General features: G+C 38.4%; 89 protein-coding genes and 8 pseudogenes. 20 read left to right on the top strand and 77 right to left on the bottom strand.

The genetic code is table 11. The features are described from left to right. The 7 genes from HMPREF2574_RS09235 to ftsW all read right to left on the bottom strand — a co-directional run. Positions 1–1,782: GBS Bsp-like repeat-containing protein (locus tag HMPREF2574_RS09235; RefSeq protein WP_180363994.1), on the bottom strand; the 1,782-nt coding region annotated here is incomplete at its 3' end. A gap of 65 nt (positions 1,783–1,847) precedes the next feature. Next, positions 1,848–2,606 (bottom strand): triose-phosphate isomerase, encoded by a 759-nt coding sequence (gene tpiA / locus HMPREF2574_RS09230; RefSeq protein WP_003023935.1) that lies wholly within the window; start codon positions 2,604–2,606, stop codon positions 1,848–1,850. Positions 2,607–2,762: 156 nt separating this feature from the next. Further along, complete coding sequence (gene tuf / locus HMPREF2574_RS09225) at positions 2,763–3,959, bottom strand: elongation factor Tu (protein WP_003023932.1); 1,197 nt, start codon at positions 3,957–3,959, stop codon at positions 2,763–2,765. A gap of 123 nt (positions 3,960–4,082) precedes the next feature. Next, positions 4,083–5,147, bottom strand: coding sequence for an anti sigma factor C-terminal domain-containing protein (locus HMPREF2574_RS09220; RefSeq protein ID WP_070812497.1), 1,065 nt, complete (start codon positions 5,145–5,147; stop codon positions 4,083–4,085). Continuing rightward, complete coding sequence (locus HMPREF2574_RS09215) at positions 5,134–5,604, bottom strand: RNA polymerase sigma factor (RefSeq protein WP_024053049.1); 471 nt, start codon at positions 5,602–5,604, stop codon at positions 5,134–5,136. Before HMPREF2574_RS09215 ends, HMPREF2574_RS09220 begins: the two co-directional genes overlap by 14 nt. Before the next feature lie 125 nt (positions 5,605–5,729). Next, entirely contained in the window at positions 5,730–8,429 is a 2,700-nt protein-coding gene (ppc, locus tag HMPREF2574_RS09210) for a phosphoenolpyruvate carboxylase (protein ID WP_070812496.1), read from the bottom strand. A 38-nt stretch (positions 8,430–8,467) separates the two neighbouring features. Then, on the bottom strand, positions 8,468–9,700 hold the full coding sequence (gene ftsW / locus HMPREF2574_RS09205; RefSeq protein ID WP_070584255.1) for a cell division peptidoglycan polymerase FtsW: 1,233 nt from the start codon (positions 9,698–9,700) through the stop codon (positions 8,468–8,470). A gap of 281 nt (positions 9,701–9,981) precedes the next feature. Between ftsW and HMPREF2574_RS09200 the strand changes: the two genes are divergently transcribed. From HMPREF2574_RS09200 to lysS, 5 genes are all read left to right on the top strand, one after another. Further along, the gene (locus HMPREF2574_RS09200) at positions 9,982–10,818 is read left to right on the top strand and encodes a glycoside hydrolase family 25 protein (RefSeq protein ID WP_024053046.1); all 837 of its coding nucleotides are present in this window, start codon (positions 9,982–9,984) and stop codon (positions 10,816–10,818) included. 126 nt (positions 10,819–10,944) lie between these two features. Further along, entirely contained in the window at positions 10,945–11,787 is an 843-nt protein-coding gene (locus HMPREF2574_RS09195) for a DUF368 domain-containing protein (RefSeq protein ID WP_070812495.1), read from the top strand. After that, on the top strand, positions 11,787–12,269 hold the full coding sequence (locus HMPREF2574_RS09190) for an aminoacyl-tRNA deacylase (protein WP_070584259.1): 483 nt from the start codon (positions 11,787–11,789) through the stop codon (positions 12,267–12,269). Before HMPREF2574_RS09195 ends, HMPREF2574_RS09190 begins: the two co-directional genes overlap by 1 nt. Before the next feature lie 12 nt (positions 12,270–12,281). Beyond that, positions 12,282–12,923 carry a histidine phosphatase family protein gene (locus HMPREF2574_RS09185; RefSeq protein WP_024053043.1) on the top strand — a complete coding sequence of 214 codons (642 nt, stop codon included), beginning with the start codon at positions 12,282–12,284 and terminating at the stop codon, positions 12,921–12,923. An 82-nt stretch (positions 12,924–13,005) separates the two neighbouring features. Continuing rightward, on the top strand, positions 13,006–14,493 hold the full coding sequence (lysS, locus tag HMPREF2574_RS09180) for a lysine--tRNA ligase (protein WP_024053042.1): 1,488 nt from the start codon (positions 13,006–13,008) through the stop codon (positions 14,491–14,493). A gap of 123 nt (positions 14,494–14,616) precedes the next feature. On the opposite strand, the pseudogene HMPREF2574_RS11150 reads toward lysS, so the two are convergent. The 5 genes and pseudogenes from HMPREF2574_RS11150 to HMPREF2574_RS09160 form a co-directional block, all read right to left on the bottom strand. Beyond that, positions 14,617–14,756 (bottom strand): annotated as a pseudogene (locus HMPREF2574_RS11150) (competence protein TfoX); the annotation flags it as partial. A 116-nt stretch (positions 14,757–14,872) separates the two neighbouring features. Next, positions 14,873–15,415 (bottom strand): DUF6036 family nucleotidyltransferase, encoded by a 543-nt coding sequence (locus HMPREF2574_RS09175; protein ID WP_024053041.1) that lies wholly within the window; start codon positions 15,413–15,415, stop codon positions 14,873–14,875. After that, a complete protein-coding gene (locus HMPREF2574_RS09170) occupies positions 15,408–15,695 on the bottom strand; it encodes a hypothetical protein (RefSeq protein WP_024053040.1) in 288 nt (95 codons plus the stop codon). Before HMPREF2574_RS09170 ends, HMPREF2574_RS09175 begins: the two co-directional genes overlap by 8 nt. 2 nt (positions 15,696–15,697) lie before the next feature. Then, positions 15,698–16,153, bottom strand: a complete 456-nt coding sequence (locus HMPREF2574_RS09165; RefSeq protein ID WP_024053039.1) for a hypothetical protein — start codon at positions 16,151–16,153, stop codon at positions 15,698–15,700. Further along, entirely contained in the window at positions 16,143–17,060 is a 918-nt protein-coding gene (locus HMPREF2574_RS09160; protein ID WP_024053038.1) for an IS1595 family transposase, read from the bottom strand. The genes HMPREF2574_RS09165 and HMPREF2574_RS09160 overlap by 11 nt, the downstream gene beginning before the upstream one ends. A 291-nt stretch (positions 17,061–17,351) precedes the next feature. On the opposite strand from HMPREF2574_RS09160, the gene HMPREF2574_RS09155 reads away from it, so the two are divergent. Continuing rightward, positions 17,352–18,368 (top strand): adenine-specific methyltransferase EcoRI family protein, encoded by a 1,017-nt coding sequence (locus HMPREF2574_RS09155; RefSeq protein ID WP_024053037.1) that lies wholly within the window; start codon positions 17,352–17,354, stop codon positions 18,366–18,368. A 16-nt stretch (positions 18,369–18,384) separates the two neighbouring features. Continuing rightward, a complete protein-coding gene (locus HMPREF2574_RS09150) occupies positions 18,385–19,623 on the top strand; it encodes a GmrSD restriction endonuclease domain-containing protein (RefSeq protein WP_024053036.1) in 1,239 nt (412 codons plus the stop codon). Positions 19,624–19,725: 102 nt separating this feature from the next. Here HMPREF2574_RS09150 and HMPREF2574_RS09145 read toward each other — a convergent pair whose 3' ends face one another. The 8 genes from HMPREF2574_RS09145 to HMPREF2574_RS09110 form a co-directional block, all read right to left on the bottom strand. Further along, positions 19,726–20,814 (bottom strand): glycerol dehydrogenase, encoded by a 1,089-nt coding sequence (locus tag HMPREF2574_RS09145; RefSeq protein WP_024053035.1) that lies wholly within the window; start codon positions 20,812–20,814, stop codon positions 19,726–19,728. Between the two features lie 30 nt (positions 20,815–20,844). Beyond that, a complete protein-coding gene (locus tag HMPREF2574_RS09140) occupies positions 20,845–21,513 on the bottom strand; it encodes a fructose-6-phosphate aldolase (protein WP_024053034.1) in 669 nt (222 codons plus the stop codon). 14 nt (positions 21,514–21,527) lie between these two features. Then, positions 21,528–23,969, bottom strand: coding sequence for a glycyl radical protein (locus HMPREF2574_RS09135; protein WP_024053033.1), 2,442 nt, complete (start codon positions 23,967–23,969; stop codon positions 21,528–21,530). Between the two features lie 167 nt (positions 23,970–24,136). Further along, positions 24,137–25,438 (bottom strand): PTS sugar transporter subunit IIC, encoded by a 1,302-nt coding sequence (locus HMPREF2574_RS09130; RefSeq protein WP_024053032.1) that lies wholly within the window; start codon positions 25,436–25,438, stop codon positions 24,137–24,139. Between the two features lie 2 nt (positions 25,439–25,440). Continuing rightward, positions 25,441–25,761 carry a PTS sugar transporter subunit IIB gene (locus tag HMPREF2574_RS09125; protein ID WP_003023895.1) on the bottom strand — a complete coding sequence of 107 codons (321 nt, stop codon included), beginning with the start codon at positions 25,759–25,761 and terminating at the stop codon, positions 25,441–25,443. Positions 25,762–25,781: 20 nt separating this feature from the next. Further along, positions 25,782–26,105 (bottom strand): PTS lactose/cellobiose transporter subunit IIA, encoded by a 324-nt coding sequence (locus HMPREF2574_RS09120; protein WP_003023891.1) that lies wholly within the window; start codon positions 26,103–26,105, stop codon positions 25,782–25,784. Positions 26,106–26,354: 249 nt separating this feature from the next. After that, the gene (locus HMPREF2574_RS09115; protein WP_070812494.1) at positions 26,355–27,317 is read right to left on the bottom strand and encodes a sugar-binding transcriptional regulator; all 963 of its coding nucleotides are present in this window, start codon (positions 27,315–27,317) and stop codon (positions 26,355–26,357) included. Positions 27,318–27,335: 18 nt separating this feature from the next. Further along, positions 27,336–28,079, bottom strand: coding sequence for a DeoR/GlpR family DNA-binding transcription regulator (locus tag HMPREF2574_RS09110; protein WP_003028982.1), 744 nt, complete (start codon positions 28,077–28,079; stop codon positions 27,336–27,338). Between the two features lie 132 nt (positions 28,080–28,211). Between HMPREF2574_RS09110 and HMPREF2574_RS09105 the strand changes: the two genes are divergently transcribed. After that, entirely contained in the window at positions 28,212–28,988 is a 777-nt protein-coding gene (locus HMPREF2574_RS09105) for a glycyl-radical enzyme activating protein (RefSeq protein ID WP_003023885.1), read from the top strand. A 32-nt stretch (positions 28,989–29,020) separates the two neighbouring features. Here the strand turns inward: HMPREF2574_RS09105 and HMPREF2574_RS09100 are convergent, their stop codons facing one another. The 4 genes from HMPREF2574_RS09100 to HMPREF2574_RS09085 all read right to left on the bottom strand — a co-directional run bounded on the left by HMPREF2574_RS09100 (position 29,021) and on the right by HMPREF2574_RS09085 (position 34,544). Further along, positions 29,021–29,470 carry an Rrf2 family transcriptional regulator gene (locus HMPREF2574_RS09100; RefSeq protein WP_024053028.1) on the bottom strand — a complete coding sequence of 150 codons (450 nt, stop codon included), beginning with the start codon at positions 29,468–29,470 and terminating at the stop codon, positions 29,021–29,023. A 65-nt stretch (positions 29,471–29,535) separates the two neighbouring features. Beyond that, positions 29,536–30,372 (bottom strand): metallophosphoesterase family protein, encoded by an 837-nt coding sequence (locus tag HMPREF2574_RS09095; RefSeq protein ID WP_070812493.1) that lies wholly within the window; start codon positions 30,370–30,372, stop codon positions 29,536–29,538. 90 nt (positions 30,373–30,462) lie between these two features. Further along, positions 30,463–33,828 carry an ABC transporter permease gene (locus HMPREF2574_RS09090; protein WP_070812492.1) on the bottom strand — a complete coding sequence of 1,122 codons (3,366 nt, stop codon included), beginning with the start codon at positions 33,826–33,828 and terminating at the stop codon, positions 30,463–30,465. Between the two features lie 14 nt (positions 33,829–33,842). Then, a complete protein-coding gene (locus tag HMPREF2574_RS09085) occupies positions 33,843–34,544 on the bottom strand; it encodes an ABC transporter ATP-binding protein (protein WP_042754190.1) in 702 nt (233 codons plus the stop codon). A 137-nt stretch (positions 34,545–34,681) separates the two neighbouring features. Between HMPREF2574_RS09085 and HMPREF2574_RS09080 the strand changes: the two are divergent. Then, positions 34,682–35,222: pseudogene (locus HMPREF2574_RS09080) on the top strand (TetR/AcrR family transcriptional regulator). A 193-nt stretch (positions 35,223–35,415) separates the two neighbouring features. On the opposite strand, the gene thrS reads toward HMPREF2574_RS09080, so the two are convergent. The 4 genes and pseudogenes from thrS to HMPREF2574_RS09060 form a co-directional block, all read right to left on the bottom strand. Next, a complete protein-coding gene (gene thrS, locus HMPREF2574_RS09075; RefSeq protein WP_070812491.1) occupies positions 35,416–37,368 on the bottom strand; it encodes a threonine--tRNA ligase in 1,953 nt (650 codons plus the stop codon). Next, positions 37,364–38,005 (bottom strand): annotated as a pseudogene (locus tag HMPREF2574_RS09070) (AAA family ATPase); the annotation flags it as partial. The pseudogene HMPREF2574_RS09070 and the gene thrS, both read right to left, overlap by 5 nt. Before the next feature lie 433 nt (positions 38,006–38,438). After that, positions 38,439–39,824, bottom strand: a complete 1,386-nt coding sequence (gene sufB / locus HMPREF2574_RS09065) for a Fe-S cluster assembly protein SufB (protein ID WP_070584269.1) — start codon at positions 39,822–39,824, stop codon at positions 38,439–38,441. A 133-nt stretch (positions 39,825–39,957) separates the two neighbouring features. Beyond that, a complete protein-coding gene (locus HMPREF2574_RS09060; RefSeq protein ID WP_003030007.1) occupies positions 39,958–40,401 on the bottom strand; it encodes a flavodoxin in 444 nt (147 codons plus the stop codon). A 152-nt stretch (positions 40,402–40,553) separates the two neighbouring features. Between HMPREF2574_RS09060 and HMPREF2574_RS09055 the strand changes: the two genes are divergently transcribed. Next, the gene (locus HMPREF2574_RS09055; RefSeq protein ID WP_024053018.1) at positions 40,554–41,492 is read left to right on the top strand and encodes a DHH family phosphoesterase; all 939 of its coding nucleotides are present in this window, start codon (positions 40,554–40,556) and stop codon (positions 41,490–41,492) included. A 103-nt stretch (positions 41,493–41,595) separates the two neighbouring features. After that, the gene (locus HMPREF2574_RS09050) at positions 41,596–41,841 is read left to right on the top strand and encodes a type B 50S ribosomal protein L31 (protein WP_003023866.1); all 246 of its coding nucleotides are present in this window, start codon (positions 41,596–41,598) and stop codon (positions 41,839–41,841) included. A 129-nt stretch (positions 41,842–41,970) separates the two neighbouring features. On the opposite strand, the gene HMPREF2574_RS09045 is transcribed toward HMPREF2574_RS09050, so the two are convergent. The 14 genes and pseudogenes from HMPREF2574_RS09045 to HMPREF2574_RS08985 form a co-directional block, all read right to left on the bottom strand. Further along, the gene (locus HMPREF2574_RS09045; RefSeq protein WP_024053016.1) at positions 41,971–42,261 is read right to left on the bottom strand and encodes an AraC family ligand binding domain-containing protein; all 291 of its coding nucleotides are present in this window, start codon (positions 42,259–42,261) and stop codon (positions 41,971–41,973) included. A gap of 25 nt (positions 42,262–42,286) precedes the next feature. Further along, positions 42,287–42,985: an LD-carboxypeptidase LdcB/DacB gene (ldcB, locus tag HMPREF2574_RS09040; RefSeq protein ID WP_070812490.1), complete on the bottom strand. Its 699-nt coding sequence runs from the start codon at positions 42,983–42,985 to the stop codon at positions 42,287–42,289. A gap of 141 nt (positions 42,986–43,126) precedes the next feature. Further along, positions 43,127–44,057 (bottom strand): annotated as a pseudogene (locus tag HMPREF2574_RS09035) (alcohol dehydrogenase catalytic domain-containing protein). An 11-nt stretch (positions 44,058–44,068) separates the two neighbouring features. Continuing rightward, positions 44,069–44,788, bottom strand: coding sequence for an ATP-binding cassette domain-containing protein (locus tag HMPREF2574_RS09030; protein WP_070812489.1), 720 nt, complete (start codon positions 44,786–44,788; stop codon positions 44,069–44,071). Continuing rightward, positions 44,785–46,317: pseudogene (locus HMPREF2574_RS09025) on the bottom strand (glycine betaine ABC transporter substrate-binding protein). The gene HMPREF2574_RS09030 and the pseudogene HMPREF2574_RS09025 overlap by 4 nt, the downstream one beginning before the upstream one ends. Continuing rightward, positions 46,314–46,766 carry a MarR family transcriptional regulator gene (locus HMPREF2574_RS09020; RefSeq protein ID WP_006268509.1) on the bottom strand — a complete coding sequence of 151 codons (453 nt, stop codon included), beginning with the start codon at positions 46,764–46,766 and terminating at the stop codon, positions 46,314–46,316. Before HMPREF2574_RS09020 ends, HMPREF2574_RS09025 begins: the two are co-directional and overlap by 4 nt. Before the next feature lie 101 nt (positions 46,767–46,867). After that, positions 46,868–47,452 carry a uracil-DNA glycosylase family protein gene (locus tag HMPREF2574_RS09015; protein ID WP_070812488.1) on the bottom strand — a complete coding sequence of 195 codons (585 nt, stop codon included), beginning with the start codon at positions 47,450–47,452 and terminating at the stop codon, positions 46,868–46,870. A 9-nt stretch (positions 47,453–47,461) separates the two neighbouring features. Next, positions 47,462–47,644, bottom strand: a complete 183-nt coding sequence (locus tag HMPREF2574_RS10980; protein WP_224783938.1) for a hypothetical protein — start codon at positions 47,642–47,644, stop codon at positions 47,462–47,464. Between the two features lie 3 nt (positions 47,645–47,647). After that, positions 47,648–48,349 (bottom strand): NAD(P)H-binding protein, encoded by a 702-nt coding sequence (locus HMPREF2574_RS09010; protein ID WP_257374306.1) that lies wholly within the window; start codon positions 48,347–48,349, stop codon positions 47,648–47,650. A gap of 25 nt (positions 48,350–48,374) precedes the next feature. Further along, the gene (pepV, locus tag HMPREF2574_RS09005; RefSeq protein WP_070812501.1) at positions 48,375–49,775 is read right to left on the bottom strand and encodes a dipeptidase PepV; all 1,401 of its coding nucleotides are present in this window, start codon (positions 49,773–49,775) and stop codon (positions 48,375–48,377) included. 19 nt (positions 49,776–49,794) lie between these two features. Beyond that, the gene (locus HMPREF2574_RS09000; protein ID WP_070812487.1) at positions 49,795–50,400 is read right to left on the bottom strand and encodes a nitroreductase family protein; all 606 of its coding nucleotides are present in this window, start codon (positions 50,398–50,400) and stop codon (positions 49,795–49,797) included. Positions 50,401–50,522: 122 nt separating this feature from the next. Further along, positions 50,523–52,313 (bottom strand): excinuclease ABC subunit UvrC, encoded by a 1,791-nt coding sequence (gene uvrC / locus HMPREF2574_RS08995; RefSeq protein ID WP_070812486.1) that lies wholly within the window; start codon positions 52,311–52,313, stop codon positions 50,523–50,525. 150 nt (positions 52,314–52,463) lie between these two features. Further along, the gene (ptsP, locus tag HMPREF2574_RS08990; RefSeq protein ID WP_070812485.1) at positions 52,464–54,197 is read right to left on the bottom strand and encodes a phosphoenolpyruvate--protein phosphotransferase; all 1,734 of its coding nucleotides are present in this window, start codon (positions 54,195–54,197) and stop codon (positions 52,464–52,466) included. A gap of 1 nt (position 54,198) precedes the next feature. Then, positions 54,199–54,462 carry a phosphocarrier protein HPr gene (locus HMPREF2574_RS08985; protein ID WP_003023815.1) on the bottom strand — a complete coding sequence of 88 codons (264 nt, stop codon included), beginning with the start codon at positions 54,460–54,462 and terminating at the stop codon, positions 54,199–54,201. 397 nt (positions 54,463–54,859) lie between these two features. Between HMPREF2574_RS08985 and nrdH the strand changes: the two genes are divergently transcribed. The 3 genes from nrdH (at position 54,860) to nrdF (ending at position 58,444) form a co-directional block, all read left to right on the top strand. Next, positions 54,860–55,078 carry a glutaredoxin-like protein NrdH gene (gene nrdH / locus HMPREF2574_RS08980; protein WP_003023812.1) on the top strand — a complete coding sequence of 73 codons (219 nt, stop codon included), beginning with the start codon at positions 54,860–54,862 and terminating at the stop codon, positions 55,076–55,078. A gap of 94 nt (positions 55,079–55,172) precedes the next feature. Beyond that, complete coding sequence (gene nrdE / locus HMPREF2574_RS08975) at positions 55,173–57,332, top strand: class 1b ribonucleoside-diphosphate reductase subunit alpha (RefSeq protein WP_070812484.1); 2,160 nt, start codon at positions 55,173–55,175, stop codon at positions 57,330–57,332. A 152-nt stretch (positions 57,333–57,484) separates the two neighbouring features. After that, positions 57,485–58,444 (top strand): class 1b ribonucleoside-diphosphate reductase subunit beta, encoded by a 960-nt coding sequence (gene nrdF, locus HMPREF2574_RS08970; protein WP_070812483.1) that lies wholly within the window; start codon positions 57,485–57,487, stop codon positions 58,442–58,444. A 126-nt stretch (positions 58,445–58,570) separates the two neighbouring features. On the opposite strand, the gene HMPREF2574_RS08965 is transcribed toward nrdF, so the two are convergent. From HMPREF2574_RS08965 to HMPREF2574_RS08930, 7 genes are all read right to left on the bottom strand, one after another. After that, entirely contained in the window at positions 58,571–59,272 is a 702-nt protein-coding gene (locus HMPREF2574_RS08965; RefSeq protein WP_070812482.1) for a CPBP family intramembrane glutamic endopeptidase, read from the bottom strand. 303 nt (positions 59,273–59,575) lie between these two features. Beyond that, positions 59,576–59,836 carry a DUF3169 family protein gene (locus HMPREF2574_RS10975; protein WP_042754189.1) on the bottom strand — a complete coding sequence of 87 codons (261 nt, stop codon included), beginning with the start codon at positions 59,834–59,836 and terminating at the stop codon, positions 59,576–59,578. Positions 59,837–59,931: 95 nt separating this feature from the next. Beyond that, positions 59,932–60,132, bottom strand: coding sequence for a hypothetical protein (locus tag HMPREF2574_RS10970; protein WP_224783988.1), 201 nt, complete (start codon positions 60,130–60,132; stop codon positions 59,932–59,934). A gap of 87 nt (positions 60,133–60,219) precedes the next feature. After that, entirely contained in the window at positions 60,220–60,495 is a 276-nt protein-coding gene (locus HMPREF2574_RS08945; protein WP_024053000.1) for a helix-turn-helix transcriptional regulator, read from the bottom strand. A 193-nt stretch (positions 60,496–60,688) separates the two neighbouring features. Then, positions 60,689–62,782 carry a C69 family dipeptidase gene (locus tag HMPREF2574_RS08940; RefSeq protein WP_070241829.1) on the bottom strand — a complete coding sequence of 698 codons (2,094 nt, stop codon included), beginning with the start codon at positions 62,780–62,782 and terminating at the stop codon, positions 60,689–60,691. Positions 62,783–62,974: 192 nt separating this feature from the next. After that, complete coding sequence (locus HMPREF2574_RS08935) at positions 62,975–63,616, bottom strand: DJ-1/PfpI family protein (RefSeq protein WP_070812481.1); 642 nt, start codon at positions 63,614–63,616, stop codon at positions 62,975–62,977. Positions 63,617–63,662: 46 nt separating this feature from the next. Beyond that, positions 63,663–64,403, bottom strand: coding sequence for a lysophospholipid acyltransferase family protein (locus HMPREF2574_RS08930; protein WP_024052997.1), 741 nt, complete (start codon positions 64,401–64,403; stop codon positions 63,663–63,665). A gap of 119 nt (positions 64,404–64,522) precedes the next feature. Between HMPREF2574_RS08930 and HMPREF2574_RS08925 the strand changes: the two genes are divergently transcribed. The 3 genes from HMPREF2574_RS08925 to HMPREF2574_RS08915 all read left to right on the top strand — a co-directional run bounded on the left by HMPREF2574_RS08925 (position 64,523) and on the right by HMPREF2574_RS08915 (position 67,967). Further along, entirely contained in the window at positions 64,523–66,877 is a 2,355-nt protein-coding gene (locus HMPREF2574_RS08925) for a cation-translocating P-type ATPase (protein WP_070812480.1), read from the top strand. 96 nt (positions 66,878–66,973) lie between these two features. After that, entirely contained in the window at positions 66,974–67,720 is a 747-nt protein-coding gene (locus HMPREF2574_RS08920) for a tRNA1(Val) (adenine(37)-N6)-methyltransferase (RefSeq protein ID WP_070812479.1), read from the top strand. Continuing rightward, positions 67,710–67,967 carry a GIY-YIG nuclease family protein gene (locus HMPREF2574_RS08915; protein ID WP_070812478.1) on the top strand — a complete coding sequence of 86 codons (258 nt, stop codon included), beginning with the start codon at positions 67,710–67,712 and terminating at the stop codon, positions 67,965–67,967. The genes HMPREF2574_RS08920 and HMPREF2574_RS08915 overlap by 11 nt, the downstream gene beginning before the upstream one ends. Before the next feature lie 34 nt (positions 67,968–68,001). On the opposite strand, the gene HMPREF2574_RS08910 is transcribed toward HMPREF2574_RS08915, so the two are convergent. The 8 genes and pseudogenes from HMPREF2574_RS08910 to HMPREF2574_RS08880 form a co-directional block, all read right to left on the bottom strand. Beyond that, entirely contained in the window at positions 68,002–70,230 is a 2,229-nt protein-coding gene (locus tag HMPREF2574_RS08910; RefSeq protein WP_070812477.1) for a glycosyl hydrolase 53 family protein, read from the bottom strand. A gap of 112 nt (positions 70,231–70,342) precedes the next feature. Beyond that, positions 70,343–70,648, bottom strand: a pseudogene (locus HMPREF2574_RS11145) (lactose/cellobiose PTS transporter subunit IIB); the annotation flags it as partial. A gap of 44 nt (positions 70,649–70,692) precedes the next feature. Further along, positions 70,693–71,521 (bottom strand): annotated as a pseudogene (locus HMPREF2574_RS08905) (PTS transporter subunit EIIC); the annotation flags it as partial. After that, positions 71,425–71,922, bottom strand: coding sequence for an isoprenylcysteine carboxylmethyltransferase family protein (locus tag HMPREF2574_RS08900; protein WP_070812476.1), 498 nt, complete (start codon positions 71,920–71,922; stop codon positions 71,425–71,427). The gene HMPREF2574_RS08900 and the pseudogene HMPREF2574_RS08905, both read right to left, overlap by 97 nt. A gap of 98 nt (positions 71,923–72,020) precedes the next feature. Then, the gene (locus HMPREF2574_RS08895; protein WP_070584294.1) at positions 72,021–72,953 is read right to left on the bottom strand and encodes a 1-phosphofructokinase family hexose kinase; all 933 of its coding nucleotides are present in this window, start codon (positions 72,951–72,953) and stop codon (positions 72,021–72,023) included. A gap of 79 nt (positions 72,954–73,032) precedes the next feature. Next, entirely contained in the window at positions 73,033–74,508 is a 1,476-nt protein-coding gene (locus HMPREF2574_RS08890; protein WP_070241841.1) for a PTS galactitol transporter subunit IIC, read from the bottom strand. A 130-nt stretch (positions 74,509–74,638) separates the two neighbouring features. Next, positions 74,639–74,944 carry a PTS sugar transporter subunit IIB gene (locus HMPREF2574_RS08885; protein WP_003023769.1) on the bottom strand — a complete coding sequence of 102 codons (306 nt, stop codon included), beginning with the start codon at positions 74,942–74,944 and terminating at the stop codon, positions 74,639–74,641. 23 nt (positions 74,945–74,967) lie between these two features. Next, on the bottom strand, positions 74,968–75,447 hold the full coding sequence (locus HMPREF2574_RS08880) for a PTS sugar transporter subunit IIA (protein WP_003023767.1): 480 nt from the start codon (positions 75,445–75,447) through the stop codon (positions 74,968–74,970). A 164-nt stretch (positions 75,448–75,611) separates the two neighbouring features. Here HMPREF2574_RS08880 and lacA point away from each other — a divergent pair, with 164 nt between their 5' ends. Both lacA and lacB read left to right on the top strand, forming a co-directional pair. After that, complete coding sequence (lacA, locus tag HMPREF2574_RS08875) at positions 75,612–76,043, top strand: galactose-6-phosphate isomerase subunit LacA (protein ID WP_021001918.1); 432 nt, start codon at positions 75,612–75,614, stop codon at positions 76,041–76,043. Positions 76,044–76,061: 18 nt separating this feature from the next. Beyond that, positions 76,062–76,580: a galactose-6-phosphate isomerase subunit LacB gene (lacB, locus tag HMPREF2574_RS08870; RefSeq protein ID WP_024052811.1), complete on the top strand. Its 519-nt coding sequence runs from the start codon at positions 76,062–76,064 to the stop codon at positions 76,578–76,580. 135 nt (positions 76,581–76,715) lie between these two features. Here lacB and HMPREF2574_RS08865 read toward each other — a convergent pair whose 3' ends face one another. Then, positions 76,716–77,462 (bottom strand): DeoR/GlpR family DNA-binding transcription regulator, encoded by a 747-nt coding sequence (locus HMPREF2574_RS08865; RefSeq protein WP_024052812.1) that lies wholly within the window; start codon positions 77,460–77,462, stop codon positions 76,716–76,718. 171 nt (positions 77,463–77,633) lie between these two features. Between HMPREF2574_RS08865 and lacD the strand changes: the two genes are divergently transcribed. After that, a complete protein-coding gene (lacD, locus tag HMPREF2574_RS08860; protein ID WP_024052813.1) occupies positions 77,634–78,584 on the top strand; it encodes a tagatose-bisphosphate aldolase in 951 nt (316 codons plus the stop codon). A gap of 64 nt (positions 78,585–78,648) precedes the next feature. On the opposite strand, the gene HMPREF2574_RS08855 is transcribed toward lacD, so the two are convergent. The 19 genes and pseudogenes from HMPREF2574_RS08855 to HMPREF2574_RS10610 all read right to left on the bottom strand — a co-directional run. Continuing rightward, positions 78,649–80,205 (bottom strand): degradosome RNA helicase CshA, encoded by a 1,557-nt coding sequence (locus tag HMPREF2574_RS08855; protein ID WP_070812500.1) that lies wholly within the window; start codon positions 80,203–80,205, stop codon positions 78,649–78,651. Positions 80,206–80,512: 307 nt separating this feature from the next. Further along, positions 80,513–81,421 carry a magnesium transporter CorA family protein gene (locus HMPREF2574_RS08850; RefSeq protein WP_070812475.1) on the bottom strand — a complete coding sequence of 303 codons (909 nt, stop codon included), beginning with the start codon at positions 81,419–81,421 and terminating at the stop codon, positions 80,513–80,515. 647 nt (positions 81,422–82,068) lie between these two features. Then, positions 82,069–83,613: a peptide chain release factor 3 gene (locus HMPREF2574_RS08845; protein ID WP_024052816.1), complete on the bottom strand. Its 1,545-nt coding sequence runs from the start codon at positions 83,611–83,613 to the stop codon at positions 82,069–82,071. Positions 83,614–83,802: 189 nt separating this feature from the next. Further along, the gene (locus HMPREF2574_RS08840; RefSeq protein WP_024052817.1) at positions 83,803–84,123 is read right to left on the bottom strand and encodes a hypothetical protein; all 321 of its coding nucleotides are present in this window, start codon (positions 84,121–84,123) and stop codon (positions 83,803–83,805) included. Between the two features lie 11 nt (positions 84,124–84,134). Beyond that, positions 84,135–84,542 carry a helix-turn-helix transcriptional regulator gene (locus HMPREF2574_RS08835; protein ID WP_024052818.1) on the bottom strand — a complete coding sequence of 136 codons (408 nt, stop codon included), beginning with the start codon at positions 84,540–84,542 and terminating at the stop codon, positions 84,135–84,137. A gap of 133 nt (positions 84,543–84,675) precedes the next feature. Then, positions 84,676–85,359, bottom strand: a complete 684-nt coding sequence (locus HMPREF2574_RS08830) for a YwaF family protein (RefSeq protein ID WP_070812474.1) — start codon at positions 85,357–85,359, stop codon at positions 84,676–84,678. A 3-nt stretch (positions 85,360–85,362) separates the two neighbouring features. Continuing rightward, positions 85,363–86,061, bottom strand: coding sequence for a YwaF family protein (locus tag HMPREF2574_RS08825; protein WP_024052820.1), 699 nt, complete (start codon positions 86,059–86,061; stop codon positions 85,363–85,365). Positions 86,062–86,064: 3 nt separating this feature from the next. After that, on the bottom strand, positions 86,065–86,616 hold the full coding sequence (locus tag HMPREF2574_RS08820) for a DUF1697 domain-containing protein (RefSeq protein WP_070812473.1): 552 nt from the start codon (positions 86,614–86,616) through the stop codon (positions 86,065–86,067). Further along, a complete protein-coding gene (gene murF / locus HMPREF2574_RS08815; RefSeq protein WP_070812472.1) occupies positions 86,606–87,976 on the bottom strand; it encodes a UDP-N-acetylmuramoyl-tripeptide--D-alanyl-D-alanine ligase in 1,371 nt (456 codons plus the stop codon). Before murF ends, HMPREF2574_RS08820 begins: the two co-directional genes overlap by 11 nt. A 131-nt stretch (positions 87,977–88,107) precedes the next feature. After that, entirely contained in the window at positions 88,108–89,154 is a 1,047-nt protein-coding gene (locus HMPREF2574_RS08810) for a D-alanine--D-alanine ligase (RefSeq protein ID WP_024052823.1), read from the bottom strand. 132 nt (positions 89,155–89,286) lie between these two features. Further along, complete coding sequence (recR, locus tag HMPREF2574_RS08805; RefSeq protein ID WP_003023742.1) at positions 89,287–89,883, bottom strand: recombination mediator RecR; 597 nt, start codon at positions 89,881–89,883, stop codon at positions 89,287–89,289. 10 nt (positions 89,884–89,893) lie between these two features. Then, a complete protein-coding gene (pbp2b, locus tag HMPREF2574_RS08800) occupies positions 89,894–91,954 on the bottom strand; it encodes a penicillin-binding protein PBP2B (RefSeq protein ID WP_180363996.1) in 2,061 nt (686 codons plus the stop codon). A gap of 156 nt (positions 91,955–92,110) precedes the next feature. Then, entirely contained in the window at positions 92,111–92,803 is a 693-nt protein-coding gene (locus HMPREF2574_RS08795) for a phosphoglycerate mutase (protein ID WP_003023729.1), read from the bottom strand. A gap of 141 nt (positions 92,804–92,944) precedes the next feature. Next, on the bottom strand, positions 92,945–93,406 hold the full coding sequence (gene perR, locus HMPREF2574_RS08790; protein ID WP_070811386.1) for a peroxide-responsive transcriptional repressor PerR: 462 nt from the start codon (positions 93,404–93,406) through the stop codon (positions 92,945–92,947). A gap of 462 nt (positions 93,407–93,868) precedes the next feature. Next, the gene (locus tag HMPREF2574_RS08785; protein WP_070812470.1) at positions 93,869–95,173 is read right to left on the bottom strand and encodes a LysM peptidoglycan-binding domain-containing protein; all 1,305 of its coding nucleotides are present in this window, start codon (positions 95,171–95,173) and stop codon (positions 93,869–93,871) included. Continuing rightward, positions 95,151–95,435 (bottom strand): hypothetical protein, encoded by a 285-nt coding sequence (locus HMPREF2574_RS08780; RefSeq protein WP_024052754.1) that lies wholly within the window; start codon positions 95,433–95,435, stop codon positions 95,151–95,153. The genes HMPREF2574_RS08785 and HMPREF2574_RS08780 overlap by 23 nt, the downstream gene beginning before the upstream one ends. 1 nt (position 95,436) lies before the next feature. Then, a complete protein-coding gene (locus tag HMPREF2574_RS08775; protein ID WP_070812469.1) occupies positions 95,437–95,667 on the bottom strand; it encodes a hypothetical protein in 231 nt (76 codons plus the stop codon). 3 nt (positions 95,668–95,670) lie between these two features. Then, positions 95,671–95,994 (bottom strand): hypothetical protein, encoded by a 324-nt coding sequence (locus HMPREF2574_RS08770; RefSeq protein ID WP_070812468.1) that lies wholly within the window; start codon positions 95,992–95,994, stop codon positions 95,671–95,673. A 19-nt stretch (positions 95,995–96,013) separates the two neighbouring features. Next, a pseudogene (locus HMPREF2574_RS10610) lies at positions 96,014–98,565 on the bottom strand (hypothetical protein); the annotation flags it as partial.

Raw genomic sequence — 98,565 nt, 5'->3', positions numbered from 1 at the left:
GGTCGGTAATTTCACTTCACGAACACCATCTGGACTGGAAACGCCTGAGACAATCACATCAAAAGTTCCTGCGTCAGGATTGTTATTCGCGATAGTCAAAGTACCTTTAGGATGCGCAATCGAAACTGTTGTCGTTGTCCCTGTTACTCCTACCAACTGATTATTTTCTTGGATATAATATACATGAATATTATACTCTCCAGTTGATTTTTTATGATCAGTCGCTTTAACTGTTACTTTGTAAGTTCCATTGGCTTGTTTCTTAGCAGTATACCAGATAATATCATCTTGACCACCGATGCTGGACCAAGTTGGAACTTTCACTTCACGAACGCCATAAGGACTAGAAACATTGGAAATAAGGACATCAAAAGTTCCTGTATCAGGATTATTATTAGCAATAGTCACTTTTCCTTGAGGTCGTCCAAATGAAAGCTCGGTAGTTGTTCCACCTACGCCAACCAATTTCCCATTATTTTGAATATAATAAAGGTGAATGTGATAAAGTCCTGTAGAAAATTTGTGATCTACTGCTCTTACTGTTACTTTATAGGTTCCATCAGCCTGTTTAGCAGCTGTATACCAAATAATGTCATCTTGACCATTGACATTAGACCAGGTCGGTACTTTCACTTCACGAACGCCATAAGGAGCAGAAACGTCCGACACAATCACATCAAAGGTTCCTGTGTTAGGATTCTTGTTTTGAACTGTGATTTTTCCTTTTATTGGCTGATTTGCAGCACGATTGCTTGGAGTTGCCTTATTCGTAAAACGTCCAGTATAATCCACACTTTGGTCAAAAACATGACGGCCAAGTAGTAGTTCAGCTTGCGAAGTAAACTGCCAAGCACCTGCTTCACTATTATATTTCAGTGTTTTCGCATCATCTGCACTTAATTTTGAAGTTGGATATTGCGCTACCCAGAAATTCTCCAAGCCAAATTGCTCTGTTTGGATTGGTCCTTTCGTTCTGAGATTATTTCGATCAAGCCAACTTGCACTTGTATAGTACATCAAATTTGAAAAGCCCATACGCCGCATTTCATCTGCCCAAGCTTGAGTAGTTGCATTGATATTCGGACGCATATCAGAATCTTCAATATCATTTACCATAACAGTTGAGGAAGGAAGGTTCAATCGCCTTGCTTCCTCTGCAAAATAGCGCGCTTCTGCTCTTGCTTCTGCTTCATTAGTATAATGAGAAAAAGCATAAGCCGACACTTGCATACCTGCCGCTTGTGCATTCTGTGTTTGAGAAACCGCATAAGGATTTTTATAACTCGTTCCTTCTGTTAATTTGACAACAACCCCATTTACCCCTTTTTCAGCTAAATGTTGATAATCCTCTTTGCTGATATGCCCATTATGACTGCTGACATCTACAAAAGTTGATTTTTTTACTTGCGCATCAGGATTACTTCTGGCTGTTTCTTGATTATTCTGCGCAGCAAAAAAAGTTGACTTGTTGTCTTTTTTAGTCTCAGTTGTAGTTGTCGAATTTTCTTTTACAACTGATTGTTCTTCTGAAACTTTAGCCTCAGTTGAAGCAGTAGTTGCTTCGTTTTTAGATGAAGAAGATGAAGTTGTTTGATTTATTGGAGCAGTTTGAGTTACTTCTTTTGTTTGGAGTTCAGCTGTAGAATGAGTTTCTTGTTTATTGAGTTCTACTGTCGGCTGTGGCGTAGAAGTTTTTACAGGTTCATCAGCAAAAATTTGCTGTGAACTAGCTGCAATTAAAATAGCTGTGCTTGCTAAATAAAATAAACTTTTCTTTTTCATTTTATTTCTCCATTTTAAAATAAGCCTACCATAAAATATGGCAAGCTAACTATTTCTTTTAAGAATTATTTTACAAAGTCCAACAATGCAAGGAAACTTTCTGCTTCAAGTGATGCTCCACCAACAAGGGCACCGTCAACATCTGGACATGCCATGTATTCCGCAACATTGTTAGGTTTTACTGAACCGCCGTATTGTACACGTACTTTGTCAGCCACTTCTTGACCAAAGTCAGCTGCTACAACATCACGAACTGCTTTACACATTTTTTGAGCATCGTCTTGAGTAGCCGATTTACCAGTACCGATAGCCCAGATTGGTTCGTAAGCAATGACAAGAGAAGACACTTGTTCTGCTGTCAATCCTTTAAGGGCTGCAGATACTTGAGCACCTACAAATTCCACTGCTTTACCAGCTTCGTAAGTTTCAAGAGATTCACCACAGCAGATGATTGGAAGAAGACCGTTGCGGAAGATAGCATGAGCTTTCTTGTTGATATCTTCGTCTGTTTCATGGAAATAGTCACGACGTTCTGAGTGACCAATTACAACATAATCAAGACCCATTTCAGAAAGAACTTTGGGACTATTTTCACCAGTAAATGCACCAGCGTCTTCAAAATAAGTATTTTGTGCAGCAACTTTAAGATTTGAACCTTTTGCTGCAGCAAGAACTGTCGTCAAATCAAGCGCAGGAGCTGCGATACCTGCTTCAACAAGATCAGATGAAGGAAGTTTACTTGCAACTGCTTCTACAAAAGCTTTAGCTTCTTCTGGATTTTTGTTCATTTTCCAGTTACCAGCAATAAATGGTTTACGTGACATTTCACATACCTCTTCTTTTTTTATTTACATCTATTATTTTACCATAATTTAATAGAGAAATAAAGACTGAGTCGAATGAAATCATAAAAAAGAAAGCCCCGCAACAGCGGAGCTCATTTGTCTGACTTTAATTGTTCATCTGGGAACTTAATTGAATTAAGCTTCGATTTCTGTAACCATACCTGAACCTACAGTACGTCCACCTTCACGGATAGAGAATGTAGTTCCTTGTTCTACGGCAATTGGGTGGATCAATTCAACGTCGATTGTTACGTTATCACCAGGCATTACCATTTCAGTACCTGCAGGAAGTTCGATTGAACCTGTAACGTCTGTAGTACGGAAGTAGAATTGAGGACGGTAGTTGTTGAAGAATGGAGTATGACGTCCACCTTCTTCTTTAGTAAGGATGTAAACTTCACCTTTGAATTTAGTGTGTGGATGAATTGAACCTGGTTTAGCAAGAACTTGTCCACGTTCGATTTCGTCACGTTGGATACCACGAAGAAGAACCCCTACGTTATCTCCAGCAAGACCTTCGTCCAATTGTTTACGGAACATTTCAACACCAGTAACAACTGCTTTTTGGATTTCGTCACGGATACCAACGATTTCAACTTCGTCGTTGACTTTAACAGTACCACGGTCGATACGTCCTGAAGCAACAGTACCACGTCCAGTAATTGAGAATACATCTTCAACTGGAAGAAGCAATGGTTTGTCAGTATCACGTTCTGGTTCTGGAATGTATTCATCAACAGTATCCATCAATTCCATGATGATGTCTTCATATTTTTCATCACCTTCAAGAGCTTTAAGAGCTGAACCTTGGATAACTGGGATTTCATCACCTGGGAAATCGTATTCTGAAAGAAGGTCACGGATTTCCATTTCAACCAATTCAAGTAATTCTTCATCGTCAACCAAGTCAACTTTGTTCATGAAGACGATAAGGTATTTAACACCTACTTGGCGTGAAAGAAGGATGTGTTCACGAGTTTGAGGCATTGGTCCATCAGTTGAAGCTACTACAAGAATAGCTCCATCCATTTGAGCAGCACCAGTAATCATGTTTTTAACGTAGTCCGCGTGTCCTGGAGCATCAATGTGAGCATAGTGACGTTTAGCAGTTTCATACTCAACGTGTGCAGTGTTGATAGTGATTCCGCGTTCGCGTTCTTCTGGAGCAGCATCAATAGATGAATAATCTTTTGGTTGGTTAACTGAACTTGGAAGACGACGTGCAAGTACAGTCGTGATAGCTGCAGTTAGGGTAGTTTTACCATGGTCAACGTGTCCGATTGTACCGATGTTAACGTGTGGTTTACTACGATCGTATTTTTCTTTTGCCATTTGAGTAAAAGCCTCCAATAAAATATATTTTATAGATAGACAGTAGGCAATACAGTCTAACTTTCCTTACTATTTTATCAAATTTTCTTCAAATTGCAAGCATTTTACGCCTTTTTTATCAATTTATTCTTTGTCCAACTTGTAGTATGGTTGATTTGGTATAGAAGCTCCAATGCTTGATGCATAAATCCACTCCTTACCTTCCAACTGTGCAAAATTTTCAGTTTTTCCTGTTAGGATAACGCCTGAGAATTCTAATTTTTCTAGGTCTTCTTTCTTAGACAAGTCTAGCTTACCAAATTTTTTCAAGTAGGTTTTAATGTCATCTGACGGAGTTACATTATTGTAGCTACTTTTTCCAAATCCACTTTTAATATATTTCTTCAGATTATCCAAGAATCCATCTACATCTTTCATTTGGGCAAGTCTGTTACTCAGTCTCTCTCCTTCTTTGAGGTTTTTAATAGCTTCTTCTGCTTCCTTTTTGTGAACATATTCTTTTTGCGTTAGATAATCTGGACTCGTACCATATAGATTGCTTGGTTGCCACCAGCTTGGATCGCTTGTTGAATTTGTACCAATCCAATACCAATTGGGCTTGAGGTTCTTAGGTATCATTGCTCGAATTTCTTTTAAACTATATGGTTTATCAAAGGTCAGAGCCACTTCTACTAATTGATTTTGCATATCTTTTACGTAAGGAAGCTCTTTAGTTGGTTCATGGACAGATTCTCCTTTCTCCTCTTTCACATTTTTATTGTAGAATTGTGGCACTTTTTGGTTACTTTCTATTTGAATAGTTGCCCCAGATTCTGTATATCTGCCAGAATTTGCATGAAAAAGAGTTCCTCGATTGATATTAAAAATTCCAAAATCTGTCTTGTATTCACCATAGTCTAGCGGAATCCCATAAATATCTTTAGCTTGTCTACCTTTAATACCACCGTGAAACATATCTCCACCATTAGCAGACCAGGTATACGTTTCAATATTAGGAAAGGCGACGCTTTCAACTAGCTGTACCTCATTGACCACCTTCCAAGCTTGGTCGCTGATGAGTTTTCCTGTAATCATACGAGCAGCAATATATATTCCAAAAAATACTACCACTACTGTTGTTGACCAGAGGATAATCCGCTTGGTATTTCGCTTTTTGTTTTTCTTTGCAACGATTTCAAATGTTTCCATGATGATATCCTTTCTTTTCCAAAATCTGTCGAAGTTTCTTTCGACTGCGCATGAGCTGAACTTTGACTTTGCTCTTAGAATAATGGAGTACTTCTGCTATTTCGCCTATTGAGAATCCTTGAAAATAATAAAGATCCAACATGATTTTATCCTGTGTGGGCAACTTTTCTACTTCCTCCATGAGAAAGTCATAATCTGTTTCTTCAACAATCAATTGATTTTCCTTTGTAAAAAAATCTCGTCGCAGGATTTCCATATAATGCTTATCACGCCGGTATTTGTCAATATAGCGGCGAATAGACACACTATACATCCAAGCTCGCATTTTTTGAGCAGGGATGACAAAATCAGACTCTAGCATTTTGATAAAAACATCCTGAACAACATCTTCTGCTTGCTCTTTTGGAACGCCTGAGCCTTGCAGATAATAGACGATTTCTTTTGCAAAGGTAATCAAGACTTTTTCATAATCATCTAGTTTGATATCCTCATCCCCCTTCCTTCACTAGTATAACGAATTGGAAGCGTTTTGGGTTACAAAGATATAAAAAAATCGGAAATAATCCGATTTTTTATTCTTCATCAGCCTGAGTTTCTCAGTCCTGTCGCAATTCCATTGATTGTGACGTGAATCAACCTTTCTTCGTCAGGAGATAACTCCCCACGGCGTTGGCGTTTGATGAGTTCCAGCTGAATATAATTCAAGATATTAAAATAACGCATGCGGTAGTCTAAACTGTCTCGCAAGTAGGGATTTTCCTCTAACAGGTCATCATAATCTTCAATAGCAAGAATAACATTCTTGGTTAATTGCCACTCATCCAAAATTGTATAATAAATTTCTTGTACTTCTTTATCTTCACACAATTGAGCATATTCAAAGGCGATATTCATATTCGACTTTGATAACACCATGTCTACATTGGACAAAAGCGATTGGAAGAAAGGCCAATTTTTATACATCTTTCTCAAGAAAGCTAGATTTTCTTCTGGATTTTCATCAATAAATTCTTTAAAGCTGGATCCAACACCATACCAACCAGGGAACATCACCCGACTTTGCGACCATGAAAAGACCCACGGAATGGCACGCAAGCCACCGATTTCGGTAATTGTTTTACGCGCAGCCGGTCGCGAACCAATATTAAAGCTGGAAATAGCTTTGATTGGGCTTGATTCAAAGAAATAATCATAAAAATGCTCATTGCCAAAAACCAAATCACGATAAATTTGATAGCTTCGTTCTACTACCTGATCCATAATATGCTCATAGCGGTTAGATGTGCTAGTATCGCTCTTTTTCTTGGTAATCATACGGTTAATCGTTGCCGACACCAACATTTCTAAATTGTAGTACGCAGCGTCTTTATTTCCGTATTTATTGCCAATAACTTCTCCTTGCTCTGTCAGGCGAATTCGGTCATTGATACTGCGGAGAGGCTGAGAGGTAATGGCTTCATAAGTAGGTCCGCCACCACGACCAACCGTTCCACCACGACCGTGGAAAAAGGTGATTTTTATACCAAATTCATCTCCAATAGCTGTCAGTTGCTGTTGCGCTTTATAGAGAGTCCAGCAGGATGATAAGTAACCACCGTCTTTATTGCTGTCTGAATAGCCCAGCATGATTTCTTGATAGTTGTTATTAGAGGCAATCCATTTCTGAGCGATTGGAAGAGATAAGTATTTCTTCATCGTGTCATAGGAATTATCCAAGTCTTCAATGGTTTCAAAGAGCGGCACAATCTGTACACGCGCAAATTCTTTGTCAATGAGACCAACTTCCTTGTGCATAACAGCCAACTCTAAAAGGTCAGACACGCTCGTAGCATGAGAAATAATGGTTTGCTTAATAACCGCATCTCCTAGCTTGTCTTTCAACTCACGCGCCGTTTGAAAAATCTCTAATTCTTTTTGCAAAAGGGCAGATTTTTTAGCATGTGTAGCAGAAAGAATCCGCGGATCATAGAGAAGTTCATTTAGCAGAACGTGACATTTTTCGTCTTCAGAAAGCTCGCTATAATGCTCCACAATTCCTGCGCTCGCTAATAACTCCGCAACGCAGACTTCATGAACACTAGAATCTTGACGCATATCAATGGAAGCAAGGTAAAAACCGAATACTTCTACTGCTTGAAGCAACTCAGTAAACTCACCAGAAATCATTGCTTCGCCTTTATTTTCAAGAAGAGACTGCTTGATAGCTAGTAAATCATGTTTAAATTCTTCAATTTTGTGGTAATGTGGCTCGGCTTTTATCTGATCAATAAAGTAAGTCTTTGTATTTTTTAGTTTTGTTTGAATATAGTAGAAGGCTCGACGATACAATTCTTTTTCGCGGTAAATAGAATTATCTTCTGACAGATAAGCCATTTCCTGCACCGCTTCACTTACTTTTACGATACCTGTTGACAAAGAAAATTCACGGTACAAATTAGCAACTTTCGTATCGTAATAGTTCATAATCACTTCACATTGTGTCAAAGCGGATTTTTTCAATGTGTCAGCTGTAACATAAGGATTTCCATCTCGGTCACCACCAATCCACATTCCCATCGTAATAGGGGTAGAATTTTTCAGGTCAATCCCGTGCTGTTTGGCTAAGCGCTTGTATTCTTCTGTTAAATTAGTCACCGCCTGCAAAAAAGAGCTATTGTAGTATTCCATCACATTGGTGATTTCATTGGTCACTTTTAATTTCTTCTCACGAATCATATCTGTCCGCATGATAATTTCGATATATCGACGAAGATTATTGTGCCATTTTTGCTCATTGAGCAAGCCCATTCGCACATCGCGGTATTTACGCAACAAGACATGAATATGATTGGTCAAATCCAACATAGTCGTTCGTTGCACTTGAGTTGGGTGAGCTGTTAAAACAGGAACCACATTCAAATGCTCCAAAATTTCAGCAGCGTTTTCCTTTTCAGAAACCAAATCAATCGTTGTGGATAATTTCCCAAGATAATCTTGCCCCACATTATTTTGATAGTTAATCTCAAAAGCCAAATCCACATCTTCTGAAATATTGATTAAAAGAGGCAGAATTGAAAAATAACGAGAAATATAGGACATTTCCTTGTTCGATAGACTTTGAACAATCTCATTTAACCCTTCATAATTTCCAGCTGCTGCTAATTCTTTTAAAGCAATGATTTTTTCAAAGGTTTCAGGACTCAGCATATTTTTTGTAACTTCTTCTAATAAGTCCGTCAGAATCGTAACTTCTTCTTTGATAACTTCTTTATTGTTGTAATTTTCTAATTTTTGAAGTGACATAATCTACACCTTTCAATAAGCTTTTGCTCAATCTAACGTTAGCGAATAATTCTTAAACCGTGATTGGTTTCTTCGATTTCTCTATACAAACTTTCTCGTTTTTCATTGGCATCAATGTTTAAAACAAAAGCAATCGCTACGGATAATACTAACAAACTATTTCCACCTTGTGACAAGAATGGGAAGGTGACACCCGTCGAAGGAATCAAACCGGAAATTCCTCCAATATTGACAAACGTTTGTGTCAGTAACATTCCACCAACACCAAGAGCCATCATAGAATTAAATGGATCTTTCGCTCGAATTCCCACAAGGATAATCCGCAAAATAAGGAAAAACAAGAGGGCTAAAATCAAGCTGGCACCGATAAATCCAAATTCTTCAATAACAATGGAAAAGACAAAGTCTGTCTGTGCTTCTGGTAAATAACCACGTTTTTCGATAGAATTTCCTAATCCTAAGCCAAACCAACCGCCATTGCTCATGGCATAATAGGAATTAGCTAGCTGGTGACCTGCGCCTGATAAATCTTTAAAAGGATTAAAAAAGGCACTAAATCGTTTTGCTACATAGCCAAACACAGGAACCTTAGCAACTTTTTCCACACCAATCAACCAGATGCCTGCTAAAACCGCTGTGGAAAGAGTGACAAATATCCCAAGAAGAGTTGAAAACCAGCGATAACCGATCCCACTAACCGTTACCATGATTAAGGTCGTCAGCAAAAGAATGGTCGCATTCCCCAAGTCAGGCAGCGCTGCTACGATTCCAATTAACACAACGACTAGGATTCGCCAGTCGTTCAGTGCGCGTGGAATCAGTTGATTTCGTGTTAAAGCCTGATAGTCATACGTTGCGATTTCATCTTGCTGATGAGAAAACCGCTGTGCTAAAAACCAAATCAGAATAATTTTTAAATACTCAGCCGGCTGGAGACTAATCGGACCAAATCGTAACCAACCATGTGCACCATTGATTCGGGCACCAAGGAAGCGAGATAAAATTAAAAGCAAGATTTCCACAAAAATAACAATGACAATCAGTCGATTGTCTTTTAAGAAATCTAACTTTATTTTGTAAATTAAAGCAATGGCAAGTAAGCTGATTACCCAGAAAATTCCTTGATTTAAAACAGATCTGAGCGAATTTGCTCCTACCTGTACTAAAGTGGCACTTGACGTTGAATAAACAACTATCAATCCCAAAATAGATAAAACCAAATAAGGAATCAAAATGGAATAATTAAGCAGGTGGCGTTTATCAATTTTCATAGTTCACCTAATATTATTAAATTTTCACCGAACATTATACCACTTTTCAGGGTAAAAAAAAAGTATTTGACGAACGGTATTTTTTAAATCCTTGCAGTATCTAGACTAAACTTTAACTAAAAAAAAGAACAATAAGCTGAGTCCATGAATAGGATTTATAAGCATTCTTCACCATTATGTCCAATAAACCGCTTTCTTTAATATTTCAATTTGATGACAAATACTTATTTTCTACTAGTTTATTTTGCTTTTTATCTGACTTTACGTTAAAATGAAATTATATGAGAAAGAGGATTAAACCGCTTGTTGTCTTTGTTTTCTTTGTTAGCTTCATTGTGATTATTTTAGGAGCGAAGCATTATTCAGAAAACAAGGAAACTAAACAGCAAAAGGACGCTATTACACAAACATCAGCTACTTCTCAGTCAACTGATACTTCAGATTCCGATGAAGCAGACAAAGCCTATAAACCAATCATTGACTTGTCCGGCTGGCAATTGCCAAGTGATATTAACTATGACGTACTAGCAAAAAATGTTTCTGGCGCCATTATACGCGTGCATAGCGGAGCACAAGCAAAAAAAGAAAATGCAGCTACACACTTAAACGGAATTGATAAATCCTATCAACGCCACATAGAAGAATTTCAAAAACGAAATATTCCTGTCGCTGTCTATGCTTATGTGGCTGGTAGCAACAAGAAAGAAATGCAAAAAGCTGCCGAAAGTTTTTATAAAGCTGCTTCAAAATACAAACCGACCTACTACTGGCTAGATGTTGAAGAAAAAACTATGGAGAACATGAATGCTGGTGTTGAAGCTTTTCGCGCTAAGTTATCATCATTGGGTGCTAAGAACATCGGGATTTATGTCGGAACCTATTTCCTTGAAGAACACAGTATCTCAACTAAGAAATTCACAGCTATTTGGATTCCAACTTACGGCTATAATGACGGTTATTACAACACTGCCCCTAAGACAGACTTAAAATACGATTTACATCAATACACATCACAAGGCTCAATTGGTGGTTTTGCACATGATGTCGATCTTAATCAGCTATCTCCTTTAAAAAATCAGACAAAAACATTTAAAAAATTATTTGGTAATGGAAAATAATAACTCTGTAATAGTTTGAATCGAAAACTTTGCAGAGTTTTTCTTTTCTTCTCGTCTAGTTATCACTACTTTCTTGTTTCTAAATATGTTATAATGACTAACAAAGAAAAGTTTAGGGAGTAATGAATGATTTCTTGGTTAATCAGAATTTTTAAGGGAATTGTCATCGCGCTAGGATTTATTCTCCCTGGGGTATCTGGTGGAGTTTTAGCCACTATTTTGGGGATTTACGAGCGGATGATTTATTTTTTAGCGCATATAAAAGAGAATTTTCGTGAAAATGTACTTTATTTTTTACCTGTTGGTATTGGAATGGTTTTAGGGATTGCACTATTTTCCCTGCCAGTTGAATATCTCTTAGATCATTATAAAATCATTGTTTTATGGGGATTTGCAGGAGCGATTATCGGTACGATTCCAAGCTTGCTAAAGGAATCTACCAGAGAATCTGATCGCGACCGAACTGATGTTATTTGGTTCGTAGCCACTTTTTTCATCTCTGGGATTTGCCTTTATTTCCTCAATAGTTTAGTCGGAACGTTACCTGCAAATTTCTTGACTTTTATTTTAGCTGGTTCCCTTATCACACTGGGAATTCTCGTTCCAGGTTTAAGTCCTTCAAATTTGCTCTTGATTTTGGGACTGTATTCCCCGATGCTAATCGGTTTTAAATCTTTAGATATTTTGGGAACCTTTTTACCAATCGGAATTGGCGGTCTCCTCGCACTTGTGATTTTTTCAAAATCCATGAATTATGCTTTGGAAAATTATCATTCTCAAGTGTACCATTTTATCATTGGGATTGTCTTATCTAGTACTGTTCTCATCTTGGTACCAAACCCTGGGAATAGCGAAAGTATTCATTATGCTAATACTTCTATCATCACCTTCGTTACTGCTGCGTTCTTCTTTGGATTAGGAACTTGGCTGGGCGCTTGGATGAGCCAATTGGAGGAAAAGTATAAATAATGGCTAAAAAAACAAAAATTAAGAAAACTCTTGTAGAACAAATTTTGACAAAAGCAAAAATTCCTCACAAAGGGCTCCAAATCAATGCTTTAGAAGGACAATTGCCTGAAGGAATAGAGCGCTCACAGATTTACAAAACATTGGCTCTAACAGGCGATAAAACAGGGACAATTATTGGGATTTTGCCCATAACAGAACATCTAGCTGAAAAAAAGCTGGCCAAAATATCTGGTAACAAAAAAGTAAGCATGATTTCGCAAAAAGATTTAGACAAGACAACTGGCTACATTCACGGAGCAAATAATCCTGTCGGCATTCGTCAAAAACACCACTTTCCTATTTACATTGACAATTCGGCTTTAACAGACGAAACTATTATCGTATCGGCTGGAGAATTAGGACACAGTATTGAAATTAACGCAGAGGATTTAGCTCATTTTGTCGAGGCGACCTTTGCAGATTTAAAAGAGGATTCAAAATAGAAAGGAAACTGTATGAAACTCTACTTCATTCGACACGGAAAAACTCAATGGAATTTAGAAGGACGCTTTCAAGGAGCCAATGGTGATTCACCGCTGCTTGAGACTTCTATTGAAGAATTGCACTTGCTTGGAAAACACATGGCTCACATTAAATTTGACAAGATTTTTTCAAGTGATTTACCACGCGCAATGGCAACTGCACAGATTATCAATAGTGAAAATCATTTTTCACAAGTCGTTGAGCCACATGCCGAGCTACGTGAATGGCAACTAGGATCCCTAGAAGGACAAAAAGTTTCTACGATTACGGCTATCTATCCTCACCAAATGGAAGCTTTCCGTCACAATCTAGCGAAATTTAACAACTCTATTTTTGGTGCAGAATCAGTCTACAATACTACACGACGTACAATAGACTTCATTAAATCACAAAAAGGGCAATCTTATAAAAATCTTCTTTTTGTTGGTCATGGAGCGAATTTAACTGCTTCTTTACGTTTATTACTAGGTTATGACTTTGCTCAACTTCGCCAGCAGGGTGGTCTTACAAATGGAAGTGTCACCATTCTTGAAACGCAAGATTTTGAGCATTTTACACTTCTTGATTGGAACAATGTTGATCACTTAAAAACAATTGAAACCGTGAGCGTATAAAATCACGGTTTTTCTTTATTTATAGATGAATTTCTGCCTTATTTATGATAGAATGAGGAAGGTAAACTTTAGGAGGAAGAATATGACTACTGAACATATTGAAGAATTAAATGACCAGCAGCTGATTCGTCGTGAAAAAATGGCTGCTTTAGCAGAACAAGGCATTGACCCATTTGGTAAACGTTTTGAACGTACTGCAGATTCTGCCCAATTAAAAGAAAAATATAGTGATAAAACAAAAGAAGAGCTACATGAATTAGCGGAAACTGCTACCATTGCGGGACGACTTATGACCAAGCGCGGGAAAGGCAAAGTCGGTTTTGCTCATATCCAAGACCGTGAAGGTCAAATTCAAATCTATGTTAGAAAAGATACTGTTGGTGAAGAAAATTATCAAATTTTTAAAAAAGCGGATATTGGCGACTTCCTTGGTATCGAAGGTGAGATCATGCGCACAGATATGGGAGAACTTTCGATTAAAGCAACTCACATTACACATCTCTCTAAAGCACTTCGTCCATTGCCTGAAAAATTCCATGGACTAACAGATGTTGAAACGATTTATCGTAAACGTTATTTGGATTTGATTTCCAATCGGGAAAGCTTTGAACGCTTCGTAACTCGCAGTCGTATCGTTTCAGAAATTCGCCGTTATCTTGATAACCAAGGCTTCCTTGAAGTTGAAACACCCGTTTTACATAATGAAGCTGGTGGTGCTGCTGCTCGTCCATTTATTACTCATCACAATGCACAAAATATTGATATGGTACTTCGTATCGCAACTGAATTGCACTTAAAACGTCTGATTGTTGGTGGTATGGAACGTGTTTATGAAATGGGACGCATTTTCCGTAACGAAGGAATGGATGCCACTCACAATCCTGAATTCACTACGATTGAAGCTTATCAAGCTTATGCAGACTTTGGAGATATCATGGACTTGACAGAAGGAATTATCCAAAGTGCAGCGAAAGCTGTCACAGATGCTGAAAGTGTCCCTTATCAAGGTACTGAAATCTTTATCGGTCGCAAATTTGCACGTAAACACATGCTAGAAGCCATTAAAGAACAAACTGGCATTGATTTCTGGAAAGATATGACTCTCGAAGAAGCGACTGCACTGGCTAAAGAACATCATGTAACGGTTGAAAAACACTTTACGGTTGGTCATATTATCAATGCTTTCTTTGAAGACTTTGTTGAAGATACCTTAATTCAGCCTACATTTATCTATGGTCATCCAGTAGAAGTGTCTCCGCTAGCTAAGAAAAATGCAGATGACCCACGCTTTACAGACCGCTTTGAGCTCTTTATCGTTGGACGCGAATTTGCCAACGCCTTTACAGAGTTGAACGACCCAATTGACCAATTATCGCGTTTTGAAGCGCAAGCCAAAGCTAAGGAACTCGGAGATGACGAAGCAACTGGCATTGACTACGATTACGTAGAAGCTCTTGAATACGGCATGCCGCCAACTGGAGGCCTCGGAATTGGAATTGACCGCTTAATTATGCTGTTGACAGATGTCACTTCTATTCGTGACGTATTGCTTTTCCCAACGATGAAGTAAACAATTTCTTATCAAATGAATACTGAGATAACAAAAATGACCTTGTCCCTCGTTCAAGAGGGACAAGGTCATTTTTTAACTCTATCATAATTGAATTTTTTCGTTCAAAATTCTACTATAATCAAGAATTATTTCTTTTGCTCCATCATACGGCAAGTCATACACTACATTTGGCATATCTGCACGGGTTTAACAAGTAATCTACCATCATGTATTCCGCCAATAATTTTTCCATTATAATAGATAATAAATTCTCCCATCATAGCTCTATAACTAATATTATTTAAGGGAACTATATACCAGTTTACACTAGACACAATATATAGTACTTACGAGAATATCAAAAAAGGCGACTTCCAAGCGGAAATCGTCTTTTAGTTTATCTCAATCCATCTGGATGTTCGGTCATGTATTCTGCTAACCATTCCATACCATAGGCTATCTCAAATACTTCCAATATCAATGAAAGGTCTGGTTGAAAACCATATTCTTTGAGCTTGTTGGTAACATCTTTTATGGAACGGATTTTGATTAACTTAATAATATCTCCTGCATCTTGTCTATCCCTATCTCGTCCGCTTTCTAGCTTCATACCAAGAATGTAGGATAATGGTGGTACAAAAACAGTCAAATTTGAATAGCTAAATGCCTTCTCACAGATTGACCGCGGTGGTACTCTATTCATATTAGCAACGTTATTATTCAACCATAATTCTTCAGGTTCGTTCACACCAAAATCATCGCCAACTTTCTCAATAATGCTTCTGATTTTAGCATCTTCTTGATAAAAAGCATCAACATCTTTTGTTCCTCGAAGGTTGTAGTATTCGAGGACAAAGCCACCAACACAGATAATCTCGAGGCTGATATTTTCCTTAGCTAATTCTGTATTGAAAGCTTCAAATAAAACTTTCTTATCCATAGTTACCCTCTCTAAAGAGTTTCAAAATATCTTTTGGCTTACTTTTACGGTTCGCCTGCAAAACGTGTTCTCTTGTGTGTGTACCTTCTGTTAAAGCATCTTGAAGGGTTATTTTTTGGAAAGGTGTTAAGGTAGGATTTTTCAACAATTGCTCTACATCATCAGTAGTTAGTTTAGTCTCCTCATCTTTAATGACCTTATAAAGATAGCGAAACCACAAATCACCGTTACTTCCAGCATGTTCACTAGCTCTCACCATGTAATCGTACCATGTTGTCATTATTATTCCCCCTCATCTTTTCTAAGGTTATAGTGCATCGCTATCCAAAGTTTTTTGTCAAAATCCGATAACTCTTTTTTCTTCTGATAAATGCAATCGTTCAAATCAGGAAATTTGAGACTGTATTTTTTCTCAAAAAAGTTCTGAAACTCCTCTTTACTTTCTGCAATATCAACCAAAGCTTCTAACTCTGCCATTTGTTTGGCAATAGCCTTTCTGTCAATTTTCTTTTGACTATCTCCAAGTACATCATAAACACAACGTTTTGTCAGTTGAGTATAAAAAGAGCGATGTTTAGTAACAAAATCAAAGGAATAGGTCTTATCCCAGAGTTTGGTGTATTTATTGTAAAAACCATCTGAAAGACTGACCTGATAACCAATCAGCTTACTATCAACTCTACGAGCGATAGACCTTTCCAATTCAAAATGTAGGTCATGTAATGTATTAGTAGCCATAAATCAGCTCCCTGTATTTAGTTCGGACACAGGCATTTGAAATCAGGAGATTAAAACGCTCACTATCCGAATAGTTACGAGTATTATAACGAAAAACAAATTCATCTACATAGTCTTGAAGATATTTCTTAGACCACGAATGGTAAATTCCTAATACTCCACGTTTCAATCCAGCCCAAAAGCCTTCAATCGTGTTGGTATAAACATCACCTTGCACATACTCACTAATTCCATGATTAACAAAGTCATGATTATACATCTTAGCCACTTTATTATAACCCAGCCATTCATCTGTGTAAAGTCGAGCTGTTTCCTTTACATATTTGACAATCTGTTCAGTCAATGTTTTCGTCTTTGTATCTGGTACATGATGAGCATTAACTTTACCTTGACGTTGTACCATGCCTACTACAGCAGATTTGTCTTTCAATGAACGCCCTTGAGCATTTTTGACTTTTTTGGAGTTATGACGATTCTTATTTTTACCACCTATGTAGGTTTCATCAACTTCCACAACATCATCAAGACTATTGTTGTTTTCAGAACTAAAACACTTACGGATACGTTGCAGCATGAACCAAGCTGTTTTTTGCGTAACACCAATATCTTTTGATAATTGCACAGATGAGATTCCTTTTTTGTGAGAAGTCACAAGCCAAATTGCCATAAACCATTTACGAAGTTCAATTTTAGTATTGTCAAAAAGAGTACCAGTCTTGACATTGAAGTATTTTCCAGTATTTTTGCAACGGTATTTGTTACCTTTGCATTTGTAGACCTTTGAGGTAGCATCAAAAGGGCTGATAATCATATCGCCCCAAATCATATTTTCTAAATGGTCAATACATGACTGTTCGTCTGGAAAAGCAGATTGTAAATCAAATAATGACTTAAACTCAAACTTCATAACTGGTACTCCTTACTTCTTGATTATATTATATCGAAAACAAGAATGATTGTCAATAAAAATGTAAACTTCTACTATGCAAAAAAAGCCAAAATTTTGATATAATAGAAGTATCAAAAATAAAGGAAATTAAGTATTATGAACGCAATCACAGCTCACAGCTCACAGCTCACAGCTCACAGCTCACGCTGATTATGTAATCGGACGTGTTTTTTGTAAAGCTCTAAAACAGGCTTTTTCACATTTTTGTGAAGAAGCCTTTTATACTCCCTACGAAAGTGGGGTGGCATAATGGCTGGCTCACTACACAAGGCTAAAAAAGTAAAAAATGATGAGTTTTATACTCGCTATAAAGATATTGCTGAGGAAATGGGGCATTATAGGGAACATTTTAGAGATAAAGTTATCTACTGTAATTGTGATGACCCAACACAATCAAATTTTTGGCGTTATTTTCATAACAATTTTGCTAGTCTGGGTCTTAAAAAACTGATAGCAACACATTTTCAAAAGGATAGCGAACCGTCGTATGCTCTGATTTATGAAGGTGGCGATGATTTCAATATGGAAACTGGAAATATTGAAACTATTTATGGAGATGATGAGTATACCGCTGGAGATTTTCGAAGCGAGGACAGTATAAACTATTTGAAAGAAGCGGACATTGTTATTACTAACCCTCCGTTTAGTTTGTTTAAGGAGTATATTAGCCAACTAATCAACAACAATAAATCATTTATTGTTGTTGGAAATAAGAATGCGGTAACTTACAAAGAAGTATTCCCTTTAATCAAGAATAATCAAATTTGGATTGGTGCTAGAAGTATGAATTCAGACTTTTGGCTTTATGTTCCAGATGATGCAAATTATGAGAAATTAGACGAAGATGGCAGAAGAGTCAAGCATATTATGGCTTGTTGGTACACTAACTTAGATTTACAAAAGCGTCATGATGGCTTGTGGCATATTGGAGATAAGTTCGACCAAACAAAAGCTCATAAATATTATAAAGGATTTGAAGAGAAATACCCAAAATATGATAATTATAATGGAATAAATATAGATAACGTAAAAGATATACCAATTGATTATGAAGGAATGATGGGCGTTCCTATTACTTTCATTGATAAGTTCAATCCAAGAGAATTTGAAATATTAGGTTGTTCATATTCATACGGAGATCCTGGTGAACCATACCATAAACAAGGAGAGAGTTTCAATGTTAGTTTCAATGACAAAAATGTTTATAAACGTATCTTTATAAGAAACTTAAATCCTATCAGTCGTGCGGAAGACAGAGGTTATTAACAAAGGAGATGATATAATGAAAGTAACTAGATTAAGAGATTTACTAAATAAACCATTTACTATTCGAGATTTAGCTAGTGGTTATACAAATAATGATGATGGCGCAACAACAGATGCTGTAAAAGGATATAATGGCAACTTAAATATCCGTCCATCTTATCAAAGAAATAGCGTATATAACGAAGATAAGAGACAAGCTGTAATCCAAACCGTTTTAGACGAGTGTCCTTTAGGTATCATGTACTGGGTCGACTTGGGAAATGGGCAATATGAAGTTCTTGATGGTCAACAGCGTATTTTAGCTATTTGTAACTATGTTATGGGAAATTATTCTGTAAAATCAAACAAATTTCCGTCTAGTGCTCCACAACAAGATTTCCCAAATCTTCAAATGAACCTAACTGACTTAGCAGTTCAAATTCTTGATTATGAATTAGATATATATGTTTGTGAAGGAACAGCATCTGAAAAAATGAAATGGTTTCACGTTATAAATACAGCAGGAGAACCATTAAATGAACAAGAGCTAAGAAATTCCGCTTACACTGGCACTTGGCTTTCTAACGCCAAACAAAGATTTTCAACAAAAAGTGGACGTGGCGTTGTACTTGCTGACGAAAATCCGAATAACGATAAAGCAGAACCACTATTAAATGGTAATTGGAATAGACAAGAGTATCTACAAACTGCTATTAAATGGGCTTCACAAAATGATAATGACGATAGTACAAATACAATCGAAGATTATATGTTGAAGCATCAAGGAGATGCAGATGCTTCTGAATTATGGCAAAATTTTTCTGCCATAATTGAATGGGTTCGTGGAAAGTTTATAAGCTATCAAAACAGTTTGAAAGGGATGGATTGGGGAACAATCTACAAAGAATATCAATTAGGACAGTTAGACAACAATATCATTAAAAATAGTGCTTCTGTCATTAACGAAAAAATTGCAGAGTTGGTAAATGATGATGAAGTCACAACTAAAATGAAAGGGATTTATCAGTACATCATTTACGGAGATTCCAAATATCTCCAACTTAGAGCTTTTGATGATAAAACCATCAAGCAAAAATATGAAGAACAGAGCCATCACTGCGTTTATTGTGTGGATGAAGGAAACAACAGGGAGTATGCTCTTAAAGAGCTAGCAGGCGACCATATTACACCGTGGTCTTTAGGTGGAAAAACTGTCCCTGAAAATTGCCAACTATTATGTAAAAAGCACAACTCTTCAAAAGGGAACAACTATTAAAATTGAAAAGGCGACTTCCAAAACGGAAATCGACTTTTTTGATATTCTCATAAATACAATATGTTGTTAGTGGTGTAAACTGGTATATAGTTCCCTTTATTTTTATAAGGAGTTTACATAACGATCAACTGCCAAAATGGCAGTAGCAACATCTGAAGCAGAGATTTTAAAAGGCATTTGATGAATGGTTTCACCTTCAATAGTAGCTTGCTTACCAACCTTGAGCAAATCATCATAGCTGGCATTTTCTAAATGCATTTCTGCCAAGGTCGTAGGCATACCAATTTTCTGATAGAAACGAATATATTTTTCCAACTCCTCTTTTGGACGTTTTTCAAGAAAGAGCTGTGTTAGCGTTCCATAAGCTACTTTTTCTCCATGAGTCAGATGATGAATATCACCAGTCAGAGCTGTAAACCCATTGTGAATGGCATGAGCAGCAGCCAATCCACCACTTTCAAAACCAACACCGCTGAGAAGCGTATTAGCCTCAATGATATGCTCAAGAGCTGGTGTTACCACCTGCGCCTCACAAGCAGCCAGTGCTTGTAAACCATCTGCAAAAAGAGTTTCTTCACATTTTTGAGCAATAGCTGCGCCTGCTAAAGTCTGTCTTTGTCCCAGCATGGTCTCTCCATTTGCCTGCATAACCGCATGCGCTTCAACCCAAGTCGCTAAACCATCTGCAATTCCAGAAGCTAACAAGCGCTTTGGAGCTTGAGCAATGACCTTTGAATCTACTAGAACAAGATCTGGGTTCTTGGTGTAAAAAATATATTTTTCAAATGCTCCTTCCTCGGTATAAATTACTGAAAGAGCTGATGTTGGTGCATCTGTCGAAGCAATAGTCGGTGCAATCACGACAGGACTTCCCAATAAATCTGCAATTGCCTTAGCACTGTCAATTGTTTTTCCACCACCAAGACCAATCACTAGATCTGCTCCATCTTTTTCAGCTAAAGCAGCTACCCGATTGATTTCATTATCCGAAGCTTCACCATTAAAACTGACATGCAATACATGAAGTCCATAGCGAGTAAGATAGGATTGGAACTTCTTTCCTACAATTTGATAAACAGTGTTGTCACAAAGCAAAACTGGATGGTTTCCTAAGTTCAAAATCTGTTTTGCATTTTCAAATAAGGCATCTTCACCTTGAATATAGCGAGAAGGGCTTGCAAAAGTTCTCATAAAATACCTCTTCCTACGCAAAAATGGAGATTAGATGTACTTTTGACCATGAATGAATGACCAATCTGCTGCAAAATCATCTACTGCCTTTGAAATAGACGGCATAGCAAAAGCTGCTTCAAAGACATCCGCACCTGCTGTAATAGCATGGGCACCATCAGCAAAAGCCTTGTTGACTTGTCCTACATTTTTAAAGGAAGCTGCTAAAATTTTGCTAGATGAACCTTCTTTCGCAATCGCATCTGCCAATTGGCCAATAACTACATCTGAATCAATGTTCAAATTTTCCATACGGTTATAATAAGGAGCTAAATAATCTGCGCCTGCTTGAATGGCTAACAAACCTTGGAAAATGGTATAAATAGCAGTTGCCGTAATCTTGTAACCTTCTGCTTTTAAAACTTTTATAGCGGCTAACCCTTCAGGGGTTACAGGTACTTTGACAAACACATTTCCACTACAATGCTTGCGAATTTCAGCGGCATCTTTTAAAATTCCCTGATAATCTTTGGCAACAACCTGAATATGAATGGAAGGAGCTTCCCCAATAATTTCTCTAACTTCTTGGATGCGTTTAAAGAAATCAATCTCCCCCTCTTTTTTAGCGATGGTCGGGTTAGAAGTCACTCCTGCCAAGGGGAGAACTTGCGACCATTTTTTTATTTCTTCTACATTTAATGTATCAAGCATGAATTCCATAAACTGGACCTCTTTTATAATGTGTGTTCTGTACGTCCGATAATATCATCTTGTGTTGCTTTGGAGAGTACATTGAAGAATGCCGAATATCCTGCAACACGCACAATCAAATCACGGTGTTTTTCAGGATGTTTTTGCGCATCAATCAAGGTTTCTCTAGAAACAACATTGTATTGAATATGATAACCGTGCAAACGGTTAAAGAACGTACGAAGTAAAGCAATCAATTTAATTTTATCTTCTTCCTTAGACAAGGTCTGAGGATTCACTTTTTGATTGAGCAGAACCCCCCCAACGATTTCATCTGTCGGCAATTTAGAAACAGATTTCAATACAGAAGTCGGACCATTCTTGTCCATATTGTGAGATGGAGAACAGCCTTCAGCGAGCGGTGTTCCTGCATTGCGGCCATCTGGTGTCGCCAAAGTACCGCGACCTTGACCAACATTGGCTGAAATAGAAGATGTTCCTGAATAGCGGATACCGCCAATTGGACCGCGTCCATAACGGGTATTTGGATATTTAGCAATTTCATCCACATAAATATCATAAGCATCAGTCACCAGCTTATCAGCGTAATCATCATCATTACCATATTTCGGTGCATCAGAAATCAACATCTCTTGAATCTCCTTGCCACGCTCACCTGCATAGTCCGTTTCAAGCGCATGCCAGAGTTCAGCTGGAGTCAGTTTTCCTTCTTCAAAGACTAGCTTCTTGATTGCTGCTAGTGAGTCTGATAGATTGGCAATACCGACTTGGAGACCAGAAATATAGTCATAGACAGCTCCGCCTTCTTTCAAATGCTTTCCACGACCGATACAATCGTCTGTCAAAGCTGAGCAGAGAATATCTGGTACTTCTCTTTCTAGAGAAAGGTCAATCGCGTTTTCCACGATGACACTCATACGAGTCAAGTGACGCAAAGTCTTGTCCCAAGCCGTTTGCAGCTCAGCAAAGCTCTTCATGTCTTTAAAATGACCGAAGCTTGGTGCAAAACGCTTGCCAGATGCGGGATCAATTCCATCGTTCATAGTGATGAGAAGCACCTTAGGGAAGTTCATATAGCTCATTCCCGTACAACGGTAGCCCCATTTACCTGGCACAGCTGTCTCCACACAGCCGATAGCACTGTAGTCGTATGCATCTTCTTCCAAAACGCCTTTGGCAATAAAGGACGGAATAATAATCTCGTCATTATTGAAAGCAGGCATTCCAAAACCTAGTTTCATAACTTCTATGCATTCGTTCATAAAACGAGCATCTAGACCAGCATGGTAGCGAACTGTTAAGTTCGGCTGTGGCAAATGCGTCTGTGCAACAGATCTCAAAACCAGATATGAAAGGGGATTTACAGCATCTTTCTTATCACGTGTTTGTCCACCAATTGTCACATTTTGATACAAAGGACTACCAGCAGATGAGAAAGTATGAGCCTGACTGCGTACTTTATTGATCGTAATCGTCTTAATCCAAAGATTGGTTAAGCGTTCGACAATGCTTTCTTCCGTCTCGCGACCAGCTTCCAAGTCCGACTTAACATAAGGATACATGTATTGGTCAAAGCGCCCATAAGAGAGGGAGTGACCATTAGACTCAATCTGTAAAATACACTGGATAAACCAGACAGACTGAATAGCTTCAGCAAACGTTTCCGCTGGTTCGTAAGGCACTTTGGAGCAAATTCGAACAATTTCCAATAATTCCTGACGGCGCTCTGGGCTTGCAGACTCTGCCATATCTTGAGCTAATTTGACAAAACGATTCGCATAAGCTTTCACAGCATCCACTACAATGAAAATTGAATCATAGAAATGATATTTATCAATACTAGCCGGATCTGTTAAATCCAAGGCCTCCTTAGCTGCCCGAGCTTTTTCCTCAAAACCTTTCAAACCATATTGAAGCAATTTTTGATAGTTGGCTGCCAAGTGAGCATCACCAGAGTTCATCTTTCCTTCCATGCCAAAGAAGCCAGTTTCCATATAAACCTGAACTTCTTCTGGAAGTAAAGCCCCAGCTCTAGCACGGAGGTTATTGTTTTCCCAGAAGGGAGCGATGTTCCGGATTTGTTCTTTGGTTTCCTCTGTAATATAGAAAACATCACCGTCGCGCTTTTCAAAAAGATCTAATTCATTGAGTACAAATTCTAAAGTATACTCTGGGAAAATAGGTGCATCTTTATTAGATGAAGCCTGATTTCCAACAATCATGGTCTCATCTTCAATATAAAGCGTCATATTTTCCAAAATTTCCTTAAGCATATAAGCACGCTTCAGAACATTTGGCTTTTCTTTATGCTCTTGATAAGCTCTTGTTGCAAGAACAGCACGTTCAGCATCAATATAAGGTTTCTTGTCCAGCACATCTTCCCGATACTTGTTCATTCGGTCCGTTAAACTACCAAAATAATTCGTTTGTATCGTCGTTTTTTCTATTTCTTTTACATTAGCCATCACAGCACAACCTTTCTTATGAAATTATTTTTATTTCTTTCGTAACTATTGTAGCATGCAAGATACAAAAATTCAATTATTTATAATCAAGTATCAAATTAAAGATTTTTTGCACATTTGTGCTCAATCAACATTAAAATAATTTCTTTACAGTGATACAATGTAGTTTATCCTTCCGCTTTCAGTTCATTACTGTAAGCAAGATTGTCTTGGAATTTAAAGAATGGGAAATAGATGAGAGTGGACATAGCTAAAATGACAACTTGGATGAGAGCACCCTGCCATCCTGCCACTAAGAAACCAGAAATAATAGCTGGTGTACTCCATGGCAAGGTCACCCCTGAAAATGGCTGCATAAAGCCAATTGCTATAGAACCATAAACAATTACAGCCGCTAAAACAGGTACAAGAATAAAAGGCAAGAACATGACGGGATTCATAACAATTGGAAACCCAAACACAACTGGTTCATTGACATTAAAGATTGCTGGAAAAGCAGCAACCTTTCCTAGTGCTTTGTATTGTTTAGACTTAGCTGCAAAGAGCATGGCTACCACCAAACCAAAAGTAATACCAGAACCAGACAAAATAAGGAAACTATCCAAGAATTGCTGAGTGACAATGTGAGCACCTTTTCCAACAGATAACTTTCCAGCAGCAAGCAAGGTTTTATTAGCATCCAGATTTGAAAGTAAGAGAGCGGTCACTACACCATTGACAACAGATTGTCCGTGTACACCAAACCACCATAGGAAAGAGATGAAAAAGGCAATACCGATTGCACCGTAAAGGGAACCAGTCAATCCTTGCAGCGGTACTTGAAGCACACCGTAAATCATTTCGATAAAAGTACCACCCTTTGTCAGCATTTTAGCAAGAATATAGACTACCATGGAAAGGAAGAATATCACAAAAGCTGGAATCATAGCCTCAAATTGCTTGGCAATCGCTTGAGGAACTTGCTCTGGCATCTTAATAACAATATGTTTTTGAATAAACATGGTATAGATACTACCGACAACCAAACCAATAATAATGGCTCCAATAATCCCCTGACCGCCAAACCAAATCTTGGCAATCGCGTCTGTAATTTCTTCACCTTTTTCTGGAATATAAGAAGATTTTAAAAGAATGAAGAAAGAAGACACAGATAACACACCTGCCGGCAGAGGCTCTACACCACTATTTTTAGCATAAGAATATCCTATAGAAAAACAGGAAATCAAACCCATAATCGCAAAAGTTCCTGAGTAAACCTGCATAAACGGCTCGGTCCAATTTTTTCCAAAAATGCCTGCAATCGCCTGATTGAGGCCTTCAAACGGTAACTGTCCTACAATCAGAAAGATACTTCCAACAACTGTCAAGGGCAGAATTGCCAACATACCATCCTTTAAGGCAATAATACCGCGCATATTGACAAATTTCATAATCGGCGCAATAATTTTTTGAGTATCTATTTTAGCCATAACTAAGCTCCTTGTTTTTGTTCCAAAAGCCCCAAAGCGAGATTCAATACTTTTTTACCATCTAGCATGCCATAGTCCGCCATTGGAATGACCGCAATTGGAATATGGTTCTCTTCGCAAATGGCAGCTGACTTATCCAAAGTATAAGCTACTTGTGGTCCTAACAAAGCAACATCCAAGTTTGGTGCATAATCTGCTAACTTGGCCTGAGAATAAGCATCAATCTCAACCTCTAAACCAGCTTCTTTCGCAGCTATTTTCATATTATTGACCAACATTCCTGTTGAAAAACCTGCTGCACAAAACAACCCAATTTTAATCATATCTTCATCCTCCTGATGATTTATTTTTTCACTTGTAATTCTTTTCTCAAGTCAATGATTTCCTTGATAAGATTAATTTCTGTAATACTGGTCATCAAATGATCCTGAGAGTGGACAAACAAAGCTGTAATTTCTGTCTTTGTTCCCCCCGCTTCCTGTGCCAAAAACTCCGTTTGAAGATTATGAGCTTCTAATAATGCCTGATCTGCCAATTCTAGATACTCATTACACTTTTCAAACTCACCATTTTTTGCTAATGACAAAGCTTGGTAAATATGCTGTTTGGCATCTCCAGCATGCAAGATTAACCCCATAATGATTTGATCAGCTACAATCACTTCCATATTTAACGTTACTCCTATTTTTATTTACAAAATATATCTTTCTTTTATTTGAAAGCGTTTTATTTTTGTTTGTAACTCAAATTTATCATCTTTCTCTTATTCCGTCAATATATTACTGAACAAATTCTCTTTTTTTATATTTATCGCACATTTGTGCTTATAGAGTAAAATAAAAAGGGTCAGAATCATTATTCTTGACCTTTTGAAAATGAAATAATGAGAAAAAGGAGAATTGTTATAAACTACTAATTAATTAACTGCACTATTATCCAATTCCAACACTTTTAAAATAGTTGCTTCATCTGTAACTAAATGGTTGACATACCCAGCACGTAAAACCGCCAAAATAGCGGCAGCTTTTTGACGACCATAGGCGAAAGCCAGACTGTAAGGAACTGTTTTTAAATAATCTAAAGAAATAGCAACTGTTCGATTTTGCAACTGTTCATCAACCAACTCACCATTTTCATCAAAAAAGCGGCAACAAATTTCTCCGACAGCTCCTTCATTTTCCACTGTACGAAAATCTTCAGCCGTCAGCATATCCAACCACTGCCGATTCTTTTCATCCACTTGTCCGCCAATACCAACAACAACCACATCTAGTTCTTGCCAACTTCTTTTTAAGTCATCAAAATATTTAGAAGATAAAATTCCTTTTGCTAAGATCTCGTCTTCCTGTATAATCGTCGCATTCATAAAGCGACAATCCCCATGGTATTTATTAGCCATACTGTAAATGAGGGTATTAACATGATAACGAGCATGAATATGGCTAGGTCCGCCAGCCAATGGAAAAAAATGCACATTATTCAAGTGCCGACTGCCCGAGTGTTCTACCAAGAGACTAAGACTCTTTCCCCATGAAAATCCAACTTTAGCATTGTCATCAATCATCCCCCGAAGCATTCCTGCCGCTGATTGAGCTAACCGCTGCTCCAAATCAGAAGGTGAATCATCCACTTGATTTGCTACGATTTCAAGTCCTTTTAACCCATACTTCTCTTTCACTACATTTTCTAAATGAAACAAACGCGCATCAAAGGCTTCAATCTCGATTTTGACAATACCTTCCTTTTTAGCTTCAGCCAGCATACGACTCACAGTTGTCCGATAAATCCCTGTCTCTGCTGCAATTTCTGCCTGACTTTTCTCCTCTATATAATAAAGATAAGCAATCTTAGCTAATAGCCTTTTTCTTTCACTTTTCATCTTATCTCCCTCTACTTATCAGACTAGAGTCAATTTGATATTGGCTGCTTTTAGGCGTTGAACCGCTGCTGTCGGAATAGCTTGATCGGTTACCACCTGCGAAACCTGTTTCAAACCAAAACGCTTGACAGTCCCTCTTTTATCAAATTTACTCGAATCTGTTAACACAATCATTTTATCAGATGCTTCCGACATATATTGCACCACTTCGCTACGCATTAAATCTTTACCTGTAAAACCAAGCTCTTCATCATAGCCATCAGTCCCTACAAAAGCATGTTCTACATGGAAAAATTGAATCATTTCCTTAAGTAAAGGACCGACCGTAACTTGCGAATCGTTCTGAAATTCACCGCCTAGCAAGATAATCTTGCAAGAATCTACTTTTCTCACATAGTCTGCGATAAAATAAGAATTTGTAATAATTTTCACGTTCTTCTTAGTACGACAGATTTCTTCAGCTAACAGAGCACAAGTTGAACCAGATTCAATGATAATCGTTTCATTGTCTGCAACAATTTTTGCCGCTTCTTGTGCTATCTTTCGCTTGGTATCATAATGAAAAGAAAGCCGGACATTCAAGTCATCACCACTATTTAAGACCGCATAACCGTGCTCCCGATGAAGCAAGCCTTTCATTTCCAGCTTATCCAAATCTTTCCGAATCGTTACTTTAGAGACTTTTAATTTATCAGATAAAGTATTAACATCAATTTTTTCAAACTCCGAAACGAGCTTAACGATTTCATCTAAACGTTCCATTTTATTCACCTCATTCTTTATTTTAACAGAATTTAAGGAATAAATAAAACAAAAAACAGTTTCATTCGTAATTGTTTTTCTTTCGTTTGTTTGATATAATAAAAGAAAATAAGCAAGAAAAGAGTGTACATCATGAGTGCAGAAAAAGGAATCATCTTTAATATTCAACATTTTAGTATTCACGACGGACCAGGAATTCGGACAACTGTTTTTCTAAAAGGCTGTCCTTTACGCTGTCCTTGGTGTGCCAATCCAGAATCTCAGAAATTTAAACCTGAGCCCATGTTAGACGCTTCTAGCAAAAAGACTATCACCATGGGAGAGGAAAAAAGCGTTGAAGAGATTATCAAAGAAGTTCTCAAAGATAGAGAATTTTATGAAGAATCAGGTGGGGGCCTGACCTTGTCTGGTGGAGAAATCTTTGCTCAGTTTGAATTTGCCAAAGCAATCCTTAAAGCTGCCAAAGAAAAAGGTATCCATACAGCAATTGAAACGACAGCCTTTGTAGATCATAACAAATTCGTTGATTTGCTCCAGTATGTAGATTTTATCTATACTGACTTAAAGCATTATAACACCATCAATCACCGCAAAGTCACAGGGGTCAAAAATGAACTAATTATCAAAAATATTCATTATGCTTTTTCGCAACAAAAAACCATTGTCCTGCGTATTCCTGTTATCCCTAGCTTTAATGACTCTCTAGAAGATGCCGAACAATTTGCTATTTTATTTAAAAAATTATCTATTGATCAAGTACAACTCTTACCTTTTCATCAATTCGGTGAAAATAAATATAAATTACTAAAACGTTCTTATGAAATGGAAAATGTGCAAGCTCTACATCCGGAAGACCTCTATGATTATCAGCAAGTTTTTCTTGATTATGAAATCAACTGTTATTTTTAGCTCCTCTTTTTCTCCAAAAAACAATCCATTTCTCACGAAATGGATTGTTTTTTTATCTCTTCTTGGGCAGATGCAACGACATCTGCCAGACTGGTCTTGCTCAGTTCTTCTTCCATTGCTGCTTGAATTTCTGCTAATTTGTCATCTAAAACTAAGTGAATATTTCTGCCAATGGGACAAGATGGATTGGGATGCTCATGAAAGCTAAAGAGTTGCCCAGATTTGCCCAGACTTTCTACTGCTTGATAGACATCCAAGAGGGTAATGTCTTTTAAATCTTTTCTGATGACAGCCCCGCCCGTTCCACGCGCAACAGAAATCAAATCTGCACTTTTCAACTGTAATAATGTCTTGCGAATAATGACAGGATTTACTCCAACGCTGTCAGCTAGAAAATCGCTAGTCACCTTATGTTTTTGACATTCTAATGCTATAACAGTCAGCATGTGCGTGGCAATGGTAAAACGACTCGAAATTTGCATGTAAAACTCCTTTCATTTGCAGATTCTATTACTAGTATACTTTATTTACGTTGTAACTTCAAGTGTTACTTCTCAAAAAACTCCTTGAGATGTGCAACATAATCTTCTCGCTCACTAATTGCTCGAAGTAAATCATGATTATGCGTATGATGAATTCCATTGACCAGACTTTCGTAATATACTTCATAATAAGGAAACTTCAATGTTCTAGCCATTTCCAATTCTTTATTTACATCATAAGCCACTCGTCGAAAATCGACATCTGCTAATCCCTGTTCATCAATTTTTAAAATAGCATACTGAGCTCGCAGATCCTTTCGCAAACAAGCATCTAGAAAAAACGGCTGACCGATAGATCCCGGATTGATAATCATCTGTCCCCCCGTCGCATAACGAAGAAATTGCTGATGAATATGACCATAAATGGCAATGGCACAATTGTTACCTTCAAACAGGCGATCAAAATTCTCTTGTTGACCAATATGAATCAACTCTCGTCCCCAATTTTTATCTGGCAAATGATGAGTCACAGCAATTTCTAAATCGCCAACTTTTGTCAAAAGCTGCAAAGGCAGCTCATGCAATCGGTTCAGTTCTTCAGGTGTGACTTCTTCCAAAAGATACTGGCATAAACAAACCATATATAAATGACTAGGGCGACTGATATCTAATTTCCCATGAAGAGCATTCCAAATACTATCTTCCCAATTTCCCCGCACTTGAAGGCTAATCGGTAAAGCAGCCATTAAGTCAAGAATTTTCTTTCGCCCCGTTCCGGGTGCCAATAAATCTCCCAAAAACCAGTAATCGGTCACCTGTTCCTTTTTAGCATCCGCCAAAACAGCTTCTAATGCCGTTACATTTCCATGAATATCTGATAATAAAGCAATTTTTCGTTTCATTGTACCGTTTCATCTGTCCTTTATAAAATATTATAACAAACCAAGAAAAAACTTCCACTCCCAAGTTTGAGTGAAAGTTTTACTGCCTCATCAATCTACCGACTTCAACGCTTCCAACATGTCAATACGCCTCAATATTGCATTGACCATAAAGCCTAAGACAATCAAAATCATGATGATAGAAAAGACTGGTACAAGATATACAAACACCGATACTGCCGGATTGAGAAGAAAGGCGTCTGGGGCAATCGTCTCTAAAAGGGAGCGATGTAAAATATTTCCTAAAAACAAGCCTACAATAATACCAATAACAGACAAAAGAATGGTCTCTCGATAAATGTAAAGCGTGACTTCTTTATTATGAAATCCCAATACTTTAATCGTTGATAATTCTCGAATCCGCTCTGCAACATTGATATTCATCAAGTTATAAAGAATCACAATGGCTAGTAAAATAGAGGCAACAGTTAAAATCTGCATTACAAAGCCAAGAGATTTGACAATGACATCAATTTGTTCCAAAATCCCCGTATTTTGTACGACTGCTCGCACACCAGTTAATTTCATGAAGGCTGCTGCGGTATCCTGCACATTTTTGCTAGAGGAATCTTTCAATTTTATCAGATAAGCATTTTCTTGGAACTTACGAGCAAATACCGTTTGATAATAGTCCTGATTCATAAAGATAAAATGCCCTGCGTACATTTCAGTGATACCAGAAACTTTGGTTTTATAGCGTTTTCCTTCATCGGATGTCACCTCAAAAGTATCTCCAACAGAAACATGCATAATGGTTGCTAATTTCTGAGAAATGACCGCTCCATGCGAAGACAAGTTCAAGCTCGCTTTGCTTTGACTATCATATAACTCTATGAAATGATGAAAATCCTTGCCTGTTGTCACAAATAACGCGAGAGACTGTTCATCTTTAGCACCCTTGATTTTTTTGGTAAATGTTTCTTGATAAATACCGCGTTTTTTAGCTATTTTTTTATATGCTAATAAATGATTGATTGCTGCTTGCTCGTCTGATTTGAGATGATGTTTTTGCGAAATGACCGCATCGTATTTGATAATTTCTCCATACTGCCGATTTCCCATACCTTCCATGGAAGAAGACATCCCCAAACCGGCAAATAAGAGGGCGACGGAGCCTGCCACACCAAAAATGGTCATCAGCATTCTTTGCTTGTAACGAAAGATATTTCGAGCCGTCACTTTTTGCGTAAAGCTAAGCCGACGCCAGATGAAGTCAATCCGCTCTAGCAAGATTTTTGAGCCTTTGGTAGGTGCCTTGGGCAACAATAATTGAGATGGTTTTTCTTTCAACTCTTTGTGAGCAATATAAAGGGCTGGTGCGACACCACACAAGACCGAGCATAAAAGAGCAATGAGACTAATTTCCCAATAAAATTCTAATCGCAAATCTGGATAAGTTGATGTCTTAAAAATAGTTTTCCCTAAGATGTAGGGTAAGAAATAAGTACCTAACAAACTTCCCATTACTGTACCTAACAAACTTGAAACCAAGCCATAAACGACAAATTTCTTAACGACATCTTGATTCCGATAACCTAAAGCTTTTAAAACGCCAGCATTTGTGCGTTCTTCGCTGACAAAACGTGTCATTGTCGTTACCGTTACAAGGGCAGCTACCAGATATAGTACAATCGGAAAAGCATTTCCTACAGCTGAGATTCCATAAGCACGATTCCCCGTTGTTGTGTACTCGTCAGCTCCTGGAAATGTCCGACGTGTATACACACGGTAGGTTGATACAGACAAACCAGCTACTTCCTCTTTTGCCTTTTGAATGTCTGCTTGCCCATTTTTTATTTTTGTTTCAGCATCTTTCTTTTGCTTTTCGTATTCAGTTTTTTTATCGTTCAATGTTGCCTGAGCTTGGTCCAATTGCGCCTGACCGTCTGCGATTTGTTGTTTTGCTTGCGCCAATTGGGCTTGACCTGCTTGGTACTCGGTTTGTTTATTTCTTAAGGTTGCCTGACCACTTTGATATTGAGCTAAGCCTGCGTCATATTCAGCTTGTTTCGCATTCAATGCCTCAGCTGCAGATTGGTATTGGGCAAGTCCTGCTTGATAAAGCGCTTCTTGGCTTTTGTACTGCGACAGTCCAGTTTGAAATTCAGCCTGCTTTTTCTCTAATTCTGTACGAGCAAGATTTAATTTTGCTTCTTCTTGTGCTAGTTGAGTTTGTGCTGCCACAATTTCAGGCACTGTTGCTGGATCAATTCCTTGTGCTTGTAGCGCAGCTATTTTGGTCTGCAAATTAGTTTTTGCAGCTGCAAGTTGCATTTGACCTTTTTCCAATTCTGCCTGCGCTGTAGCTAATGTAGCTTGAGCATTTGTTACATTTTCTTTTGCAGCAGATAATTGACTAGCTGCCTGATCTAATTGGGTTTTCGTTTGATTCAATTGTGCCCAACCTGAAGACAGTTGAGCGGCGGCTGTATCTAATTTTTCTTTCGTATTTTCCAAAGTCTGCTCAGCCTGTGCAATTTGAGCTGCGCCCTGTGCAAGCAAGTTTTCTTTTTCAGTTAGTTGACCTTGAGCAAGCTCTAAATCTGCTCTTTTTTGATCAATTTGATCCTGCGCATTCCTTAGTTGCTGCTGGGCATCTGCCAATGCTTGTTGAGAAGTTTGAATTTTTGCTTCTCCGTCCGCAATTTTTGCCTGTGCTTGGGCTTTTATCTCTGATAAACGTTTTTTTCCATTATCAGCCAGTAGCTTTTCTAACTCATCTTCATGCCGTTTTACCTTTTTTCTATAGGAATCCCCAAAGGAGTTGAGTGTTTTTAAATTGTTATATCTCAAACGAGCGACCGTATAGACTGGACTTTGAAACGTTTTGAGCGTCACCACTGCATAAGCAGACAAGGTACCACTCCCTGAGTTAGAACTGCCAAGAGAAATAGTTGAAGCCAATTCACTTGAATTGACAAATCCTGTCACTGTAAAGGTATGCCGTCTCAAAGCATACTTATTGGTTCCTTCCTCGTTTAAAGTAATGCTATCGCCAATCTTGTACTTTCCTTGATAAAAACTAGCCAAAGCCACTTGATTTTCCTTGCTTGGAAAATGACCTGAGACAAGCTTGAACTTAGAAATATTAGTTGTCTGAGAAAAAACTCGAACAGAAGTTGAGCTATCTCCAACCACCGTATCTGTAAAATAACCATATTCTACCTGTGCATTTGGAACTGCATTCAGTTCTTTTTGGTCAGCTTTGCTGATACCATAATCTGACATCACTGCCAAATCCATCATTTTCATCTGTGAAAGATAACGATTGGCTGAATTTTCAATGTCTGGACTGGCTGCTTTCAGGCCCACTAGCGCAAAAGAACCTAACATCATCAAAAACATAATGGACAGAAAGCGTCCTTTGGACTGACGAAAAGAGAGCCAGATGTCTTTATTTAGAATGGATTTTTTCATATCACCACTCCTCACTAATACTCTAGACTTGCAATATCTTGAGGATGTTCATTCAAAGTGACGGACTGAATCCGTGCATCATGCATACGAATCACGCGGTCTGCAATCGGAGCTAACGCACCATTGTGAGTCACGATAATCACTGTTGCTCTCTGTTTGCGTGACATATCTTGAAGAATTTGCAGCACTTGCTTACCTGTTTTATAATCTAGCGCACCTGTTGGTTCATCACAAAGCAAAATTTTAGGATTTTTTGCCACGGCACGCGCAATGGAAACACGTTGCTGCTCACCACCAGATAATTGAGTAGGAAAATTATGCAGTCGATTTCCTAGCCCAACTGCTGCTAACGCCTCTGCTGCATCCTGCGCATCTTGAACAATTTCTGAAGCCAGCTCAACATTCTCTAGCGCCGTCAGATTGGGAACTAAATTATAAAATTGAAATACAAAACCAACATCATTTCTCCGATAGTCTGTCAGTTGATAAGCGTTGTAATGCGCTATATTTTGCCCATCAATCAGCACATCTCCCTCGTCATTACTATCCATTCCACCAAGAATGTTCAGAATCGTCGATTTTCCAGCACCAGAAGCTCCAAGAATGATGACCAATTCTCCTTTTTCGATGTCAAAAGAGATATCATTGTTGGCAATAATTTCTGTGTCTCCCATTTGATACCGCTTGTAACTATGCTTCATTTCAATATAAGCCATCGCCTTTTCCTCTTTCAGTTTCCATGTCCAATTAAATAAACAAGCTGTTTGTTGATTGAATCCTATCTTTATTATAAAATAGACTTAACATAAAGGCAATCATCAATTATCAACAGAGTGTTCATTTAAGGAGTATTATGGTACAAAATCGACAAACAGCAACCAAGCAGCATATCAGAGAAGCCCTCATTCAGCTCTTGTTAGAAGAAAAATTTGAAACAATTTCCGTTAGTAAACTCTGTCAACGAGCAGGTATCAACCGTGGAACTTTCTACCTTCATTATCTTGATAAATTCGACCTAATTGAAACACTAAAAGAAGAAATTATTACCCAATTACGTAAAAATTTTGAAGAAACTACAAACAATCATTACAAATCTAAGCTATCTCCAACAAAACCATGACCTGATTTATGCTGTTTCTCAAAGTCATTACCTCAATTTCCGTGAAACAATCCGTGAATTTATGCTTAGTATTTTAACGAACGATCAGCACAAAGTTCAAACCGAACACTTTTTAAAAGAAAATTTCACTATTTCTGAAAAATATGCGCTTGAAGTTTTTCTATCTAGTGTAGAGGGCATTATCTCACTTTGGATTTCAAGTGGCACTAAAGAAACACCTGAAGAAATGACGAATACGATTTTACAAACATTTGATTATGACGCTTGGCAATGATAAACTAAAAAACTCTATTTCTAATCGGGAAAATTCCTTTTAGAAATAGAGTTTTTGATTTATATCTTTTCTAGCTTAAGCTCAGAAATTGAAAGATTGTAAAGTGAGATGACAGAATATATGGTATAATTCTCTGTTGCACATTTTTATATGCATCCGTGTCATCATTGCATCCTATCATCTACTTTTTAGCTTAGTTGTCCTTATCATCTATGCGTGATTTTCTAGCAATATCAGCCAAAATATGGTCTACAAATTCTGCAAGTGTTTCTGTATGCGTTTGTTTGCTGCCATAACGACGGACATTCACCGTACCATCTGCTTGTTCCTTGTCCCCTACAATCAATTGATAAGGAACTTTATGAGTTTGACTTTGACGAATCTTGTATTGCATTTTTTCATTGCGTTCATCGACATCCACACGGACACCACGATTGCGCAGTTCTTTCGCTACTTTCCAAGCGTAATCAGCATGCGCTTCATTAGAAATTGGAATGACCGTCACTTGATGAGGAGCAAGCCAAGTTGGGAAAGCACCTTTGTATGTTTCAATCAAGTAAGCAATAAAGCGCTCCATAGTAGACACAATACCACGGTGAATCATGACTGGACGATGCTCTTCACCGTCTGCTCCAACATAATGAAGGTCGAAACGTTCTGGTAGCAAGAAGTCCAATTGAATAGTGGAAAGGGTTTCTTCATTTCCAAGAGCCGTTTTTACTTGGACATCCAATTTAGGACCGTAGAAAGCAGCTTCGCCTTCTGCCTCAAAGTAGTCCAAACCTAAGTCATCCATTGCTCCTTTTAACATGCGTTGAGCATTTTCCCACATTTCATCATTATCAAAATATTTATGTTTGTCATTCGGGTCACGATAAGACAGACGGAAACGATAATCTGTGATATTAAAGTCTTTGTAAACGTCAATCATCAAATCCAGCACATGTTTAAATTCTTCTTGAATTTGCTCTGGCATGACAAATAAGTGAGAATCGTTTAGGGTCATTTCACGAACACGTTGGAGTCCTGAAAGTGCACCTGATTTTTCAAAGCGATGCATCATACCAAGTTCCGCAATACGAATAGGTAACTCACGATAAGAATGAACATGGTTTTTATAAACCTCAATATGGTGTGGGCAATTCATCGGACGAAGAACAAATTGTTCACCGTCTCCCATATCCATTGGCGGGAACATATCTTCTTGGTAATGTTCCCAGTGACCAGAAGTTTTGTATAATTCCACACTTGCAAGCGGTGGCGTATACACGTGTTGGTAGCCGTCATTGACTTCGCGGTCTGTAATATAGCGCTCTACGATACGACGAATAGTCGCACCATCTGGAAGCCAGAATGGAAGACCTTGCCCAACTTCAGGAGAAATCATGAAAAGATCCAACTCTTTACCGAGCTTACGGTGGTCACGTTCCTTCGCTTCTTCACGCATTTGAAGATAGTTTTTCAAATCTTTCTTATCAAACCAAGCTGTACCATAAATCCGTTGCATCATAGCATTATCGCTATTTCCACGCCAGTAAGCACCCGCTACATTTAACAAATGGAAAATTTGAATACGTCCAGTTGACGGGACATGAGGTCCACAACAGAGATCCACATATTCACCTTGACGGTAGATTGTCAAACCACCTTCATCTTCTGAATGCTCCTCAATCAATTCCAACTTGTAAGGATCATTCTTGAAAATTTCTCGCGCTTGATCTTTTGTCACTTCTTCGCGAATTGACGGGAAATTCTCCTTGACAATCTTCTTCATTTCTTCTTCGATACGAGGCAAGTCTTCGTTGGAAATTTGTCCTGCGGTATTGTCTGTATCATAGTAAAATCCGTCCTGAATAGCTGGACCGACACCCAAGTGAATGTCTGGGAAGAGACGACGAGCAGCTTGGGCAAAGAGATGAGCAGCCGAATGGCGCAAGATAGGCAGGGCGTCTTCGTGGTCAGGTGTCACAATTTCGATGCTACCGTCTTCTGTAATAGGACGAGTGGTATCGATGAGTTTGCCGTTGAATTTACCAGCCAAGGCTTTCTTTGCCAAGGAATTGCTGATAGACTGAGCAATATCAAATGTTGTGCTGCCGCTTTCGTATTCACGAACAGCGCCGTCTGGGAAAGTAATCTTAATCATAGTTTTCTCCTTTAATATCTATTTATTTGTATTGGGCAATTTTAAGCGCCTGGCAATCTCTTCAGCAGTCTCCTTTTCCGATTGATTGACTGCCGTCTGTCATGAGACTGGGATAGCCTAATTTCTGAGCTTCCTTCCGCACCATTTGGGCAAAAAGAATGTCACGCTGCATCCAGTTTTCAAAAGCTTGCTCAGGATTGGAAGTTCCCTCTAAAACATAAGGAACCCATTCTCTCTGCTTATAATGCTTTTTCTGAAAATCAACTGTCGGAGTCAAGCATAGATAGGAAACCGCTGGTTCTTCAAGACTTTTTATCAGGTGAGGCAGAAGCCCTGCTCCCTCCACCAAGAGGGCTTTGTCTTGATTTTTTATCAAGTAAGATGTCACATAAGGAAAAATCTCTTCATAAAAACGCCATTCTTCATCTGCCATCTCTTCTGGATTTCTCATCCAGATTTGTTCCGGATTTCTGTCCTGTCTCAGAAGGGAAATCGGCTTTAAGTCCTCTCTTGCTTGAGCTATCATCTCATCTACCAAATCATCCAGCTTGATATGAAGCAAATCGTACTTCCGAGCAAGAAGGGAAGCGAGCGTTGATTTCCCGCTGCAGGATGATCAGCCAATCATATATAGCATAACTTTTCCTCCCTTCAACAAAATAAAAAAAAAAACGACATCCCGAAAAGGACGTCGCAACGTGGTTCCACCTTCATTCATGTACAACAAAAAAGTTTGTTGACACCTCTGATTGGCTCTAACGTAGCCACCGTTTTATGTTTGCATAAAAGCTAACAGAGTAGTCTCAACTGCCTTTCTCTGCGCGATTTTCAGCTCCACGCGCTCTCTAAAAGATTCCAGTCAGCGATATGTCTCTAAAAAATATTATAGCACGATTGAAAAATTTTGCAAGTCCTATGATTAAAGTGTATTGTGTTTTGGAACCATTCGAAACAGCACAGCAAGTTAAAATAAGGCTTTGTCCGTACTCAAGCTTGCAAAAGCGTGCACCGATTCGGTGCTTTTTTCTTTCTCTTGTTTCAAAAAAACAGCCTCACGACTGTTTTTACTTTTATCCTACAGAGCCTTCCATACTCATATTGATGAGCTGATTAAGTTCGACTGCATACTCCATTGGGAGTTCTTTGGTGATTGGTTCCATAAAGCCATTGATAATCATAGCAGTTGCTTCTTCTTCGCTAATACCGCGGCTCATAAGGTAATAAAGCTGATCCTCTGAAACCTTAGAAACCTTAGCTTCGTGTTCAAGTGCAACATTTGAATTGTGAATTTCATTAAATGGAATGGTATCTGAGCTGGATTCACCATCCATAAGAATCGTGTCGCACTCAATGTGAGACTTTGAACCAGCACTGTTCTTGCCAAAACGGACTTGACCACGGTAATCCGTCTTACCACCGTCTTTGGCAACAGACTTGGAAATCAATGTGCTAGAAGTCTTTGGCGCATTGTGATAGACTTTACAACCCGCATCCAAATGCTGACCATAATTAGCAAAGGACATGGAAAGGACTGAAGTTCTTGCATTGCGGCCATTCAAAATGCTACAAGGATATTTCATATTGACCTTGCTGCCCAGATTTCCGTCAATCCATTCCAAAGTACCGCCTTCTTCAACCGTTCCACGCTCTGTCACCAGATTATAAACGTTGTCTGACCAGTTTTGAATCGTTGTATAGCGGAAAAAAGCATCTTTTTTGACAATAATTTCCACATTTGCAGCATGAAGACTATTGGTCGTATAAGTCGGCGCTGTGCAACCTTCAATGTATTGAATAGAGCCACCCTCTTCTACGATAATGAGCGAGCGTTCAAACTGACCGGCATTCTCTCCATTGATACGGAAATAGGTCTGAACTGGCACCTGACATTGAACATTTTTAGGAACATAGATAAATGTGCCACCTGACCAAACAGCACTGTTCAAAGCGGAAAACTTGTGCTCTGCATTAGAAATGACTGTTCCAAAGTATTTTTTTACCAAATCCGGATATTCTTGTACTGCCGTGTCAGTATCGGTAAAGATAATGCCTTGCTTGGCAAATTCTTCTTTCATGTTGTGATAGACCACTTCAGATTCATACTGAGCAACAGCCCCTGACAAAAATTGACGCTCTGCTTCAGGAATCCCCAGACGCTCAAAGGTTTTCTTTATTTCATCTGGTACCTCATCCCAACTTCTAGCCCGATCCCCACTTAATTTTTGATAATAGACAATATCATCAAATCGTATGCCGGATAAATCTGGTCCAAAATCAGGCATGGGCAATTTATGGAATAATTCTAAAGAACGCAAGCGATAATCCAACATCCATTGTGGCTCATTTTTAATTTCAGAAATTTCACGAACAACCTCTTCTGTCAGACCTTTGCCTGTTGAGAACAAAGGTTTCACATCGTCATGAAATCCAAAGGTATAATCTCGTTCTTTCGTCATCTCATTCCTCCCATTGATACAAATTCTCTTCTCTTATTATACTATTCTATATTAGAAATGTCAGAATATATGCCTAAAATCGAATAAATTAAGCTAAAAAAGGCTAGGAAAATTTCCCAGCCTTCTTACATGATTACCGTACTTTTTCGGCTAATGCTTCAGCGAATTTCTCCAGATTTTCAATATCTTCATCTTCTGCTGATAGATCGACTTTGACATTTTCAGCGCCTTTTTCAGCACCTGTTGCCGCAAAAGCACGATCAAAGTCATCTACGGCCTTACAGAACTCATCATAGAATGTATCGCCCGATCCGACAACACCATAAATCTTTCCGGTCAAGTCAAGACTAGCTAAATCTTCATAAAAATCAACAATTTCATCAGGCAACTCGCCGTCACCGTATGTGTAAGAAGCAACGATTGCGATGTCTGCTTCTAGAAATTCCTCTGCATCAACCGTTGTGCATTCATCAATATCTACTTCTAAACCAAGTTCTTTTAATTTATCAGCTACAATATCTGCGATTTCTTCTGTATTTCCTGTCATACTCGCAAATACAATTTTTGCTAAAGCCATAATTTCCTCCAAAAAAATTCTATCAGTTTATTATAACACATTGAACAAATTGTTGCACTTCAAATCTCTTAAAGTTCCCTACTTTTCCCTTTTACTTTTTAAAATAATCATCTTATGATACAATGAATAAAAGGTAGAGCGGAGGTTATCATATGGAAATTTTCAAGCAAATTTTACATAAAATTAAAGAATATGATACAATCATCATTCATCGTCACATGCGACCTGATCCTGATGCCTTAGGAAGTCAAGTCGGTTTGAAAAAATTACTTCAAGTCAATTTCCCTGAGAAAAAGATTAAAGTAGCAGGAAAGACTGAACCTACTCTTGCTTGGATGGCTAAAATGGATGATGTTTCAGATGATGATTACAAACATGCTTTAGTTATTGTTTGTGATACAGCAAATACTGCTCGGATTGATGACGAACGGTACAACAAAGGAGATTTTCTCATCAAAATTGATCATCATCCAAACGATGATATTTACGGGGACATTTCTTGGGTAGATACTAGCTCTAGTAGTGCTAGTGAGTTAATTGCTCTCTTTGCATTGGAAAATAAACTCAAACTAGATGATTATTCTGCTAAATTGCTTTATGCTGGAATTGTCGGTGATACAGGACGTTTCCTATATCCTGCCACAACTGCCCGCACAATGGCTGTCGCAAGTAAACTTCGCGAGTATCCCTTTGATTTTGCTGCTTTGGCTCGAAAAATGGACTCTTTCAGCTATCAAATCGCTAAACTTCAAGGCTATGTTTATGACCATTTAGAAGTCGATGAAAATGGTGCAGCTCGTGTCATTTTAACTCAGGAACTTCTCAAAGCCAATCATTTAACAGATGCTGATACTTCCGCTATCGTTTCAGCTCCAGGGCGTATTGACAGTGTTGAATTATGGGGAATTTTTGTTGAGCAAGAAAATGGCAATTACCGCGTTCGACTACGGAGTAAATTTATCCCGATCAATGAAGTAGCTAAAAAACACGACGGAGGCGGTCATCCTCTTGCCAGTGGTGCCAATGCTTACTCCAAAGAAGAAATCGAAGAAGTTTATCAAGAATTGAAAGAATTGGCAAAAAGGAAATAATTTGGTAGAAAAGACTTGTCAAATCCGCTAGAATTTGGTAAACTATCAAAGTAACGAATCTATGGCTCGCAGAGAGACCATGGCAGAAAGGAAATTTTTAAAAATGAGAAAAGATATTCATCCTGAATACCGTCCTGTTGTCTTTATGGATACTTCAACCGGCTACAAATTCCTTAGTGGTTCTACTAAGTATTCTAGCGAAACTGTTGAATGGGAAGATGGAAACACTTATCCTTTGATCCGTGTGGAAATTTCATCAGACTCACATCCATTCTATACTGGACGTCAAAAATTCACTCAAGCAGATGGACGTGTGGATCGTTTCAACAAAAAATACGGTCTCAAATAAAAATCGTATTTACATTACAAAAAATGTTGATAATAAGCCTTTTCCAATTTTGGGAAAGGTTTTTTATATAATCAACAAAACTTGGAATCTACGACAGTATGACTTCCAAGTTTTTACCTTTTTTCACATTCAGTATTTTAATTGCTGAATAACCAATACATGGCTATCTTTCACACCATATAAACTATGAAGTTCATTGGGTTCCATGGTTAAAAAACTTCCGGGAACAAGTTGAACGGTTTGACCAGATGCTGTAAAATCAACCTTTCCCTCTAGACAGACAACAGTCACCAAAGCATCAGCCTTGTGTCCAGGAATTATTTTTCCTTCTTCTAAGTGAGGATGACGGATGATGCGGTTAGTTTCTTCAACAGGTGTTTCCACGACATCAATAGTAGGGTTCATTGTGTAAATTTTCATGTGTATTGTCTCCTTGTGTTCAACTTTAATCCTTATAATCTCCCCCGGAAAAACCGTAATATTCTTCTAAAGATAGTCCTGAATCTGCAATCGCTTTTGCTTCTTTTCCAACATAGCGGAGATGCCATTGCTCTGGCATATATCCAGTTTTGTCTTCTTTACCATTTAGATAGCGCACGACAAAACCATATTCGGCTGCATGTTTCAAAAGCCATCGACTTGCCTTTTCTTCTGTTACTAGATTTCCGTCTGTGCCAATCAAGTCAAATGCCAAGCCTGTTTGGTGTTCACTATAGCCAGGTCGGGCAGAATAACGATCTGCTGCTTCTTTCCCGTCTTGATTGACATAATTTTGATAAAGAGTAACCTGCGTTTGATAACTACGGAAACCGCTATATTGATGACTGATAGGATAGCCTTCGCGCTGCATAGCAGTAATCAATTCCAGCAATTTTGCTTTAGCAGTAGGATTTTCACCGGGGTTATAATCTGAAGATAATGGATAATGTTTATTTGCGATAACAATTTCATCGTATTTTCCTTTTACACTATAGTAAGAACCATTATAATGAACTTTTGCTTTTTTCTTTGCTGGCTCAGAGGACGCAACTTTTGCAGACGTTGCTTTTCCTTCTTGTTTCGTTTCCACATTCGTTTTCTTTCCCCCACAAGCTGTCAAAAGAAACAAACTCGCTACTAATAAAATCCCAATCCTTTTTTTCATCTGTATTGCCTCATTTATAGAATTTTCTAATTTTCATTATAAGCGTAGATATACTGTCTGTCAATTCAAAAAAGCATGCAATTTGCACACTTTTAATTTTTCTAGTTAATCATTTAAGACGACCATTTTACCAAATCCCACTTAACTTTCGATATAAGAATGGGCTGCTGGGATTTGCTCTAATGAAAAGACTCGTTGAGGAGATACATTTATTTGGTAAGCATCAATATAGCTAAAAAGTTCATCAATAAGCTGCTGGCTCACATTGCCTGAATAAAAGCTCGTCAAAAAACTATTATTTTTTATTTCTACGATTGGGTCAAACTCCTCTACATACCATTTGCTACCTAATTGACCAGTGTTACAGATAATTCCTGCACTTTGAATATGGTCAAATGAATTTTTTAGAGTAGCCGGACCGACTAATTCAAGGATTTTATCAAACTTTTCCTCAGTTTGCAAAACTCCTTTTTCATCTAAAATAATCTCATCAAAAACCTAGATATTGAAGCAAATCTTTTTTAGCGAGAGAACGAACTGTGCCAACTACACGATTCTGTGGGAATTGCGCCTTTACCAATTTTAAGAAAGCTAATCCAACGCCACTTGTCGCAGCTCGGACTAAGATTGAATCTCCTTCTTTTATCTGCAGATTTTTGAAGGAGCCAAAAGCGGTATAATAGGTCTCTGGTACTGTTGCTAACTCAGACCAAGGTAATTGGCTATCTACGGGATAAATCTGCTCATTTGGAAGTAGAGCATATTCAGCATAAGAACCGTCAAAGGCACGTCCCATTTCACCCATGATGGAAACAATTTTTTGCCCTTCTTGCAAATCTCTCCTTGTCGTTTCAACTACTTGTCCTACACACTCAATTCCTAAAATACGAGGGAATTGAACAGTTGGAGATAGACCTTTCCGAGTGACAATTTCTGAATGATTGATACCAAAACCTTTAATCTTGACTAGAGTCCAGCCTACTTTTACATTCGGGATGGCTCGTTCTTCTAGAACAAATTTTTCTGGACCACCAGGCTCATAAATCACCATGGCTTTCATTTTTTGATTCATAGAACTTCTCCTTAGCTTGCTAATTCTAGTAGTTTTCTGACAAAATCATTTGCAGGCTGCATTTTTATTTCCTGCGGCGTGCCATATTGCTGGATTTCTCCCTTATCTAAAACGAGGATTTTCGTACCTAGTTTCAAAGCTTCTGCTATATCGTGTGTGATAAACACAACTGTAATTCCGGTTTCTGCATGCAGTAACTTTAATTCACGCTGTAACTGATAGCGCGTAATAGCATCCACTGCTCCAAACGGCTCATCCATTAGCAAAATATTAGGAGTTGCAGCTAATGCACGTGCAATCCCCACTCGTTGCGCCTGTCCACCAGACAAAGCTGCTGGATAGCGATTTTTTAGCTGGGTATCCAAACCAAGCATGGCTAACTTTTCATCTACAATTTTCTCTATTTCCACTTGATTTTTCTTTTGCAAATTCAACACATAAGCGATATTCTCGGCAACTGTCAAATGCGGAAAAAGCCCATTTCCTTGAATCGAATAACCGATGTTTCGCCGCAATTCAATCAAATCCGTGTCCTGCACATCTTGACCATTGATAAGGATTTGCCCTTGATTCGGCTTGACCAAACCATTTATCATCTTTAACAATGTCGTTTTGCCCGAACCAGAAGTCCCCACAACTGTCAGAAAAGTGCCATCTTCAATCTTTAGATTTAGATTTTTGATAATGTCTTGATTTCCATATGATTTGTTGACATTTTTATATTCAATCATTTCTTCAAAATCCCTTTCTCTACAAGATAGTCATGAGCAACTTTAGCAGGCTCTTCTTTGTCGTTTTCTACTTTGTGGTTCAATTCTGCCATTTTACTATCCGTTAAAATACCGTCTAATTTTGCCAATGCTTTTTTCAATTGTGGGTATTTTTTTAGAGTGGCTTCTCGAACAACTGTTCCTGCCTGATAAGAAGGATAGATTTTTTTATCATCTTTCAAAACCACTAGATTGGCACCATAAAGCTGTCCATCTGTAGTAAAAATATCAATCGCATCAACTTTTCCGGATTTAATAGCCTGATATTTCAATCCGCTATCCATATCTACTTGAGATTTGAACTTCATACCATAGGTAGATTGCAAACGTGCAAAACCGTCTTCACGACCAAAAAAGTCATACTCTGCACCAAAAGTTAAATTAGGACTAGCTTTGGCTAAATCACTAAAGGTTTTAATATTGTATTTTTCTGCTACATCCTTGCGAACGGCTAAGCCATATGTGTTATTAAAGCCAAATGTATTTGCCCATGCAAGTTGATATTTCTTGCGGTATTGACTTTCAAGCGTCTTAAATCGACTTTCATCATACGAGCCTGATTTTTTGAGAATAACTTCCCAGATTGTACCGGTGTATTCAGCATAAATATCAAATTCACCTTTAACCATTGCTGGATGAATATTTGAGGTACCACCACCAACACCTTTGGTCATTTTGACCTTCAGATTGGTGTATTCTTCAATAACTTGCTTTTGCATTTCCCCTAAGATATAGTTTTCTGTCTGTGGCTTGGTCGCAATTTTGACCGTTCCACCCATTGGATTCATTTGGAAAAACGCTATTATTCCTGCTGTCAAAAAAGTTATGAAACCTAAAACAACCAACCATTTTTTGGATACTTTTTTATGGTTTAAGATTGATTTTTCGACCAAAGAAAGGAGAAAATCAAAGGCTAGTGCCAACAAAGCTACTAAAACACTTCCGACTAAGGTCAAGGTTTGATTATTAGTGGTAATTCCACGCTAGATTGCAAGCCCCAGACCACCAGCACCAACGAAAGAAGCAATCCCGGCTAGCGCAATGGTCATCGTCACCATATTTCGAAAACCTGCCATCATGACCGGAAAGGCAAGCGGCAATTGCACTTTGGTTAAAATCTGCTTGCGAGTAGAACCCATTCCTTCTGCTGCTTCAACGAGAAGCGGATCAACACCTGTAATCCCTGTATAAGTGCTCCGTACCATGGGTAACAGTGCATACAAGGTTAAAGCTACAATTGCTGTCTTGTTACCAATTCCTGTAATTGAAATCAAAATCCCTAAAAGGGCAATAGAGGGAATTGTATAAAGAATATTCACTATTCCGATAACGACACCAGCCCAGCTTTTTTTGAAACTGATGAAAATTCCAAGCCCAACTCCCAAAATTAAAGCAAGTAAGATAGACAAACCCGATATCCAGACATGATCCCAGATAAGACCTAACAGAAACTGCCATTGATTGGTGACTAATTTGATTAACTCGTTCATGCTTCATCCTTTCTTGATTGGCTTAAATTTACTAAAATACGCTCTAAATAAATCTCAAATTCACTGATTTCCAGATCGGAAAAACCACTATAAAAGATTTCAATGATTTCATCAGAAATTGCATCATATTCTGCTTTTAATCCTTTTGCATAATCTGTCAGACAAATCATCTTTTTCCGCTTATCTTTTTCATGAGAACACCGTTCCACAAGCTTCATGCGAATCATTCGGTCAATCATTTTGGTTAGAGTGTTCAACGTCAAACCGGTCTGCTCTGACAGTTCGGTTTGGCTTTGATAATCTTTTTGCCAAAGCGCATGTAAAATACGTCCCTGTTCTCCATTAAAAGCTTGAATCCCTCGTTCTAACAAAATATGATTCATTAATCGATTAGATAAACGATGAATTTTCCCAATGTAAAATCCACTATTGACTACTTTTTTACCCATTTTTCTTCTTTCTAAAACATACGATATAGAAGTTTATTTATAAAACTATATCGAACCTTTTTTGTCAAAGATTTGGTTTCAAAAAAAAGATGAGCAAGTGCTCATCTTGAAATAATCTGTTGAACATTCGCCTGCAAATCTGGTATCACTTGCTCTGCAAACCAAGGATTCTTGGCCAGCCAGATTTGATTTCGTGGAGATGGGTGAACAAGTGGGAAATATTCTGGCAAATAATCTTGATAATGTTTTACCGTATCGGTTAACTTTACAGTTCCCTTTTGATGAAGATAATACTTCTGAGCATATTGGCCAATAAGAATAGTTAATTCCAGATCTGGTAACAATTCTAAAATCTGTTGATGCCATTTTTCAGCAAAACCCTTGCGAGGTGGCAAATCTCCTGATTTTCCATGACCTGGAAAGTAAAAGTCCATTGGAATCGCAGCAAAATAACCTGAATGATAAAAAGTATCATAATCAACACCCATCCATTCACGCAAGCGATCACCGCTCTTATCATTCCAGTACAAGCGCGTTTCCTGCGCTTTGATGCCCGGTGCTTGACCGACAATATTGATACGTGCCGTTTTAGGCGCTGCAAAAAGCGGCTCAATTCCTCGCTTTGTATATGCTTGATTTTGTGAATCATCCATAATAGCTTTCTTAATGTCTTCTAGCGTTTCCATTTCTTGCCTCTATTTTTGATAATTCTTCTTCATATAAGTTTTCAAATCAGCTGCCTGCCGTCCTGTGATCGTCCGAAAATCATCTGTCACAATGTCCAAACAGCCTTGACTTCCAGCTTGGTAAAGGGAAGCCAGCACAACACCGAAACCTTTAGGCTGATCATACAGAGCAGCAAATTCCTCAACCGTCACTGGTTAGTAACCAATCTCGTGACCAGAAACCTCGGACAAAAGATTAGCCAGCTCCAACATTGTGTAATTGCGTTCTTGAGTCAAAACATACGTCTTTCCCTGTAAGGCAGGTAACATAGCCAGTTTGACAATAGCTTCTGCACTATCTTCCCGCGGAACAAAGCTCATTTTGGCATTGCCCATTGGATAAATAACAGCCTTGCGCTCTATTAACTCAGGTAAATAAGGCACCAATGGATCAGCATACATAGCATTTTTGATAATGCTGTAAGAAAATCCAGCCGACACTAGACGAGTATTGGCATATGCAAAGAAAGCTGCCATGTGAAATGGACTATTGACTTGATCGGCGAAAAATCCAACAAAGATAAAGTGCTTAACTCCAGCTCTTTCTGCTGCAATGACCGAATTTTCAAATTCTGGCACACGCACAATGCTTGGATGGGAAATACTTGGAATGTAAATCAAAACATCCGTTCCACGCCAAGCCTCGACCATAGAATCCATATCTAAATAATCAGCTGCTCTAACATCAATCCCTGCTGTTACATATTGACTTGCTTTTTTGGGACTTCGAACAGATAGCCGAATTTCATTAGAATTTAAATGTTTTCGTGCCTCAGCAACAACCTTTTGCCCCAATTGACCTGTCGCACTCGTAATTGTGTAAATTATAATTGTTCTCTTTCTTTGAAAGAAACTCAACTATTTCTAGCTGAGTTTACCTGTTTTATTTAATCAGTTCATAAATTGCTTCAGCATAAATAGCTGCTGCACGGAAAAGATCTTCTACATCTATAAATTCATTTGCTTGGTGCATGGTATCTGTATAGCCTGGGAACATGGCACCATAAGCAACACCGCGTTTCAAGAGACGACCAAACGTTCCTCCACCAATGATTTGCTCATAACCTTTCAGACCTGTTTGCTTTTCATACACATCTAAAAGTGTCTTCACAAGCGGATCTTCCATTGGAACATAGTGGGGAACATGCTCGTGCTCGGACAATGTCACCTTTTCTACTGGCAAGTTTTCCAATTTAGATTTGATCATTTCTGGATTGGTTCCTTGTGGATAACGGAAATTAAGAGCAATGGTGTTGTCGTTGCTTGCTTCATCGAAGCGGAAAACCCCAGCATTCATAGAAAGAGCACCCATTTTTTCATCTATATAATCCACTTTTAAAGCTTTTCCTGCATGGTCTTCTAAAAGAATGTTCCCAGCCACTTCAAGATAGTCTTTAGCAGAATCTGCAAAATCAAACTGGGTCAAGAATTTCGCCAGATAAGTCGCGCCATTGACACCGGATTGTGGAGATGCTCCGTGAGCGGATTTCCCAACAATCGTAATTGTTATTTGACCACTCGGTAATTCTTGGTATTCAAATCGAAGTCCGTGTTCTTTTGCAAATTCATCTAATTCATCTTCAAGATTTGGCACATTTCCTGATACCACTGCTGTTGCAGATTCAGGAACCATATTTTCACGAAGTCCGCCAGTAAAGCTATGCAAGCGCGCAGCTCCGCCATTTTCCCCTGCAAAATGAAGATATTCGGTGATGTTTCCTTTTTCACCATTGATAATCGGAAATTCTGCATCTGGCGAAAAGCCAAAATCTGGCTCTGGCAGACCAACGTGTTTGAAATAATAGTCCATATCAGCCCAGCCGGATTCCTCATCTGTACCAACTACAAAACGAACCTTCTTAGATGTCGGCAAGCCTAATTCTTTGATAATTTTCAGTCCATAATAGCAAGCCATCGTCGGCCCTTTGTCATCGCTCGCACCACGCGCAAATAATTTACCATCCTTGATAGTTGGCGTATAGGGATCTGTATCCCAGCCACTTCCAGCCGGCACAACATCCATATGCGCAAAAATTCCAAGCACTTCTTTTCCTTCGCCATATTCAAAATGCCCTGCATAATTGTCAACATTTTTCGTTGGATAGCCATCACGCGCAGCTAATTCTAAGAATTTTTCCAAAGCCTTAACAGGTCCAGGCCCAAAAGGATGTTCTTTATCTGCTTTCGTGTCATCTCGCTCAGAGTTAATTTCCAAAAGGCTAAACAAGTCATTCAACAGAGCATCGCGACGTTTTTCAACTTCTGCTTTAAAATCAATCGTCATAAAATCAGATTCCTTTCTATCAACGTTTTTCAATAATCTCATCCACTGGCAAACGATAACTTGGCTCCAGTTTGTCGTCTGTGTAACCAACGGTAATTAAAAGTTCTGGACGGAAGCGTTCATCAATATCTAGCACTTGATTGACTTTCAACTTATCAAATCCAAGGATAACATTGGAACCAATTCCTTGGTCAGTCAATGCTAAAACAAGATTCATTGCCACCAAACCAGCATTTAAAGCCAAATAATCGCTTTTTTGCTGCTCAGAATAATGCCCATATTCAACCGGTAAATTTTGCATATAATATTGCAACAATTCATCGGACATATTATTGACCCCAGCCACACGAGCAATTTTCCGAGCGCGTTTAACTAAGTCTGTATCTGTAAAAAGAGCAATCGTCACAGGTGCTTCTGTGATTTGGTCTTTGTTTGCACCGAAAGCAATCTCAGCCAACTCTGCATTTTTCTCACGCACAACTACAAATTTCCAAGGCTGGCTATTATGAGCACTTGGCGCTAAAGTTGCAATTTCAATCGCCGTCCGCACATCTTTCGGATCAACTGCTTTATCATTGAAATGCTTAGTTGCATGACGCTTTTTATTTAATTCAAGAAATTTCATAAGGACTTTCCTTTTCTTATTATACTCATTCCATTTTACCATAAATTGGAAGAGCTTGCAGGGGTTTTATGAGAAAACGAACGCTTTCACCTTAATTCATAAGATTTAAGACCTAGTTGTTGTTATTCTTTTTTATCTCTAGACTCTCTCAATTTTCTCTGCACTGCCTCTGCCACTTTTCGCGGTACACCCACTTCGACAATTTCATCAACACTAGCTTTCTTGATATTGGCCAAAGATTTAAAATGTCGCATCAGATTTTGCTTGCGTTTAGGCCCCAGTCCTTCAATGCCATCTAGTTGCGAAGAAAAGGAGTTTTTTGAGCGAAGCTGGCGGTGGAAGGTAATGGCAAAGCGGTGCACCTCATCTTGAATGCGTTGTAAGAGGAAAAATTCCTGCGAATTGCGAGATAACTCAACCACTTTCAAAGGATCGCCAAAGAGCAATTCATGCGTCTGGTGCTTGTCATTTTTTTGCAAACCAGCGATAGGAATATCTAACCCTAATTGATTTTGAATGACGTCTTTAGCAATATTGACTTGACCCTGACCACCGTCAATGACAATAAGATCAGGCGGTATTAAACCATCTCGCATAACCCGACTGTAACGGCGCTTAATCACTTCTCGCATACTAGCATAGTCATCAGGACCGATAACTGTCTTAATCTTATACTTGCGATAATCTTTTTTGCTGGGTTTGCCATTGATAAAAACCACCATAGCTGAAACAGGACTTGTTCCCATAATATTGGAATTATCAAACGATTCAATCCGAACTGGAGTGGGAATATTGAGCAACTGACCTAGATTTTCAATAGCTCCCTGTGTTTTTTCAACAGATTTCTCCAACAAATCAAACTTCTGCTGCAAACTAACTTGCGCATTTTTAATAGCCAAATTAACCAGCTGTTTCTTCTCTCCTCGCTGAGGTTTGAGAATCTTCGTATCCACCACAGCCTGAACAGCTATTTCATCAATATCAGATGGAATCAAAATTTCATTGGGAATCAGATGAGATTTTTCCTGATAAAATTGACCAATATAGGTCAGAAAATCCTCGTCAGGGTCATTGTAATAAGGAAACATATTTACATCTCGCTCAATGAGTTTTCCTTGACGGACAAAGAAAACCTGTACACACATCCATCCTTTGTCCACATAATAGCCAAAGACATCCCGATTCTGTAAATCCTTTGCTATCACTCGTTGCTTGGTGCGAAGTGTCGCAATACTTTGAAGCAAATTTCGGTATTCAGCCGCTTTTTCAAATTCCATATTTTCAGCAGCACTAGTCATTTTTCCTTTCAATTCATCAATAATCTTATTATCATGACCTTTGAGGAAATCTGCTACTTCTTGAGCCATCTCTTGAAAGAAATGTGGATCATTATGGCAGACAGTATGAGCTCGACACTGTCCGATATGATAGTAGAAGCAAACTTTCTCAGGTGGATTGGTACACTTGCGGAAAGGAAAAATGCGATCCAGCAGGCGCTTAATTTCATTCGCAGCACCTACATCAGGATACGGGCCAAAATATAAACCACCATCTTTTTTAACCTGACGTGTAATAATAAGTCGCGGATATATCTCATTGGTGATTTTGATAAAAGGGTAGGACTTATCGTCCTTAAGCATGATGTTATATTTAGGCCGATTTTCCTTGATTAGATTGATTTCAAGCAGCAAGGCTTCAATATTAGACTCCGTGACAATAAACTCAAAATCCTCAATCTCAGACACCAGTGCTTCCGTTTTAGTATCATGGCTCCCACGAAAATAAGAGCGCACCCGATTACGCAGATTCTTAGCTTTTCCGACATAGATGATAATGCCATTTTTATCTTTATGAATATAGCAACCTGGACTAGTAGGCAACAATTCTAATTTTGATTTAATCAAGTTGTTCATAATTATCATTATAGCAAAAATGAGCAAAAGGAAGTGAAAAGGAGCATGGAAAACCTAAATTATCTGCAATATAAAAAAGAGGACAACAACGCCCTCTTTCAATAATTGAGATTCCAATTGTCTTAATTGACCATGGTCTCCGTTTCGATATTATTCAAAATCAAGATATTCTTTTTCAAGTTCAAGAACTTCTTCCATCGTTGCACATTCTGTAAGAGCACGTTGAGCAAGTTCTTGCATCTTCTTCGTATCCAATTTCTTCATCAAGCTACGTGTACGAAGAACAGATGTTGCACTCATTGAGAACTCATCCAGACCGATACCAACTAGAAGTGGAACAGCAGTTTGGTCACCTGCCATTTCACCACACATACCAGCCCACTTGCCTTCAGCGTGAGCAGCTTTGACCACTCGATCCACTAAGCGAAGGATAGATGGGTTATATGGTTGGTAAAGATAGGAAACTTGTTCGTTCATACGATCAGCAGCCATTGTGTATTGAATCAAGTCATTGGTACCAATTGAGAAGAAGTCAACTTCTTTTGCAAATTGGTCAGCGAGCATTGCTGCCGCTGGAATTTCAATCATGATACCAACTTGAATATTGTCCGCAACTGCCACACCTTCTGCAAGCAATTTAGCTTTTTCTTCTTCCAAAATGCCCTTTGCTGCACGGAATTCAGTCAACAAAGCAACCATTGGGAACATGATACGCAATTGCCCATGAACAGATGCACGCAAAAGTGCACGTAATTGTGTGCGGAACATTGCATTTCCTGTTTCCGAAATTGAAATACGAAGCGCACGGAATCCAAGGAATGGATTCATTTCTTTTGGAAGATCAAAGTAAGGAAGCTCTTTGTCTCCGCCAATATCCATTGTGCGGACAACAACTGGCTTACCATTCATGCCTTCCAAAACAGCTTTGTAAGCTTCATATTGCTCATCTTCTGTTGGGAAATCTTGGGAATCCATATAAAGAAACTCAGTACGGTAAAGTCCGACAGCTTCAGCGCCATTAGCGTTGACACCTTCAACATCTTTTGGTGTACCGATGTTTGCAGCCAGTTCAAAATGTTTTCCGTCAGCTGTTACTGTTTCAGCATCTTTCAGTAAATCCCATTCAGATTTTTGTTTTGCATAGGCTTCACCCGCTGCTTTAAAGGTTGCAACTTGTTCTTCTGTTGGATTGATAATAACCTCACCAGTAATTCCATTAACAGCAACTGTATCACCGTCTTTTACTAATTCGGTAATGTTATTTGTTCCAAGAACCGCAGCAATTTCAAGAGTACGAGCCATAATAGCTGAGTGACTTGTACGTCCACCAATGTTGGTTACAAAAGCTTTAACAAAGTTTTTATCTAATTGAGCGGTATCAGAAGGAGTCAAGTCGTGAGCAATCACAACCACTTCTTCATTGATCATAGCAGGGTTTGGCAAGCGTACACCAAGCAAGTGAGCCAACACACGTTTGGTCACGTCGCGAATGTCTGCTGCACGTTCTTGCATGTATGGGTTATCTTCCATATTTTCAAAGAGAGTGATGAACATGTCTGTTACTTCTTTCAGACCTGCTTCAGCATTCACTTTTTTTGCACGAATTGTTTCTTTAATCTGACCAATCATTTCTGGGTCAGAAAGTACCATTAAGTGAGCATCAAATACTTGAGCTGCTTCTTCTCCAAGGCTTTCTACTGCTTTCTCACGGATAACAGAAAGCTCGTTCTGTGAAGCTTCAAGAGCTACATCCAAACGAGCCTCTTCTGCATTTGTATCTTCGACTGAAGCAGTCTCAAATGATAAATCCGGTTGAACAAGTAGATATGCCTTAGCAACAGCAACACCATCAGATGCTGCAATTCCTTTTAGCATTTCTGTCATGTTAAGCCAATCCTTCTTTTGTCATTGTTTCTGCGATTGCTACAATTGCATCATCAGCGTCTGCACCTTCTGCAGTAATTGTTACATCAGCCCCTTGACCAACACCAAGACTCATAACACCCATGATTGATTTGAGGTTTACTGATTTACCTTTGTATTCAAGAGTAATATCTGAAGCAAATTTGCTAGCAGTTTGAACTAACAAAGTTGCTGGACGTGCGTGAATACCTGTTTCTGCCACAATGTGGAAATCTTTAGAAGCCATAGTTTGACTCTCCTTTAATGTAATCTTTTTGGGGTCTCATGTGATAACCCTTACAATTCTAGATTATAACATCTTTGTAAAATTTTTTCAAGAATTTTATGTGTATTCAGCAAGTCTTTTTTATGAGAATTACTGAAATTTCATTAAAACGAGATTTTCACTGTCCAATTGATTGACACATTTTTAATCCATTGTTCCCTAAGGAAAGCTTAGTCTAACGAAGCCCAAAACAGGAGTTCATTCTATCTTTTTCTCTTTCCAAGAAAACACTATATCTAGTATCATGGTATTTAAAATCCCAAAACAAAACACAATATTTAGAACGTGACAGTTGACAAAATTCCCTGATTTGGATATACTAATTCTATACTGAATTTAAAGAAATTAGGAGTTCATTATGGTAACTATTTACTCAAAAAATAATTGCGTGCAATGCAAAATGACAAAACGCTTCTTAGATACGAATCATGTCGAATATCGTGAAATCAACTTGGACGAACAGCCTGAATACATCGATCATGTGAAAAGCTTAGGCTTTAATGCTGCTCCAGTCGTTCAAACTCCAACGGAAGCATTTTCCGGTTTTCAACCAGGTAAATTGAAAAAATTATCATAAAATTGTTGTAATCATAGAGCTATCCAGCCGCTTCTATAAACCATAGAAGCTCTTTCTTTTGCAAAACAATTCAATTATTTAGAAAAGGAACAATATGGGACTTAAACAACTCGAAGACGTGACGTATTTCCGTCTGAATAACGAAATCAACCGTCCAATCAACGGACAGATTATGCTTCACAAAGATAAGGAAGCCTTGGAAGCATTCTTTAAAGAAAATGTTGAACCAAATACGAAAAAATTCTCTTCTATCACAGAAAAAATTCACTATTTAATTCAAGAAAACTATTTAGAAAAAGAATTCATCCAGCTTTATTCACCTGAATACATCAAAGAGCTAGCTTCCTTCATTCATGAGCAAGATTTCCACTTTAAATCTTTCATGGCAGCTTATAAATTCTACAATCAATACGCTCTCAAAACAAATGACGGCGAGTATTACCTTGAAAGCATGGAAGACCGCGTTCTTTTCAATGCGCTCTATTTTGCCAACGGTAATGAAGCAATCGCCAAGGATATTGCCAATGAAATTATTCACCAGCGCTATCAACCGGCTACACCAAGCTTCCTCAATGCAGGACGTGCCCGTCGCGGTGAACTAGTTTCTTGCTTCCTCATCCAAGTAACAGATGATATGAACTCTATCGGCCGCTCCATTAACTCTGCTCTGCAGCTATCTCGTATCGGTGGTGGCGTTGGGATCTCTCTCAGTAACCTGCGTGAAGCAGGTGCTCCCATCAAAGGGTATGAAGGGGCTGCTTCTGGTGTTGTACCAGTGATGAAACTGTTTGAGGACAGCTTCTCTTACTCTAACCAGCTGGGGCAACGTCAGGGAGCCGGGGTTGTTTACCTCAATGTCTTCCACCCAGATATCATCGCTTTCCTTTCTACAAAGAAAGAAAATGCTGACGAAAAAGTTCGGGTTAAAACTCTTTCTTTAGGAGTTGTCATTCCAGATAAATTTTACGAATTAGCTCGTAAGAATGAGGAAATGTACCTCTTCAGTCCTTACTCTATTGAATGCGAGTACGGTGTCCCATTTGCTTATATTGATATTACTGACAAATATGACGAATTGGTTGCCAACCCTAAGATTAATAAAACGAAAATTAAAGCTCGTGATTTAGAAACAGAAATTTCTAAACTCCAACAAGAATCTGGCTATCCTTATGTCGTAAATATCGATACAGCTAACCGTTCAAATCCAATCGACGGTAAAATCATCATGAGTAATCTCTGCTCTGAAATCCTGCAAGTACAAGAACCAAGTCTCCTGAATGATGCTCAAGAATTTGTACATTTGGGAACGGATGTTTCTTGCAATCTTGGGTCGACCAATGTAGTCAATATGATGACTTCACCAGATTTCGGTAAGTCTATCCGTACCATGACGCGGGCGCTAACGTTTGTTACAGATAGCTCTCACATCAAAGCCGTTCCGACTATTGATCATGGCAATAGCTTAGCTCATACTTTTGGGCTAGGAGCCATGGGCTTACACAGTTATCTGGCTCAACAGTTGATTGAATATGGTTCAGCTGAATCAGTTGAGTTTACCAGCATTTACTTTATGCTCATGAATTATTGGACACTTGTTGAATCCAACAATATTGCTCGTGAGCGTGGCATGACTTTCCACAACTTTGAAAAATCTGATTATGCCAACGGTACTTACTTTGACAAATACCTGACGGGTGAATTTGTACCTCAGTCTGACCGTGTCAAAGAACTCTTCACAGGCATCTTTATCCCGTCTGCAGAAGACTGGGCAGAGTTACGCGATAAGGTTAAGGCTGACGGTCTCTACCATCAAAACCGCCTAGCCGTTGCACCGAATGGCTCTATCAGCTATATCAATGATGTATCTGCTTCTATCCACCCTATTACGCAACGCATCGAAGAACGCCAAGAAAAGAAAATCGGAAAAATCTACTATCCCGCAGCTGGTCTATCAACTGAGACGATTCCTTATTATACCAGCGCTTACGACATGGATATGCGCAAGGTCATTGATGTCTATGCAGCAGCGACTGAGCATGTAGATCAAGGACTATCTCTGACCCTCTTTATGCGTAGCGACATTCCGCAAGGACTCTACGAATGGAAAACCGAAAACAAACAAACGACACGCGACCTGTCTATCCTGCGCAACTATGCCTTTAACAAGGGCATCAAATCGATCTACTATGTCCGCACCTTTACAGATGACGGCGGCGAAGTTGGAGCCAACCAGTGTGAGAGCTGCGTGATTTAACGAGGATTAAAATTTCTCTTGTTTATGTTAGTACAACAGCTGCTATGAGCGAGATTCTTTTGTACTATATAAAGTTTTTAAAAACCTTTCAGAACAAATTTAAACTATCTGTAAACGATAAAAATCAATTGGAATAAAAGAAAGTAATCAACATGAAAACCTATTATAAAGCCATAAACTGGAATGCCATTGAAGATGTCATTGACAAGTCCACTTGGGAAAAGCTGACCGAGCAATTCTGGCTCGATACGCGAATCCCCCTCTCCAACGATTTGGATGACTGGAGAAAATTATCACCTAAAGAAAAAGACCTTGTTGGTAAGGTCTTCGGCGGATTAACATTATTGGATACGATGCAATCCCAATCAGGTGTCGAAGCTATCCGAGGAGATATTCGCACACCTCATGAAGAGGCTGTGTTGAATAACATCCAATTCATGGAGTCTGTTCACGCTAAGTCGTATTCATCTATTTTCTCAACCCTTAACACGAAATCAGAAATTGACGAAATTTTTGAATGGACCAATACAAATCCTTATTTGCAAAAGAAAGCAGAAATTATCAACGAGATTTACCTCAATGGAAATGCTCTTGAAAAGAAGGTTGCCAGTGTCTTTTTAGAAACCTTCCTCTTCTACTCTGGTTTCTTTACTCCGCTCTACTATCTTGGAAATAACAAATTAGCCAATGTAGCTGAAATCATCAAATTGATTATCCGCGATGAATCTGTCCACGGAACGTATATCGGTTATAAATTCCAGTTAGGCTTTAACGAATTGCCAGAAGAAGAACAAGAAACATTCCGAGAATGGATGTACGACCTGCTCTACACCCTCTATGAAAACGAAGAAGGCTATACAGAAACTTTGTATGACGGCGTCGGATGGACGGAAGAAGTCAAAACTTTCCTTCGGTATAATGCTAATAAAGCTCTGATGAATCTTGGTCAAGACCCACTTTTCCCTGATACAGCTGATGACGTCAATCCGATTGTCATGAATGGTATTTCAACTGGAACCTCTAACCATGACTTCTTTTCTCAAGTCGGAAACGGTTATCTTCTTGGTGAAGTTGAAGCCATGCAAGATGATGATTATAATTACGGGTTATAAAATATCAATTAACAAAAATAACATCTAATAACACAAAAACACGAATGGGACATACCAACAATAAGTGGTACTACTCCTTTCGTGTTTTTGATTTTAAATTATGAATGATTTGCCATTTTTAAACCACTATTGAAACATCGTAAGCAGCATAACGAGAGCTGCTGGTGTGTTGTTTAAAATATGCACAGCTATTGAATCCTTGAGATTTCCTCGACGTGCAAAGGCAGCATAAAGCACTAATCCCATGGCAAAATAAAGTGGAAACTCTGTCCATTTTGAAATATGAGGAAGTGCAAAAATGATAGATGTTATGATGGCTGCTGATATTTTTTGATCTTTCTCAAAGAAAAAGATTGTCGCAAAACCACGGAATACTAATTCTTCAATCACCGGAGCTATTATTGCAACAGTTACTACATATAACAGAGCAAAAAAAATATGATTAACAGACATAATTTTTCCTAGACTTTGTAAAGCGTTATCGTTGCTGGTCGTACTTTGTCCTGTTAAAAGAATATTTAGATAAGTTCCAACTACTGCTACCACTCTCGCCACTAAAAAGAATAACAAGACTTTTCCAAAATCTCCCCAAGAAAACGACAGAACTTTGACGTCTTTTGAGATGTGTGTTTGGTATCTTCTCCATAAAGTGCGGATAGCAAAAAACACGAGCACAAGGTAGGCTAACACCAGTAAAATTTCTATATACACGGGCAAATCTTGCCCTCTAGCTAGAAACAACATAGGAATGCCATTGATAGCCATGACTAACACAATCAGTCCCAATAATTTTAAAATTCCAAATCCAAGATGGGCTATTTTTTTCATTAAAATGCTCCTCGTATAACTAGTTATGTTTCATAAGATTGGGACAGAACTTATCTTGAAAAATTTAAGTTCGTAGTTCCCTACATGCAAGACTGATCAACAGTCTCCCTGACTGTTGAGGCGGTGGATAAAGAAAACAGAGTTTTCGTCAAAAGTGTTCTTTCTAGCTTGAAAAGCGAACAGGTTTGAGACTTGCTTCGCAAGCCCTATCCGCCACCTCAAAGCAATGCTTTGAGCAATCACCTACTGTGCTATTCGCTTATCACTAAATGAGATAGAGGTAGAGATACTTTTTGACCAGCCTTATTTAAAGTATTTCTTTATCATAGAAATATTTACTACATTGATGTAAAGACGGATAAATACTACAATTGCAATAGGAAGGTATTGAATTTCACGTAATAGAAGCGAAATAGTAAACAGGAGGATGTAGAACGCTGGCAAAATAAACTGATTTAACTGAAAAAGAATCTTAAAGCTCTGCTCATAATGTGCTTCTCTTTCTGCTTCATCATAGGTCTTCATCAAGGCTAAAACATCTTCGGGAAATGTAACGATTGGCAATTTAACATGCCGAACCTACTCAATTGTCTTTTGGAGACAATATTGTCCATATAGAATAAAAGCAAGTGCTACATAAGGAAATAAACTGCCTGTAATCAAAACACTATTTTTAGTAATGAATACATTAATGTTAGTATATCAAAAATCGTCAAGATTGTCACAACGTCTAATAAAATAGTACCATATTCCAAATTTTTGAACATCTTCTGATAAAGTTGTTCATTTAATTCATCTCCATTTGTTAATTCTGACTGGCTTTGAATTGTCCGACTAGACTGTAGTAAATAAATTGTCATACAGAATAAAATCAGATTAAGCACACGAATCATCCACCCGAAAAGTGTACTATTTAAAAAGTTGGAAAATGGAAATTTCCGAGCCAACTATTTGCTACAAAAATTCCTAGCAAAACACTCACTACTAGTAAACCGATAATTTTCATCCATTTTTTCATCGCTATTCTCCTTTAGATAAAATACATTTTCTACGTTTTCTCCAAAAATATGTGCAATCTTCAAGGCAATGATGACAGACGGAGCATACTCTCCCCGCTCAATCAAACTGACGGTTTGTCGAGAAACTCCTGCTTTTTTAGCCAACTTTGTTTGATTCAACCTATCTCGCGCTCGAAGTTCTTTTAATCGATTTTCCAGCTTCATATGCTCCTCTCCTTTCATCTCTATTGTAACTCATTCGTGTCATTTTGACAACTATTATTGTCAAAAATCATTAACATTATCATTGTCAATTCAATGTAGAAATTTATCCAATTCATATAAAAATCCCCCAAAATTAGTTTGTACCTAACTTTGAGGGAATCCCTTCAACATGATGTTGATTTTCTTGCTTCAACTAGTCATTATTCTTTTTTGAACGTTTTGCTAAGATGAAGATGACAACTCCTAAAATGACAATTCCTACCAAACCGAGGAAGGTTACTTTTTCACCAGTTGACGGAAGGAAGCCACGTTTATTTTGTTTTGGCGTTTCTTTGACAACTTTGTAATTTACTTTGTAAGTAGAGAAGTGTGTTGTTTTAAAGCTAATCGTTTGATCTTTGTTGAGAACAAAATCAAATTTTTCCGCTTGCTTGCCGTCTTTCATAGCATAAACAGAATCCACCGTAGCACCTTGCTTCACTGGTACTGTCACTACTGTTGAACTGACTTGTGACACTGCTTCGCCTTTTGGATTGGTCAAGGTAATGTCATAGCTATCTGCGTTTTCTTCAATCGTCTTTTTAACTGCTAATTTGAGATTAGCTTTCACCAAATCTGCATTTTGCAAGCGAACCCCTGTGGCTGTATCCACTAAGGTATCAGAAGTTTCGCTTGGTTTAGGTTTTTCAGTATCTGATGAACTAGATGTAGACGTTTCATTTGTACTTGAAGAAGATTGATATGTAGATGAAGTGGAAGATGTGGTTGAAGATGACTCACTTGTACTTGAAGATGGTTCTAAGCTAGAGCTTGGTGGCGTTTGCTCATTTTTAATCTTTTCTTCCATTTCAGCTTCTAGAGCTTTCATTTCTTTAAAGACTGCCTCTGCACGCGCCATACTAGACGCAGTCACTTCTTCTGACGAAGCTCCACCTGCAGCTGCGTATTGTTCATCTAATTTGGCTTGTTCTTCAATCAATCGTGCTTCCAAAGCTTTCCATTTTTCTTGAATGCTATTGCCAAATAATTTTTGATGTTTGGCTGCCATATCGTAAATGTGTGACGCAACCCAGTACCAAGAATCTTTGTCATATTTCGTTGTATCAACTTGATAAGCAGCATAAGTATTGTTGATATTTCCATAGTATGGCAAGTATGGTGCAAAGCGAGGACTACCAACAGAAAGCCACATTGTGCCACCACCCATGCTAGCAGGGATATTATCTTTCAATTGGAAAATGTGCGCTTCCATTACGTTTGGATTGCCAAGAGGATATTTATAGACTGGATCTACTTTTCCACGTTGAGGAATGCCTTTCCCGTCCAATTCCATTTGGTCAAGGGGTTTAAATTGCGTTCCTTCAAAACGGTTCCGCTGCATCCGCATCACATCTGCAACACTGATTTTCTTATTGCTAGATTGCAACAAATCAAAATATTTATCATCATAATTGACTGGTGCGTCTGGATTCAAAGCCTTAATACCTGCCCAAGCACGCGAACGATCAGCTTCTGCCATTGGCGGATTGTAAGATTGGGAAATATGGAACATGCCATTGATTTCCTTGTAGGAATTTGCATCTCGTGCTACTTTTTCTACATTTTCTGAAGCAATGACATTTTCCTTATCATTAAAATCAACACTTCCTAAGAAAAAGGTGTTAGGGAAAATACTATATTTGTCGTCTGGATATTTAATGGCAACATATTGATGACCAGATAAGATTTCCATGTACCAGACACCTGTCTTATCTGCAATTGTCACAATGTTTCCTTCAGCAGCGCCTTGTTTTTTGACAATCTCTGCAATGAGCTCCACACCTTCACGAGCCGTTTTGACATGTGGCAAGACAACCGTTGTCATAATGGATTCTGCTAAACCTTTTTCCACATAAGGATCAACTTTCTGGATATCTTTATTCGCCTTAGCTGATACTGTAGCAGAAATGGAAACTCCATGCTCATTGAAGCCTACTTCATCAAAAATACCGTCTTTTGGTGTAACGTCCGAAACAGAAGTATATTTATAGCTATGTGCGGGTAATTGCCATTCAAAGCCATTGGCTTCATCAATCAGCTTTTCTCCCGCTTGATTGTTCTTGGCTGGATGAACTTTAAAGACTTTGTTATGATTAGGCTCCAAATCCTCTGTACGACCATACAAAGTCGAACCATCTGCTGTCAAGTTCTTCCCAACAATAAAACCTGTACAGGCTTCTACTGCTTGAAAAGGAAAGAGAATGAGAGTAGATAGCAGAATTGTTAAGCGAAAAATCAATTTTTTCATATATTTCTCCTTTTATGATTGCATGTTGAATACATCAACTTTTAAGAGTGAGCATCACTCTTATCACCTTTTTAAAACCGTATACCTTAAATTTAGTATACTATTTTAAATCTATTTTAGCAAGCGGTTTCATATAAGCTTCGTGTGTTTTGGTTCCTTATATCTTAAAATTCATAGTAAAAAACCAGAAAATCATTCCTGGAATTTTTGTTCATATCGTAAAATTTCTTGCAGTATTTCTTGATAATCAGCAGTCTCTAAATGATACGTTAACTCTTCTGGAGTGTAGGAATTTTTTCTCAAAAAGAAATCGCTCGGCACTTCTAATCCTAAAGCATTCAAAACGGTTTGAGAAAATTCTACATAAGCAAATCCAATGGCTGTAATAACATTCTTGTCTTTTACAACAAGCTGATGGAGGAAAGTTCCTTTTTCCAAAAAAGAAAAATACTCTACTAATTCCATATACAGACCACCTGTGTAATACCGGCTTCTCAACAAATCTGCTTTCCCTAAAAACATAGGAGATGAGGAAATAGCCGCTACTATCGTCCGCTTTGTGTCTACCCTTTCCAAAAAAGAAATTAGTCTGGAATCATAAAGGCTAACAAATGGCTCTAGCGTGCCTGGCAATATGATGCAATCATACTTTTCATTTTGCACTTCTTTAAAAGTAAAATCTGGAATAACTTGCAATCCTTCTTCACTCGTATAGACTTTCTTTTCTGAAGCAAGATAATCCAAAGATTGTCCAAAAGAAAGACAAAGTGTTGATGTCAAAGTTGTGATTTCCTGCAATGAACATGCTGGATACAGCAAAACTGCTATTTTCATAGATGCTCCTTCTCGAAAGGTGAGGCATACCTCTTCTACAAGATTTTTATTTCCTATGTTTATCAGGATCCCAAACGAAACTTGCGATGAAACTGAAAGCAAATGTCAGCAAGCCAACAACAATTGACAGTAACAGAGCGATCAAACGGGGGATTAGCAATAATATATTTGGATTTTTTTTCACTTCAAGAGCTGCTACTTCTGCATCTAAACGATCAAATTCTGTCTGAATACGACAGGCAACTTCTTCCACACCCTCATCATTCATCTTTTTGATGTCTGAAATATCAATGGGTTGTCCAAAATCCATGTCTACACGTTCGCCTTTTGCCAAACCTTTCAAACTCATCGGTCCTACATAAACAACTGGAAGAATGCGTACCTTTGCCATTTTAGCAATCAGTGCAACGCCCCCTTTTACATCTGTCGAATGCCGACTTCCACTTGGAAACATAATCAAAGACCGATTGCTTGATTTCAACATCTTGACGGGGTATTTAATAGCAGATGCTCCTGGATTCTCACGGTCAATCGGAAATGCACCACACATGCGAATCCACCAACCGAAGACGCGATTTGTAAACAATTCTTTTTTTGCCATAAAGATAAATTGCTTGGGTCTTGTTGCAAAAGCCATGTAAACAGGATCCCACCAAGTACGGTGTGGAGCCACTAAAATATAATTTTCCTCTTGGTCTGGAATGTTCTCCAAATGATGGTATTGAGCATTACCATTTAAAGCCCATAAAATCAACATCACCAATCTTCTTAAATATCTATAAAACATAGGCTCTCCCTTCTTATCCTTTTTATTATACCTTATCCAATGACCACTCGCAAACTTTTTTTGTTTTAAAACTGTTACAGCTGAATGGATTCTATTAGAAATTTTATTAAAAAAATGGTATGATTATCCTCATGAACATGAAAGAATTTACAGGATTAACCCACCAGCAAGTCCAAGAAAAAATTGCACAAGGACTTACCAATAATTTTACAGCCAATACGAGTACCAGCACCTGGCAAATCATCAAGCGCAATGTTTTTACGCTATTTAATGCGTTAAATTTTGCCATTGCCCTGGCACTCGTTACTGTACAAGCATGGAGCAACTTGGTTTTCTTTGCTGTTATCTGTTTTAATGCCCTCTCTGGTATCGTGACAGAATTGCGAGCTAAACACATGGTCGACAAACTGAATCTTTTAAACAAAGAAAAGATAACGGTCATTCGCGATGGAAAATCTAGTCAAATCAATCCAGAAGACTTAGTCTTGGATGACTGTATTCAATTGGCTACGGGGGAGCAGATTCCAAGTGACGCAACTGTTTTAGACGGTTTTGCAGAAGTGAACGAAGCCATGTTGACAGGTGAAAGTGACCTTGTTCAAAAGGAGATTGGGGAGCAATTGCTCTCAGGAAGTTTTCTTGCCAGCGGGCGTGTTATTGCTAAAATCACTCATGTAGGCTCTGATAATTATGCTTCTAAACTGATGCTAGAGGCTAAGACTGTCAAACCAATCAATTCTCGTATCATGAAATCCATGGACAGGATTGCAGGTTTTACAGGAAAAATCATTATCCCTTTCGGAATTGTGCTCTTTCTAGAAGCTCTCTTTGTAAAACATTTACCTGTCAAAGACTCAGTTGTCAATACCTCAACGGCTCTTCTGGGAATGCTACCAAAAGGAATTGCTCTTTTAACGATTACTTCTCTTTTAACAGCTGTCATCAAGCTGGGCTTACGAAAAGTCCTCGTACAAGAAATGTACTCCGTTGAAACATTGGCCCGTGTTGATATGCTCTGTCTTGATAAGACAGGCACCATTACACAAGGGAAAATGCACGTTGAAACCTTCAGCCCACTCACAGAAGATTTTTCAGAACAAGCAATCTCTGACATTCTTAGTGCTTATATCACTGCAAGCGATGACAATAATCCAACTGCCCAAGCCATTCGCAAGCAATTTACTACTCCGACTGACTATCAAACAAGTAATATGATTCCATTTTCGAGTGACCGTAAATGGGGAGCTATGGAAATGTCGGACTTAGGTACTGTCTTTCTCGGTGCGCCTGAAATGCTCTTTCATGAAGAAATTGAGCTAGCACAGGAAGCTCAAAAGCGTGGTTCGCGTGTGCTTGCTTTAGCTATTAGTCCTGAACGCATTGACCATAAACACATTCACTTACCAAGTAGCATTCAACCCATTGCCATTTTAGAAATCACAGATCCGATTCGTGACGGAGCAGCTGATACTTTGGAATACTTACGCTCACAAGAAGTGGGATTAAAAATCATCTCAGGCGACAATCCAATTACTGTATCAAACATTGCTGCAAAGGCAGGATTTGCAAACTACCAAAGTTATGTTGATTGCTCAAAAGTAACGAATCAAGAGTTGATTGAGCTGGCAGAAACGACTGCTATCTTTGGTCGTGTTTCTCCTCATCAAAAGAAACTTATCATTCAAACCCTGAAAAAAGCAGGACACACCACAGCTATGACTGGTGATGGAGTCAATGATATTCTGGCATTACGGGAAGCAGACTGCTCCATTGCCATGGCTGAAGGAGATCCCGCAACACGACAAGTTGCCAATCTCGTTTTGCTCAATTCTGACTTTAACGATGTCCCTGAAATTCTCTTTGAAGGACGCCGTGTTGTTAATAACATCGCCCGCATTGCACCAATTTTCCTCATTAAAACAACCTATTCGTTCATTTTGACAATCATTTGTATTTCTAGTATCTTACTGGGACGAGCAGAATGGCTCTTGGTCTTTCCATTTATCCCCATTCAAATCACCTTAATTGACCAATTTGTTGAAGGTTTACCACCTTTTGTCCTCACCTTTGAGCGCAATATCAAACCAGTCGAACCCGACTTTCTTAAAAAAGCTATTTTTAAGGCTCTACCGAGCGGTTTAATGGTCGTCTTTAGCGTTTTATTTGTCAATATTTTCGGTGGACTACATGGCTGGTCACAAATAGCAATCTCAACTCTGCTTTATTATTTATTAGGCTCTATCGGCTTTCTATCTGTTGTTCGTGCCTGCCTGCCACTCAATCTCTGGCGGATTCTGCTGATCCTCTGGTCACTCATTGGCTTCTTTGGAACAGCCGTTCTCCTGCAAAAGTACATCGAAATCGCTACTCTAACCAGCAATAGCTTCCCAATCTATATCATTTTGATGATTTTATTTACAATTACTTTTATTGTCGTGACACGCATACAGAATAAACGGGAACAAAATTTATAAAATTTAAGGTATAGCAGTAAGAAAAAACGTACATTTTTGTCTTACTGCTTATTTTTGTTGCTTCTTTTCCTCTACATCATGATATAATAAGGATATATGGCAGAAATTCTTTTAAAAGACGGTGAGCGAATCAATCAGCTCTTTTCTACTGACGTCAAAATTATTCAAAATCGAGAGGTCTTTAGCTATTCAGTAGATAGCGTGCTCCTCTCTCGCTTTCCAAATTTACCTAAGCGTGGTCTTATCGTGGATCTTTGTGCTGGAAATGGTGCCGTTGGGCTTTTTGCAAGCACCCGAACCAAGGCTCAAATCATAGCAGTTGAAATTCAAGAGAGACTGGCAGATATGGCAGAGCGCTCTATTGAGCTAAATGGCTTAACCCACCAAATGCAGGTCATTCAGGATGATTTGAAATATCTCACCCACTATATCGACGGTAGTAAAGTGGACATGATTTTATGCAATCCGCCTTATTTTAAAGTGGATGAACATTCTAATCTCAATGCAAGCCGACATTATCTACTTGCACGGCATGAAATTGCGACCAATCTGGAAGAAATCTGTCAAATTTCCCAACGTATCTTGAAATCCAACGGACGCTTAGCAATAGTTCATCGTCCCGAACGATTCCTTGATATTGTTGACACTATGACTGCTCACAATTTAGCACCAAAACGCATTCAATTTGTTTACCCAAAGACAAATCGAAAAGCCAATATGCTCCTAATTGAAGCTATCAAAGATGGTTCCCGTGACGGGCTAAAAATCCTGCCACCGCTTTTCATTCATAATGAAGATGGCAGCTACACCCCAGAAATTCATGAGATTTACTATGGAAACTAAAGCCTATATGTACGTTCTGGAATGTGCCGACGGCTCTCTCTACACAGGGTACACGACCGATGTCAAAAAACGACTTCATACGCATAATACCGGAAAAGGCGCCAAATACACGCGTACACGATTACCCATTACTCTTTTGTATCAAGAAGAATTTCCCGACAAACCTTCTGCCATGTCAGCCGAGGCCCTCTTTAAAAGAAAAACACGACAACAAAAATTAGAATATATTGCAGATAAGAAAAAGTAGAAAGCGGGAGGTCTTTCTACTTTTTTGCAATGATTTATTGGTTATTTTTCTTAGAAATGACAGCAACAAATACACTCAGAAAAACAACACCGATACCAGCTAGATATGACATGCTAGTACCGGTACTTGGTAATAGTTCATTGGATTTAGCTAATTTTTCGTCGCTTGTAGTAGGCAAAGTTTCTTTGGTTTTAGTTATTTGAGAGGTCTCTTCGTTTTTATTAGACAAATCAGAATCTGTCAATCCAGCATGAGAGTTTCCTCCTTTTTGTTCTTTGTTATTAGAATTTTCCTTTATTTTTTTACCATCTTCATGCTGAACAGTAGAAGAAGACTGGTTTTCTAGTGGTACAAGTGCTTGAATGGCAGTCTGTAAAGCTTCGCTTTCTGCATTAACTTCTGCTTGTGTTGTATCATTTTTTTGTAAAACAGCCTGCACCTCTTCTACTTGAACTTTCAATTTAGTAAGCGAATCTTTTGTATAATGTGTACCTTTTGTCAATTTTTCTTTTGCAGCAGAAATTGCTGTTGCCAAATCTGTTTTATCCACATCTTCTTTGGTTAAAAGCAAATCGTCAATCGTCCCCCAAGAACCTTTATTTGCTTTCACAGTCACTCCCAATGTCACCTCTGTCTCTTTTGTTAGTGTAAAGTTCAATTTCGCTGTCTGCCAATTTGACCAACCAGCTAGTTTGACTTTTTCACTTTGAACATTTACTGCCTCAGCACGAGCAAAAGCATAAATATCTTCAGAGCCATTCGTATCACCACCTTGAATTTGAGCAGAAAATTGATAAGTTCCTGCTGGAAGTGTTATCTTTCTTTCAATGCCAGTTGTGTAATCGTTTGCGCCATTGTAGAAATTCATGGCATACTTGCCTGTTTTAGGCGTGTCTTGTCTACGCTTGATAAAATCGTTAAAAGTATAATCTGAAAGATCTTCTTCCTCAAAGCTAGAATTTGATAACAAACTCTCTTGCAGCTCTGCTTCTTCATTCTTATCATATTTTAGATTTGTATTCAACCCAGTATAAACATATTTAAATGTTGCAAGTGATGGCAAAGCTTTTCCTGTAAAATCAAACAATGCTTGATTATCCCATTCAGAGCCACCGTAATTTTCCTGATTAACATTTGGATCATACCCAATGGCGGCACTAGAAGCCCAGCCCGAACCGTATTTTTCCCAAATAGGTGTATTTACTTCTTTTCCTTTGGAACTAACCGGTGTCCAAGCTGGTTCCCAATAAAAGATGCCTAATGCACTTGCTTTATTCGCTGCATCAATGACATCTCGTAAGGCATGCGATTGCCCCTGAACAGAGGCGGGATAGCCACCTACCAGCATTTGATTTTGTGTTCGGATAACATTTTGTTGACCATCTCCATCTTCTAATGTATAGGCATAAGAAGTCTCTGCTACAAGTGTCTTTTTCCCATACTTTTCGGTCACTGTCTTTAAAACTGAAGTCAGATTATCTAAATTACCATGCCAAAAACTATAATAACTAGTAGCAAATACATCATAATCAATATGGTGATCTGATAAACCTTTTGCGTAATTTAGTATCGTTTCCGTTTTATCTGGGTTTGTAAAATGAAAAGCTATCAGTATAGTTGCATCCACTTCTCGCACTGCTTTGGCGCCTGCTGCAAACAACTGATAGCGTTCCTCTCCTGCTTCACCTGCTATCCCGCTACTCGTTGTTTCATTACCAACTTGAACCATTCCAACATCGACACCAGCTGCTTTTATTTTTTGAAGGCTCGTTTTGGTGTATTGATATAAAGCCTCTGATTTTTCAGACACATTCATATTTGTCCAATCTTTTGGTGGAACTTGCCGTCCTGGATCAGCCCAAAAATCTGAATAATGAAAGTCCACTAGTAGCCGCATACCATGTGCTGTAGCTCGTTTGCCAATCTCAATCGCCTTTTCTATATCGCTATTTCCAGCGCCATAACCATGTCCGTTATTATCATAAGGATTATTCCATACTCTAACGCGAATGTAATTCACACCATTTTCTTTCAAAATATCAAAGATATCTTTGACATTCCCATTTTCATCTTTGTACTCTACACCACTTTGTTCTTGAGCAATTACTGTTGAAATATCCGTCCCCATGATAAAATCAGATGATAAATTTTCTACTTTATCAACACGTATCTTAGTATTTTCATTAGCTTTAATAGGAATGACTCCTCCAAGCAAACAAAGACTAGCAGCAAAAACAAGCGACAATCTTAATCCTATTTTCATACAGTTTTCCTATTTCTAATTGGTTTAATATTTTAGTATTCGCTTTAAAAAACTGATAAAACAAGAAATAGGTTTTATCAGTTTTTAAACGAACATTTTATAAGAAGGCTAGTTATTCAAAATGCGAAAGAACGAATTGCACAGCACCTTTAGGATCACGCGTCAATTTGATATATTCAGCACCTTTTGTCGCAACAAGTTTGATGCCCAATTTATCCGTATCTTTCTTAATATCTTCATAGTAAGAATTGACTTGTGGAGCTAGCACAATCATGTCAAAATCTTTCATAATATCGTAGTGCGAACCATAAGCACCAGCTGTTGAACTAAGGTCTATGCCTAGTTCTACTGCGCCTTCTGTTAGTGCATTTGCTAGCATGGCGCTTGTCCCTGCACCGGCACATAGAACCAAAATATTATGATGCCTTCCATCTGCAACCGCTTGAATTTGATCGTCTATTTCTGCTTCTGCTGCTTCTTCGAGCTCCATCACTTCTGCTTTTTTCGCTTCTTCTTCTACTAATGAATCATCGTACGCTTTGATAAATGGAAGGTAGATGAAAGAATCAACTACAATCAACAACAGCATCAAGACAATAGATAAGATTCCTGCACCCGTACCTAAAATCAAGCCAATCGGTGCTGGCGTTGCCCAAGGAAGGACATACATAAAGCTATTCATACCTAACACATCAACAAAGAACTTGAAAGCACAAACATTGATTATTGGAGTGATTAAAAATGGAATAAAGAAATAAGGATTTAAAATAATCGGTGTTGCAAACAACAATGGTTCATTGACTGCAAAGCAAACCGGAACAAAGGAAGCTTTCCCGACAGCTTTTAATTGCTTAGATTTTGCAAAGAGCATGAAGAGGAATGGAACAACCAATGTTGCACCTGTACCCCCCATTGTGCCAACGAAGTTTCCAAGTCCAACTGTCAACACGTTTGAAGCATGATGACCTGCTTTTACCAACTGTAAATTTGTTTCCACATTTGCATAAATAATCGCGACAATAGCTGGTTCTACAATTGAAGGACCATGCACACCAACAAACCAGAAGAGCGCCATTGCTCCCCAAATAATTGAAATTCCTAAATAGCCATCAGCTGCGGTAAACAAAGGTTGGAGAAGTGTGATAACAGCTTCTGCAAACGAATGCCCAAAGAAATAACGTACGATTGTATCAATCAGAACAGCAGCAAATACTGCAAATGAAAATGGAAAGACATCACGGAAAGTTTGAGAAATTGTTCCAGGAACTTCTTTTGGCATCTTAATAGTAATGCTAAACCAATCAACTCTGGAACGATATTCAAGAAATAATTTGGGTGTTTCACATAGCGGAAAAGCCAATGATCGACAAACTTATGATCGTTTACAAGCATCAATTTCACTGTCCAAATGTCCCCTAATAATTGCGTCACAACATAGAGCATAAACATTGAAAATAGCAATAGCCCCAAACCTATAGCACTAAGTGCGTCAAACCAAACCTGACGTATCGTAGCTTCAGCAAAGCAAGAAAGGTAAAATAAAATGTGAAGAATAGTGATATACTTGGTATTTTGCACGCCATATTCGCGCCCACCATTTGCCAATATCGCTTTCTCATTCTTCATCGATATTTTTAGAAATACCAACCGAAATACAAATACCGCTAAAACAATAAGTCCTGATAAAGTCATACGACCTCCTTATAATAAAATAATCTATTTTATTATATAAAGTGGGGATTTCCTAAGTCAATACATTCAAAAAATATCATATAAACTGTAGAAAGAATTTACAATGTTGTTAGTTCGATTTCGTCTACAATTCGTTTTACATCGGCTGGGTCTACTTTTGGAGTCCATTGCAGGCAGTTAGCTGTTGCATAAGCACAGGCACGAATGACAGCCTCTCTATCAACTCTCTCCTTACTTTCTAAAGCATGGCAGAGACTTCCAAGGAAAAAGTCGCCTGACGCAATAGGATTTTTAACATGAATTGTTGGAAACGTCAGTTGGAAAACATCATCCTGCAGGCGTGCTACGACTCCTTTTCCTCCCATTGTCACAATGAAATAGGGAATTTCATCATATTCTTTGAGAAGTTTTGCTGCTTCTTCTGCAGTTTCAACTGGACATCCTGTTAATTCTGCCAATTCTTCATCGTTAATTTTTACAATGTCAGGTTGTGCTGAAAAAGCTGCTTTTAGTGCGACACCGCTTGTGTCTACTACTAAATTCACATTCTCTGGCAAAAGACGACCAATTTGTGCAATATAATCATCTGGCATCCCTTTCATCAAAGAGCCAGAAAACACAACGCTATCGCCAGATTGAATGCGCTTTATAAGATTTGCAGTGAATTGTTCTAATAAATCCTTATTCAGCTCAAATCCCGCTTCATACACAAGATAGGTTTTTCCTAATTCTGTATCAATCATAATTGTACAAGTACGCGTATTTTTATCAACTTCTGTCACAACGAGCGGAATACCGTCTTCTTCATTTAATCGTTGAATATATTCGCCCATTTTGCCACCTAACATTGTATGAATGCAAAAATTTCCTTGTTCTTCGCCTTTTTCGCAATTCAGGACATAAGCCACATTAAAACTCTTTCCGCCAGCATTTTCATGCACTTGACTTGGTCGGTTGACCACATCTTCTTTAAACTGACTAAGTAAAACTGTCCGATCCAAAGCTGGATTTGGACAAACTAAATGGATCATGTTTCTTCCTTTCTTTTTTTTCAATCAAAAGCCAGACTATTTCAAAAGGAATAGTCCAGCTTATTGTTATCTTATTATTCTATTTTGCATTTGTAGCGTATTCTTCATTTCGCTTAATCATTTGTTTTCTATACCAAGCAAAGATACCAATATAGAACACTAGAAAGACAATAACACCAAAGATAGCTTTGATATCGCCTGTTGTAGCATTTCCGATTGTCCAACCAAGTAATTTTTCAATTGGACCTTCAAGAGTAGAGTGGGTAATCAATTGTGTGCTAGCTACCCCTTTAGGAAATGCATCTACGCCTTTCGCTAAGTCCGTAACAAATGGCGCAATAAGTGTTCCAGATAGAAGGAAGAGCGGAAGCAACAAAGTTCCAAATGCAATCATTCGGATAAGCTTACCACGTGTAACAACCAGAAGTGCTGGAGTAACACCCATTGCAATAATCCCAGCAAGTGGCAAAATACCATTTCCGACTTTAGAAAGAAGGACTGCTTCTACTAGCATAATTGGTGCTAAAACATTGGCACATGCCCAGATTTCTGCACGACCTGCGATAAATGGCCAGTCAAGTCCAATATTGAATTTACGTCCTTGAAGACGTTTTGTTGCAACATTTGTAATTCCTTGTGAAAGAGGTTCTACTGCCGCGATGAACCAAGAACCAATAAGTGAGAACAATTCCAAGCAGACACCAGCTGTCAAACCAAGAGACAACCAACCTTTGATAACAAGTGACCATTTTGCTGCTTCGGCAACGCCAGATACTGGATGCGGCGTTCCCATAATTCCAATTACAATCCCAAGGATAAATCCAATGAAGAATTTAGAGCCCCAGAAACCAATTTTCTTATTCAGCTTGGCAGCGTCAAAATCATACTTATCCAGCCAAGGGAAAAATTTATCAAAAATCTTATCCAAAACCATAATGACTGGATTCATCATGTAGTTCATGTGAGTAGATGTCATTGGAGACGAACTTGGTGCATTGAGCAAGTCATCAAATGTTGGCTTCATTAAATCCGAGTTAATAATTTTCATTACTCCAACGAGTACAACAGCAAGCGTTGCGACAAAGAGAGAAACACCTTGGCTAACACCATTATTGTCCGCATACCATTTGATCAATAGACCTGTGATTGATAGATGCCAAATATCAAAAATATCAACATCTAAGGTATCTGTCTTTTTTGTAATCAACATCACAACATTGACGATGAGCATAATGAGTAAGAAGTAAAGCGTCCAAGCAGAACCCCATGTAATCGTCGCCAATGGTGCCCAACCAACGTCTGTAATATTAAGTTGAATTCCTGTATTTTCAACGAATTTCGCAAGTGAAGCCGAGAAAGCACCATTTAACATACCGATAATGGCACCAATACCCGTAAGAGCTATGGCAAGTTTAATACCACCTTCCAAAGCTTTGGAAAACTTCACTCCAAAGCATAAAGCAAGCACCGTCAAGACTATCAACATGATAATTGGTGCACCCATATCCAAAATGGGTTTAAAGAAGCGATTCGCTAAGTCAATAATGACATTCATAAAAAATCCTCCCGATTTTATTTTTTGAATGATAGTGAATGAAAAGTGAAATAACTATTTCAGTAGATAAAAATTGTTTTTATCTAGCGTTTCAATTTTTCATTTTTTTGTTTTTTTCTAATGAATTACTTTAACTAAGTCCATGTTCCTTAATAGCTGCTTCAATATTGTCATATACTGGTGCACTCATGGCTGGAATACGGAATAAAATTGGTCCTGCTTCAATAACAGGAATCCCCGGTTCAAATCCCAAATCCGTGGCTGCTATTGGTGTGAAAATATCATAACCTTTTATCAAGTCTTCATTCACATCTTTGACCATTACCGCATCGCATTGGACATCATAGCCGCGATTTGAAAGTTCTTCTTCAAGAGCATTTTTAATTTGGTGGCTTGAGTTTACTCCTGCTCCGCAAGCTGCTAAAATTTTAATCATTGTAACATCCTCCATTTTTATTTTTAATGATTTATTGTTTCCGATATATAATGAAATAGTTTATCTGCCTCATCCAGCTCGGATAAGGACTCTAGGTTGCCGTCAGCAGTAAAGAAATCCATCAATTGAGCCAATATATTCGTTTGACTGGCATTAGAATTATTGATAATGAAGAACAAAAGCGATACTTGTACTTCATTTGACGGAACAATCATATTATGAAAAGTCACCGGCTGATCTAAGCGGACTACAACCACCTTTTCTGCTAAATTATGGACAATATCCGTATGCGGAATTGCTACATTCGGCAAATCTTTCCCTAAAAATTCCATGTCCAGCCCCGTAGGAAAGGACTTCTCTCGCTCAATCAAGGCGTCTTTATAAGAAGACGTTACAATGTGCCTCTCCTCAAGGAGATTTGCAACCTGATTGAAAAGCTCTTCTTGACTGTCAGCATGCAGACAAAAGACTAAATCTTTATCGAACAACTGATAAAGTTCCATCATAGCCTCCTTCTATTTTGTTCTATTTTGTTTATAATCGAATTATATCATTATATGTAAACGGTGTCAATAGTTTGTTTTGTTTTTTTATGTTATTTTTTGTTTGACAATATTTGCGTGAGATGTTATGATGTTGTTGTGAAATAAAAAAAGGAGGTATAACAATGAAAGTTATACTAGGTACAGACCGTGATGGTTTTGAGTTAAAAAATAAAGTAAAAACTCATTTACTCCAACTTGGTTATGACATTAAAGATCTCAACGAACAAGAAGGTGCTGCTGATTTTGTCGACTCTACAGATGCTCTTGTTGAAGAATTGCGAAAAGATGATACTGCCCGTGGTATTTTGTTTGATCGCTTTGCAATTGGTTCTTATATGGTTGCGAATAAACACCGTGGCATCATTTGTGCTGCTGTTTCAGATGAGCATTCTGCCATGATGACCATTCGTCACAATTCTACACGCATTATCACTCTCGGTGCAGCTATTCTCGGTGAAGAATTGGCAAATGCCTGTGCAGAAGCTTATTTAAAAGCTGACTATGATGCTGGACGCCACCAAGTTCGCATTGATATGCTTAATAAATTATGTTAAAGGGTAGGAGGAAAAATTATGAAAATCGCTCTCGGCTGTGACCATATCGTAACAGATACAAAAATGAAAATTTCTGAACATTTAAAAGACCTCGGTCATGAAGTCATTGATGTCGGAACCTATGACTTTCACCGGACTCATTACCCAATCTTTGGTCGTCTGATTGCAGAAGATGTTGTTTCAGGAAAAGCTGATCTTGGAATTGCCCTTTGTGGTACAGGAGTCGGTATCTCTGCTTCTGCTGACAAAGTTCCCGGTACTCGTGTAGCTCTTGTTGGTGACGTTCTAACCGCACGCTATGCAAAGAAAGAACTCAATGCAAATATCATCGCTTTTGGTGGACGTATTCTTGGTCAAAATCTGATTCATAATATCGTTGATGTCTTTCTTGAAACAGAGTACGAACCAACAGAAGCCAACAAACAATTGATTGAAAAAATCGATAATAGCATTGAAGTTAATCCTGAAATCGCTAAAAATGACCATATTTTCGATGAAGAAAATGCTAAATGGGCTCGCGGTGAATACCACGACTAAAAACTCAATACTCAGAAAAACAGGCTCAGTCTAATATGGACATGGCCTGTTTTTAAATAGGATGTGTCAATACCGCACGAAAGATACAAAACAAAAATCACCTGTTCCTCTATGAACAGGTGATTAAAATATTAACTATAAAACATTTGTATATGATTTATACTTTTCTTTGACCTTTGGTGAGATATGATCATCTGTGATTACTGCATCCAAATCATCCAACTGATAGAAACAATAGAAGGAATAGCTGTCAAATTTGCTATTATCTGCCACAATGTACTTTTCAATCGCATTGTTCAAGATAATAGCATTGCCATTTCCTTCTTCTTCATTGGCAGTCGTGACATTATGACCGTCAATTCCATTGACACCAATAAATGCTTTAGAAACTTTGATTTCTTTCAATAATTTATTAGCAAATTGTCCGACAAACGTTTGTGTCTTCACCCGATAACGACCGCCAATCAGGATAATATCACAATTGGGATTATCTTTTAATTTTTCAAAAATAGGAAGCGAATTTGTCACAATACTCACACTTTTATCAGCCAAATAATCTCCGATAAAATCCGTCGTTGTTCCCGAACCGATAAAAACTGTATCACCAGAAAAAATCAAATTGGCACATTTTTGAGCAATTGTTCGTTTTTCTTCAATATTTAACATCGTTTTTTCAGTATGGGAGGCTTCATTCAAGCCATTTTTTACTTTTTTGTGAGCTCCTCCATGAACACGAGTCAACAAACCTTGCTTTTCCAAGTCAATCAAATCACGACGTATCGTCATATCTGTTACATCTAGTAACTCTTTTAAGTTCTTAACAGAAACCACTCCTTGCTGATCCAATTCTTGGAGAATCACTCTATGCCGTCCTTCTTTCATTTTGTCTCCTTTCTAGTTTTATATAATTTTATTCCTCAAATATATTATACAACAATTTATTCATTTTGAAAAATTAAAAACAATATTTTTTTTGATTTTTGTAAAATATTGTTTGACTTTGTTTTATTTGTGTTCTATAATTGAACTATACAAAACAAAAGGAGTCTGAAGATGACAACAAAACAAAAAAAATTAAAACGTTTATGTGATAAAAACGGAATTATCGGCGCTTTGGCTATTGACCAACGAGGGGCTTTGCGTCGTATGCTTGGTGAAGATACTCCAGTTGAACAATTGGAAACCTTTAAAGTGCTAGTTTCGAAATACTTAACAAAATACGCTTCTTCTATTCTTCTTGATCCAGAGTTAGGTTGGAAAGCGGCGGAAGCTCGTGATAAAAACGCTGGATTATTAGTTGCCTATGAAAAAACAGGTTATGACAAAACTGTTCCCGGTCGCTATCCTGACCTCGTCGAAAATGTCTCCGTCCAACGCCTCAAAGCAAACGGTGCTGATGCTGTGAAAGTCTTACTCTATATAGATATTGACGAAGCTAGAGCAGTCAATGACATCAAAGAAGCCTTTATCGAACGGATTGCTTCTGAATGTAAAGCAGAAGACATGCCATTTTTCCTTGAGTTGGTTTCTTATGATGCCAAGGTGACAGATGAAAAGGAATATGCCAAACTCAAACCTCGCAAAGTCATTGAAGCAATGAAGCTTTACTCACAAGAACGATTTGGCGTAGATGTTCTCAAAGTTGAAGTTCCAGTCAATATGAAATATGTTGAAGGATTCGCAGAAAATGAAGTTCTTTACACCAAAGAAGAAGCTGCTGCCTTCTACAAAGAACAAAGTGATGCAACTTCTCTTCCATTTATTTTCTTATCTGCTGGAGTATCCGCACAGCTTTTCCAAGATACACTTCGCTTTGCTAAGGAATCCGGATCAACTTTCAACGGTGTCCTTTGCGGTCGTGCAACTTGGGCTGGTGCTACCAAAGCATACCAAGAAGGTGGCGAAGCTGCTACAATTAAATGGCTTGAAACAATAGGTAAACAAAATATTGTTGAATTAGATGCCGTTCTCCAAGAGACTGCTACGCCTATGGTATTTAAATAACTTTGTATCTCCTTATAAAAACATAAAAAGACGAATCGTTATTCGCCTTTTTATTATTGTATAATTACTTATCACCTTTATTACGGATGACAAATCCTGTTTTCTTCTCACTTGAAGTATTGCGAGGTTTTTTGTGGTCTTTGCGGTAACGCTTTTCTTTGTCAAAGCGATCGTGGCGACCACTCTTTTTGTAATTGTCACGCCCATTAGTACGGTCACACCGATCATTACTACGACGTCTATTTTTGCTGTTACGATTGCCTTTATTAGCTCCCGGAACATACTTAAATGGTAATGGCTTTTCACGCACGATTTCTACTTCTGGTAGAGTGTCTGGATCTTGTACGGTTAAGGTCAATATGTATAAAGCCAATTCTTCCGGTGTAAATTCAGTTGCCAACTTGCGAGCGTCTTTGCCAAACTTTTCAAATTGGTTGCGAATGTTTTCATCCGCAAAATCTCGCTCAATCTTTTTAAGTGCAACTTTTTTCTTAGCTTGAAAGGCTTCTTCTGCAGTGGCTGGTTTCATGCCTTTCATACGTTTTTTGGTCAAACTTTCAATGATTTGAAGATAACCCATTTCATTTGGTGCAACAAATGTAATGGACTGACCAGACTTTCCAGCACGACCTGTCCGCCCAATACGGTGTACATAACTTTCTGGGTCTTGTGGAATGTCATAATTGTAAACATGTGTAACACCAGAAATATCCAAACCACGCGCAGCAACGTCTGTCGCAACAAGAACATCTAAATTTCCGTTTTTAAAGTCGCGAAGAACACGGAGACGTTTTCCTTGGTCTAAATCACCATGAATCCCCTCTGCGCGGAAACCACGGATTTTAAGCCCACGAGTCAATTCATCAACTCGGCGTTTGGTACGCCCAAAAACGATAGAAAGTTCTGGTTGTTCCACATCCATTAGACGTGTCATGGTATCAAATTTTTCATTTTCTTTTACACGGATATAATATTGATCCACCAGTTCTGTTGTCAATTCTTTTGCTGCAATTTTGACATGTGTTGGCTCTTTCATAAACTTCACGCCAATCCGCTTGATAGCATCTGGCATAGTAGCTGAAAAGAGAAGGGTCTGACGCTCTTCCGGCACGCGTGAGATGATTGCTTCAATGTCTTCTAAGAAACCCATATTGAGCATTTCATCCGCTTCGTCTAAAATAAGCGTTTCTACATGATTGAGTTTCAGTGCTTTGCGCTTAATGAGGTCTAATAAACGTCCTGGAGTTCCAACAACAATGTGCGCGCCTGAACGGAGAGCCTTGATTTGCTTTTCAATGCTAGATCCACCATAAACAGAGCGAACTTTCACTCCTTTACTTCGACCAAAGCGGAAGAGTTCCTCTTGACTTTGGACAGCCAATTCACGAGTTGGTGCAATGACTAAAGCCTGAACAACAGGATTTTCTGTGTTAATTTTTTCAAGAGTCGGAAAACCAAAAGCGGCTGTCTTTCCTGTACCAGTCTGAGCTTGTCCAATCACATCTTTTCCTGCCATAGCAAGTGGGATTGTTTGTTCTTGGATTGGGCTGGCTTCCACAAAGCCTGCTTTGTCAATTTCTGCTAGTAATTCAGCAGACAAATGTAATTCATTAAATTTCAATTTTTTCTTCTTTCTAAAAAGGCAGTGCGAAGCCACCTTATAAAACATAGTTATTTGCAACTTATCTAGTATAACACAAAGAATGATAAAAAGATAGGTTTTATTTTTTACTTCCACGCCGTACGCATGAAGAAAATGCATGTAACCCTTTTTCTCGGAATACATACATTTTTCAAGCAGATTTACCGATTAAAACTAAATACATTCATTTTGAATGAATTATAGCATAAATTATACTTAAAAAGTGATATTTATCGTGAAAACACGCTAATTGAAAACGATAATTTCTTCATGCACTTGGCGTATTTTACTTTTTATTGGCTAACCATTTCAAAGCTTTGGTCAATACAATCCAAAGAATAAGACTGATAATAACTATATAAATCCAAGCATTTTTATCATTAGACAACGGAAGTGGCACATTCATACCAAAGAATCCCGTGATAACTGCTAGGACTGCTAGGAGGACTGAAATAATTGTTAAAACAGTCAAATTATCATTCAGATTGTTGTTCAAAATATTGTTGTAAGAACCTGACAATTGACTGAGAACTTGAGAAATCAAGTCTGTCATTGCTACTAATTGGCGAGCTTCAATCATGACATCGTCAAACTGCTCTTTTGCAATCTCATCTAAATGGCGATAAATTGCATGTCCTTTAATGTGCTCTAACAGCATACGATTTTGCTTTGCAGCTGCTACCAAATAGACTATGGAAGTTTCTAAGTCTGCTAAAGCAAAGAGATTTTTCTTGGTGGTCGTTTTGTGCAATAACTGATTAATACGATCCTTTGTCTCATCCATTTTTTCAATTACAGGATAATAAGAATTGCACACTAATTCTAAACTAGCAAATAGAAATTTATAAACTGTTACAGGCTCATGGTGTTCAATATAGTTTTTCATCATATCTACGACATAAGTATTTGCTTTATTGCTGACTGTTAAGAGTTTGTCTTTCTGTACAATAAAGGTCATAGGAATAGTTTCATAATAGTCCTTATCCCTTTTTAAGTTTAATACGTTGAAAATAAAAACGACTGTTCCTGTTTCACGATTGTAATCCATGTGTGCTCGTTCATTTTTATCTAGCGCGTACTCAATCGTTTCTTCATCAATATTGTATTCCTTATAAGAATCTGGATGTTGACTTAAAATATCTGCATCTAAGTTTATCCAAGACATTCCATTTTTCAACTTTTTTTCAATAAACACCCTTTTCCCCTTTCTTGACTTTAAATAATCTAAAGGATTGAGAAAAACGCTCAATCCTTCATCAATCGTTATTGTACTTCTTTATCTAATGCTTGATATGCTAACAAACGAACTCACTTAACCCAGTTCTGTTTCAAAAATCATTATGATAAAACTCCAATAATAGCATAGTTTTTATGTGAATCACTTCGTTAATATGCCGTGGCAAGTCTCACATCTTTTTAATTGAGTTTGAACTAAATCCTCTGAAGATAGATAAAGCTTCCTATTTTTCCTAGCGTTACTAACTGCGTCGAACAATTCGATCATAATTGTTCGACGCAGTTAGTAAAACACCTAGCTAAGTCCCATATAGAACTTGGCGTTAGTTACTTAGATTGCTTTGCAATCAAGTAACTTTGGAGTGTTACGATACAGAGTCAGACGAATCGATTTTATTCGTCTGACGAAGTTAGTAAGGCAGTTAGCTAGTCCCCCTACAGTGGCTAGCGTCCAACAATTAGGAACCTTCAGTTACTAGTCATTGGCAACGTCTTACATTTTCTCTAACTGAGTTCGAGCTAAATCCTCGGAAAATAGATAAATCCTCCTAGAAGCAATCGCTTCTTCGTCAGATTTCCTAATTTTCTGTCGGATTTTTAACGCTCTCACATCTTCTCTTCCAACTTGACATCTGGATATTTATCGGTAAACCAGCGCAAGGCAAAGTCATTTTCAAAGAGAAAGACAGGCTGGTCAAAGCGGTCCTTGGCTAAAATATTGCGGCTGGAGGACATACGCTCGTCCAGATCATCTGGTGAAATCCAACGGACCGTCTTTTTGCCCATGGGTGTCATGATTACTTCGGCATTGTATTCATTTTCCATGCGGTGCTTAAAGACTTCAAACTGAAGCTGACCGACAGCTCCCAACATGTACTCACCAGTCTGGTAGTTGGTGTAGAGCTGGATGGCTCCTTCTTGGACCAGCTGCTCAATTCCCTTGTGGAAGGATTTTTGCTTCATGACATTTTTAGCTGTAACCTTCATGAAAATTTCTGGGGTAAAAGTTGGCAGGGGCTCAAACTCAAACTTATTTTTACCAACTGTCAAAGTATCGCCGACTTGGTAGGTGCCGGTATCGTAAACCCCAATGATATCACCGGCCACCGCATTTTCTACATTTTCACGTGATTCTGCCATAAACTGGGTGACATTTGAGAGTTTGACAGTTTTTTTGATACGGGTCAGATTTACGCTCATACCGCGCTCAAATTCGCCCGATACGATGCGGACAAAAGCAATGCGATCACGGTGTCTTGGATCCATATTGGCTTGGATTTTAAAGACAAATCCTGAAAAATCCTTATCCAGCGGACTGATTTCCTGATTATCTGTGGTTTTGTGTCCATGAGGCTCTGGTGCAAACTCCAAGAAAGTGTCAAGAAAAGTCTGCACTCCAAAGTTAGTTAGGGCTGAACCAAAGAAGACAGGGGTTAATTCCCCATTAAAAATAGCTTCCTGTGAAAATTCATTTCCCGCTTCCTGTAGGAGTTCAATATCCTCCAAAACCTGAGCATAAAAGGGATTGTTGCCAAATATTTTTTCTCCCTCTTCGATGCTGGCAAAGCGTTCATCACCTTTATAGAGCTCCAGCCGCTGATTGTGCAAATCATAGAGACCTTCAAAGGATTTCCCCATCCCAATCGGCCAATTCATCGGATAGCTGGCAATACCAAGTACTTCTTCTAATTCTTCCAGCAAATCAAGGGGTTCACGTCCGTCGCGATCCAGTTTATTGATAAACGTAAAGACTGGGATATTGCGGTGTTTGACAACCTCAAAGAGCTTTTTAGTCTGGGCTTCAATCCCTTTTGCAGAGTCCACCACCATGACTGCTGCATCCACAGCCATGAGGGTACGGTAGGTATCTTCTGAAAAATCTTCGTGCCCTGGTGTATCAAGAATATTGACCCGTTTTCCAGCATAGTCAAACTGCATGACAGAAGAGGTCACTGAAATCCCCCGCTGTTTCTCAATATCCATCCAGTCAGATTTGGCAAAGTTTCCGGTCTTCTTACCCTTGACCGTACCTGCTTCACGAATCTCGCCTCCAAAGTAGAGCAACTGCTCTGTAATCGTGGTCTTCCCTGCATCCGGGTGAGAGATAATCGCAAAAGTACGGCGTTTTTTTATTTCATCTTGAATCGTCATTATATCCTCTTTTTCTTTTTTATACTTTTTCTTTCGATTTCTGTGAAAACTCTTATTACATTGGACTGCTCCTAACTTGTTTCAACCTACCTATTATAGCGGATTCAAAGGATTTTTTCAATTGCTTAGAACATATAAAAATCGCTCTTTTCGAGCGATTTTCTGTTTCTTGATACAAGAGACTACATTTTATAATCTCACAATTACACTAGCAAAGAGAAAAATTACCAATATCATGATTAAAACCAGTAAATAAATAATCCGTTGTTTTCTCATTTGAAGTTCTTCTTTTTCTTCTTCCGTCATGGAAAAAACAGCCTTGTTTCGGTTTAATAAGTATAAAATCAAGCCTTCTCCCCGTTGACTGCCAGCTGCCAAAACTCCCCAGAACTTAGGATGTTTCATCCCGCGAACCGCAGCATCTAATTCAACTAGTTTAAACAATTGATACACAAACAGCCCATTTGTTACGACGAGTAAGCCAATCAAGGTCAATAGATACCAAGTCATGATAGAACCTCCTATATTTTACGAATAATTTGTACTAATATATAACCTGTGGTGCCAACCACCAGAGCTACTGCCAACAAGGTCAGCAGATAACTCTTGGAGATTGGAATGATAAAAATAAAGAAAAGGAATAAAAGACAAATATTACATATAAAAGCCAGTAAAATCTTTTGGTTGCTCTTTACAACGTTCGTCGAATCTTCTAAGTGCTGAATCATGCGCTCATCTCCTTTCAGCAATTCATCCAAGCTAACCTGGTATAAATCACTTAACTGCAAAACATATAACATATCCGGATAAAATTTTTCTGTTTCCCAATTTGAAATAGTTTGTCTAGATACATTTAATTTTTCTGCGACATTTTCCTGTGTCAAGCCCCTCATCTGACGTGCTTCTTTTAATTTTCTTCCAATTTCCATTACCTCACTCCTATCTTTCTACTTTTATTTTACTATTTTCGTTTATAAAATCTAGCAAAATTTTTTTACATTGAGAAAAAACAATAAAAAATCCTGCCAAATAAATTTGACAGAGGATGTAATGCTTAAAGCTTTAAACTAATTTTGATTGCTTTTTCCATCGCCTTTTAAAATATTCATCAAAAAGGAGCAAAGCGGTGGCCAGAACCAGTGAGACAAGTACGTAATTCACCCATATCCGGTCTCCTTTTATAAGCGGGGGATGAGTCATCAATCCATAATTTCCACCAGTTACGGCATTGACACCAACTAAAAACAAATCCAAAGCAAATGTGTAGCCCACAATCTCATACTTCTTCAACAGCTGCTTGTCATAGTGGTTGATAAGATAAACCAGCGAATTAACCAGCAGGCAGTAATGCCCCAGAAAAAATGAAAAACTGGTGAGATGCGGAAAATCATAAGGGTCAAAAACTGGGTAACCAATTGCAAAAATCGCCCCGCTGACACCTAAAAGAGCAAAATACTGCTTGCTTCGACATTTATCTGGCAGCAGCAACATGGCAAACATGGCTAAGCGGCAATGATAAAAAGGCAGGTTATTTGCAAATGAAATATGGAAACCAAAATACCAAGAATAAAGTATAACTAATTGAAAAGCTTGTAAATATTTAAAAGTTTTCTGATACAGTGGGGTTTGCGCATAGCGAACTGAAATATAAATGAGGAAAAAGAGAGTTCCTATCATCGTCACATAGCCCATAGCAGAAATGGGAGGTGGTGCTGTCTTTTGAGTCGTTAAAAAATCATTCAGCATAGCTTAATTTTCCTGTCTTACTGTTTCTTCTTGTTCTTGTCTGATTTGTTTAAAAATCAGAGAGACCACGAAAATTGCTAAAATCAAGGTCAATGAAACAAAAATATAGTTAGCAATCATTCCATGACTTCCAACTAAAGGTGGTACTTTCAAAAAACCATAATTTCCACCGCTCACCAGATTTATAAATATCAATAAAAGATTCATACTAAAGCTAATCTCTACAATTCGCCGTAAATTCAATAACTCGCTATCATAATGATTCAGCAAATAAGTGAGAGAATTTCCCAAAAGAGCATAGTGACCAATCAAATAGGAGACTAAAGTGATGTGAGGAAAAGCAAATGGATCAAATAAAGGATAGACCAATGCACAAATAGGTCCAAATACTCCTAAAAGCGCAAAATACTGTTTATAGGTTGAAGAATCAGGCAGTAGCAAAACGGCAAACATCGCCAATCTGCAATGATAAAAAGGAAGTGATTCAGAAATTGGTGACAAGGTCTCAACATACCAGCCATAAAGCACTAAAATTTGTAAACCTTGTACAGCTTTCAAAAAGTTCTGATAGCGCCTGTTTTTATGATATTTTACAGCACTATACATGACATAAATGATTCCTAAAAACATCATTCCATACCAAAATGGAGTTAATTGAGGGGCCTCCGTTTTATAACTTGTAAAAAATTCTTGTAGATTCATCTCCTACTCATCCATCCTATTACTTAATTCTTTGATAACACTTAGCTTTCTTGTTGTAGCGACAATACCTAACTTCTTTTCAAGAAAATTATTATTTAACTTCTTTTTTCTGGCATCTCTTGGTAAATACATATAAAGGCAAGCAGTTCCAACTGCAAATATTTCGTCCATAAAGTTCATTACTTGCAGTTCTGCCAATTGCTCCGTTGAAATGTGATTGTTTGTAAAAACGAGATGAATCCGTGATGAATCCAACTCCTCAGAAAAGGGATTTCCTAAAATAGCCCTTTCTAAATCGGACTTTTCTTTTACGATAATGGATAAATTTGCACCAATGCTTTCCAATATCACCTGATGCATGTGTTGTGCTAATTCTTCGGCTGGTAGGCTTGTTTCGCAAATCACATTGCCTGATTGAATATAACTTGAAATATTATCTAAACCAGATTGTTCCAACATTTGAACCAAATCACTCATCTTAGGGATCCGATTTGGTCCTGTTGGCATCACGCCACGAAGGAGGGCAAGATACTGTACTTTATTGTTATCCGTCATTCTCCAATTTCTCCACTAAACTAACTAAGTTCATAGAGTTACTTCCTTTTATCAGCAATTGGTCCGTTGGTTTGAGTGCTTCTTTAACAGCTTTTACTAAGTCAGAAAATTGATCTTTTTCAGCATTTTTTACAAAATAATGGGCTTTTCCAGGCGGGAAAATTTCCTTAGCATAGGCAAATAGAGCAGCCATGTCCTCTCCATAAAGGAAAATTTCTGAGAGAATTTCTGGATTTAGGCTGGTTATCATGGCACTATGCATTTGTTTAGAATCAACCCCCAATTCTTTCATATCAGCTAAAACTGCCAGTTTCCGACCTTTTTCATTAAACGGAATCGTTGAAAATGTCTCTAAAATCAATCGCATAGCGGTTGGATTGGCATTGTAAACATCTGAAAGGATATCCGCACCATTTTTAGCTTTCTTCCACTCGGTGCGATTTCGTGTTAATTCAAGCGTTGCAAATGCTTTTTGGATCTTATCTTGTGTTACTCCTTCTTTCAATGCCACATAAGCTGCAATCATGGCATTTGTTGCATTGTATTTCCCAGTTACTGGAAGGTCAATGGCGTTATCTAAGAAATTGGGTTCAAAAGTCAAACTATCTTTTCGTTCTTCTAATTTCGTTAGGAAAATATCTTCGTCTGGACCAAAACGGACTACATTTAGCTGGCTCGGTAGAAAATCATTAATAATCTTGTCCGCTGGAACAACCAAAAGAGCCCCGTCTTTCATGCCGTCGACAATTTGCATTTTTCCTTTTGCAATTTCATAACGACTTTTAAAGAATTCTAAATGCGCTTCGCCAATCAGCGTCACAATACCTACTTTTGGCTGCGCAATTGTGGACAGAAGGTGAATATCTCCCATGTGATCTTGTCCCATTTCCAAAACGAGTTTTTCCGTATCATCTGGCATGTGTAAAACAGTATAAGGAAGACCAATTTCATTATTGTAGTTTCCTTGCGTTTTATAAGTCTTGTAAGTTGTTGACAAGAGGTGAGCCAGCATATCTTTGGTCGTCGTCTTACCATTAGAACCCGTAACTGCAAAGACATCTACCTTCATTTTTCCCAGATAATACTGTGCCAAACGCTGCAATGCTGCCAACACATTATCAACTAAAATATAAGGATAATCGCCCAATTTTTTTTCTGACAAGGTTGCCGCAGCACCATTTTCAAATGCTGTCGCAATAAAGTCATGCCCATCACGTGCTCCTTTAAGAGGCAAAAATAAGTCTCCTTCTTCAATCAATCGACTGTCAAATTCTGCCTTTCCAAATGTACAATCTGGAAATTGATGAACATCATTTTTTGCTTTCAATACAGAAGCTACTTCATAAAACGTTAATTGCATTTTTTCACCTATATGTCTTAAATTTCTCTAACTCTCTCATTATACCACAGAATAACCTACTTTTACACACACTCGCCAAAGACATACTAAAACAATAGAAAAAAGAACCTTTTGGCTCTTTCAATCTTGTCTTACAACAAATGCTCTTCATGTTTTGTAAATGTTTCTTGCGCTAAGAGAACTAATTTCTCAATCAAATCTGTATAAGAAATGCCCATATTTTCCCAAAGCAGCGGATACATCGACCATTTAGTGAAACCTGGCATCGTGTTTAACTCATTAAGGAAAATCTCGCCCTTATCAGTATAAAAGAAATCGCAGCGAGCTAAACCAACACCGCCAATAGCATGGAATGCTTTTTCAGCATATTGCCGCATAGTGGCAATGACATCTTCAGAGAGTTTTGCAGGAATATCCATGGTGATTTTGTTGTCAATGTACTTGGCTTCGTAGTCATAGAAAGCAACATCTTTCACTACCTCACCTGGCAAACTGCTTTTGGCTCCTTCATTTCCAAGTAAACCAACTTCAATTTCACGCGCATTGACACCTTGCTCAATCAAGACACGGCTATCATATTTGAAAGCCAATTCAAGAGCAGAGCGCAATTCATCTTGATTTTCAGACTTAGAAATGCCGACACTAGAGCCCATATTTGACGGTTTTGTAAAAACTGGATAAGTTAGATTGGCTTCTACTGCTGCAATCTTTTCGTCTATATTTTCCCCTTCAATCACTGCTACATAGGGAACTTGCGGAATGCCAGCAGAAGCTAATACACGTTTAGTCGTGATTTTATCCATAGCCACACTAGAAGAAAGGATATTGCAACCCACATAAGGTATTTTCAACACTTCAAGAAATCCTTGGATAGACCCGTCCTCTCCCATTGGACCATGAAGAACGGGGAACACAACAGCTCCTTCTTCGTAAATATCACTCGGCTTCATTTTTTGACTCTCAATGACGGTATCATTTGTCATCAATTTTTCATCATCAGCAGGTTTGCGTGAAAATTCTTGCGTCTTGATAAAGTCACCCGCTTGTGTGATAAAATAAGTCTTCACAAAGAATTTATCATAGTCAATCGCACGCATGACACTCTCCGCTGATAAGACAGAGACCTTTCGTTCGGCACTGCGACCACCGTAAAGGAGAATAATTTGTTGTTTTGCCATTTTTATACCTAACCTTCTTATCTTAAAAGAAATCTACAAATTTAATCGCTTTTTAGTATATCATATTTTAGATTGTTTTTGAATAGAAAAAGAGCTTTCATTTTCTTTTAAAGGAAAGCTCTATTTTCTTTTTTACAATTCTGTACGATTCTCAATAGCCCGAAGCAGCGTTACTTCGTCTGCATATTCAATATCAGAACCAACTGCTAATCCACGAGCCAGGCGCGTTACCTTGATACCAGCTGGCTTTAACACCCTCGAGATATACATGGAAGTCGCTTCCCCATCTGCTGTCGCATTGGTTGCCACAATTACCTCTGTTACCTCACTATCCATCAACCGTGTAATGAGACTTTTCAGATTGATGTCGTCTGGTCCAATACCATTCATAGGAGAAATCAATCCCTGCAAAACATGGTACAAACCATGGTATTCTTGAATATTTTCCATAGCAGATACATCTCGGCTATCTTCTACAACCAAAATAGTAGATTGATCCCGTGTCTCATCGGTGCAGATAGCACAAGGATTATCATCCGTTAGATTACCACAAATAGAACAATAGGTCAGCTCACGTTTCGCTGCAAGCAAATTTTTAGCAAATTCATTGACATCATCATCACTCATACCAATGGTATAAAACGCCAAACGCGTTGCTGTTTTTATGCCAATTCCTGGTAATTTTGAAAAGCTATCAATCAATTTTGCAATCGGTGTTGGATAAAGCATAGTATCCTTTCTAATTCATTGGATGCTGTTGATGATACAAGTTAATAATATCACGAGTTATACTATGGCTAACGGTTGACGATAAGTTTGTATTGTGCGGGAACACAACTGCCACTGCAATCTGCGGGTTGTTACTTGGCGCATAAGCCACTACATTCGTATTAATGGCTTCCTTTCCACCTGCAAAGGTTTCTGCTGTCCCTGTTTTGGCGCTAATCGGCACTGCTTCACCTTGTGACAAAGTACGCCCTGTAGTAAATCCGCTTGTACCATGAACTACCTGATAAAAACCTTGTCGAATCAAATCCATATTCTCTTTTGAAATATCAACTTTATTCAGCTCTTTGGTTGACTTGGATTCAATCAGCTTTCCAAGCCCGCCCGTCTCATTATTGTCATAAATTCCTTCTACTAAGTGCGGCGCAATACGAGTACCGCCATTAGCTACCGTTGCAGCATATTGCGCCAACTGCATTGGAGTATAGTTATCAAACTGCCCAAAAGCATTGGTTAAGTAGTTCGCAAACGTATATTTCTTAGGTGTGTAACCTTCTGATTCACTTGGCAAATCAATTCCTGTAGATGCTCCCAAGCCATATTGAGCAAAAGCTTTACGCAATTTGTCCATAGAGGAGTCCAAATTCGTTAAATCAATTGCCATATTGGGCGTATAAGGCGTTCCCATCATATTTAAAGCTAGTTGAACCATATAAGTATTGGATGAATATTCTAGTGCCTCTAAAGCCGTAATTTGACGAGCTCCATATTGCGTGAACCAAGAAGTGATGGCAGAGGAGCCTCCAAAAGAAATTGGTTGATCCGTCATAACTTGATTTCCTGTGATGGCTCCAGATTCCCAGCCAACTGTTAAAGTAGCTCCTTTCACTACAGAGCCCGGCACAAAGTTGTTCATAATCGTTCCAAGAGAGTCTGTTGTTAGTTCTCCTGTATTGGTATCGTGCTTCAGACCAGCCATGGCTAAAATAGCACCCGTTTTAGGATTCATCACAACAGCATATACGCCTTCAGAATATGTCGCATTTCCGCTCGCTAATTCCGCACTAAAATACTTTCTCAAAATGTCTTCTACACCGTTCTGAAAAGCTAAATCTGTTGTTAATTTTAGATTATTTCCCTTACTACCATTGAAAATATTTTTCACGCTTTCCATATTTCCATTTTTATCAAGATTGATTTCTTTGACTGCGCGTTTTCCTTGAAGTGTAGACTCATATTGTTTTTCCAAATAACTCGTCCCAACACGATCATTAAGAGAATAGCCTTTTTTCAAATAAGCATTCACTTCTTCTGCGGGTAGCCCTGCCTTTTCACTTGAAACGCTTCCGATGATAGAAGCCAAAGAAGTATCCAACACTTTCCTGTCCCAGCTGGTGGTAATACTGATACCAGACAGTTCTTTCGAGCTAGAGGCGATTGTCGCAATCTGATCAGCTGATAAATTATCCGTACGAATATTTCCCGTTTCAAAATTAGAAATAGCATTCATCTGACTAAACAAATAAATAGCTTTTTTATCTTCATCTGAGTAGTTTAACTTTGCTAAATCAACATTCTTAACGGCATTATTATAAATCTGAGACTCTGCCAAACGATTTCCATCTGTACCATATTTTTTATTTTTAGGCAGCTGATTAACGACCTTCTTATAAACCTCGCTGTCTGCCAAATAATAATCTACTTGTTGACGCTCAGTAACATCTGCGCTGGAAATAGAAACCAATGGAAGCAATTTTTGAGCAATTTCTTTAATCTCTGCAGCCGTCATTTTGTTGCTGCGTGTGAAAGAGACAACTTGCTTGGTTGTATTCTCAACCAAAGGTTTCCCACTCGCATCATAAATCTGCCCCCGAACCGAACTGGTTGTCACTTTAGTCTTGCTAGCTGTCGCTAATTTTTTTGTATAAAAATCTCTATGGACAACCTGCATATAGCCCAAACGCACAATTAAACTCATAAACAGTAAAATCACAATTCCAAATAATAAATTCAAGCGTCGTGGGATTGAATGGCTATTAAATGTTCTTTTTTTCTTAGACATGGTATCTCTCATTCTAGTCAAAATGCTATCTTTTATTGTACCATAAATCCACCTAAATGAAGTCGTGGAAAATGGAAAACATTGATAAAAAACACAGCTAAAAAATGAAAGCTTTGCATGATATTAAAAAGCCCTGCTTACGCAGAGCCTCTTAATATTATATTGGACTTATTTTCCAAGATAGTATTCTTTCACTAGATTCAATTTTTCATCAAATTCAAATACAAGCGGTGGGAAGTTAGGAATTTCCACATTCATGATTTCGTCATCTGACAATTTTTTGATGTGTTTTACAAGGGCACGAATAGAATTACCATGTGCACCTACGAATACATTTTTACCGTCTTTCAAAGCTGGAGCGATTTTATCTTCCCAGAATGGAAGAGCGCGTTCCAAGGTTACTTTCAAGTTTTCTGCATCTGGAATAACTGAGTCATCAAGATTTGCATAACGACGGTCAGTGTGTGCTGAATATTGATCATCTTTTGCCATAGCTGGTGGCAATACATCATAAGAACGGCGCCAAATATGAACTTGTTCGTCACCCCATTTTTCAGCTGCTTCAGCTTTGTTTTGACCTGTCAAACCTCCATAGTGACGTTCATTCAAACGCCATGACTTTTCAACTGGCACCCAAAGTTGACCTGCCGCTTCAAGGGCAAGATTTGTTGTTTTGATAGCGCGTGTCAAAACAGATGTGTAAGCTTGGTCAAACTCAATACCAGCTTCTTTAATCAATTTACCAGCATCAATAGCTTGTTGCGTCCCTTTTTCAGACAAATCAACATCAGCCCAACCTGTAAAGAGGTTTGCTTTGTTCCATTCAGACTCACCGTGGCGAGCAAAAACTAATTTTACCATTAGAAATTCTCCTTTGATTTTTGAAAACTGTCTCACAGTCACTACTATATTTTACAAAATTTTTTCAAAAAAATCCAGTATCAATGGGAGAATATTTGATTTTTGATAATTTACTTTATTCAAGCAATGTACATCAATTCCTTAACTATTTTTCGAGCACTCAGGGCAAATTCCGTACATCAAAACTTGTGTCTTTGTAATTTTATAACCTGTTTGTTCTTCAGCTTCACGCTTCAAATCAGGAATATCCACATCTTCAAAGTCTGCAATTCGACCACATTTTTCACAGACAACATTCAGATGTTCATGCCCCATAAAATCAAAATAGGTTGTCTTATCATGGCTAATTTTGATTTCTTCTACAAAACCCTCTTCCACCAAAACTTTGAGATTGTTATAAACCGTTGCTAGACTCATCTTTGGAAAATTAGGCAGCAAATCAGAATAAATCTTTTCAGCACTTGGGTGCTCATGTGTCCGAATCATATAAGCAATGACTGCTTTTCGAGTTTCTGTAATACGTACACCTTTGGCTTTTAATCGTTGAATAATATTTTCATAATCACTTTGGTCTGTGATTTCTAAATAAGGATGTAAATTCATTTCCTACTCACTCATCATTATTTTTCCTTTATTATATCACGAAAATATAAGAATGCGTATTTAGAATGATTGTAAATAAACACAAATGATAAACTTCAACATCATTTTTACCCCTTTTATTTCCCCCTGAACACGGAAAAAACCTGTTGGACAACGAATAAATGTTGATACAACAGGCTTTTTTAATCTCAATTATTTAACAGCGTCTTTTCAATATTAATATTTTCCGTTAATTTTATATAGTAGAAATTCTTTTTATATAAGGAGTTATAAATAGCAAACCTATTTAAATTTATTTAATAAGTCCGAGTAAGTTTTGGACTTATGCCCCAGTTTTGCCCCAACAGAGCTTTCTGGATTCTTTGGGGCATAAAAATTAACCTGTGATTTCTTTTACGCTATTATACCACTTTCCGGCCACGAAAAAAAGCCCTCTGGATTTTCCAAAGGGCTCTACTTATCTTATTTTATCCTATAAGTTACGCCTGCATAGATGAGGTCGCTTGACAATCCATTTAGCGCTTGAATATTCTCTACTGTTGTACCATATTGAGCAGCCATGCCAGAGAGGGTATCTCCCCATTGTGCTATATGGTAAGACACATTTTGAGGAGCTGATTGTCCTTGTCCTGTCAGTTTTAGAACTTGTCCTACATAGATATAGTTTGGATTGCTAATGCCGTTCAGAGCTGCTAACTGTTGATAAGTCGTGCCATATTGAGCGGCAATTCCAGAAAGGGTATCACCCGGCTGTACCGTGTATGAGCCAGACTGCTGAACAGTTGGAGCTGATGCAGGTTGGCTATTAGTAGTAGAGATAATCTCTGCATTTCGTTTGTAAATCCAAGAGTTAATACCTGCTAACAGCACCTTGTCACCGCTCACCTCTGCTACTTGATAAGACCGACCTTTAACCCAATCAGGGATTCCTTCTCCTGTCGCCCAGTTGGTAGCCGAGAAATTAACCTTGACTGTGTCACCAGCTTTAATATCACTTTTTGGTGTATTGTCAGCTTTTTCTCCCTCTTTGATAGCTGGTGTCTGTGTTTTAGGCGTGTTTTTGCGACCGTAACCATTATCTGTGATACCCGTCAAGTCTATATTGCCATCAAGTCCACCTGCAATATAAGTCGACGTAAATTGAAAGATAGCAATTCCCGGAAGAGATGGGAAAAAGTTATAATTTGGTGATGGCGTCACGTTGTAATCTGGATAAGCTGCTATCCAGAGACTATTCGGAAATTCAGCTAGAATCCGGTTATAATCAACGTGATCAAGTGTGTAAGGCTTGTATGAGTAGTATATAGGCGTGTAACCCGCTGTCTTAATCATACGCATCCCATGCAAAATTGCATTTGTATTAGCTTCTTTGCTGGCGCTCGCTCCGCTCTCATAGTCCAGAGCTACAATTGACCCTTTCGGTGTTTGAACCTGCGGCAGGAAGTTTTTAAGTACTTGTTCTCCTAAAGCAGCATTGCCGCCTACTTCATACCAAACATAAGTGTGAGCACGTTTACCCTGTGCGATAGCACTTGCCACTTGTGTTTCGTAGGTTGACTGCCCGTACATACCATAGGCATTGATACCGCCAATTTGGATAATAGCAAACTTGTCATGCCCATAACCAAAGATACCGTTTGTTCCTTGATAAACAGACCAGTCCACGCCTTGGTCTCCTACTGCCGCTTGTGCAGCAGTAGGAAGCATGAAACCAAGTACGATTGTAACAAGAGCTAAAAGCTGCTTAATTTTCTTTTTCTGTGTCATCTGCTGTGTCTCCTTTTTTATTTTTAAAAGCCAATTCGTAATAGCCGATAGCAGATAAGCCGGCAATTAGCCCGCCCCAACCATACGCAGCATAATCACCATGCACAATGGTTGCAGCGTATGCAATCCCTACAATAATGCCTAAACCCAGAGCTAGTGCAGATACTTGCTTTCCGTCTAGTTTAAATTGTGTCTTAACAACATTTATGATTGCTGAAATGATTGGGGCAACAATGCCCGCTGTAATTAAAATTTGTTGCATCTTATTTCTCCTTTTCAATTTTGCTTTCGAGCTTGTCGATTTGCTCATCAAGGTAATTCGTTCTTTCTTCTAAGCGATAAGTCCGTTCAACTATGCTATTGTGTTTTTCTACTTTCTTCTCTAACTCTTGTATTCGAAGAGTAGTTATCTTAGCGCTCGCCACAATTCCGCCAAATGTACCAATTAACGTTGTAACAATTGGCACAACAGCATTTACAACATCAGGTGCCATGTACTACTCCTTCTTAGTAGGAGCGTCCCAGATTGGTTCGCCCGCTTCGTCAAATTTCATGATGTAAAATGCTTTATCAAACATATTTGTAAAGCGAAAAGTCGTAATGGAATTATTGTAGCGGTCAAACGCCCACACAAGCGGAACTTCTACCAACTTACGCTTACCACCTACAATTGCAGGACGCTTTTGTGTTTCCTTATAAATGTAGTAGTCATCCGTATCATTTTTAAAACGGATAAACTCGCCGTTTTCATCCATGTACCTAAGAGCCGTCTGTAAGTCAAACGGTTCTGTAATTGTGTCAACATTTAAAAGTTCTGTCATTTTCTTTTCTCCTTTATTTTTAATAAGCCCAAATAATTTGACCTCGGTAATTCATACCCTTTTCAGCACCCATAATATGCAAACTTCCATCAGCATTTAACTGAGCAGTCCTATCTTTATCTTTGTTCAAACTCCACGCTTTCACAACAAACATTCGAGCGCCTGCAACATATTCTCGAGGGACGCCACAAATGGCTTGATTTCCGTCCTTGTTAAAAGTAACGTCATAATCGACTAATATAAGATTACCTTGCACTTTCCATCGAACACCCGAATTAAAGGTTGATTGTTTCCAATCTGTGTAATTGTTGGCTTTTAAATATAATTCTGCAAATTGACAATCAATAAATAGAGCTTCCCTTTCGTCTTCTAATTTTCCAAAACGAATTTGTGCAGTGTTTCCTCGAACAAAAGGATAAACACCATTTAAGAGCATTTGTATAATGTCGTATTCAGAATCGACATTTGCAAAAAATAGTTGCCCAGAATTCAACCAAACTAACGGCATAATTGTTGGTTTGACATCACTTTTCTTATTTCTGCCCGGGCGACCGTTTGTTAAAATTCCATCGTCGCTCAAAAGTGTACTAGTGTCATATGTCACATCATCGATAATGCCCCAAACATCATCCGTACTTGTACGCACCCAATGTTTTCGCAAATCAATTAAACCTGCAGTCACATTACCCAAATCGGAAGTCAATGCACTCAACTTTTCAACGTTCAACTTGTCAGCTGTTACTGCCCCGTTTACAATCATGTCTGCTTTAACCTTGAGCAGCTTAGCGATGATTTCCACCCATTCAGGATTTTGCGAAATCATGCTGGCCAGCGTTTGACCGTTTACTATTTTCTCAGAGCTAGAGACCAAACCGTTTTCGTCAATTTTGATTTGGTTCTTCTTGACGGTATTATTGTTCAGTTCCTGCACAGATTGTGTAATCTGATTCGCCCGCTGGTCAAATGTGGCTTGCGAGACCTTGCTTCCGACCTCTTGCTTAACAGCCGCAAACTGACCGTCCACGCCTTGCTTGTACTCGGCGAGCTTGGTGTCGGTATAATTCTTGCTATCCTCGACTGCTGGCGCCCAACTTGACGGAATTACGTTTGATAATGTGAGTGACGGCTCTGCTATCTTGTAGTGTCCGTTTTGCGTTGCAAACAAATAAAAGAAATTCACGCCTTCAAAATTAGCGTAACTATTAAACGTGTGCAGTAATTCAACAATGTGCCATTTGTTTCGAGGTAAGCCTCCCAAGCCTTTAAAAACATAAGCTATATTTTTAGAGTAGTTTTTTAATACAAGCGTTAAGCCTGCATTTATAGGAACGTCAGAAAAAATGTAAATAGGCATTCTGACAGCGATTGTGTCGCCTTTTTTGAATGCGCTAACGCTTGCATTTAAGGTGATTCCCTTCCACACGTTTTTGTTTTGACCAGTCACAGTGACCTCAATTGAGTTGTGACTGTTATAGTCATTTTGATTGAGTTTTAACGTAGCACCATTTACATTATTAACGTCTGCAAGCGTCTTAAACTCTGTATTTAAGAGTAAGTTACTAGTTCCTGTCCGCAACTCCTCAAAACGTCGATTTACGCCTTTAACGTCTTCGGTATACTGGCTTTTGCCCACGTAGTTTTGAGCTACTGCGCTTCGTTCAGATGCAATCTGCTTAGCTGTCTCTTCTCGGCTGTACTGCTCCAACTCCTCCCTGCGCTTACCATCATTCGCCACGTAGGACTTGACGGCTACCATGTCTGTTTTGAGACCTTCCGCAGTTTTTTCAAACGTGGTTTTAGCAGCAGATATTTTCTCGTCAGCATTTTTAGATAGTTGGCTCATCTCCTCTCGGATTCCGTCTGCAGTCTGCTTGGCCTCTGTTTTGCTGGCTTTGTCAGCAAGCTGGCTAGTTATCCGAGAGAGATTTTGCTCGTTGGATTGTTCATAGGTCGTCTGTTGCGTGCGGATAGCGCCAACATCTTTCTTGACTTGCTCAATCTTAGCGGAGCTTTCCGCTTTTTCTTTGAGCAGGTCTGTTTTAACATCGCTCAACCCTTGCTTGGTCTGCTTCATTTCCTCTTGCAAAGCATTGAGAGGGACTGGATCTGCAGGGTCACCTTTGTCCCCTTTATCACCTTTTGGTACAACAATGCTCTTGTTGTCCGAGAACGTCACCTTGACCCCGTCCGCTTGCTTTTCAGCTTTAGCGACCGTGATAGATTTTCCGTCAGAACCTTTCGCACCGTCATTGACGTTGGTAAAAGTAACTTGCTCTCTAGCAACCTCCTTATTATCAACTAAAGCAATAGCGGTCAACACTAATTTGCTGGACATGCCAGTCGCCTTAACCTCAAAAGTTGGAGACGTGCCAAATCCTTGATTATCAACTAACCATTTCCACGTACACTCAACTGGCTTCTGCCCTCTCTTTAAGCTCGGATAGATTGTTGATTGTCCTTGATTGTTTTTAAAGACAATCCCATTGTTGGTCGCAAGTTTAATTGTGTAGGGCGTTGCTTCAAGCGTCAGTTGCTCCACTCTTTGCAATAGCTCGTTGGCAATCTGACTCG

The sequence above is a fragment of the Streptococcus sp. HMSC034E12 genome, from assembly GCF_001835915.1.
GTDB classification, from domain to species: Bacteria; Bacillota; Bacilli; order Lactobacillales; family Streptococcaceae; genus Streptococcus; species Streptococcus vaginalis.
This window is presented reverse-complemented; position numbering and strand designations above follow the sequence as displayed.

Coding starts and splice junctions, on each gene's coding strand:
- HMPREF2574_RS09190 (WP_070584259.1), top strand. CDS start 11,787: ATGGCTAAAAAAACAAAAATTAAGAAAACTCTTGTAGAACAAATTTTG.
- HMPREF2574_RS09100 (WP_024053028.1), bottom strand. CDS start 29,470: ATGCAAATTTCGAGTCGTTTTACCATTGCCACGCACATGCTGACTGTT.
- HMPREF2574_RS08825 (WP_024052820.1), bottom strand. CDS start 86,061: ATGAATCTACAAGAATTTTTTACAAGTTATAAAACGGAGGCCCCTCAA.
- HMPREF2574_RS09000 (WP_070812487.1), bottom strand. CDS start 50,400: ATGAAATTTCTTGAATTAAATAAAAAGCGTCATGCAACTAAGCATTTC.
- HMPREF2574_RS08785 (WP_070812470.1), bottom strand. CDS start 95,173: ATGACACAGAAAAAGAAAATTAAGCAGCTTTTAGCTCTTGTTACAATC.
- tpiA (WP_003023935.1), bottom strand. CDS start 2,606: ATGTCACGTAAACCATTTATTGCTGGTAACTGGAAAATGAACAAAAAT.
- HMPREF2574_RS08795 (WP_003023729.1), bottom strand. CDS start 92,803: ATGGTAAAATTAGTTTTTGCTCGCCACGGTGAGTCTGAATGGAACAAA.
- HMPREF2574_RS09220 (WP_070812497.1), bottom strand. CDS start 5,147: ATGGAAACATTTGAAATCGTTGCAAAGAAAAACAAAAAGCGAAATACC.
- perR (WP_070811386.1), bottom strand. CDS start 93,406: ATGAATTTACATCCTTATTTAGAAATCACAGACCAAAGTGATTATGAA.
- HMPREF2574_RS09200 (WP_024053046.1), top strand. CDS start 9,982: ATGAGAAAGAGGATTAAACCGCTTGTTGTCTTTGTTTTCTTTGTTAGC.
- HMPREF2574_RS08880 (WP_003023767.1), bottom strand. CDS start 75,447: ATGGAACTTTATCAGTTGTTCGATAAAGATTTAGTCTTTTGTCTGCAT.
- HMPREF2574_RS09105 (WP_003023885.1), top strand. CDS start 28,212: ATGAGTGCAGAAAAAGGAATCATCTTTAATATTCAACATTTTAGTATT.
- HMPREF2574_RS09165 (WP_024053039.1), bottom strand. CDS start 16,153: ATGGCTACTAATACATTACATGACCTACATTTTGAATTGGAAAGGTCT.
- HMPREF2574_RS08945 (WP_024053000.1), bottom strand. CDS start 60,495: ATGAAGCTGGAAAATCGATTAAAAGAACTTCGAGCGCGAGATAGGTTG.
- lysS (WP_024053042.1), top strand. CDS start 13,006: ATGACTACTGAACATATTGAAGAATTAAATGACCAGCAGCTGATTCGT.
- HMPREF2574_RS08780 (WP_024052754.1), bottom strand. CDS start 95,435: ATGCAACAAATTTTAATTACAGCGGGCATTGTTGCCCCAATCATTTCA.
- HMPREF2574_RS09155 (WP_024053037.1), top strand. CDS start 17,352: ATGGCTGGCTCACTACACAAGGCTAAAAAAGTAAAAAATGATGAGTTT.
- HMPREF2574_RS09170 (WP_024053040.1), bottom strand. CDS start 15,695: ATGACAACATGGTACGATTACATGGTGAGAGCTAGTGAACATGCTGGA.
- HMPREF2574_RS09195 (WP_070812495.1), top strand. CDS start 10,945: ATGATTTCTTGGTTAATCAGAATTTTTAAGGGAATTGTCATCGCGCTA.
- HMPREF2574_RS08925 (WP_070812480.1), top strand. CDS start 64,523: ATGATTATCCTCATGAACATGAAAGAATTTACAGGATTAACCCACCAG.
- ldcB (WP_070812490.1), bottom strand. CDS start 42,985: ATGAAAAAAAGGATTGGGATTTTATTAGTAGCGAGTTTGTTTCTTTTG.
- pepV (WP_070812501.1), bottom strand. CDS start 49,775: ATGACGATTGATTTTAAAGCAGAAGTTGAAAAACGTCGCGATGCTCTG.
- HMPREF2574_RS08865 (WP_024052812.1), bottom strand. CDS start 77,462: ATGAAAGAAGGACGGCATAGAGTGATTCTCCAAGAATTGGATCAGCAA.
- lacB (WP_024052811.1), top strand. CDS start 76,062: ATGAAAATCGCTCTCGGCTGTGACCATATCGTAACAGATACAAAAATG.
- uvrC (WP_070812486.1), bottom strand. CDS start 52,313: ATGAACAACTTGATTAAATCAAAATTAGAATTGTTGCCTACTAGTCCA.
- nrdF (WP_070812483.1), top strand. CDS start 57,485: ATGAAAACCTATTATAAAGCCATAAACTGGAATGCCATTGAAGATGTC.
- HMPREF2574_RS09160 (WP_024053038.1), bottom strand. CDS start 17,060: ATGAAGTTTGAGTTTAAGTCATTATTTGATTTACAATCTGCTTTTCCA.
- HMPREF2574_RS08835 (WP_024052818.1), bottom strand. CDS start 84,542: ATGGAAATTGGAAGAAAATTAAAAGAAGCACGTCAGATGAGGGGCTTG.
- HMPREF2574_RS10970 (WP_224783988.1), bottom strand. CDS start 60,132: ATGACAATTTATTTACTACAGTCTAGTCGGACAATTCAAAGCCAGTCA.
- lacD (WP_024052813.1), top strand. CDS start 77,634: ATGACAACAAAACAAAAAAAATTAAAACGTTTATGTGATAAAAACGGA.
- HMPREF2574_RS08820 (WP_070812473.1), bottom strand. CDS start 86,616: ATGACGGATAACAATAAAGTACAGTATCTTGCCCTCCTTCGTGGCGTG.
- ftsW (WP_070584255.1), bottom strand. CDS start 9,700: ATGAAAATTGATAAACGCCACCTGCTTAATTATTCCATTTTGATTCCT.
- sufB (WP_070584269.1), bottom strand. CDS start 39,824: ATGACGAAAGAACGAGATTATACCTTTGGATTTCATGACGATGTGAAA.
- HMPREF2574_RS08885 (WP_003023769.1), bottom strand. CDS start 74,944: ATGATTAAAATTTTAGCAGCTTGCGGAGCAGGAGTAAACTCAAGCCAC.
- HMPREF2574_RS09015 (WP_070812488.1), bottom strand. CDS start 47,452: ATGGAAACGCTAGAAGACATTAAGAAAGCTATTATGGATGATTCACAA.
- HMPREF2574_RS09140 (WP_024053034.1), bottom strand. CDS start 21,513: ATGGAATTCATGCTTGATACATTAAATGTAGAAGAAATAAAAAAATGG.
- HMPREF2574_RS08930 (WP_024052997.1), bottom strand. CDS start 64,403: ATGTTTTATAGATATTTAAGAAGATTGGTGATGTTGATTTTATGGGCT.
- murF (WP_070812472.1), bottom strand. CDS start 87,976: ATGCAATTAACGTTTTATGAAGTAGCTTCTGTATTGAAAGCAAAAAAT.
- HMPREF2574_RS09135 (WP_024053033.1), bottom strand. CDS start 23,969: ATGGCTAATGTAAAAGAAATAGAAAAAACGACGATACAAACGAATTAT.
- HMPREF2574_RS09050 (WP_003023866.1), top strand. CDS start 41,596: ATGAGAAAAGATATTCATCCTGAATACCGTCCTGTTGTCTTTATGGAT.
- HMPREF2574_RS09110 (WP_003028982.1), bottom strand. CDS start 28,079: ATGGAACGTTTAGATGAAATCGTTAAGCTCGTTTCGGAGTTTGAAAAA.
- HMPREF2574_RS09055 (WP_024053018.1), top strand. CDS start 40,554: ATGGAAATTTTCAAGCAAATTTTACATAAAATTAAAGAATATGATACA.
- HMPREF2574_RS09125 (WP_003023895.1), bottom strand. CDS start 25,761: ATGATTAAAATTGGGTTGTTTTGTGCAGCAGGTTTTTCAACAGGAATG.
- ptsP (WP_070812485.1), bottom strand. CDS start 54,197: ATGACAGAAATGCTAAAAGGAATTGCAGCATCTGATGGTGTTGCTGTT.
- HMPREF2574_RS09030 (WP_070812489.1), bottom strand. CDS start 44,788: ATGATTGAATATAAAAATGTCAACAAATCATATGGAAATCAAGACATT.
- HMPREF2574_RS09130 (WP_024053032.1), bottom strand. CDS start 25,438: ATGGCTAAAATAGATACTCAAAAAATTATTGCGCCGATTATGAAATTT.
- HMPREF2574_RS09090 (WP_070812492.1), bottom strand. CDS start 33,828: ATGAAAAAATCCATTCTAAATAAAGACATCTGGCTCTCTTTTCGTCAG.
- thrS (WP_070812491.1), bottom strand. CDS start 37,368: ATGATTAAGATTACTTTCCCAGACGGCGCTGTTCGTGAATACGAAAGC.
- HMPREF2574_RS08935 (WP_070812481.1), bottom strand. CDS start 63,616: ATGAAAATAGCAGTTTTGCTGTATCCAGCATGTTCATTGCAGGAAATC.
- lacA (WP_021001918.1), top strand. CDS start 75,612: ATGAAAGTTATACTAGGTACAGACCGTGATGGTTTTGAGTTAAAAAAT.
- tuf (WP_003023932.1), bottom strand. CDS start 3,959: ATGGCAAAAGAAAAATACGATCGTAGTAAACCACACGTTAACATCGGT.
- HMPREF2574_RS08895 (WP_070584294.1), bottom strand. CDS start 72,953: ATGATCCATTTAGTTTGTCCAAATCCAGCTTTGGATCGGACAGTTTTA.
- HMPREF2574_RS09020 (WP_006268509.1), bottom strand. CDS start 46,766: ATGGGTAAAAAAGTAGTCAATAGTGGATTTTACATTGGGAAAATTCAT.
- HMPREF2574_RS08775 (WP_070812469.1), bottom strand. CDS start 95,667: ATGGCACCTGATGTTGTAAATGCTGTTGTGCCAATTGTTACAACGTTA.
- HMPREF2574_RS09045 (WP_024053016.1), bottom strand. CDS start 42,261: ATGAAAATTTACACAATGAACCCTACTATTGATGTCGTGGAAACACCT.
- HMPREF2574_RS08985 (WP_003023815.1), bottom strand. CDS start 54,462: ATGGCTTCTAAAGATTTCCACATTGTGGCAGAAACAGGTATTCACGCA.
- recR (WP_003023742.1), bottom strand. CDS start 89,883: ATGCTTTATCCAACACCGATTGCAAAATTGATTGATAGCTTTTCAAAA.
- HMPREF2574_RS09185 (WP_024053043.1), top strand. CDS start 12,282: ATGAAACTCTACTTCATTCGACACGGAAAAACTCAATGGAATTTAGAA.
- HMPREF2574_RS08810 (WP_024052823.1), bottom strand. CDS start 89,154: ATGGCAAAACAACAAATTATTCTCCTTTACGGTGGTCGCAGTGCCGAA.
- HMPREF2574_RS09085 (WP_042754190.1), bottom strand. CDS start 34,544: ATGGCTTATATTGAAATGAAGCATAGTTACAAGCGGTATCAAATGGGA.
- HMPREF2574_RS08920 (WP_070812479.1), top strand. CDS start 66,974: ATGGCAGAAATTCTTTTAAAAGACGGTGAGCGAATCAATCAGCTCTTT.
- HMPREF2574_RS09150 (WP_024053036.1), top strand. CDS start 18,385: ATGAAAGTAACTAGATTAAGAGATTTACTAAATAAACCATTTACTATT.
- HMPREF2574_RS09060 (WP_003030007.1), bottom strand. CDS start 40,401: ATGGCTTTAGCAAAAATTGTATTTGCGAGTATGACAGGAAATACAGAA.
- HMPREF2574_RS08840 (WP_024052817.1), bottom strand. CDS start 84,123: ATGACTTGGTATCTATTGACCTTGATTGGCTTACTCGTCGTAACAAAT.
- HMPREF2574_RS08910 (WP_070812477.1), bottom strand. CDS start 70,230: ATGAAAATAGGATTAAGATTGTCGCTTGTTTTTGCTGCTAGTCTTTGT.
- pbp2b (WP_180363996.1), bottom strand. CDS start 91,954: ATGAGAGATACCATGTCTAAGAAAAAAAGAACATTTAATAGCCATTCA.
- HMPREF2574_RS08845 (WP_024052816.1), bottom strand. CDS start 83,613: ATGACGATTCAAGATGAAATAAAAAAACGCCGTACTTTTGCGATTATC.
- HMPREF2574_RS08830 (WP_070812474.1), bottom strand. CDS start 85,359: ATGCTGAATGATTTTTTAACGACTCAAAAGACAGCACCACCTCCCATT.
- nrdE (WP_070812484.1), top strand. CDS start 55,173: ATGGGACTTAAACAACTCGAAGACGTGACGTATTTCCGTCTGAATAAC.
- HMPREF2574_RS09175 (WP_024053041.1), bottom strand. CDS start 15,415: ATGGATAAGAAAGTTTTATTTGAAGCTTTCAATACAGAATTAGCTAAG.
- HMPREF2574_RS09115 (WP_070812494.1), bottom strand. CDS start 27,317: ATGAAAAGTGAAAGAAAAAGGCTATTAGCTAAGATTGCTTATCTTTAT.
- HMPREF2574_RS09145 (WP_024053035.1), bottom strand. CDS start 20,814: ATGAGAACTTTTGCAAGCCCTTCTCGCTATATTCAAGGTGAAGATGCC.
- HMPREF2574_RS08770 (WP_070812468.1), bottom strand. CDS start 95,994: ATGACAGAACTTTTAAATGTTGACACAATTACAGAACCGTTTGACTTA.
- HMPREF2574_RS08965 (WP_070812482.1), bottom strand. CDS start 59,272: ATGAAAAAAATAGCCCATCTTGGATTTGGAATTTTAAAATTATTGGGA.
- nrdH (WP_003023812.1), top strand. CDS start 54,860: ATGGTAACTATTTACTCAAAAAATAATTGCGTGCAATGCAAAATGACA.
- HMPREF2574_RS09095 (WP_070812493.1), bottom strand. CDS start 30,372: ATGAAACGAAAAATTGCTTTATTATCAGATATTCATGGAAATGTAACG.
- HMPREF2574_RS08900 (WP_070812476.1), bottom strand. CDS start 71,922: ATGACTTTATCAGGACTTATTGTTTTAGCGGTATTTGTATTTCGGTTG.
- HMPREF2574_RS09120 (WP_003023891.1), bottom strand. CDS start 26,105: ATGGAAGTGATTGTAGCTGATCAAATCATTATGGGGTTAATCTTGCAT.
- ppc (WP_070812496.1), bottom strand. CDS start 8,429: ATGTCACTTCAAAAATTAGAAAATTACAACAATAAAGAAGTTATCAAA.
- HMPREF2574_RS08890 (WP_070241841.1), bottom strand. CDS start 74,508: ATGAATGTCATTATTGACTTAGCGAATCGCTTCTTTAAACCCATTTTG.
- HMPREF2574_RS08915 (WP_070812478.1), top strand. CDS start 67,710: ATGGAAACTAAAGCCTATATGTACGTTCTGGAATGTGCCGACGGCTCT.
- HMPREF2574_RS08940 (WP_070241829.1), bottom strand. CDS start 62,782: ATGAAAAAATTGATTTTTCGCTTAACAATTCTGCTATCTACTCTCATT.